The sequence below is a fragment of the Streptococcus urinalis 2285-97 genome, assembly GCF_000188055.2.
GTDB classification, from domain to species: Bacteria; Bacillota; Bacilli; order Lactobacillales; family Streptococcaceae; genus Streptococcus; species Streptococcus urinalis.
Genome location: NZ_AEUZ02000001.1, coordinates 230,687 through 346,029 on the forward strand (window position 1 = coordinate 230,687; position 115,343 = coordinate 346,029).

112 protein-coding genes and 4 pseudogenes (2 of these 116 running past the window's edge) are annotated in these 115,343 nt (G+C 33.6%); 96 read left to right on the plus strand and 20 right to left on the minus strand.

Annotated elements, in window-relative coordinates; all coding sequences use genetic code 11:
- The 6 genes from glnA to STRUR_RS01140 form a co-directional block, all read left to right on the plus strand.
- Positions 1–785 carry the 3' portion of a type I glutamate--ammonia ligase gene (gene glnA / locus STRUR_RS01115; RefSeq protein ID WP_006740239.1) on the plus strand. The gene continues 562 nt to the left of window position 1, outside the view, so only the last 785 of its 1,347 coding nucleotides appear in the window; its start codon lies off the left edge, out of view; the stop codon is at positions 783–785.
- Between the two features lie 248 nt (positions 786–1,033).
- Positions 1,034–2,692: a peptide ABC transporter substrate-binding protein gene (locus STRUR_RS01120; protein ID WP_006739225.1), complete on the plus strand. Its 1,659-nt coding sequence runs from the start codon at positions 1,034–1,036 to the stop codon at positions 2,690–2,692.
- 76 nt (positions 2,693–2,768) lie between these two features.
- The gene (locus STRUR_RS01125; protein WP_006738677.1) at positions 2,769–3,683 is read left to right on the plus strand and encodes an ABC transporter permease; all 915 of its coding nucleotides are present in this window, start codon (positions 2,769–2,771) and stop codon (positions 3,681–3,683) included.
- Between the two features lie 9 nt (positions 3,684–3,692).
- The gene (locus STRUR_RS01130) at positions 3,693–4,724 is read left to right on the plus strand and encodes an ABC transporter permease (RefSeq protein WP_006739317.1); all 1,032 of its coding nucleotides are present in this window, start codon (positions 3,693–3,695) and stop codon (positions 4,722–4,724) included.
- An 11-nt stretch (positions 4,725–4,735) separates the two neighbouring features.
- Positions 4,736–5,782, plus strand: coding sequence for an ABC transporter ATP-binding protein (locus tag STRUR_RS01135; RefSeq protein WP_006739927.1), 1,047 nt, complete (start codon positions 4,736–4,738; stop codon positions 5,780–5,782).
- Positions 5,782–6,714, plus strand: coding sequence for an ABC transporter ATP-binding protein (locus STRUR_RS01140; protein WP_006740482.1), 933 nt, complete (start codon positions 5,782–5,784; stop codon positions 6,712–6,714). The genes STRUR_RS01135 and STRUR_RS01140 overlap by 1 nt, the downstream gene beginning before the upstream one ends.
- 79 nt (positions 6,715–6,793) lie before the next feature.
- Here the strand turns inward: STRUR_RS01140 and rnjA are convergent, their stop codons facing one another.
- Complete coding sequence (gene rnjA, locus STRUR_RS01145) at positions 6,794–8,476, minus strand: ribonuclease J1 (protein ID WP_037595741.1); 1,683 nt, start codon at positions 8,474–8,476, stop codon at positions 6,794–6,796.
- A gap of 63 nt (positions 8,477–8,539) precedes the next feature.
- Entirely contained in the window at positions 8,540–8,770 is a 231-nt protein-coding gene (locus STRUR_RS01150; protein ID WP_006739448.1) for a DNA-dependent RNA polymerase subunit epsilon, read from the minus strand.
- Between the two features lie 293 nt (positions 8,771–9,063).
- Between STRUR_RS01150 and tsaB the strand changes: the two genes are divergently transcribed.
- From tsaB to STRUR_RS01170, 4 genes and pseudogenes are all read left to right on the plus strand, one after another.
- Complete coding sequence (gene tsaB, locus STRUR_RS01155) at positions 9,064–9,753, plus strand: tRNA (adenosine(37)-N6)-threonylcarbamoyltransferase complex dimerization subunit type 1 TsaB (RefSeq protein WP_006740221.1); 690 nt, start codon at positions 9,064–9,066, stop codon at positions 9,751–9,753.
- A gap of 1 nt (position 9,754) precedes the next feature.
- Positions 9,755–10,171 (plus strand): ribosomal protein S18-alanine N-acetyltransferase, encoded by a 417-nt coding sequence (gene rimI, locus STRUR_RS01160; RefSeq protein WP_006739546.1) that lies wholly within the window; start codon positions 9,755–9,757, stop codon positions 10,169–10,171.
- Positions 10,172–10,184: 13 nt separating this feature from the next.
- Positions 10,185–11,210 (plus strand): tRNA (adenosine(37)-N6)-threonylcarbamoyltransferase complex transferase subunit TsaD, encoded by a 1,026-nt coding sequence (tsaD, locus tag STRUR_RS01165; protein WP_006740222.1) that lies wholly within the window; start codon positions 10,185–10,187, stop codon positions 11,208–11,210.
- 81 nt (positions 11,211–11,291) lie between these two features.
- Positions 11,292–12,317 (plus strand): annotated as a pseudogene (locus STRUR_RS01170) (threonine aldolase family protein).
- A gap of 27 nt (positions 12,318–12,344) precedes the next feature.
- Here the strand turns inward: STRUR_RS01170 and aao are convergent.
- Positions 12,345–13,520, minus strand: coding sequence for an aminoacetone oxidase (aao, locus tag STRUR_RS01175; RefSeq protein ID WP_006738717.1), 1,176 nt, complete (start codon positions 13,518–13,520; stop codon positions 12,345–12,347).
- A 135-nt stretch (positions 13,521–13,655) separates the two neighbouring features.
- On the opposite strand from aao, the gene STRUR_RS01180 reads away from it, so the two are divergent.
- Positions 13,656–14,192, plus strand: coding sequence for a DUF536 domain-containing protein (locus tag STRUR_RS01180; RefSeq protein ID WP_006740490.1), 537 nt, complete (start codon positions 13,656–13,658; stop codon positions 14,190–14,192).
- 144 nt (positions 14,193–14,336) lie between these two features.
- Complete coding sequence (locus tag STRUR_RS01185; RefSeq protein ID WP_006739786.1) at positions 14,337–14,978, plus strand: MerR family transcriptional regulator; 642 nt, start codon at positions 14,337–14,339, stop codon at positions 14,976–14,978.
- 202 nt (positions 14,979–15,180) lie between these two features.
- Here STRUR_RS01185 and mutY read toward each other — a convergent pair whose 3' ends face one another.
- The gene (mutY, locus tag STRUR_RS01190; protein WP_006739425.1) at positions 15,181–16,338 is read right to left on the minus strand and encodes an A/G-specific adenine glycosylase; all 1,158 of its coding nucleotides are present in this window, start codon (positions 16,336–16,338) and stop codon (positions 15,181–15,183) included.
- 755 nt (positions 16,339–17,093) lie between these two features.
- Between mutY and rpsF the strand changes: the two genes are divergently transcribed.
- From rpsF to STRUR_RS01300, 22 genes are all read left to right on the plus strand, one after another.
- Entirely contained in the window at positions 17,094–17,384 is a 291-nt protein-coding gene (gene rpsF, locus STRUR_RS01195; RefSeq protein WP_006738668.1) for a 30S ribosomal protein S6, read from the plus strand.
- An 11-nt stretch (positions 17,385–17,395) separates the two neighbouring features.
- A complete protein-coding gene (locus tag STRUR_RS01200) occupies positions 17,396–17,881 on the plus strand; it encodes a single-stranded DNA-binding protein (RefSeq protein ID WP_006738971.1) in 486 nt (161 codons plus the stop codon).
- 112 nt (positions 17,882–17,993) lie between these two features.
- Positions 17,994–18,233, plus strand: a complete 240-nt coding sequence (gene rpsR, locus STRUR_RS01205; protein ID WP_002983142.1) for a 30S ribosomal protein S18 — start codon at positions 17,994–17,996, stop codon at positions 18,231–18,233.
- 125 nt (positions 18,234–18,358) lie between these two features.
- Complete coding sequence (locus tag STRUR_RS01210) at positions 18,359–18,886, plus strand: YqeG family HAD IIIA-type phosphatase (protein ID WP_006740188.1); 528 nt, start codon at positions 18,359–18,361, stop codon at positions 18,884–18,886.
- Positions 18,886–19,998, plus strand: a complete 1,113-nt coding sequence (gene yqeH / locus STRUR_RS01215; protein ID WP_006739679.1) for a ribosome biogenesis GTPase YqeH — start codon at positions 18,886–18,888, stop codon at positions 19,996–19,998. The genes STRUR_RS01210 and yqeH overlap by 1 nt, the downstream gene beginning before the upstream one ends.
- A 15-nt stretch (positions 19,999–20,013) precedes the next feature.
- Positions 20,014–20,325, plus strand: coding sequence for a ribosome assembly RNA-binding protein YhbY (gene yhbY / locus STRUR_RS01220; protein WP_006738747.1), 312 nt, complete (start codon positions 20,014–20,016; stop codon positions 20,323–20,325).
- 30 nt (positions 20,326–20,355) lie between these two features.
- Complete coding sequence (locus STRUR_RS01225; protein ID WP_006740146.1) at positions 20,356–20,988, plus strand: nicotinate-nucleotide adenylyltransferase; 633 nt, start codon at positions 20,356–20,358, stop codon at positions 20,986–20,988.
- Positions 20,985–21,575 (plus strand): bis(5'-nucleosyl)-tetraphosphatase (symmetrical) YqeK, encoded by a 591-nt coding sequence (gene yqeK, locus STRUR_RS01230; protein WP_006739954.1) that lies wholly within the window; start codon positions 20,985–20,987, stop codon positions 21,573–21,575. The genes STRUR_RS01225 and yqeK overlap by 4 nt, the downstream gene beginning before the upstream one ends.
- A 1-nt stretch (position 21,576) precedes the next feature.
- Entirely contained in the window at positions 21,577–22,101 is a 525-nt protein-coding gene (locus tag STRUR_RS01235; RefSeq protein ID WP_006739543.1) for a cysteine hydrolase family protein, read from the plus strand.
- Positions 22,102–22,113: 12 nt separating this feature from the next.
- Positions 22,114–22,467: a ribosome silencing factor gene (gene rsfS / locus STRUR_RS01240; protein WP_006739511.1), complete on the plus strand. Its 354-nt coding sequence runs from the start codon at positions 22,114–22,116 to the stop codon at positions 22,465–22,467.
- Positions 22,468–22,559: 92 nt separating this feature from the next.
- Positions 22,560–23,303 (plus strand): class I SAM-dependent DNA methyltransferase, encoded by a 744-nt coding sequence (locus tag STRUR_RS01245; protein WP_006740013.1) that lies wholly within the window; start codon positions 22,560–22,562, stop codon positions 23,301–23,303.
- Entirely contained in the window at positions 23,303–24,397 is a 1,095-nt protein-coding gene (locus STRUR_RS01250) for a nucleotidyltransferase (protein ID WP_006740346.1), read from the plus strand. The genes STRUR_RS01245 and STRUR_RS01250 overlap by 1 nt, the downstream gene beginning before the upstream one ends.
- Positions 24,398–24,493: 96 nt before the next feature.
- Positions 24,494–25,348, plus strand: coding sequence for an SDR family oxidoreductase (locus STRUR_RS01255; RefSeq protein ID WP_006739191.1), 855 nt, complete (start codon positions 24,494–24,496; stop codon positions 25,346–25,348).
- A 137-nt stretch (positions 25,349–25,485) separates the two neighbouring features.
- The gene (locus STRUR_RS01260; RefSeq protein WP_006739758.1) at positions 25,486–26,202 is read left to right on the plus strand and encodes a YebC/PmpR family DNA-binding transcriptional regulator; all 717 of its coding nucleotides are present in this window, start codon (positions 25,486–25,488) and stop codon (positions 26,200–26,202) included.
- A 495-nt stretch (positions 26,203–26,697) separates the two neighbouring features.
- Positions 26,698–27,792, plus strand: a complete 1,095-nt coding sequence (locus tag STRUR_RS01265; protein ID WP_006740328.1) for a coagulase domain-containing protein — start codon at positions 26,698–26,700, stop codon at positions 27,790–27,792.
- 4 nt (positions 27,793–27,796) lie between these two features.
- The gene (locus tag STRUR_RS01270) at positions 27,797–28,921 is read left to right on the plus strand and encodes a hypothetical protein (protein WP_006738826.1); all 1,125 of its coding nucleotides are present in this window, start codon (positions 27,797–27,799) and stop codon (positions 28,919–28,921) included.
- 251 nt (positions 28,922–29,172) lie between these two features.
- Positions 29,173–30,279 (plus strand): amidohydrolase, encoded by a 1,107-nt coding sequence (locus STRUR_RS01275; protein ID WP_081479425.1) that lies wholly within the window; start codon positions 29,173–29,175, stop codon positions 30,277–30,279.
- A 110-nt stretch (positions 30,280–30,389) separates the two neighbouring features.
- The gene (locus tag STRUR_RS01280; protein ID WP_006739134.1) at positions 30,390–31,229 is read left to right on the plus strand and encodes a transporter substrate-binding domain-containing protein; all 840 of its coding nucleotides are present in this window, start codon (positions 30,390–30,392) and stop codon (positions 31,227–31,229) included.
- Positions 31,230–31,385: 156 nt separating this feature from the next.
- Positions 31,386–32,216, plus strand: a complete 831-nt coding sequence (locus STRUR_RS01285) for a MetQ/NlpA family ABC transporter substrate-binding protein (RefSeq protein ID WP_037595686.1) — start codon at positions 31,386–31,388, stop codon at positions 32,214–32,216.
- Positions 32,217–32,356: 140 nt separating this feature from the next.
- The gene (locus STRUR_RS01290; protein WP_006739875.1) at positions 32,357–33,205 is read left to right on the plus strand and encodes a MetQ/NlpA family ABC transporter substrate-binding protein; all 849 of its coding nucleotides are present in this window, start codon (positions 32,357–32,359) and stop codon (positions 33,203–33,205) included.
- 158 nt (positions 33,206–33,363) lie between these two features.
- The gene (locus STRUR_RS01295; protein WP_006739279.1) at positions 33,364–34,431 is read left to right on the plus strand and encodes a methionine ABC transporter ATP-binding protein; all 1,068 of its coding nucleotides are present in this window, start codon (positions 33,364–33,366) and stop codon (positions 34,429–34,431) included.
- Positions 34,428–35,120, plus strand: a complete 693-nt coding sequence (locus STRUR_RS01300) for a methionine ABC transporter permease (protein WP_006739308.1) — start codon at positions 34,428–34,430, stop codon at positions 35,118–35,120. Before STRUR_RS01295 ends, STRUR_RS01300 begins: the two co-directional genes overlap by 4 nt.
- 5 nt (positions 35,121–35,125) lie before the next feature.
- Here STRUR_RS01300 and brnQ read toward each other — a convergent pair whose 3' ends face one another.
- The gene (gene brnQ / locus STRUR_RS01305) at positions 35,126–36,514 is read right to left on the minus strand and encodes a branched-chain amino acid transport system II carrier protein (RefSeq protein ID WP_006738700.1); all 1,389 of its coding nucleotides are present in this window, start codon (positions 36,512–36,514) and stop codon (positions 35,126–35,128) included.
- A 187-nt stretch (positions 36,515–36,701) separates the two neighbouring features.
- Here brnQ and sstT point away from each other — a divergent pair, with 187 nt between their 5' ends.
- The 5 genes from sstT to STRUR_RS01330 all read left to right on the plus strand — a co-directional run bounded on the left by sstT (position 36,702) and on the right by STRUR_RS01330 (position 41,972).
- Entirely contained in the window at positions 36,702–37,916 is a 1,215-nt protein-coding gene (gene sstT / locus STRUR_RS01310) for a serine/threonine transporter SstT (protein ID WP_006739731.1), read from the plus strand.
- A gap of 126 nt (positions 37,917–38,042) precedes the next feature.
- Positions 38,043–38,888, plus strand: coding sequence for an SAM hydrolase/SAM-dependent halogenase family protein (locus STRUR_RS01315; protein WP_006739055.1), 846 nt, complete (start codon positions 38,043–38,045; stop codon positions 38,886–38,888).
- Between the two features lie 11 nt (positions 38,889–38,899).
- On the plus strand, positions 38,900–39,445 hold the full coding sequence (locus STRUR_RS01320) for an ECF-type riboflavin transporter substrate-binding protein (protein ID WP_006740071.1): 546 nt from the start codon (positions 38,900–38,902) through the stop codon (positions 39,443–39,445).
- A gap of 24 nt (positions 39,446–39,469) precedes the next feature.
- Positions 39,470–41,149 (plus strand): ABC transporter ATP-binding protein, encoded by a 1,680-nt coding sequence (locus STRUR_RS01325; RefSeq protein WP_006739560.1) that lies wholly within the window; start codon positions 39,470–39,472, stop codon positions 41,147–41,149.
- Entirely contained in the window at positions 41,139–41,972 is an 834-nt protein-coding gene (locus STRUR_RS01330) for an energy-coupling factor transporter transmembrane component T family protein (RefSeq protein WP_006739092.1), read from the plus strand. Before STRUR_RS01325 ends, STRUR_RS01330 begins: the two co-directional genes overlap by 11 nt.
- A 29-nt stretch (positions 41,973–42,001) precedes the next feature.
- On the opposite strand, the gene ktrA is transcribed toward STRUR_RS01330, so the two are convergent.
- From ktrA to rsmG, 3 genes are all read right to left on the minus strand, one after another.
- Positions 42,002–42,673, minus strand: coding sequence for a potassium uptake transporter gating subunit KtrA (gene ktrA / locus STRUR_RS01335; RefSeq protein WP_006739135.1), 672 nt, complete (start codon positions 42,671–42,673; stop codon positions 42,002–42,004).
- 14 nt (positions 42,674–42,687) lie between these two features.
- The gene (gene ktrB / locus STRUR_RS01340; RefSeq protein WP_006740251.1) at positions 42,688–44,064 is read right to left on the minus strand and encodes a potassium uptake transporter channel subunit KtrB; all 1,377 of its coding nucleotides are present in this window, start codon (positions 44,062–44,064) and stop codon (positions 42,688–42,690) included.
- A gap of 82 nt (positions 44,065–44,146) precedes the next feature.
- Entirely contained in the window at positions 44,147–44,860 is a 714-nt protein-coding gene (gene rsmG / locus STRUR_RS01345) for a 16S rRNA (guanine(527)-N(7))-methyltransferase RsmG (protein WP_006738738.1), read from the minus strand.
- Positions 44,861–45,024: 164 nt separating this feature from the next.
- Between rsmG and STRUR_RS01350 the strand changes: the two genes are divergently transcribed.
- From STRUR_RS01350 to STRUR_RS01460, 24 genes are all read left to right on the plus strand, one after another.
- Positions 45,025–45,582 (plus strand): LemA family protein, encoded by a 558-nt coding sequence (locus STRUR_RS01350; RefSeq protein ID WP_006739376.1) that lies wholly within the window; start codon positions 45,025–45,027, stop codon positions 45,580–45,582.
- A 17-nt stretch (positions 45,583–45,599) separates the two neighbouring features.
- Positions 45,600–46,496, plus strand: a complete 897-nt coding sequence (gene htpX, locus STRUR_RS01355) for a zinc metalloprotease HtpX (protein WP_006739951.1) — start codon at positions 45,600–45,602, stop codon at positions 46,494–46,496.
- Positions 46,497–46,618: 122 nt separating this feature from the next.
- Complete coding sequence (locus tag STRUR_RS01360) at positions 46,619–47,155, plus strand: YceD family protein (RefSeq protein WP_006738861.1); 537 nt, start codon at positions 46,619–46,621, stop codon at positions 47,153–47,155.
- Between the two features lie 212 nt (positions 47,156–47,367).
- The gene (locus STRUR_RS01365; RefSeq protein ID WP_006739393.1) at positions 47,368–48,054 is read left to right on the plus strand and encodes a response regulator transcription factor; all 687 of its coding nucleotides are present in this window, start codon (positions 47,368–47,370) and stop codon (positions 48,052–48,054) included.
- Positions 48,055–48,056: 2 nt separating this feature from the next.
- Positions 48,057–49,592: a HAMP domain-containing sensor histidine kinase gene (locus tag STRUR_RS01370; RefSeq protein WP_006739083.1), complete on the plus strand. Its 1,536-nt coding sequence runs from the start codon at positions 48,057–48,059 to the stop codon at positions 49,590–49,592.
- A 121-nt stretch (positions 49,593–49,713) separates the two neighbouring features.
- Positions 49,714–50,205: a transcriptional regulator NrdR gene (gene nrdR, locus STRUR_RS01375; protein WP_006739490.1), complete on the plus strand. Its 492-nt coding sequence runs from the start codon at positions 49,714–49,716 to the stop codon at positions 50,203–50,205.
- A complete protein-coding gene (locus STRUR_RS01380) occupies positions 50,192–51,361 on the plus strand; it encodes a DnaD domain protein (RefSeq protein WP_006738594.1) in 1,170 nt (389 codons plus the stop codon). The genes nrdR and STRUR_RS01380 overlap by 14 nt, the downstream gene beginning before the upstream one ends.
- Positions 51,362–52,258, plus strand: a complete 897-nt coding sequence (gene dnaI / locus STRUR_RS01385; RefSeq protein ID WP_006739378.1) for a primosomal protein DnaI — start codon at positions 51,362–51,364, stop codon at positions 52,256–52,258.
- A gap of 28 nt (positions 52,259–52,286) precedes the next feature.
- Positions 52,287–53,597: a ribosome biogenesis GTPase Der gene (der, locus tag STRUR_RS01390; RefSeq protein WP_006739060.1), complete on the plus strand. Its 1,311-nt coding sequence runs from the start codon at positions 52,287–52,289 to the stop codon at positions 53,595–53,597.
- A gap of 336 nt (positions 53,598–53,933) precedes the next feature.
- Positions 53,934–54,284, plus strand: coding sequence for an accessory Sec-dependent serine-rich glycoprotein adhesin (locus tag STRUR_RS01395; RefSeq protein ID WP_006738627.1), 351 nt, complete (start codon positions 53,934–53,936; stop codon positions 54,282–54,284).
- Between the two features lie 42 nt (positions 54,285–54,326).
- Positions 54,327–56,516, plus strand: a complete 2,190-nt coding sequence (locus tag STRUR_RS01400; protein ID WP_006739569.1) for an Ig-like domain-containing protein — start codon at positions 54,327–54,329, stop codon at positions 56,514–56,516.
- 364 nt (positions 56,517–56,880) lie between these two features.
- Positions 56,881–57,030, plus strand: a complete 150-nt coding sequence (locus tag STRUR_RS11175; protein WP_006739070.1) for a KxYKxGKxW signal peptide domain-containing protein — start codon at positions 56,881–56,883, stop codon at positions 57,028–57,030.
- Between the two features lie 49 nt (positions 57,031–57,079).
- The gene (locus tag STRUR_RS11090) at positions 57,080–58,996 is read left to right on the plus strand and encodes an Ig-like domain-containing protein (RefSeq protein ID WP_006738635.1); all 1,917 of its coding nucleotides are present in this window, start codon (positions 57,080–57,082) and stop codon (positions 58,994–58,996) included.
- Positions 58,997–59,304: 308 nt separating this feature from the next.
- Positions 59,305–60,318: a sugar transferase gene (locus STRUR_RS01410; RefSeq protein ID WP_006740181.1), complete on the plus strand. Its 1,014-nt coding sequence runs from the start codon at positions 59,305–59,307 to the stop codon at positions 60,316–60,318.
- A gap of 2 nt (positions 60,319–60,320) precedes the next feature.
- Positions 60,321–61,547: an accessory Sec system protein translocase subunit SecY2 gene (gene secY2, locus STRUR_RS01415; RefSeq protein WP_006739245.1), complete on the plus strand. Its 1,227-nt coding sequence runs from the start codon at positions 60,321–60,323 to the stop codon at positions 61,545–61,547.
- 11 nt (positions 61,548–61,558) lie between these two features.
- Positions 61,559–63,106 (plus strand): accessory Sec system protein Asp1, encoded by a 1,548-nt coding sequence (gene asp1, locus STRUR_RS01420; RefSeq protein WP_006738753.1) that lies wholly within the window; start codon positions 61,559–61,561, stop codon positions 63,104–63,106.
- Positions 63,107–63,108: 2 nt separating this feature from the next.
- Positions 63,109–64,677 (plus strand): accessory Sec system protein Asp2, encoded by a 1,569-nt coding sequence (asp2, locus tag STRUR_RS01425; RefSeq protein ID WP_006740414.1) that lies wholly within the window; start codon positions 63,109–63,111, stop codon positions 64,675–64,677.
- Positions 64,674–65,621 carry an accessory Sec system protein Asp3 gene (gene asp3 / locus STRUR_RS01430; RefSeq protein WP_006739609.1) on the plus strand — a complete coding sequence of 316 codons (948 nt, stop codon included), beginning with the start codon at positions 64,674–64,676 and terminating at the stop codon, positions 65,619–65,621. Before asp2 ends, asp3 begins: the two co-directional genes overlap by 4 nt.
- Positions 65,622–65,633: 12 nt before the next feature.
- Positions 65,634–68,012 (plus strand): accessory Sec system translocase SecA2, encoded by a 2,379-nt coding sequence (gene secA2, locus STRUR_RS01435; RefSeq protein WP_006739016.1) that lies wholly within the window; start codon positions 65,634–65,636, stop codon positions 68,010–68,012.
- A gap of 14 nt (positions 68,013–68,026) precedes the next feature.
- On the plus strand, positions 68,027–69,535 hold the full coding sequence (gtfA, locus tag STRUR_RS01440) for an accessory Sec system glycosyltransferase GtfA (protein ID WP_006738424.1): 1,509 nt from the start codon (positions 68,027–68,029) through the stop codon (positions 69,533–69,535).
- A complete protein-coding gene (gene gtfB, locus STRUR_RS01445; protein ID WP_006740303.1) occupies positions 69,528–70,862 on the plus strand; it encodes an accessory Sec system glycosylation chaperone GtfB in 1,335 nt (444 codons plus the stop codon). The genes gtfA and gtfB overlap by 8 nt, the downstream gene beginning before the upstream one ends.
- A complete protein-coding gene (locus STRUR_RS11665; RefSeq protein ID WP_006739601.1) occupies positions 70,852–71,025 on the plus strand; it encodes a hypothetical protein in 174 nt (57 codons plus the stop codon). The genes gtfB and STRUR_RS11665 overlap by 11 nt, the downstream gene beginning before the upstream one ends.
- Positions 71,026–71,387: 362 nt before the next feature.
- Entirely contained in the window at positions 71,388–73,328 is a 1,941-nt protein-coding gene (locus STRUR_RS01455; protein ID WP_006739384.1) for an Ig-like domain-containing protein, read from the plus strand.
- A gap of 93 nt (positions 73,329–73,421) precedes the next feature.
- Entirely contained in the window at positions 73,422–74,735 is a 1,314-nt protein-coding gene (locus STRUR_RS01460; RefSeq protein WP_006738679.1) for an LPXTG cell wall anchor domain-containing protein, read from the plus strand.
- A gap of 76 nt (positions 74,736–74,811) precedes the next feature.
- Here the strand turns inward: STRUR_RS01460 and STRUR_RS01465 are convergent, their stop codons facing one another.
- Complete coding sequence (locus STRUR_RS01465) at positions 74,812–75,705, minus strand: LysR family transcriptional regulator (RefSeq protein WP_006739515.1); 894 nt, start codon at positions 75,703–75,705, stop codon at positions 74,812–74,814.
- Between the two features lie 128 nt (positions 75,706–75,833).
- Between STRUR_RS01465 and STRUR_RS01470 the strand changes: the two genes are divergently transcribed.
- The 7 genes and pseudogenes from STRUR_RS01470 (at position 75,834) to STRUR_RS01515 (ending at position 83,620) form a co-directional block, all read left to right on the plus strand.
- A complete protein-coding gene (locus tag STRUR_RS01470; RefSeq protein ID WP_006740647.1) occupies positions 75,834–76,670 on the plus strand; it encodes a sugar phosphate isomerase/epimerase family protein in 837 nt (278 codons plus the stop codon).
- Positions 76,671–76,739: 69 nt separating this feature from the next.
- Positions 76,740–77,595: pseudogene (locus STRUR_RS01475) on the plus strand (SDR family NAD(P)-dependent oxidoreductase).
- A 43-nt stretch (positions 77,596–77,638) separates the two neighbouring features.
- Entirely contained in the window at positions 77,639–78,910 is a 1,272-nt protein-coding gene (locus STRUR_RS01485) for an MFS transporter (RefSeq protein WP_006739238.1), read from the plus strand.
- A 41-nt stretch (positions 78,911–78,951) separates the two neighbouring features.
- On the plus strand, positions 78,952–79,833 hold the full coding sequence (locus STRUR_RS01490; protein ID WP_006739670.1) for a shikimate dehydrogenase: 882 nt from the start codon (positions 78,952–78,954) through the stop codon (positions 79,831–79,833).
- Positions 79,834–80,010: 177 nt separating this feature from the next.
- A pseudogene (locus tag STRUR_RS01505) lies at positions 80,011–81,970 on the plus strand (oxidoreductase).
- Between the two features lie 81 nt (positions 81,971–82,051).
- Complete coding sequence (locus STRUR_RS01510; protein ID WP_006739965.1) at positions 82,052–82,348, plus strand: DUF4298 domain-containing protein; 297 nt, start codon at positions 82,052–82,054, stop codon at positions 82,346–82,348.
- 150 nt (positions 82,349–82,498) lie between these two features.
- On the plus strand, positions 82,499–83,620 hold the full coding sequence (locus STRUR_RS01515; RefSeq protein WP_006740409.1) for a sensor histidine kinase: 1,122 nt from the start codon (positions 82,499–82,501) through the stop codon (positions 83,618–83,620).
- Between the two features lie 31 nt (positions 83,621–83,651).
- Here the strand turns inward: STRUR_RS01515 and STRUR_RS01520 are convergent, their stop codons facing one another.
- A complete protein-coding gene (locus STRUR_RS01520) occupies positions 83,652–84,815 on the minus strand; it encodes a hypothetical protein (protein ID WP_006738739.1) in 1,164 nt (387 codons plus the stop codon).
- A 254-nt stretch (positions 84,816–85,069) separates the two neighbouring features.
- Between STRUR_RS01520 and STRUR_RS01525 the strand changes: the two genes are divergently transcribed.
- The 6 genes from STRUR_RS01525 (at position 85,070) to greA (ending at position 93,491) form a co-directional block, all read left to right on the plus strand.
- A complete protein-coding gene (locus STRUR_RS01525; protein ID WP_006739831.1) occupies positions 85,070–88,177 on the plus strand; it encodes a pilus expression-regulating Snf2 family helicase in 3,108 nt (1,035 codons plus the stop codon).
- A 79-nt stretch (positions 88,178–88,256) separates the two neighbouring features.
- Entirely contained in the window at positions 88,257–88,868 is a 612-nt protein-coding gene (gene zapJ / locus STRUR_RS01530; protein WP_006739957.1) for a divisome accessory protein ZapJ, read from the plus strand.
- A 94-nt stretch (positions 88,869–88,962) separates the two neighbouring features.
- Positions 88,963–90,294: a UDP-N-acetylmuramate--L-alanine ligase gene (gene murC / locus STRUR_RS01535; RefSeq protein WP_006739947.1), complete on the plus strand. Its 1,332-nt coding sequence runs from the start codon at positions 88,963–88,965 to the stop codon at positions 90,292–90,294.
- Between the two features lie 60 nt (positions 90,295–90,354).
- The gene (locus STRUR_RS01540; RefSeq protein WP_006740395.1) at positions 90,355–90,843 is read left to right on the plus strand and encodes a GNAT family N-acetyltransferase; all 489 of its coding nucleotides are present in this window, start codon (positions 90,355–90,357) and stop codon (positions 90,841–90,843) included.
- 107 nt (positions 90,844–90,950) lie between these two features.
- Complete coding sequence (mltG, locus tag STRUR_RS01545) at positions 90,951–92,864, plus strand: endolytic transglycosylase MltG (RefSeq protein WP_006738433.1); 1,914 nt, start codon at positions 90,951–90,953, stop codon at positions 92,862–92,864.
- A 141-nt stretch (positions 92,865–93,005) separates the two neighbouring features.
- Positions 93,006–93,491 (plus strand): transcription elongation factor GreA, encoded by a 486-nt coding sequence (gene greA, locus STRUR_RS01550; RefSeq protein WP_006739183.1) that lies wholly within the window; start codon positions 93,006–93,008, stop codon positions 93,489–93,491.
- 67 nt (positions 93,492–93,558) lie between these two features.
- Here greA and yidC read toward each other — a convergent pair whose 3' ends face one another.
- Both yidC and STRUR_RS01560 read right to left on the minus strand, forming a co-directional pair.
- Positions 93,559–94,488 (minus strand): membrane protein insertase YidC, encoded by a 930-nt coding sequence (yidC, locus tag STRUR_RS01555; RefSeq protein WP_006740190.1) that lies wholly within the window; start codon positions 94,486–94,488, stop codon positions 93,559–93,561.
- An 84-nt stretch (positions 94,489–94,572) separates the two neighbouring features.
- The gene (locus tag STRUR_RS01560; RefSeq protein WP_006739314.1) at positions 94,573–94,851 is read right to left on the minus strand and encodes an acylphosphatase; all 279 of its coding nucleotides are present in this window, start codon (positions 94,849–94,851) and stop codon (positions 94,573–94,575) included.
- A 32-nt stretch (positions 94,852–94,883) separates the two neighbouring features.
- On the opposite strand from STRUR_RS01560, the gene STRUR_RS01565 reads away from it, so the two are divergent.
- From STRUR_RS01565 to yidD, 15 genes are all read left to right on the plus strand, one after another.
- Positions 94,884–95,624, plus strand: a complete 741-nt coding sequence (locus STRUR_RS01565; RefSeq protein WP_006739935.1) for a TrmH family RNA methyltransferase — start codon at positions 94,884–94,886, stop codon at positions 95,622–95,624.
- A gap of 35 nt (positions 95,625–95,659) precedes the next feature.
- Positions 95,660–96,163 carry an HD domain-containing protein gene (locus STRUR_RS01570; protein ID WP_006740410.1) on the plus strand — a complete coding sequence of 168 codons (504 nt, stop codon included), beginning with the start codon at positions 95,660–95,662 and terminating at the stop codon, positions 96,161–96,163.
- An 18-nt stretch (positions 96,164–96,181) separates the two neighbouring features.
- Positions 96,182–96,871 carry a Bax inhibitor-1/YccA family protein gene (locus tag STRUR_RS01575; protein ID WP_006740400.1) on the plus strand — a complete coding sequence of 230 codons (690 nt, stop codon included), beginning with the start codon at positions 96,182–96,184 and terminating at the stop codon, positions 96,869–96,871.
- A gap of 112 nt (positions 96,872–96,983) precedes the next feature.
- Positions 96,984–97,562, plus strand: a complete 579-nt coding sequence (locus STRUR_RS01580) for a TlpA family protein disulfide reductase (protein ID WP_006740266.1) — start codon at positions 96,984–96,986, stop codon at positions 97,560–97,562.
- Positions 97,563–97,657: 95 nt separating this feature from the next.
- Complete coding sequence (locus tag STRUR_RS01585; RefSeq protein ID WP_006740095.1) at positions 97,658–98,896, plus strand: diaminopimelate decarboxylase; 1,239 nt, start codon at positions 97,658–97,660, stop codon at positions 98,894–98,896.
- Between the two features lie 99 nt (positions 98,897–98,995).
- Complete coding sequence (locus tag STRUR_RS01590) at positions 98,996–99,238, plus strand: YneF family protein (protein ID WP_006738902.1); 243 nt, start codon at positions 98,996–98,998, stop codon at positions 99,236–99,238.
- Between the two features lie 157 nt (positions 99,239–99,395).
- A complete protein-coding gene (gene racE, locus STRUR_RS01595; protein ID WP_006739160.1) occupies positions 99,396–100,187 on the plus strand; it encodes a glutamate racemase in 792 nt (263 codons plus the stop codon).
- Positions 100,184–101,155 carry a nucleoside-triphosphate diphosphatase gene (locus STRUR_RS01600; RefSeq protein ID WP_006739655.1) on the plus strand — a complete coding sequence of 324 codons (972 nt, stop codon included), beginning with the start codon at positions 100,184–100,186 and terminating at the stop codon, positions 101,153–101,155. Before racE ends, STRUR_RS01600 begins: the two co-directional genes overlap by 4 nt.
- Complete coding sequence (locus STRUR_RS01605) at positions 101,137–101,658, plus strand: metallophosphoesterase (protein ID WP_006740247.1); 522 nt, start codon at positions 101,137–101,139, stop codon at positions 101,656–101,658. The genes STRUR_RS01600 and STRUR_RS01605 overlap by 19 nt, the downstream gene beginning before the upstream one ends.
- On the plus strand, positions 101,655–102,116 hold the full coding sequence (cbpB, locus tag STRUR_RS01610; protein ID WP_006739237.1) for a cyclic-di-AMP-binding protein CbpB: 462 nt from the start codon (positions 101,655–101,657) through the stop codon (positions 102,114–102,116). The genes STRUR_RS01605 and cbpB overlap by 4 nt, the downstream gene beginning before the upstream one ends.
- Entirely contained in the window at positions 102,113–102,856 is a 744-nt protein-coding gene (gene xerD / locus STRUR_RS01615; protein WP_006739870.1) for a site-specific tyrosine recombinase XerD, read from the plus strand. The genes cbpB and xerD overlap by 4 nt, the downstream gene beginning before the upstream one ends.
- Positions 102,856–103,563, plus strand: a complete 708-nt coding sequence (locus STRUR_RS01620; RefSeq protein ID WP_006740463.1) for a segregation/condensation protein A — start codon at positions 102,856–102,858, stop codon at positions 103,561–103,563. The genes xerD and STRUR_RS01620 overlap by 1 nt, the downstream gene beginning before the upstream one ends.
- Positions 103,560–104,153 (plus strand): SMC-Scp complex subunit ScpB, encoded by a 594-nt coding sequence (scpB, locus tag STRUR_RS01625; protein ID WP_006739878.1) that lies wholly within the window; start codon positions 103,560–103,562, stop codon positions 104,151–104,153. Before STRUR_RS01620 ends, scpB begins: the two co-directional genes overlap by 4 nt.
- Positions 104,143–104,865 (plus strand): pseudouridine synthase, encoded by a 723-nt coding sequence (locus STRUR_RS01630; RefSeq protein WP_006739438.1) that lies wholly within the window; start codon positions 104,143–104,145, stop codon positions 104,863–104,865. The genes scpB and STRUR_RS01630 overlap by 11 nt, the downstream gene beginning before the upstream one ends.
- Positions 104,862–105,098 (plus strand): membrane protein insertion efficiency factor YidD, encoded by a 237-nt coding sequence (yidD, locus tag STRUR_RS01635; protein ID WP_006740651.1) that lies wholly within the window; start codon positions 104,862–104,864, stop codon positions 105,096–105,098. Before STRUR_RS01630 ends, yidD begins: the two co-directional genes overlap by 4 nt.
- A gap of 25 nt (positions 105,099–105,123) precedes the next feature.
- On the opposite strand, the gene STRUR_RS01640 is transcribed toward yidD, so the two are convergent.
- The 5 genes from STRUR_RS01640 to STRUR_RS01660 all read right to left on the minus strand — a co-directional run bounded on the left by STRUR_RS01640 (position 105,124) and on the right by STRUR_RS01660 (position 109,661).
- Entirely contained in the window at positions 105,124–105,495 is a 372-nt protein-coding gene (locus tag STRUR_RS01640; RefSeq protein ID WP_006739799.1) for a DUF956 family protein, read from the minus strand.
- Positions 105,496–105,586: 91 nt separating this feature from the next.
- Entirely contained in the window at positions 105,587–106,501 is a 915-nt protein-coding gene (locus STRUR_RS01645; protein ID WP_006740300.1) for a PTS system mannose/fructose/sorbose family transporter subunit IID, read from the minus strand.
- 14 nt (positions 106,502–106,515) lie between these two features.
- On the minus strand, positions 106,516–107,328 hold the full coding sequence (locus STRUR_RS01650) for a PTS mannose/fructose/sorbose transporter subunit IIC (RefSeq protein ID WP_006738644.1): 813 nt from the start codon (positions 107,326–107,328) through the stop codon (positions 106,516–106,518).
- 43 nt (positions 107,329–107,371) lie between these two features.
- Positions 107,372–108,361 (minus strand): PTS sugar transporter subunit IIB, encoded by a 990-nt coding sequence (locus STRUR_RS01655; protein ID WP_006739364.1) that lies wholly within the window; start codon positions 108,359–108,361, stop codon positions 107,372–107,374.
- 487 nt (positions 108,362–108,848) lie between these two features.
- Positions 108,849–109,661: a Cof-type HAD-IIB family hydrolase gene (locus STRUR_RS01660; protein WP_037595694.1), complete on the minus strand. Its 813-nt coding sequence runs from the start codon at positions 109,659–109,661 to the stop codon at positions 108,849–108,851.
- 205 nt (positions 109,662–109,866) lie between these two features.
- Here STRUR_RS01660 and STRUR_RS01665 point away from each other — a divergent pair, with 205 nt between their 5' ends.
- Complete coding sequence (locus tag STRUR_RS01665; protein WP_006738478.1) at positions 109,867–111,297, plus strand: NCS2 family permease; 1,431 nt, start codon at positions 109,867–109,869, stop codon at positions 111,295–111,297.
- 149 nt (positions 111,298–111,446) lie between these two features.
- Here the strand turns inward: STRUR_RS01665 and STRUR_RS01670 are convergent, their stop codons facing one another.
- The gene (locus tag STRUR_RS01670) at positions 111,447–111,635 is read right to left on the minus strand and encodes a hypothetical protein (RefSeq protein WP_006738941.1); all 189 of its coding nucleotides are present in this window, start codon (positions 111,633–111,635) and stop codon (positions 111,447–111,449) included.
- Between the two features lie 214 nt (positions 111,636–111,849).
- Here STRUR_RS01670 and tsaE point away from each other — a divergent pair, with 214 nt between their 5' ends.
- From tsaE to lytR, 3 genes are read left to right on the plus strand one after another with little or no spacing between them, the layout of a single operon-like run.
- Positions 111,850–112,296, plus strand: a complete 447-nt coding sequence (tsaE, locus tag STRUR_RS01675; RefSeq protein WP_006738528.1) for a tRNA (adenosine(37)-N6)-threonylcarbamoyltransferase complex ATPase subunit type 1 TsaE — start codon at positions 111,850–111,852, stop codon at positions 112,294–112,296.
- Positions 112,283–112,804, plus strand: a complete 522-nt coding sequence (locus STRUR_RS01680; protein WP_006739266.1) for a GNAT family N-acetyltransferase — start codon at positions 112,283–112,285, stop codon at positions 112,802–112,804. The genes tsaE and STRUR_RS01680 overlap by 14 nt, the downstream gene beginning before the upstream one ends.
- A 7-nt stretch (positions 112,805–112,811) precedes the next feature.
- Positions 112,812–114,056 carry a glycopolymer--peptidoglycan transferase LytR gene (gene lytR, locus STRUR_RS01685; protein ID WP_006738665.1) on the plus strand — a complete coding sequence of 415 codons (1,245 nt, stop codon included), beginning with the start codon at positions 112,812–112,814 and terminating at the stop codon, positions 114,054–114,056.
- Between the two features lie 26 nt (positions 114,057–114,082).
- Here the strand turns inward: lytR and STRUR_RS01690 are convergent, their stop codons facing one another.
- Positions 114,083–114,379, minus strand: a complete 297-nt coding sequence (locus STRUR_RS01690) for a hypothetical protein (protein ID WP_006740495.1) — start codon at positions 114,377–114,379, stop codon at positions 114,083–114,085.
- Positions 114,379–114,795: an HIT family protein gene (locus STRUR_RS01695; RefSeq protein WP_006740020.1), complete on the minus strand. Its 417-nt coding sequence runs from the start codon at positions 114,793–114,795 to the stop codon at positions 114,379–114,381. Before STRUR_RS01695 ends, STRUR_RS01690 begins: the two co-directional genes overlap by 1 nt.
- A 167-nt stretch (positions 114,796–114,962) precedes the next feature.
- Between STRUR_RS01695 and STRUR_RS01700 the strand changes: the two are divergent.
- Positions 114,963–115,343, plus strand: a pseudogene (locus STRUR_RS01700) ((S)-acetoin forming diacetyl reductase) (it continues 382 nt past the right edge of the window).

The following is a 115,343-nucleotide window of genomic DNA, read 5'->3' on the forward strand; positions in this document are numbered from 1 at the left end:
ACCATGAAGTAGCTGTGGGGCAACATGAAATTGATTTTAAATATGATGATGTTTTAAAAGCTTGCGATAACATTCAACTCTTTAAACTTGTGGTTAAAACAATCGCTCGTAAACACGGCCTTTACGCAACATTCATGGCAAAACCTAAATTTGGAATCAATGGTTCAGGTATGCATTGTAACATGTCACTCTTTAATAAGGATGGAAAAAATGCATTTTATGATGAAAATGATCCAAAAGGAATGCAACTATCACAAGATGCTTATTATTTCTTAGGTGGGCTAATGAAACATGCCTATAACTTTACTGCCATAATGAATCCAACTGTCAATTCTTATAAACGTTTAGTTCCTGGATATGAAGCACCAGTTTATGTTGCCTGGGCAGGTCGTAACCGTTCACCATTAATTCGTGTACCAGCTTCAAGAGGTATGGGAACACGACTAGAATTGCGTTCAGTTGATCCAACCGCCAATCCTTATTTGGCCTTAGCGGTCTTACTACAATCTGGACTAGATGGTATTGAAAATAAAATTGAAGCTCCAGCTCCTGTTGAAACTAACATTTATGCGATGACAGTAGAAGAACGTGAAGCAGAAGGAATAATTGATTTACCATCAACTCTTCATAACGCTCTTAAAGCATTGCAGACAGATGATGTTGTAAAATCAGCCTTAGGTTCACATATATACATTAATTTCTTAGAAGCAAAACGTATTGAATGGGCTTCCTATGCAAGTTATGTATCACAATGGGAAATTGAAAATTATTTAGATGCATATTAATCAAAAAGGCACCACTATTGAGGTGCCTTTTTGATTATTAGAATTCTGAGAATAGGATTATTGAATGATATTCATAATTGTGTATAAAATACATAAATTTTAAATAAAAAAATGGAAAAACCTTATTTTTAAGTATAATAATAAAATAAACAAAATAATGAATTTTCAGAAAAATCGCTTGCAATTTATATTAAACTATTATATAATCTAATTTATCAAAGAAAAGATCAATTTAGGAGGATGTTGACATGACATTGTTGACAAAACAAACATGGAAACGTGTTGGCTTGGGATCAGTTACCTTAGTTTCAGCAGCGTTATTATTAGCATGTGGTAACAAATCTAACTCAGCTTCATCAGGAGATAAAGATACAATCAACTGGTACACACCAACTGAAATTATTACTTTGGATGTATCTAAAAATACTGATTCATACTCATCACTTGCGATTGGTAACTCAGGAAGTAACTTACTTCGTGTAAATGCTAAAGGCAAATTGAAACCAGACCTTGCTAAAAAAGTTGACGTTTCTAAAGATGGTCTTACATACACTGCAACAATGCGTGACAATCTTAAATGGTCTGACGGTAGTGAATTGACTGCCAAAGATATTGTTTATTCTTGGAAACGTATGGTTGATCCAAAAACAGCATCAGAATATGCCTACTTAGCATCTGACGCTCACTTGAAAAATGCTGAAGATATCATTTCAGGTAAAAATACTGACTTAGATTCTCTTGGTGTAAAAGCCGAAGGAAATAAAGTTATCTTCACATTATCAGAACCTTCACCACAATTTGAAAGTTTATTATCATTCTCAAACTTTGTAGCACAAAAAGAATCATTTGTTAAAGAAGCTGGTAAAGACTATGGAACTTCATCAGATAAACAAATTTATTCAGGACCTTACAAAGTTACTGAATGGAATGGTACAAGTGGTAAATTCAAACTTGTTAAGAATAACAAGTACTGGGATGCAAAACACGTTAAAACAAAAACAATTAACGTTCAAACCATTAAAAAACCTGACACAGCTGTGCAAATGTATAAACAAGGTAAACTTGATTATGCTAACATTTCAGGAACATCTGCAATCTATAATGCCAATAAGAGTAATAAAGATGTCGTAACAGTTCCAGAAGCAACAACAACTTACATGGTTTATAACCAAACAGGCTCAGTTGAATCATTAAGCAATAAAAAAATTCGTCAAGCTTTGAACTTAGCAACTGACCGTAAAGGTATTGTATCAGCAGCCGTGGATACAGGATCTAAAGCTGCGACAGCTCTAGCTCCTACTGGTCTTGAAAAATTAGAAGACGGTTCAGATTTAACTAAATATGTTGCACCTGGTTACTCTTACAAAAAATCAGAAGCAACAAAACTCTTCAAGGAAGGTTTATCAGAACTTGGTAAGAGCTCACTTAAGATTACTGTAACTGCAGATGCAGATGCACCAGCTGCAAAAGCTGCTGTAGACTACATTAAAGAAACTTGGGAAAGTGCCCTTCCAGGACTTACAGTTGAAGAAAAATTTGTACCATTTAAACAACGTTTGGATGATACGAAAAACCAAAACTTTGAAGCTGCAGTAGTTCTTTGGGGTGGTGACTATCCAGAAGGATCTACTTTCTACGGAATGTTCACATCTGGTGCAGCATATAACTACGGTAAATTTACAAGTAAAGAATATGACGCTGCCTATAATCAAGCAACTTCAACTCATGCACTTGACAAAGATGCAGCAGCTAAAGATTACAAAGAAGCTGAAAAAATTCTTTATGATAATGCTTACTACAATCCACTTTACTTCCGTTCAGGTAAAGGACTTCAAAATCCAGAGATTAAAGGACTTATCCGCAATTCAACTGGCTTAAACGTTGACTTTACATATGCTCATAAGTAAAAGATTTAACTAGACTAGTAACGATATTATGCAAGAATTGGTCTTGACCAGTTCTTGCTTTTGTTAGAGGAAAATTATGACTAAATACTTACTAAAACATGTTGCAATCTTATTGGTAACACTATGGGTGGTTATTACCCTTTCGTTCTTTCTAATGCAAGTCATGCCAGGGACTCCATATAATAATCCTAAATTGACTGACCAAATGATTGCAATGATGAATAAACAATATGGTTTGGATAAACCATTATGGCAACAATATTTAACTTATTTATTTAACATCCTACACGGTGACTTTGGAACTAGTTACCAATCTGTTAACCAATCAGTTTCAAAATTGATTTTCCAAAGATTGGGAGTTTCTGTGCACCTTGGGCTTCAAGCCCTAGTCGTTGGGATTATTTCTGGTTTATTTGTTGGTGCCGTTTCAGCACGTAATAAGAATAATAAATTGGATGCTTTCTTAAGTGTTATTTCAACACTTGGTATTTCTATTCCAGCCTTCATTATTGGTCTCTTACTTCTTGATTACTTTGGATTTAAATGGAACCTCTTACCATTATCAGGTTGGGGAACATTTGGACAAACTGTTTTACCAAGTTTAGCCTTGGCTATTCCTGTTTTTGCTCAAGTCACTCGTTTCTTTAGAAGTGAAATGATCGAAACTCTAAACACTGACTATATTCAATTAGCACGTGCTAAGGGCTTGTCAAAACGTCAAGTTACGAATAAACATGCTTATCGTAACTCTATGATTCCTGTATTGACTCTAGTTGGTCCTATGGCTGCTAATATCTTGACAGGTTCTGCTTTGATTGAACAAATTTTTTCAATCCCAGGAATTGGTCAACAATTTGTGACATCAATTCCAACAAAAGACTACCCAGTAATCATGGGAACAACAATTGTTTATGCCTTGATGTTAATGGTAGCCATTTTGATTACAGATATTGTTATTAGTATTGCAGATCCACGTGTAAGACTTGGATAGGAGAGAAAGATGCCAGAAGAAAAAAGAACTTTTAAACTTGTCGGGGCAGGAAATTCTGACTCACAAGAAAAAATCGAAAAGCCAGCCTTATCTTTCCTACAAGATGCTTGGCGTCGATTAAAACATAATAAATTAGCTGTTGTCTCAATGTTTTTCCTAGGATTTTTAATTATCTTTTCTTTAGGATCTACATTAGTTGTTTCAAAGAAAGATGCTAACACTTTTAATAGTGGTCAAGTTAGTACTTATCGTAATTTACCGCCAAAATTAAGCTCAAGTCTACCTATTTGGAATGGTAAAATTAAATACGCTGGAAATACGGAAAAAAATGATGCCTACGCAGACCAAGGTGTTCCAGAAAGTAAGAAATTCATTCTAGGTACTGATAATCTAGGTCGGTCTCTTGGAAAACGTATTACGGTCGGGATTCGTATCTCATTATTGATTGCCATAGTAGCGACTTTTATTGACTTGATTATAGGTGTTACATATGGTTTAGTGTCTGGATTTACTGGTGGACGTGTTGACACTTTGATGCAACGTATTATTGAAGTTATTTCATCCATTCCAAATTTGGTAATTGTGACTATGTTAGGACTTTTACTTGGTAATGGTGTGACATCAATTATTATCTCTATTGCTATTGTTGGTTGGACTTCAATGGCACGTCAAGTCCGTAATATGACTTTGTCTTATCGCGAACGTGACTTTGTCCTTGCTTCTACAGCTTTAGGGGAAAGTAATTTAAAAATTGCTTTTAAACACATTTTGCCTAATATTTCAGGGATTATCATTGTTCAAATTATGATGACTGTCCCAAGTGCCATTATGTACGAAGCAGTGCTTTCAGCTATTAACCTTGGTGTTAAACCACCAACTGCCTCTCTTGGTTCTTTGATTACAGATGCTCAGGAAAACTTACAATACTATCCATATCAAGTATTGCTTCCAGCCTTAGCACTTGTATTTATCTCACTTGCCTTCATCCTTCTTGGTGATGGTCTACGTGATGCATTTGATCCAAAATCTAGTAATGAATAGGAGGTATTATAATGACAAATGAAACAATTTTAAATGTAAAAAACCTCCATGTAGATTTCAAGACTTATGCAGGTGATGTCAAAGCAATTCGTGATATCAATTTTGATCTCAAAAAAGGAGAAACTTTAGCTATTGTTGGTGAATCAGGTTCTGGAAAATCTGTAACAACAAGAACACTAATGGGTCTTAATGCTAGTAATGCAGTCCTTTCAGGTGAGATTAATTTTAAAGGTCGTAAATTAAACAAAATTAAAGAGGACGAATGGGTCAAAATTCGTGGTAACGAAATTGCAATGATTTTCCAAGACCCAATGACAAGTTTGGATCCAACAATGAAAATTGGAATGCAAATCGCAGAAAGTATTCTTATTCATGAGGATGTTCCAAAAAGTGAAGCTCTAGAGCGTGCTTTAGAGTTGATGAAACAAGTTGGTATTCCAAATGCTGAAGAGCATATTAATGACTACCCACATCAATGGTCTGGTGGTATGAGACAACGTGCTGTTATTGCTATTGCTTTAGCCGCAAACCCAGAGATTTTGATCGCTGATGAACCAACAACCGCACTAGATGTTACCATTCAGGCGCAAATTTTGAAATTGATGAAAGAAATTCAAGCAAAAGTTTCTTCATCAATCATCTTTATTACCCATGATTTGGGAGTTGTTGCAGGTATGGCAGACCGCGTTGCCGTTATGTATGCTGGTAAAATTGTTGAATATGGAACCGTTGATGAAGTGTTCTATAATCCTCAACATCCTTACACATGGGGACTGCTAAATTCTATGCCTACGACTGATACAGAGTCAGGTAGTTTGGAATCAATACCAGGAACGCCTCCAGATTTATTGAATCCACCAAAAGGAGATGCCTTTGCTGCTCGTAATGAGTTTGCTTTGGATATTGATCATGAAGAAGAGCCACCAATGTTTAAAGTGAGTGAAACCCATTATGCTGCAACTTGGTTACTTGATGAAAGAGCTCCTAAAGTAACACCTCCATTACCAATTCAAAAACGTTGGGATAGATGGAAAGAAATGGAAGGGAGAAAAGCTTAATGACTAAAACTGGTAAAAAATTAGTTGAACTTAAAAATGTGTCTTTAAGCTTTAACAAAGGCAAAAAGAACGAAGTCAAAGCTATTGATAATGTAAGTTTTGATATCTACGAAGGAGAAGTTTTCGGTCTTGTTGGTGAATCAGGTTCTGGTAAAACAACAGTCGGTCGTGCTATCTTAAAACTCTATGATATCAATGGTGGCGAAATAGACTTTGATGGTAGACAAGTTTCAAAACTTAAAGGTAAAGAATTACACGAATTTCGTAAAGATGCTCAAATGATTTTCCAAGACCCTCAAGCTAGTTTGAATGGTCGTATGAAAATTAGAGATATTGTTGCCGAAGGTTTGGATATTCATAATCTCGTGAAATCAAAAGCTGAACGTGACGATAAAGTACAAGAGTTACTTCACTTGGTTGGCCTAAATAAGGACCATTTAACAAGATATCCGCATGAGTTTTCTGGTGGTCAACGTCAACGTATTGGTATTGCTAGGGCTTTAGCTGTGAATCCTAAATTTATCATTGCAGATGAACCAATTTCAGCACTTGATGTGTCAATTCAAGCACAAGTTGTAAGTTTGATGCAAAAATTGCAAGAAGAACAAGGTTTAACTTATCTTTTTATTGCTCATGACTTGTCAATGGTAAAATATATTTCTGATCGTATTGGTGTTATGCATTGGGGTAAAATACTAGAGATTGGGTCTTCAGAAGATGTTTATCACCATCCAATTCACCCATATACAAAGAGTCTTTTATCTGCTATTCCAGAACCAGATCCAGAAAAAGAAAGACAACGTGTTGCACAGGTTTATGATCCAAGTCAAGAACTTGATGGACAAGAACGTGAAATGCGTGAAATCACACCAGGACATTTTGTCTTATCTACTGTGGAAGAAGCTGAACTTTATAAGAGTCAACAAAAATAATTTAAAAACTTATGTCTTTAAGACATAAGTTTTTTTGTGACTAAAAAACTCAATTGCTAGAATACAATTGAGTTTTAACTTATTTTTCGTCAGGTGTTAAAATCATTGGAATAATGATAGGTTCACGTTCGGTACTTTCATATAAGAATGGTCGTAAAGCATTGACGATAGCGCCATTTACAGATTGTATGCTAGCGTCCTTATTTTTTAGTGCAATGCGAATCGCATTAAACAAAATGCGTTGACATTCTCTAATGAGGTCACCTGACTCACGCATGTATATAAATCCACGACTTAAGATGTCAGGACCAGCTAAAATCATTTGAGTTTCAAAATTGACAGTCGCAACTGCTAGGACAACGCCATCTTCAGACAAATCACGTCTGTCTCGAAGCACTGCAGTACCAATATCACCAATGCCATTACCATCGACGTAAATGTCTTGTGCATTGAAATGACCAGCTTTTCTAGCACTGTCTTTGGTTAAAGCAAGGACATCACCATTTTCTAAAATGAAGATATTATCTTTTGGAATACCAGTATCCATTGCTAGACCAGCGTGTACTTTTTGCATACGATATTCACCATGTACTGGCATAAAGTATTTTGGTTTAATCAAACGTAACATTAATTTTTGTTCTTGTTGACCACCATGTCCAGAAGTATGAATATTATTTACTTTTCCATGAATAACGTCAACTCCAGCTTCTTGTATAGTGTTAATGAGTTTATTAACACTTGTCGTATTACCAGGAATTGGACTAGATGAAAAGATTACAGTATCTCCAGGTTGTAGCGTTACTTGTCTATGAGTCCCATTTGCAATTCTAGCAAGTGCAGCCATAGATTCACCCTGACTTCCAGTACACATAATGAGAACTTCACTTGCATGGTATTCTTTAATTTCATTTGGTTCAATGAAAGTCCCTGTTGGAACTTTAATATAACCAAGCTCAATACCATTAACGATGGCTTTTTCCATTGAGCGACCAAAGACAGCTATTTTACGACCAGTCTTAACAGCAGCTTCAGCAGCCTGTTGTAATCTAAAAATATTTGAAGCAAATGACGCAAATATAATGCGTCCATGAATGCCTTCAATAATTTTCATAATTGATTGACCAACTACTTTTTCGGAATTTGTAAAAGTAGGAACTTCCGCATTTGTTGAATCTGATAAAAGGCAAAGTACGCCATCTTCACCTAGAGCTGCCATGCGATGCAAATCAGCTGGTTCACCAACAGGTGTAAAGTCAAATTTGAAGTCACCAGTACAAACGATTTTTCCTTGAGGCGTGTGAATCACAATTCCTAGAGGCTCTGGAATGGAGTGTGTTGTACGAAAGAAGGTAACGCTGAGATTTTTAAATGTTAGCTCAGTATTGTGGTTGATTTCATACATTTTGGCATCTCTTAACAGACCATGCTCTTCTAATTTTCCACGAATTAATGCTAATGCTAGTGGACCAGCATATATTGGAACATTAGCTTGTTTGAGAAGAAATGGGATCCCACCAATATGATCTTCATGTCCATGCGTAATGACCAAAGCTTTGATGCGGTCAATATTATCAACGATATAAGAGTAATCAGGAATGACATAATCTATTCCTAATAAGTCATCTTCTGGGAATTTTATCCCAGCATCAACAATAATTATTTCATCTTGATATTCAATACCATATGTATTTTTACCAATTTCACCCAGACCACCAATTGCATAAACCCCAACTTCTTCAGGTTTTAAATTGATATTTGTCATAATTTGTATCACAGGTAATTCAATAAGACTACACATGATGTAGTCTACCTGCAAAAATCCTTTCTAAAATACTGTTAGCTTGAAAACACCAGATTCTTTTTCATATTCTAAGTGTTTATCAGATAATAGTTCAATAAATTCAATGTTGTAATCAGTGTTACTTTCAACAAGTTTACGCGCTTTGATGCGTCCTTCAAGCTCATTTGGAGCTTCGATGTCAACATACATAGTTTGAGTGCTTTCACGGCGAGGGTTACGGTTTTTTGTTTCTTGATAGAAAACTTTGTAAATCATTAGTCCTTATTTCCTTTCAGATTAAATCGCTGATCCAAACAATAATAAAGAAGTCAAACTGGCTATGAGAGGTAGTCCTTTTTGACAGTTAACTATTAAATTATCATGTGTAATAGATTGTGATTTGATTCCTTGCATTTATAAAATTATACCATATTCACAAGCTTTAGTAAAAGTATAGGAATGAAAAAGTCAGAAAAATGTATCTTCTAGAAGTGATTAGTCTGATTGTTATTGCTTATTTTTTTATGTTATAATGAACCATATCCAATTGAGAAAGATAAACCATTCATATGAAAATATTAGCTTTTGATACTTCTAACAAAACTTTATCTATCGCTATTCTAGAAGATAGTTATTTGTTGGCAAGTATGACTTTAAATATAAAAAAAAATCATAGCATTAGTTTAATGCCTTCAATTGACTTTTTAATGCATTCTATTAATCTCCTTCCAAAAGATATTGATCGAATTGCAGTTGCACAAGGTCCTGGTTCTTATACAGGTTTAAGAATAGCTGTAGCAACAGCTAAAACACTTGCTTATAGTCTTGGTATTGATTTGGTTGGTGTATCAAGTCTCTTTTCATTAGCTGCAGGCATTGATTTTGATGGCTTAATTATTCCTATTATTGATGCCAGAAGACAAAATGTTTATGCTGGAATATACAAAAATAAAGAGCTAATTCAAGCTGAAAAACATATCTCATTTGAAAAACTTTTAAACCAACTCCCTTCTGATGAGAAAATCATGTTTGTAGGAGAAGTTGAGGCCTTTGAAGAATTAATTGACAAGCATCTTTCAAACGCTACTTATCAAGTAACATTACCAGATGCTTACCAATTAGGAAAACAATCTCTTAAAATGGCACCAGTCAATGTTGATGCTTTTGTACCAAATTATCTTAAACGCGTTGAGGCTGAAGAGCATTGGTTAGAAAAAAACAAAGAGAGCAATCCTGATAATTATATAAAACGAGTTTAGAATGGAAATAGAAATAGCTGCGAAAGCTGTGTACGAAATATTAAAGGATGTGTATGAAGAATCACCTTGGACAAGGGAACAGGTGAGAGCTGATATGTTACTTCCAAATACAGACTATTTTTATGTTTATAATGGGAATGAACTTATTGGCTTTTTGTCTAGTCAAGACTTAATTGGTGAAATTGAAATGACCAACATTGCCGTAAAAAAAGAGTACCAGCATAAAGGTTATGCAAAAACTCTAATGTCTCAGTTGATCGAAAGACCTGAAACGCTTTTTTTAGAAGTTAGACAATCAAATCAAAATGCACAGCGACTTTATCATTATTTTGGTTTTGAAATAGTCGGAAAAAGACCAAATTACTATCATCAACCAATAGAAGATGCTATCATTATGAAGCGTCAAGCATTGTTATAAATTAGAAAAGAACATGAAAGATAAATTAATATTGGCTATCGAATCATCTTGTGATGAAACGAGTGTAGCCATCCTAAAAAATGATAATATTTTGTTAAGTAATATTATTGCAAGTCAAGTGGAAAGTCACAAACGCTTCGGAGGGGTTGTACCAGAAGTTGCTAGTAGACATCATGTGGAAGTTATTACAACTTGTATTGAAGATGCGCTAAAAGAAGCTAATGTTAAGGCTTCAGATTTAGATGCTGTTGCCGTGACCTATGGTCCAGGACTTGTTGGAGCTTTGTTAGTTGGTATGGCTGCTGCGAAAGCATTTGCTTGGGCTAATAGCTTACCATTGATACCTGTAAATCATATGGCAGGTCATTTAATGGCAGCGCGTGAACAAAAAGAATTAACCTATCCTTTATTGGCTCTCTTAGTCTCTGGAGGACATACCGAACTTGTTTATGTCTCTCACCCAGGACATTATCATATCGTTGGTGAGACTCGCGATGATGCCGTTGGGGAAGCTTATGATAAAGTCGGTCGTGTCATGGGATTAACTTACCCAGCGGGAAAAGAAATCGACCAGCTAGCACATAAAGGGAAAGACGTTTATCAATTTCCAAGAGCAATGATAAAAGAAGACAATCTAGAATTTTCGTTTTCTGGATTAAAATCAGCATTTATTAATTTGCATCATAATGCTGAACAAAAGGGACAAGAACTAGTTTTGGAAGATTTATGTGCCTCATTCCAAGATGCTGTTTTAGATATTTTATTGGCAAAAACCAAAAAAGCACTAACTAGTTATCCTGTAAAGACTTTAGTAGTGGCTGGTGGGGTTGCAGCAAATCAAGGATTGAGAGAAAGACTTGCTGAAGAAATTACCGATGTGGACGTTATTATCCCTCCATTAAGACTATGTGGTGACAATGCAGGTATGATTGCCATGGCTGCAGCAGTTGAATTTGATCACAAACACTTTGCGACAATGGATTTAAATGCACAACCAAGTTTAGCTTTTGAACAACTTGAAAATGAAATTCTTGACTAATACTGTCAAGAATTTTCTTTTATGGTATAATGTAAGAATATTTAGAAAATAATAAATTTTATCTTTAAAATAGGAGAAACAATGTTACATTTTGAAAATGACTATAATGAAGGAGCATTGCTAGAGCTTCTTCAAGCACTAGTAGATACTAATAATGAGAATCTAGCTGGTTATGGTTTTGATGACTACACACAATCAGCAACAAATAAAATTAGATAAGCTTGTAAGTATCCTCATGCTCAAGTGGAATTTGTAACTGGAGGAACACAGACCAACCAATTAGTTATTGATAGTTTGCTCAAAAGTTATGAAGGTGTTGTTTCAGCTGAAACAGGTCATGTGGCAACACATGAAGCTGGAGCTATTGAATTTTCAGGACATAAAGTTATCACATTACCACAAGAAGAAGGCAAGATAAATAGTCATGATTTGCAATCCTTATTGATTGATTTTTATAATGATGGAAATCATGAGCATATGGTATTTCCAGGAATGGTATATATTTCTCACCCAACAGAATATGGTTCCTTATATACTAAAAAAGAACTTGAGGATTTAGCAGGAGTCTGTCGTGAATATAACATTCCTCTATACCTTGATAGTGCTAGATTAGGTTATGCTTTGGGTGTTGAAGAAAGTGATGTGACTCTGGAAGTAATTGCAGAACTTTGTGATGTTTTCTATATTGGTGGAACCAAAATTGGGGCTCTCGCTGGGGAAGCTATCGTTTATACAAAAGAAAATAAACCAGCACATTTCGCTGCTATTATGAAGCAGCATGGTGCTTTGGCAGCTAAAAGTCGTCTATTTAGTGTTCAATTTGATCGATTTTTTACAGATGATCTATACGTGACTGTTGGTAAGCAAACCATTGAACATGCCAAAAGATTGAAAGCTATACTAAAAGCTAAAAACTACTCATTCTTTTATGAATCACCAACAAATCAACAATTTATCATTGTCAAAAATACAGAATTAGATCACTTGAAATCATTTCTTGCTTATAGTTTTTGGGAAAAATATGATGATCAACATACCGTTATTCGATTAGCAGTTAGTTGGTCTACTACAGACGAAGATTTAGATCAATTAGAACAACTATTATAAAAAACTAGCTAATATTAGCTAGTTTTTTTAATCAAAATGAAGACTGCCTGCAACCCAACCAGTACAAAGAGCAGAAGTAATATTAAATCCACCAGTATGTGCGTTGATATCAAGAACTTCCCCTGCAAAGTAGAGCCCTGGAACTTTTTTACTTTCTAAGGTTTTTGGATTGATTTCTTTAAGGTTAATACCGCCTTTAGTTACAAAAGACTTAGCTAGTGACATTTTGCCTGTTACTGAAATGGGAAATTCTTTTAAATCAAGCAGAAGTTTTTCTAACTCATTTGGATTTAATTGTTTAACCTTGTCAGGATATGATTGGGCTAAAAAATCTGCAAGACGTTCAGGTAAGTAAAATTTTAATGCATTTTTTATTGATTTTTCACGCTCAAAATCCAGCTTGTGTTTAATCCCTTCTTGACTAACATTAGGCAAAAAGTCAAGATAGATTGTTTCACCACCTTTGACAAAACTAGACATTCTAAGAGCTGCTGGTCCGGATAAGCCAAAATGAGTAAACAATAAATCATGTGTTATGATGTGTTTTTTATAAGTAAGCGTGACATCATCTAGTGAAATACCTTGAAGCGCTTTGTGAGGAAAGTCTGTGAGGAGTGGGCTTTCAGCTGCTTCAAGGTCTGTTACTTCAATGTTGAAATGCCTAGCAATATCGTGACCAAAACCAGTAGAACCAGTGGATGGATAGGATTTTCCTCCCGTTGTGACAATAAGTTTATCACAATGAAAACTTTCATCTTTTGTTTTAACGATAAAGTGATTATCTTCTTTTTTGACAGAAACAACTTCAGTCTTTGTCATGATCTGTCCACCAAGTTCTTTAATTTTATTTTCTAAAGTTTCGATAATCGTTCTTGACTTATCAGTACTTGGGAACATTCTTCCATGATCTTCTTCTTTTAATTTAACGTCATTATCCGTAAAAAAAGAAATAATATCATGATTGTCAAATTGTGAGAAAACACTATATAAAAATTTACCGTTACCAGGAATTCCAGCTAGAATATCATCAAGTGTACCACTATTAGTAACGTTACACCTGCCACCGCCGGTTCCAGCTAATTTTTTACCTAATCGTCTATTTTTATCAATAAGTAAGGTTTGATTGCCATAAAAACTTGAAGCGACTGCAGCCATCATACCTGCTGGACCGCCTCCAATAATAATTGTATTATAATCTGTCATAGCCCCATTTTAGCATAATGTGTGAGGAAACAGTAAGGTAAGCGTTTTTCACATTTTTACTAAAATTGACAGAAAAGTCCTATTATGATACTATCTTTATAAGAAAAATCAGTGTTTAAAGGAATTAGGATTGATATGACAATTGAAAAAACAGTTAGTGAACTAGCTGATATTTTGGGGGTGAGTCGTCAGGCTGTCAATAACCGTGTCAAGGCACTTCCAGAAGAAGATCTTGATAAAAATGAAAAAGGTGTCACAGTTGTCAAACGAAGTGGGCTTATAAAACTTGAGGAAATTTATAAAAAAACCATTTTTGATGATGAACCTATTGATGAAGAAACAAAACAAAGAGAACTTCTAGAGATATTAGTTGATGAAAAAAATACTGAGATTACACGGTTATATGATCAACTAAAAGCCAAAGATGCTCAAATTGCTGCTAAAGATGAACAAATGCGTGTAAAAGATGTTCAAATTGCAGAAAAAGATAAACAGCTAGATCAACAACAACAATTAACAGCTAAAGCGATGTCAGACAAAGATAACTTAAAATTAGAATTGGAAGAAGCCAAAGCAGAAGCTGACCAAGCAAAAACACAAGTAGAAGAAATTCAGACAAAAACTAATGATGGCCAAAAAAGAGGGCTATTTAGTCGTCTTTTTAATAAATAGATGAGTAGGACCTTTTTTTGAGGTCCTTTTTTGTGAAAAAAATAAAAATCATTTTAGGGGATAACTTGCTAATGACCTAAGGTAATGATTTAAAATACTAAAGAACAAAGAAATTTGTATCTTATTATAAAAGGAGGTGTCGAAGTGGTTCAGACTTATACAACTGGAGAAACCGCAAAAATAGCGAAAGTTAGTGTTCGAACAGTTCAATATTATGATAAAAGGGGACTCCTTAAGCCTTATCAAGTAACCGAAGGCGGAAGACGACTTTATTCTCAAGCAGAAATCAAACAACTAGAAGTGATTACATTCTTAAGACAACTTGATTTTTCAATCGAAGCTATTAAGTCACTGTTAAGAGAAGATAAGGCTAGCCAAATATTAATATTATTACTCAATCAAAGGTCAATGGAATTAAAAGAAGAAATTGCTTTAAAAAAAGACCAACTTGACACAGTTGTCAAGTTGCTTGACAGCATACCAAACCAAAATCAAATTTCTCCATTGATGTATTTATCTGACCTTTCACTGACGATGAAAAATAAAAAATCATGGAAAATATTGCAACTAAAACTATTTATTGCACTAATAAGCCTAATAGTTATTTTGGGTTGTTTGCTTTATTTAGCAACTCACTTTAATCAAAAATGGCTCATAGGTCTATTGGTCTTCTTTTATATATTAGCAACAACTTTGTTGGTAAAAACTTATATTGATCAAGTTGAATATATCTATGCCCAAATTATCATCATACATTTAAACCAAGTTATCTTGCTTTCTCAATAGCGTCACATACGCCAAAAACAAGAAAATTGACTTGTCCACATTGTCATCAAAAACATAATTGTCTTGAACTAGTTCGAGAGAAAAAAGCATAAAAATAAAGAGCCAAGTTAGCTTGGCTCTTTATTTGAGAAAAAGAAAAATTTTAGGATTAACTGTAGTATACTCATGAAAACTTAAGAATTTCTTAAAGAGATAATTTATTTCAATTTTTATTTTCGTTAAAATAAGTAGCCATCATTTTCTTTTGAGGTGTTGCTAAAGGAAACTTTTCTAAATCTTTGATTTTTACCCAGGTAATATTTTCAGATGTTAAATGATCTGAGTTTTTTACAAATCCTTCTTTAAGCCTAATATGCCACTTTTGATGACTAAAAGTATGCTTTACAACTTCAAATTGAGAAGAAGTCCATTTAGGCTGATATTGGTAGTTTCTTTCAAAGTTTTTTTCTTGAGACATAAGTCGTGGTTGTTCAACTGTTTTTTCTGTATTAAAGAGATTTAACTGTTGAGGTTCTATAGATTGTTCAATTAGGGGAAATGACCAAAAACCACCAAGAAGTCGTCCGCTTGTATTTTTTTCAAGAAGAAATTCATTTTTTTCATTTTGAATGACAAAAGCTTGAAAATAAAGAGTTTTTGGCTTTTTCTTAGGTAATTTAATAGGATATTTGTCATAAGTTTGGTGTAGATAAGCAGCGTTGAAAGCTCTGATAGGGGATTCTTCTGGTCTTGGATTTTTGGCAGACTCAATGTCCGTTCCGAGGTCCATTAATGCTTGATTAAAATCGCCTGGGCGATCAGGATCAATTAAAATCGTCATGATTTCTTGGAAAATTCCTCTATTTTTGGGGTCGCCAATATCAGCATTGACTTCAAAAAGTCTTGCAATGACACGCATAACATTCCCATCAACAGCAGGCTCTGGCAAATCAAAGGCAATACTAGCAATAGCCCCTGCAGTGTAAGGTCCAATCCCTTTTAGACTTAAGATAGAGTGATAGTGACTAGGAAATACTCCATTGAATTCCGTCATGATCTGCTTAGCAGCAGCCTGCATATTTCTCACCCTTGAATAATAGCCAAGCCCTTCCCACGCTTTCAATAATCTTTCTTCGTCGGCATTAGCTAAATCGTCAATTTTCGGGAACCATTCTAAAAATCGCTCATAATAAGGAATGACAGTAACTACTTGAGTTTGTTGCAGCATAATCTCAGAAATCCAAATATGATAAGGATTTTTTGTCCGACGCCAAGGTAAGTCTCTTTTTTCTAAGTCATACCAATTGAGTAAGGTTTTTCGAAAGGAAATGATTTTTGCTTTATCCCACATCTCAATGCCATAGTCTTTTAAATTTTTCATATTCTTATTGTACCAAAGTATCTTAAGGTCTTATAATAAGAAATTTAAAAATAAAAAAAGAACTTTTTTATTGATTTTTGGAATCGTTTACATTATAATTTAAGTATAAAGAAAGATGACTAAAGAAACAGATTTATAAGGAGGAATTCTTATGATGAAACCACATGTTGCTCGGTATAAAAATGGAGATTAAAAGTCTTCAATTAGGTAGGCACAAAAAACTTTACACTTAGTTTTAAAATTGTGATCACAAATAGCATAATAGGTCTGTATGAGTAGATTGGCCAAAGAGCTCAGGACCAATTTTTAATCATTATGATTAGTAAAAGATTTAAAATTTAAAGAACGGTGAATGATTCACAAGTATTTGTTATTGTCGCTCAGTGAATAAGAAGTTTCAAAATGGAGGGTCTTATGCATATAGCAAGATACAAAAACGGAGATATTGTTTAACATATTTTTAAAATGATCTATACTTAAAGGATAAATAGAAAATTTATAATAAAAAGGAGAGATAGTCGAATAAAGACGAATACAACAAACAATAATTGGTTTTCTTTATTCCTCTTATTATTTCAATCCTAGGTCTCATTCTTTAAATAAAATAAGAAAGGAAGATAGCTTTTAAGCTATCTTTTTCTTTAGTTTATACTTGCAACTAATATTAATTTAAGTTATAATACTATCTTGTGAGAATACCCTCACTTACTCGTGGCAAAGACCATGAGTCATTAGACCAAAAGGAGGAACTATCAATGGCAAAATACGAAATTCTTTATATTATTCGTCCAAACATTGAAGAAGAAGCAAAAACTGCTTTGGTATCACGCTTTGACTCTATCTTAACTGACAATGGTGCAACTGTTGTTGATTCAAAAGATTGGGAAAAACGTCGTCTTGCATACGAAATCAATGATTTCCGTGAAGGACTATACCACATTGTTAACGTTGAAGCTAACGAAGATACAGCTCTTAACGAGTTTGATCGTCTTTCAAAAATCAACGGTGACATTCTTCGTCATATGATCGTTAAACTCGACGCTTAAGAAGGTGTTTTATGATAAATAATGTAGTACTAGTTGGTCGTATGACCAAAGATGCAGAACTCCGTTACACACCAAGTCAAGTAGCTGTTGCTACTTTTACACTTGCTGTTAACAGAACTTTTAAAAGCCAAAATGGTGAACGTGAGGCAGATTTTATTAACTGTGTCATTTGGCGCCAATCAGCTGAAAATTTAGCAAATTGGGCTAAAAAAGGATCACTTGTCGGTATCACAGGGCGTATTCAAACACGTAACTATGAAAATCAACAAGGTCAACGTGTATACGTAACAGAAGTTATTGCAGACAATTTCCAAATGTTGGAAAGTCGTGCTACACGTGAAGGTAACTCAAATAGTTCTTATAATTCTGGTGGCTATAATAGCTCATCGAGTAACTATTCATCTTCACAACAACAAACACCAAATTTTGGTAGAGATGAAAGTCCATTTGGAAACTCAAATCCAATGGATATCTCAGATGATGATCTTCCATTCTAAGGAATTGGACAAATACTCAATTTACTTTGAGTAAAGGGAAAAGTATATTAGAAAATCATTTAGAGTTATTTCTAGCTTTTCCAAATTAAGAGAATATAAAGGAGAACTAAACATGGCTCAACAACGTCGTGGCGGATTCAAACGCCGTAAAAAAGTTGATTTTATCGCAGCTAACAAAATTGAATATGTTGATTACAAAGATACTGAACTTCTTAGCCGTTTTGTTTCAGAACGTGGAAAAATTCTTCCTCGTCGTGTAACTGGAACTTCAGCTAAAAATCAACGTAAAGTAACAACAGCAATCAAACGTGCTCGTGTTATGGCACTTATGCCTTACGTGAACGAAGACTAATAAAAAGACAGCTGAAAGCTGTCTTTTTATTTTCCTGATCCAGTCAATTTAATCAATGAATTGTCAGATGATTTTTTACTCAAAATATGATAAAATAAATGGTAAAAATTATTTTTGGAGAGAAAATGAGTACTGAAGATTATAAGCCGACCTTTGTGGTCGAAGCTGTATTTGATTTAAAACCAGAAGCATTACTACGTCATGGCATTAAAGCTGTTTTAGTTGATTTAGACAATACACTAGTTGCTTGGAACAATCCTGATGGGACAGATGAACTTCGTGCATGGCTGGATGAGATGACAAAAGCGGATATTCCAGTTGTTGTAGTTTCTAATAATAATCATCGTCGTGTCAGTCGTGCAGTGGAAAAATTCGGTGTTGATTTTGTCAGTCGTGCTATGAAACCATTTGCTAGAGGTTTAAGAACGGCTATCGAACGCTACGGCTTTTCACCAGATGAAGTTGCTATGGTTGGTGACCAACTCATGACTGATATTCGTGCAGCAAATAGAGTTGGTATCAAATCAATTCTTGTTAGACCTTTGGTCAAATCTGATGCTTGGAATACCAAATTTAATCGAGCAAGAGAAAAACGTGTTTGGTCTAAGATTGAAGCTAAACATGGTAAAATAACATATAACAAAGGAATTTAATGGAAGAATTATTCTGCATTGGTTGTGGTGCAAAAATACAAACTACTGATAAAGAAAAAGCTGGCTATACACCAAAAGCAGCCTTAGAAAAAGGAATGGAAACAGGTGAATTATACTGCCAGCGTTGTTTTAGGTTACGACATTACAATGAAATCGTTGATGTCAATATTACTGATGATGAATTTCTAACCTTACTTCATGAAGTTGGTGACAGTGATGCATTAGTAGTTAATGTTGTTGATATTTTTGACTTTAATGGATCAGTTATTCCAGGATTGTCCCGATTTATTTCTGGTAATGATGTGTTACTAGTTGGAAATAAAAAAGATATCTTACCTAAGTCAGTTAAAAATCAAAAAGTAACACAGTGGTTAACAGAACGTGCTCATGAAGAAGGGATGAGACCTTTAGATGTCATCTTGACTTCAGCACAAAACAATGAAGCTATCAAAGAGTTGATTACAAAAATTAATCAATTGCGAAAAGGTCGTGACGTTTACGTTGTGGGTGTGACTAATGTTGGGAAATCAACACTTATTAATGCTATTATTCAAGAAATCACAGGAGACAAAGATGTTATTACGACATCTCGTTTTCCAGGGACAACTCTAGATAAAATTGAAATTCCTTTAGATGATGGCTCTTTTATCTTTGATACACCAGGTATTATTCATCGACACCAAATGGCTCATTATTTAGGGGCTAGGAATCTTAAGTACATTAGTCCAAAAAAGGAGATAAAGCCAAAAACATACCAATTAAATCCTGAACAAACCTTATTTTTAGCTGGTTTAGCTAGATTTGACTTTGTTTCAGGTGAAAAGCAAGGTTTTACTGCTTACTTTGATAATAACCTCAAAATACATCGTACTAAATTAGAAGGTGCTACAGCATTCTATGAAAAACATGTTGGTCATTTACTAGTTCCACCAACTGATAAAGAGCTGTCTGAGTTTCCTAAATTAATAAGACATGAATTTACTATTCATGAAAAAACAGATATTGTCTATTCTGGTTTAGGATGGATTAGAGTAAATCCCAAGTCCGCAACAGTAGTTGCTGCATGGGCACCGGAAGGTGTCAGTGTTATTATCAGAAAAGCTTTAATATAAACAAAGAGGAAAAATATGCTTACAAGTAAACAACGTGCTTTCTTAAAATCTGAAGCACATCATCTAAAACCAATTGTGCAAATTGGGAAAAATGGTCTAAATGATCAAATTAAAACGAGTATCCGTCAGGCTTTAGATGCTAGAGAATTAATCAAAGTGACATTGCTTCAAAATACTGACGAAGATATTCACGAGGTTGCTGAGATCTTAGAAGAAGAGATAGGTAGTGATACCGTTTTGAAGATTGGTCGTATTATCATTTTGTATAAAGTTTCATCTAAAAAAGAAAATCGTAAATTATCACCAAAGGTAAAAGCTATACAATAAACATGCCTTAGAAATATTTTTGGAGAAGATATGGCAATTGAACTGTTAACTCCCTTTACCAAGGTTAAACTTGAAGAAGAGGTTAGAGACACAAATCGAAAACAAATTGGAATACTAGGCGGCAATTTTAATCCCGTACATAATGCACATTTAGTGGTGGCAGATCAAGTTAGACAACAACTTTGCTTGGATCAAGTCCTCTTAATGCCAGAATTTACACCACCCCATGTAGATCATAAAGAAACAATAGATGAAAAACATCGTTTAAAGATGTTAGAACTAGCTATTGAAGGTGTAGAAGGATTGGCTATTGAAACCATTGAACTTGAACGTCGAGGGATCAGTTATACTTATGAAACTATGAAATTATTAACTGAAAAGAATCCCGATGTAGACTATTATTTTATCATTGGTGCAGATATGGTAGACTATCTTCGGACTTGGCATCGTATTGATGAGTTGATTGATATGGTTCAATTTGTTGGTGTTCAAAGACCAAAATATAAGGCTGGAACATCATATCCGGTTATTTGGGTTGATGTCCCAATGATGGATATTTCATCAAGCATGGTTCGACAATTTATTGCTAATCAAAAAACTCCTAATTTTCTATTACCTAAGTCTGTCTTAAACTATATTGAGGAAGAAGGTTTGTATCAATGAACTATGAAAACTACCTTGGTATGAATAGAGAAGCACTACTTGAAAAAATAGCTTCAAATATGAGTGAAAAACGTTTTAAACATGTTTTAGGTGTTGAAAAAGCAGCCATTTCACTGGCAAATCAATATGGCGCTGATACTGAGAAAGCTAGTATAGCAGCTCTCTTGCATGATTATGCTAAAGAAATGTCAGATGAACGCTTTATAAGCTTGATAGATCAATATCAACTTGATCCAGATTTGAAAAATTGGAACAATAATGTTTGGCATGGTATGGTTGGCATCTATCAAATCAAAGAAGATTTTGGTTTGAATGATAAAGATATCTTAAGAGCTATCGAGATTCATACCGTTGGGGCTAAAGAGATGACACTTTTGGATAAAGTGATTTATGTAGCAGATTACATTGAGGAAGGCAGAGCTTTTCCCATTGTATCTGAAGCTAGAAAAATTGCTAAAGAGAGTCTTGATAAAGCTGTTGCATTTGAGACAGTACACACTGTGACTTTTTTAGCACAAAAGTGTCAAACCATTTACCCACAAACAATAGATACCTATAATGCATTTGTTGGATTCATGAAGGAGTAATATGAAGACAGCTCTTCTTGTCATTGATATTCAAAAAGGATTGATTACTGAGAAACCTTATCAGCTTGAAACTTTTCTAGCCAAAGTTAAGTCTCTTATTGATCAAGCACGAAAAAGGGATATTACAGTGATCTATGTGCGACATCAAGATGAGGCATTGATACCAGGCTCAACTGCTTGGCGGATAGAGGACGAGATAAGGCCAGAAAAAACAGATATTATCATTGATAAGTCTTATAATAGTACTTTTAAAGAAACGAAACTAGAAGAGATTTTAAAAGACCTTCAAATAGAACAAATAATTGTGATAGGCATGGCAACTAATTATTGTATTGATACCACTATAAAAGTGGCTTTTGAAAAAGGTTATGAGATTATTGTTCCAAAAGGTGCCACAACTACAAGTAATAATCCTTATATTACTGCTAAACAGTTAGTAAACTATTATGAAGAAATCATTTGGCAAAATCGATTTGCAGACCTTGTAGAGTTTGATCATATTTGGGAAGAAATAACATTAACATAAAGAGGAAGTAATTTGACTAAAACAGAATTATTAGAAATTGTTGTAAAAGCAGCAGATGAAAAACGTGCTGAGGATATTTTAGCGCTTGACTTAGAAGGTTTGACAAGCCTTACAGATTATTTTGTCATATTAAGTGCTAGTAATAGCCGTCAGTTAGAAGCTATTGCTGATAACATTCGTGAGCTAGTTAGAAAAGCAGGCTTTGATGCAAGCCATATCGAAGGGGATAGTAAAGCAGGTTGGGTGCTTTTAGACCTTAATGATGTCGTTGTCCATATCTTTTCAGAGGATGAGCGCAGTCATTATAATCTCGAAAAATTGTGGCATGAAGCACCAGTAGTTGATATAGAATCTTATTTAGCATAGCATTTAACCTTGTCAATGGACAGGGTTTTTAAGCATAAAGGTTAGTTATATTTAGCTGAAATCATATAGATTGAGTAAGGAAGTTTTAGGTTATGCAAAAAAATTATGAAACATTTGCTGAAGTTTATGATGCCATTATGGATGATAGTCTCTATGACCGTTGGACTGAATTTAGTTTAAGACATCTTCCAAAAAGCAAAAATAAAAATAAATTATTAGAAATGGCGTGTGGTACCGGAATTCAGTCCGTTCGTTTCTCACAAGCTGGTTTTGATGTAACTGGATTAGATTTAAGTTCAGAGATGTTACAGGTTGCAAAAAAAAGAGCTAAGTCAGCTAATCAGTCTATTTCATTTATTGAAGGAAATATGCTAGATTTATCTCAAGCTGGACACTATGATTTTGTCACTTGTTATTCTGACTCTATTTGTTATATGCAAGATGAAGTTGAGGTGGGAGACGTCTTTAAAGAGGTTTATAATGCTTTAAATGAAGAAGGAGTTTTTATTTTTGATGTTCACTCAACTTACCAGATTGATCAAGTCTTTCCGGGGTATTCTTATCATGAAAATGCAGAGGATTTTGCCATGGTATGGGATAGTTTTGAAGATCAAGCACCCTATTCAATTGTCCATGAGTTAACATTCTTTATAAAAGATGCGGATGGTCGTTTTAGTCGTTTTGATGAAGTTCATGAAGAAAGAACTTATGATGTTTTAACTTATGATGTTTTGTTAGAGCAAGCAGGATTTAAATCTTTTGCTTTATTTGCAGATTTTGAAGATAAGGAGCCCACAAAAACAAGTCAACGCTGGTTCTTTGTGGCACAAAAATAATGACAGTTACAGGAATTATTGCAGAGTTTAATCCCTTTCATAATGGTCATAAATACTTATTGCAACAAGCAAAAGGTCTTAAAGTGATTGCTATGTCTGGTAACTTTGTTCAAAGAGGAGAACCAGCTATTGTGGATAAGTGGACAAGAGCTCAAATGGCACTTGAAAATGGTGCAGATATTGTTGTTGAGTTACCATTTTTGGTATCTGTCCAATCAGCAGATTATTTTGCAAAAGGTTCAATAGACATTCTTGAGAAGTTGGGTGTGGATAACTTAGCTTTTGGAACAGAAGAAGGAGTAGACTATCAAGAGCTTGCTGATATTTACAAGAAAAATGAGAAAGAAATGCTTGTGTTTCTTGAAAATCTACCTAATCACTTAACTTATCCACAAAAAACACAAAAAATGTGGGAAACCTTTGCTAATGTAAAGCTCACGGGGGATACACCTAATCATATCTTGGGGTTAACTTATGCGAAAGCTGCTTCACAAACCTCTATTAGACTTAATCCAATAAAGAGACAAGGTTCTGCTTACCATTCAAATGAAAAACAAACTTCTTTGGCTTCAGCAACTGCAATCAGAAACCATATCAAAGATAAAGCATTTGTGGATAAGTCGGTTCCAAATTCAGAGTTACTTTTAGGTTCTCCACAAGTTAATTGGAAAAATTACTTTCCTTACTTAAAATACCAAATTCTGAGTCATCAAAACCTAAGTCTTGTGAGTCAAGTAAATGAGGAAATGGCAAGTAGGATTCAAAAATACATAAAATCTGTGGAAACTGTGGATGAATTAGTGGAAAAAGTCGCCACAAAACGATATACAAAAGCGCGTGTGAGTCGACTCCTAACTTATATTTTAGTAAATGCTGTTGACAGTGATTTACCAGATGCTATTCATGTTTTAGGTTTTACGGTAAAAGGACAAGAGCATTTAAAGTCACTTAAAAGTAAAGTAAAATTGATAAGTCGAATTGGCTCAGAACCGTGGGATTTGATGACGCAAAAAGCAGATTTTATTTATCGACTTGGTAATTCTAATATTAATGAACAAAATTGGGGAAGAATTCCCATAATGATTAAGTCATAGCAGTCAAAGTTTATCTGAAAAGATAAGCTTTTTCACTGCATTCATGACCTTTAAAATATAAGATGTTATAATAAATGTAATTGAAAGGAGCTTGGTATGAAAACAATTGCAATTACTGGTGTCACGGGGCATATTGGAGGAGAACTTGCTAAAATATTAGCTCATGAAGGGCAATCAGTTCGTTATCTAGCAAGAAGACCAGAAGCAGCTCCCTACTATCCAAATGCGAGTGTCCATAAAGCTTCCTATGAAGATACTGAGGAATCTCGAGAAGCAATAAAAGGTGCTGATGTCTTATTTATGGTTTCTGGAAAAGAATCAAAGGATCGTCTAAAAGAGCATTTTGCCTTTATTGATGCTGCTAAAAAAGCTGGTGTTAAACATATTATTTATACCTCTTTCTTTAATGCCAATTTAGATTCAACTTTTACACTGGCTAGAGATCATGCAAAAACCGAAAATTACATTATAGAAAATGGCTTTAACTATACTTTCTTAAGAGATAACTTTTATCTTGATTTTTTCTTGGACCTTTGTCAATCTAATGGTGAAATTAGAGGACCTGCGGCAGACGGACGAGTATCAGCTGTAAGTCGCTATGATGTTGCTCAAGTTGCAGCAAAGGTATTATTAGAGCCAGAAAAATGGGAAAATAAAATCATTAATTTAACTGGCCCCCAATCATTATCAATGAATGATATTACCCAAGTGGTTAGCCACTTTGAACAAAAAGAAATCCATTATATCAATGAAACAATTGAAGAAGCTTATCAATCACGAAAATCTTACCAAGCTGAGGATTGGGAATATGAATCTTGGGTATCAACTTATACCGCAATTGCTAATGGAGAATTGGCTCAAACAACAGTAGATATTGAAACCATTTTGGGTAGAAAACCATTATCTATACAAGAATTATTACTTGAAAGACAAAAGAAAGAGGCAGAGTAAAGGGGTAATTTCCATTTTACCAATAGGCTTCAAAGTGCTATAATAATAGAGTTAACTGAAAAATAGCTAACTATTTTTCATATAAAAAGAATTAAAAAGAAGATATCATGACATATCTAGAATGAGGAGATATTCCAATGGGACGTAAGTGGGCTAATATTGTTGCTAAAAAAACAGCCAAAGATGGTGCTAACTCAAAAGTTTATGCAAAATTTGGTGTCGAAATCTATGTTGCTGCAAAACAAGGTGATCCAGATCCAGAATCTAACTCTGCTTTAAAATTTGTATTAGAACGTGCGAAACAAGCGCAAGTTCCAAAACATGTTATTGATAAGGCTATTGACAAAGCTAAAGGAAATACTGATGAAACCTTCGTAGAAGGTTGTTACGAAGGATTTGGACCAAATGGCTCAATGATTATCGTCGATACACTGACTTCAAATGTAAATCGTACAGCAGCAAATGTTCGCTCAGCTTATGGTAAAAATGGCGGTAATATGGGTGCGTCAGGTTCAGTTTCATATATGTTTGATAAAAAAGGTGTCATTGTCTTTGCGGGTGATGATGCAGATAGCATATTTGAATTACTATTAGAAGCTGATGTTGAAGTAGATGATGTTGAATCAGATGAAGGGACAATTACAGTTTATACAGCACCAACAGATTTACATAAAGGGATTGAAGCTCTTAGAGAATCAGGAATTTCTGAATTCCAAGTAACAGAACTTGAAATGATTCCACAATCAGAGGTGACATTGGAAGGCGAAGACTTAGAAACATTTGAAAAATTAATCGATGCTCTAGAAGCTGATGACGATGTTCAAAAAGTCTACCATAACGTAGAAGGATTATAAAATCAAAAGATGCCTAGGCATCTTTTTTTTCATTAAAATTAAGGGAATCTAGCTACATTTGAATATAATGAATATTTTATTGTATATTTAAAGTTTTAAAAGAATAACTATTCAATTACTAGTTAAGTAAAAAAATAAAAATAAAATTTTTTATAAAAAATCTACTTTGATGATTAACTATTACAAAGGAATAATTACCATTCATGTTATTATGTAATGACAAATCAAATATTTTTTTAATTAATTTATTGCATTAGTTGAGTGGTATAAAGATACAAAGTTTGTAAAATATTTATAATATTAATTACTTAAAAGGTTAACAACAGTTAAATAACGAATGATATTAACGAAAAATAGTAATAATAGAAGTTAATGTTTATAAATTAATGAATTTACCATAAAATTAATAATTTGCTAATATATTGTCTTGTGACGAAGCAAAACTATCAAAAACAGTCAAAAGCATTCATCCAATAAAAAAGAAAAGAGAGATATATGAAAAAGCAATTATTAAAATCAGCGGCAGTCTTAACACTAGCAGCAACAGTAGCCACAACTTGTCAGCCGGTTGGAGCGATTAGTTACATTAGAGATAATAATAAATATCCTAAAGTAAGTTTTTTTGAGAATAATGATTTAATTGATAGTAACTATTATAAAGTAGCATTTGAAGCTTTAGATGATAAACTTTTTGATATTAATCATTGGATCAATAGTGAAGAGTTTAAAGAAAAAGAATTTAAAAATGCTATAGAGACATTAATAGTAAGTACAGTGCAATATGAGCAATATTTAAATTCATTAAGTAAATTAAGTATTAGTAATAAAGATACTGAAAAACCTGAATATAGTCATATAGATAAGCTTTTTATAAAAAAAGGAATTAATAATTTAGGAATTAAAAATTTTAATTTGATTTATGAAAGTTTAAAAAATAATATTAGTAACTTCAATAAAGAAGTGAAAGAAATTTATAAACAGCATTCAGATTTATATCCTTTCTATTACTATGTTGGTTCTGACGTAAAATTTAATGAGGTTAGAAAAGAATATTATAATATATATATTAATCAACTAAATGTAATTTATAATAAGCTTAAAATTATTGATAAAATTATTTTTGATTATTCAAACAGTAAGAAAACAAAAGATGCAGTTGAAATATTAAGTTTTATTTCGAAAGAAATTACTTATCAGGAAAAAAAATCTCCATATAAAAATTGGTATTCCTATATCCCAAATATAAGAACAGCAAATAGAAAAATTCAAGAGCTTGATGATGCTATAGATGATTTTTATTCATCAGTATATATTGATAGACCTAAAGAATATCCTAGATCAATGAGTTTTCAAAATAATGAAATGAAACAAATTGATAATATAAAGGTGGATTATATATTAAATCCAGAAAGGAAGCAAGTTAGTCGAGAAGTAGATGATTTTTCAAAAATATATAGAGTAAATGGCTATACACTCTTAGAAGATACTGATACTTCAACTGGGAATATTGCAAAAGATGTATCAAATTTATTAAAAGAAGTTGAAGAGTTAAAGAAAGAATATCATACATATGCGTCAAATAAGAATTAGATTTATGAAACAATTTGAGATACTTTTGTCAATATATATGTCTGCTGATGTAGCTTTACAAATGGTAAATGAGATTAATTTATACGCTAAAGATAGGATTGCTAGAGAACTGTCTATTGATATTAATTTAGTAAATAGTAAATACCAAGCTTTAGATATTCAATATGAAAAATTGGTTCTTAAATTAACTGAGTTGCAAAAGATGATTACCGAATTTAAAAACGGTAAAAATAATAGGGATCTAAATAAAGATTTAATCAAATTTACTACAAATACAGAAATTAATGACAATGGATTATTGCTTGGTATTGAGAAAGTAATATCAAATAAAAAACCAAAGAGAGAGTTTGTATATAAAGCCTTACCTTATCAAAGTGTATATCCTGTCACAACAACTACTGTAATTGAAAATAAATTAAATCCAATTAATCAAGTCACTCATGTAGAAGTCTTTACACCTCATACTAAGAAAACAACTGATAATAGTGAAACCCTCTCTACCTCAACTCCAAACGATGCGAAAAAAGAAACTGTGGAAAATCCAAAATCAGAAACAGCAAAACAAGATGGGGTTAAGACACAGGAAGTAACAGTTGAGGCTGTTCAAACAAAAGAAGGACAAGCAGTTGAAACGCCACAAGATAAAGATGTTCAAACTCAAGCGGTGAGTCAAGAAGAGACAGCAACTGCTCATGAGGCGGTTTCTGCTTATAAAGAGACTGTAAATACTATCAATGCAGCAGGTTTAAATGCTGGTGAGATTGCGACAGTTATTGCCAACCAAGTTAATAACCTATCTGACATTGAAACATCACTAGGAAATGGGAATATCAATAAAGGTGCAGTATCTGTTCTTAAAGATGAGACTGAAAAATTACAAAATCTTATCTGGAATCAATCCTATGCTGTAATTGAAGATTATAATTTAGCACGAAATAATTATAATCTTCAAATTCAAACTCAAGAGGTTGAAGTGGATCAAGATATTGAAACAATCCTATCATCATCACAAAAAACCATAAATCAGCTTGATTCAAAAATTGGTGCTCGTCAATTAGATAGCGACTTTGTTAACCAAATATTATCAGTTAAAGATATGACTGCAAGCCTCCAATCACGTACTAAATAACAAAGACCCCCCTTTTTAACTATTCCTAATAAACACTACTTAACAAAACTAAAAAATAACTGAAGCTAAACAGTTCTAAGTAATATAAGACACAATCATGATAAGAGACTAAAAACGACACGTTTTTTAGTCTCTTTTTTGAATCGTTTGACAAGTCGATCATTTTGCGTTATAAATATCCCTAACAAAATGTGGAAGAAGGTAGGCAACTAATGAGTGAGTAAGAGGCATTTTATCAAAAACTAAATCAAATCAGACATTATATCCATCAGCATCCTGAGATTTCCGAAAAAGAATTTGAGACAACACAATTTTTAAAAGAAAACATTGAGGCCTTAGGAATCACAATTATTGATAAAGGGTTAAAGACGGGATTTATTGCAGAAATTGGTAGTGGAAATCCCATTATTGCTCTACGGGCAGATATTGATGCACTACCCATACAAGAAAAAAACGATCTACCATATGCTAGTCAAAATGGTGCCATGCATGCTTGTGGACATGATTTTCATCAAACTTCTTTGCTAGGTGCAGCAGAAAAGTTAAAAGAAATAGAAGAACAGCTGAAAGGAACGGTAAGGCTAACCTTCCAACCTGCAGAGGAAGTTTCAAAAGGTGCTTATCATGTTATCGAACAAGGTGGACTAGAAGGCGTCTCAGCAATTATTGGATATCATAATAATCCTCACTTAAAGCCTGGCCAAATTGGTTTGAGGTCAAAAGCCATTATGGCTGCAGTGGAAAAATTTACAGTTACAGTTGAGGGAGTTAGTGGACATGCCGCAAGACCAGAGTTTGGTGTTGATACTGTGCTTGCAATCACAACAATGGTAAATAATCTTCAAGCCATTGTTTCTCGAATGACCTCACCCTTTGAGCCAACTGTATTATCTGTGACACATATTGATGTTGGTTCCACATGGAATGTCTTACCTCAATCTGGTTATTTTGAAGGGACTATTCGTAGTTTTGATCCACAAGGAAGACAAACGTTAAGAGAACGTTTTGAGCGGATTGTAACAGCTAGTGCTGAACAATTTCAAGCAAAGGTTTCCATAAAGTGGGATCAAACGCCAACAGTGACCTATAACGATGAAACGCTAACGCCCTTAGTATTTGAACATTCTAAAAACTTTGCTCAAGTTATCGAAATTCCTCCATTAACTGGAGGAGAAGACTTTGCTGCTTATCAAGAACAAATCCCTGGTGTCTTTGCATTAATTGGCTCAAATGGGGATGAAGGAGCTCCTGATTTACACCATGATACATTTATGGTTAAAGACCAAGCTCTTGAAACAGCAGTTACTTATTATGTAGAAAATGCAAAATTACTTCTTAATTACTTTGATATGAAATAATCTGAGATTTATTTGATAGTCTAATCTTATCATCTTGATATGATTTTATTATTAGTTAAGTGAATTTTAAAATGATAGAATATAAATAATAATGCTTAAGGAGAAATAGTATGTTAAAGAAAAAAGTTTTAGGTCTTGCTGGGCTTGCACTTGCTTCAACACTTGTCTTGGCAACGTGTGGTTCTAAAGACTCAGATAGTAAGTCTAATGGCTCAGAAAAAGAAAAAGTTGTGTTCGCAACTTCAGGAGCAACTGCACCATTTGCTTACCAAAAAGATGGCAAACTAACAGGATTTGACATTGAGGTAGCTAAAACAGTCTTTAAAGGATCTGAAAAATATGATGTTTCATTTAAGAAAACAGAATGGTCTTCTATTTTTACAGGATTAGACTCAGATAAATACCAAATGGCTGGTGTTAATATCAGTTATAGTAAAGAGCGTGCTTCTAAATACCTATACTCATATCCAACGGGATCAACACCATCAGTATTAGTTGTTCCAAAAGATTCAGATATTAAATCATACAGTGATATTGGTGGCCATTCCACACAAGTTGTTCAAGGGACAACAACAGAAGCTCAATTGAAGAAATATAATGAGACAGCTTCTAAAAAAGTAGAATTGAAATACACCAATGAAAATATTACGCAAACGTTAGCAAACTTAAGTGAAGGAAAAGCAGATTTCAAGATCTTTGATGCACCAACGGTTAAAACAATCATCAAAAATCAAAACTTAGATAATTTGAAAACAATTGAGTTGAAATCAAAAGAACAACCTTATATCTACTTCCTATTTAGTCAAGACCAAACAAAACTTCAAAAATATGTTAACCAACGTATTAAGAAATTAAATGAAGACGGAACAATCAAGGAACTTGCTGAAGAGTACCTTGGCGGTGATTATGTTCCTTCAAAATCTGACTTAAAAGTACCAAGTGGTAATTAAGAAGATTATTAAAAAAGAGCTAGTTAATCTAGCTCTTTTTTGATATAGTTTTTGCCTATATGTCTTTGCTGTTTTTAACAATTTGTCAGATCTTCTACTTTTCTATAAACTAAAATTAGTAATATAGAAAAAGAGGAAAACGATGAAGTTTAAACGATTTTTATTGGAATAGCTGCCATATCAACATTAGTTTTATCAGCTTGTGGTTCAAAACAAAATGATAGCAAAACCATTACAGTTGGTCTGATGACCAAAACAGATTCTGATGAAGCTCGTTGGGATAAAATTGAAGAGTTACTAAAAAAAGATGGTATTAAACTAAAGTATAAGGAATTTACAGATTATAATCAGCCAAATAAAGCAGTTGAAAATGGAGAAGTTGATATTAATGCTTTTCAAACCTACATTTATCAAGACAACTGGAATAAGGAAAATAAAGGCCATATTGTAACCATAGCCGAAACTTATATTAGTCCAATCAATCTTTTCTCTGGGACAGATCAACAAGGAAAGGCCAAATATAACTCCATTAAAGAATTACCTGATGGTGCTAAAATTGCCATTCAAAATGATGTGACTAATGAAAGTCGTGCCTTATATGTCTTGCAAGCTGCTGGTTTGATTAAACTCAATGTTAAAAATGGAGCTGTTGCAGGTCTAAATAATATTAGTGAAAATAAAAAGCATTTAAACTTTAAAGAACTTGATGCAAGTCAAACGGCAAGGGCTTTAAAATCGGTAGATGCAGCAATTGTTAATAATAATTATGCTATTCCAGCTAAACTTGACTTTAAAACTTCCCTTTATAAAGAAATGGCCGGTAAAGATTCAAAACAATGGTTTAATATCTTATCTGGAAAAAAAGGATGGCAGAAAACGAAGAAAGCTGCAGCTATCAAAAAATTAGTCAAAGATTACCACACAGACGCTGTCAAAAACGTTATTTTAAAAACATCTGATGGTGTAGATGTCCCTGTTTGGAAGTAGGAAACATGCTTGAGCATGTTTCTTATTTTTTATTATTGTTATAACCAATAACTATAACTAAGTCCTATTTTTAACAATTTGAAACCTATAACAGTATGAGTTAGAATAGATTCAGTTAAAAATTGAAAGAGGACATAATCATGAAATTAAAGAAAATTTTAGGAATTACAAGTATTGCACTTGCTTCAACTTTATTATTAACAGCTTGTGGTGGTAAATCAAGTGACAAAGATACCTTAACAGTTGGTGTCATGACGAGATCAGATTCTGAAAAAGCAAAATGGGATCAGGTTGAAAAAAACCTTGAAAAAGATGGTGTTAAACTAAAATTTAAAGAGTTTACGGATTACTCTCAACCAAACAAAGCAGTTGCAAATGGAGAAGTTGATGTTAATGCTTTCCAACATTATAATTTCTTAAATAACTGGAATAAAGAAAACAAACAAAATCTTGTAGCTATAGGTGAAACTTATATCAGTCCAATCCATTTGTTCTCAGGAACAAGTCAAAATGGGAAAGCAAAATACACTTCAGTAAGTCAACTTCCTGATGGTGCAAAAATTTCAGTACCAAATGATGCTACAAATGAAAGTCGTGCACTTTATGTGCTACAATCAGCAGGATTGATTAAATTGAATGTTTCTGGTGAAAAATTAGCAACTATTGCTAATATCAAAGAAAACAAAAAAGACCTTGATATTAAAGAGTTAGATGCTAGTCAAACAGCTCGTTCACTTACATCAGTTGATGCAGCTATTGTCAATAATAATTATGCAGTACCTGCTAAAATTGATTACAAAACATCACTATACAAAGAAAAAATTGATAAAAATTCAAAACAATGGATTAATGTCATTGCAGGCAAGAAAAATTGGAAAAAATCTGACAAAGCAGCTACTATTAAGAAATTAGTTAAAGCTTACCACCAAAACAGTGTTAAAAAAGTCATTAAGGATGCTACAAACGGAACAGACGTAGCAGCTTGGTAAAAAACATAGAAGTGACGTGTTTGGTATGACACGTCGCTTTGTCTTATGAAAAATCTGCTTTTGTCTAGTGTATTTTTCTATGATACAATCAAAGCATTCACTATTTTTTCTGTAATGGCTTAAGCCATTACAGATTAGTTATCAGGAGTTAGGAGTTTATGAGTCAAGCAATCATTCAATTAGAGAATATTGATATTACTTTTCATCAAAAAAAACGTGTTGTTGAAGCTGTAAAGGATGTTTCCGTTCAGATTAATCAAGGAGATATATATGGTATTGTTGGTTATTCAGGAGCTGGTAAGTCAACTTTAGTTCGCGTGATTAACCTATTACAAGAACCGACATCGGGCAAGGTCACAATAGATGAAGATGTCACTTTTACAGATGGAAAGGTTCAATTATCATCAAAAGACCTTCGTCAAAAACGTCGTGATATTGGGATGATTTTCCAACATTTCAATTTAATGGCTCAAAAAACAGCAAAAGAAAATATTACTTTTGCCTTACATCATTCATCGTTAACAAAAGCTGAAAAAGAAAAGAAAGTTGAAGATCTCTTAGAACTTGTTGGTCTAGCAGACCGTGCTGACAACTATCCTTCACAACTTTCAGGTGGTCAAAAGCAACGTGTTGCTATTGCGCGTGCATTGGCAAATGATCCGAAGATTTTGATTTCAGACGAAGCGACTTCAGCATTAGACCCTAAAACAACTAAACAAATCTTAGCTTTATTACAAGATTTAAATCAAAAATTAGGTCTAACAATTGTCATGATCACTCATGAGATGCAAATCGTCAAAGATATTTGTAATCGCGTTGCTGTTATGCAAAGTGGTGTCATGATTGAAGAAGGTACTGTCCTAGATATCTTTTCTAATCCTCAACAGCCATTAACTCAGGAGTTTATCAGAACAGCAACAGGAATTGATGAAGCAATGGTTAAAATTAATCAACAATCAATTGTTCAAGAACTCCCTGATTCTGCCATCATGGTTCAATTAAAATATGCTGGAACTTCAACAGATGAACCTATTTTAAATGAAATATACAAACGCTATGAAGTGACAGCAAATATTTTATATGGCAATATTGAGATTTTAGATCAAGTCCCAGTTGGTGAAATGGTTGTTGTTTTAGATGGACAGCCTGAAAATGTTGCTTTAGCTGAGAAAGCACTTGAAGATGCAGGAGTCTCAGTAACTGTTTTGAAAAGAGGTGCTAAATGATTGATTTAATAAGAACCTACCTACCAAATGTATATGAGTTAGGGTGGTCAGGTGATGCTGGCTGGGGCTTAGCTATTTGGAATACGCTTTATATGACGATTATTCCTTTTATCATTGGTGGTATTATTGGTCTGTTTATTGGTCTGTTGCTTGTCCTAATGGGACCAGGGGGAGTTATTGAAAATAAAACAGTTTGTTGGATACTAGATAAAATTACTTCAATCTTTAGAGCTATTCCCTTTGTAATCTTAATTGCAGTATTAGCAAGCTTTACTTATTTCTTGATGGGAACGGCATTGGGAGCAACTGCTGCTTTAGTACCACTTACTTTTGCGACTTTTCCATTTTTTGCAAGACAAGTTCAAGTTGTCTTTTCTGAACTTGATAAGGGTGTTATTGAAGCAGCCCAAGCATCAGGTGCTACTTTCTGGGATATTGTTAAAGTTTATCTTGGAGAAGGCTTGCCTGACCTCATTAGAGTTTCAACAGTAACTCTGATCTCCCTAGTTGGTGAGACAGCTATGGCTGGTGCTATTGGAGCTGGAGGCCTTGGAAATGTTGCTATTTCCTATGGTTATAATCGTTTTAATAATGATGTAACTTGGGTTGCGACAATTATTATTCTGTTATTGATTTTCTTAATTCAATATTTAGGGGATTTATTAACACGACAAATTAGTCATAAATAAAAAACTTATCTTTGATAAGTTTTTTTATTTGTTTTAAATTGAAGTATGATGTAGCCAATGCAAAAGCCAATAATTGCAAAAGGTAACCAGCCCATAGAATATTTTCCTAAAGGAATAGTAAGAGTAAAGAATTGCGTTACTGTATTTGGTAATTTGAAAAGTCCGGTAAATTCAGATAATGTCGTTAAGGCATCAAAAATGGCTGGGATGGCAGTTAAAGCCATTGTCGTTTGATAGACTATTGGAGCATTATGAAATAATTTTCGACTAAGAACCAATAAGATGAGGACAATTGTTAAAGGATAGAGTAAATATAAAACAGGGACAGACCATTTAATGATTTCGGAAAGTCCTCCGAAGTAAAAGAAAATAGAGATGAGTGTGAATATACTTGCCCAAGTAGGATGTGACAATTGAGGTAATAATTTATGGAAATATTCAGCACATGCGGTTATTAAACCAGTAGATGTCGTTAGACAGGCTAGGAAAATAACAATAGCTAAAACAATTTGCCCAATTGCACCTAAATAATAATGAGATGATTTGCTTAAGACATGACCACCATCAATTGTGATACCATTAAGTAAAAATTGTCCATCTTTGGATTCAAAAAGTGATTGTGAAGTAGCACCAATGTGACCAATAAAAATGTAAATCAAAGCTAGGAGACTAATAGCGATAATACCAGATTTTAAAGTAATTTTGGTGATATCTTTAGATTTTGTAATACCAAATCCTTTAACGCCGTCAATGACAATAATTGCAAAAGCAAGTGAAGCAAGAGCATCTAATGTTCCATAACCCTGGATTAGTCCAGCAATAAAAGGAAAGCTTGAAAATGCGTTGTTTGTGTTATTTCCAATGTCATGGGGCTTTCCTAATGGACCAGCAGGATTTAAAAATGAAGCAATAACAAAAATAGCAATTATGATTAATAAAGTTGGTGTTAAGATTTTTCCGATGCGATCAACCATTTTTCCTGGTCTCATGGCTAAATAATAAGAGAGACCAAAAAATAAGAGAGCATAAAGGACTTTGATGAAAAAATGGTTTCCTAAGATAGGAGCAACACCAATTGAATAAGAGGTAGCACCTGTTCTTGGTATGGCAAAAAATGGACCAATTGATAAATAAAGAGCAACAGAAAAGAAGATGGCATACCATTTTGATACTGGTCTAGCAAGTGATTCGACATCATCTCCACCAGATTTAGCAACGGCCATCACCCCAAGTAAGGGAAGTGAAACACCTGTTAAACAAAAACCAATAATAGATGGTATCCAATTGGATCCAGAATAAATGCCTAAAAATGCTGGGTAAATGAGATTTGCAGATCCAAAAAAGAGGGCAAAAAGCATAAATCCAACAATAATATAAATATTTTTTTGTTTCATAAGTCTATTTTTCTAATCTTTCTACTATTTAATGAAATAAATTAATATTAAAATAAGCGATAGTTGCTATTATAATAGATAATAATAAGCTAGTCAATAGAATTTGTTTGAATTTTTTGAAATTTGACATCTTTCTGAAAATGTTTTATTATAAAAAAATATAATTTTTGCCACAAAAGGATAATTTATGAAACATTTTATTAGTATTTGGAATCGAACTACACTCATAAAAAAAATTATGATTGGTGTTGTAATTGGGATTTTTTTAGCAGTTTTTTTGCCGAAAGTTACTTTAATTGGTCTTTTAGGGAAACTTTTTGTAGGTGGTTTAAAGGCTGTTGCTCCACTTCTGGTTTTTGCGCTCGTAGCTAATGCATTGTCCCAACATAAAGAAAATAGTAAAGTGAACATGAAAGGTGTCATTTTACTTTATTTAGTTGGTACTTTTCTTGCTGCTCTAGTTGCCGTTCTGGTCAATAACCTTCTACCATTAACTTTAAAATTAAATAGTATTCCAAAAACAGATTTAACCCCACCTAAAGGTGTCGCAGAAGTTTTTCAAAATTTATTAATGAATCTAGTTGATAATCCAATCAATGCACTGGTCAATGCTAACTATATTGGTGTTCTTTTTTGGGCTCTTATTTTTGGTATGGCCTTAAGAACAAGTACGAAAAATACTAAGGAATTACTTCAAACGTCAGCAAATGTAACGTCTCAGGTTGTAAAGTGGATTATTGATTTAGCGCCGTTCGGTATTATGGGACTTGTTTTTACGACAATTTCTGAGAATGGTTTAAGTGTCATGAAGGATTATGGTTTTTTACTTTGTGTTCTTATTGGTACAATGCTATTTGTGGCCTTAGTTGTCAATCCTATAATAGTATTTATCATACTTAGGAAAAATCCTTATCCACTAGTTCTTCGCTGTCTTAAAGAATCAGGATTAACGGCATTTTTCACCAGAAGTTCAGCTGCCAATATCCCTGTGAATATGAAGCTTTGTCAAGATTTAGGAATTAATGAAGACTTGTATTCTGTTTCTATTCCCTTAGGTGCAACTATTAATATGGGAGGTGCAGCTATCACAATTAATGTCTTAACACTTGCGGCTGTAAATACTTTAGGAATCCAAGTTGATTTCATGACAGCTTTACTATTAAGCATTGTTGCAGCTGTCTCAGCTTGCGGCGCATCTGGAGTTGCAGGTGGGTCACTATTATTAATTCCCGTTGCCTGTAGTTTATTTGGCATTAATAACGATATTGCGATGCAAGTCGTTGGAGTTGGTTTCATTGTCGGTGTGGTTCAGGATTCCTGTGAAACAGCTTTAAATTCTTCTACAGATGTTCTCTTCACAGCTGTTGCTGATATGTCTACTTGGTCTAAAACCAAAAATTAAGGGTATTTCTATCCTTAATTTTTATATAGTTGATAGCTATAACTAGTTAAATTTTCTATCTTATTTAATCTTTTTGTGGAGTATGATAAAATAGACTATATTTTTATTGAACTCTAGGGGGGTATAATGAGCAATAAATTACTCGTATTACAATCGGATTTTGGATTAGTTGATGGAGCGGTATCAGCAATGATTGGTGTAGCACTTCAAGAAGATCCAACACTAGTTGTCCATAATTTAACACATGATATTACACCATTTAATATCTTCGAAGGATCTTATCGTCTATTTCAAACAGTGAACTACTGGCCAGAAGAGACTACCTTTGTTTCAGTGGTCGATCCTGGTGTTGGTTCAAAACGTAAAAGTGTTGTTGCTTTAACGGAAAATAATCAATATATTGTAACACCTGATAATGGAACCTTATCTTATATCAAAAAACACATTGGTATTAAAGCTATTCGTGGAATTTCTGAAGTGGAAAATCGTCGCAAAAATACAGAATTATCTTATACATTCCATGGCAGAGATGTCTATGCTTTTACTGGTGCCAAATTAGCTAGTGGTCATATCAGTTTTGAAGAAGTTGGACCAGAATTGTCAGTTGAGGAAATTGTAGAGTTGCCTGTAGTTGAGACTCAAATCTCTGAAGATGATGTTAGAGGATCAATTGATATCTTAGATGTTCGCTTTGGTTCACTTTGGACTTCTATTACAAGAGAAGAGTTTTACAGTTTAAAACCAGAATTTGGAGACCGTTTTGAAGTAACTATTTTCAATAACGACATGTTGGTATACCAAAACCAAGTGACTTATGGGAAATCTTTTGCAGACGTTCGTATTGGTCAACCAATTTTGTATATTAACTCACTTTATCGTGTTGGTTTAGCTATTAACCAAGGAACATTTGCAAAAGCTTATAATGTTGGTGTAGGCTCTAACTGGCATATTGAGATAAAAGTTATTAAATAGAGGAAAAGAAAATGAAAAATAATTCAATTAAAACTGTGGTTGCTATTGGTATCGGTGCAGCACTCTTTGTTATCATTGGAATGTTTATTCCGATTACTATTTTTACCAATACAACGATTTCTTTACAATATGCAGTACAAGCTTTATTTGCTGTTTTATTTGGCCCAGTTGCGGGATTCTTTGTTGGCTTTATCGGACATATGTTAAAAGATATGCTAGCAGGTTATGGTGTTTGGTGGTCTTGGGTACTTCCAAGTGGTTTAGTCGGTTTAGGTATTGGTTTCTTAAAATCGCGTCTTAAAGTTGAACGTGGTATTTTTACTAAAAAAGATATGATTACCTTTAATATTGTCCAAATTATCGTAAACGTTATTGCATGGGGTATTGTTGCGCCATTAGGTGATATATTAATTTACCACGAACCAGCTAGTAAAGTCTTTACTCAAGGGATCTTTGCAGGAATTGCAAATGCCTTTACTATTGGTATTGGTGGAACGATTCTATTAATTGTTTATGCCAAATCAAGAACTAAATCAGGAAGTTTGTCTAAAGATTAATTCTGACGCAATTGAAAGTATAACATGAATACATTTATTAGTTTTGAAGATTTTACATTTAAGTATGATGCTCAAACAGAGCCGACTTTAAATCATATTAATTTAACCATAAATAAAGGTGAAAAAGTATTGATAGTTGGCCCATCTGGTAGTGGCAAATCAACATTGGGACAGTGTTTAAATGGCATCATTCCCAACACTTTTCATGGGGAACATTCTGGTTCTCTAAAAATAGAAGGAAAAGATGTTTTTGACTTATCAATTTATGATAAGTCTCATTTGCTTTCTACAGTTTTACAAGATCCTGATGGTCAATTTATTGGTCTATCAGTTGCAGAAGATATTGCTTTTGCACTTGAAAATGATTGTATGACTCATACTGAAATGATTAATAAGATTAATTATTGGTCAAAAAAGCTTGATTTAAGTGATTTCTTAGATCATAGACCAAAAGATTTGTCTGGAGGACAAAAACAAAGAGTTAGTCTTGCTGGTGTCTTGGTTGATGAGAGCCCAATATTACTTTTTGATGAACCTTTAGCCAATCTTGACCCAAAATCAGGACAAGATACCATTGATCTGATTGATCAGATTCATAAGGAATCAGGTGCAACAACGCTTATTATTGAGCACCGCCTTGAGGATGTTATTTACCGTCATGTTGATAAGATAATACTCATTAATGATGGTAGAATATTGTTTGATGGGAGTCCCGATCACCTTTTAGCAACAGAATTACTAAATGCAAATGGTATTCGTGAGCCACTTTATCTTACTACTTTAAAAGACTTAGGGTTTAATATTGCAAATGAGAAACACTTATCACAACTCAAAGCAATGCATTTAGAAAATATAGCATTTGTTAATGATTTTGAGGATACTCAATCAATTGAGAAAACACCATTGCTAGAAGTTAAGAATCTCAATTTTTCTTATCAAGAAGAGACACCTATTTTGCAAAATATGAATGTGACCATTAATCAAGGCGAGAAAATTTCAATTGTTGGTCAAAATGGAGCTGGTAAGTCAACTTTTGCTAAGGCACTCTGTCAATTCCTAAAAACAGATAGTCAAATGCTTTTTAAAGGACAAGATATATCTAATGACTCTATCAAAGAAAGAGCTGATAGAATTGGCTATGTTCTTCAAAATCCAAATCAAATGATCAGTCAAACAATGATTTTTGATGAAGTTGCAAAAGGACTTCGTCTTAGAGGAATTTCTGAAGCTGAAATTGAAAAAAAGGTTAATGAGACATTAAAAACATGTGGTCTTTATTCTTATCGTAAGTGGCCTGTTTCTGCTTTATCTTTTGGTCAGAAAAAGAGGGTGACTATTGCTTCTATTTTAGTTTTAGACCCAGAAATGATTATTCTAGATGAGCCGACAGCAGGACAGGATAAAAAGAATTATACAGATATTATGAACTTCTTGGACGTCTTAAATCAAGAAGGGCATACAATAGTCATGATAACACACGATATGCAATTGATGATGGAATACTCTGATAGGACGATAGTCATTAGTCATGGTCAAATCATCGCTGATGGAAAGCCAGAACAAATCTTGTCCAATGAATCATTATTAGAAGAAGCCTATCTCAAAAAGACAAGCTTGTTTGAACTTGCAACTAAATTATCTTGTGATCCTGTTGCTTTGACACATTATTACATCACAAAAGAAAGGGAGAGACATGTCAGCTAATCGTTTAATTGGTTATCATGAAGGAAAAAGTTTCATGTATCACCTTTCTGGCGCCAGTAAATTACTCTTTTTTATCTTGGTTTCTGTGGCCTGTATGACGACTTATGATACTCGGTTAATTATTTTTATTGGTCTATTATCTCTTTATCTCTTTAAGTTAGCTCAAATTCCTTGGAAAGCCATCTCATTTATCATCAAATTTGTTGCTTTTTTTGCTGTTTTAAATGTAATCATGGTTTATTTATTTGCACCTGCCTATGGTGAATCAATTTATGGAGCAAAAACGGTCTTGTTATCTGGTTGGGGTAGGTTCACCATCACTTCACAGGAATTGTTCTATTTGCTAAATTTAGCTTTGAAATATTTTTCAACAGTACCGTTAGCAATATTATTTTTGATGACAACTGATCCAAGTCAGTTTGCTTCAAGTCTCAATCAAATTGGCGTACCATACAAAATAGCTTACGCAGTAAGTTTGACACTACGCTATATTCCAGATGTACAAGAAGAATTTTATATGATTAGAACTTCTCAAGAAGCAAGAGGTTTAGAACTTTCTGATAAAGCAAAATTAATGGATCGTATAAAAGGAAATTTACAAATTATGACCCCATTAATTTTTAGTTCACTAGAAAGAATTGATGTGGTTTCAACAGCTATGGAATTACGTCGTTTTGGCAAATACAAGAAACGCACATGGTATCGTTACCAATCATTTTCAAAGAATGACATGCTTACTATTGCATTGGCCATTGGTATTTTATTATCCAGTTTTATCTTATTTATCATAAATGGTGGTCGTTTTTATAATCCATGGCAATAAAAAAAACAAGGTTAGCAGACCTTGTTTTTTTATTTTAAATAACCTAAATAATCATATTTTTCAAAGGTATTTCCATTTGCTATTGCAACGAGAGAAGTACCGGTTTCGAATGGTTGACTTGGGATAACATTGGTATCTAATGCAGTGACCTTATCCTTTCGAATCCCAATAACATTAATATCGAATTTTTTACGAAGGTCTAGCTCGGCAGGTGTTTTGCCAATCCATTTTTCGGGAACAGAAAATTCAATCATGGCAATTCCATGTTCCATGTGAATGATATTTTCGATGCGATGCCTTAAAAGATTTGAGGCAACGGCTTTTCCAGAATCTCTTTCTGGCGTAATAACTTTTGTCGCTCCAATACCATAAAGCACTTCTTCGAAAGTTCTATTTTTAGCTTTTGCAATGATATTTCCGATTCCCAATTTTTTACAATTCATAATAGCTAGTACAGAAGATTCTAGATTATTCCCTGTAGCAATAACGACAGTATCACATTGTTCGATACCAACACCTTCTAGAAAATCTCTATCAGCAATGTCGCCAACAGCTGCTTTTGTGACATAGTCTGCCACTTCATGAACATGACTTTCTCTCATATCAAGTGCAATAACATCTTGATCAAATTTGCTAAGTTCTCGTGCTAGTGTACGACCAAAAATACCAAGGCCTAAAACACCAATTGTTTTACGTGACATAATTTCCCTTTCTTTTATCCAACTGTAATATCATTGGTTGCATAATGAATTGTTTTTTCTTTTCGTTGTAGAAGACTAAGCAAGACAGTGATTGGACCTACACGTCCAATGAACATTAAAGCAATAATGACAATTCTTCCTAATGAAGAAAGATGTGGAGTGAGATCCATTGAAACACCAACAGTTGCTATAGCTGAGATAGCTTCAAAAAGTAGTGCAATTGAATTATGATGAGGTTCAAAATAAAGTAATAATAGATATCCTGTAACCAAAGTGGCAAAGAAGAAAATCAGTACAGTCATCGTTTGCTTAATGGTTTTATTTGAAATAATACGTTTTCGATAAGTGACTTCAGTTTGACCGGATAGTTCTGATTTAAATAATAAGTATGTTATAGCAATGGTAGTTACTTTGATACCGCCTGCAGTACCACCAGGTGCACCACCAATAATCATCTGAATCATATACAAGATATTAGTGGGTTCTTTTGTATGAAGATATGATAATGTTGCAAACCCAGCAGTACGCATGGTTACTGTTTGAAAGAAGCTAATCATACCTTGTGCTAAAAATGAATAGTGACCAATAGTCTTTGGGTTATCTTTCTCTAAGAACCAAGTCAAAACGGTTCCTAGTAGTAAAATAATGCCAGTTGTTGATAGTACTAAACGTGATTGATTAGTCATACGTCGAAAACCTGAAAAACGGTATTTGGGTTTATCTATAAAGAATTTTTTGAGGCCATTGACAATCTCAAACCAAACAGCAAATCCTAAACCACCTGAAATAATACAAAATGCTACAGTAAAATTGATAACAGGATCTAAAACAAAACCTTTAAGACTACCAGTAACAAAATTATCAAAACCAGCATTACAAAAAGCAGAGATAGCAAGGAAGATACTATTAAAAATACCATGTCCTACACCAAAACGAGGTATAAAATCAGTCATGATAACAAGTGCTGCTATAAATTCAACCGTAAAAGTAAATTTATAAACATAATAAAGATATCCTTGCAATCCATGACTATCCCCACGATTAAGTGCTGATTGTAGAAGGCTGTGCTCTCTTAAATCCATTTTACGTTTTAGTGCAAAAGTACTGATAGCAATCAAGGTAACTAGTCCTAGACCACCAATTTGCATTAAAAACATAGCAATTATTTGGCCAAAGCCATTATATACGTCACTTATAGAAACAACTGACAATCCCGTCACACAAACCATGGAAACAACATTAAAGAGGTGATCAAGATAAGTTGTCTGTGGTGCATCATGATAATGCGTAATTGGTAGAGAAAGTAAGATACTACCAACAATAATGACTATTGCAAAGCTAAATGTCAGCCTTTGTGTTACGGACCAAGAACGTCCAAAAAAGCGATTCATAGTTCCTCCCATACTAAACTAAGAATATCTTAACAGAAATAATGTAAAAAAGCTAAATAAATCTAGCTTTTTTAAGTCTTTTTTAAAGTGGTTTTTTGTTAGGTATACCAGCTTTTCTTGGGTATTTTTTAGGTGTTTCTTTTTTCTTTTCAACAATAGTTAAATAACGGTCATCGCCATTTGGCAAATGATAATGTTGATTTTCAATAACTTTTGCAAAAAGAAAGGTTAATGCATTCTTGGCATCCTCTAATTCTTGATCAGCTGCAGATGCTTTTAGGGCTATTAATTGCCCATCTATCTTTAAAAAAGGTATGGTAAGTTCTGATAAAACTTGCATACGAGCAACTGCACGTGCTGTAACAATGTCAAATTTGGCTCTGAAGTCAGGGTTTTGGCCAAAATCTTCCGCTCGACCATGGTAAAAATGAACACCTTTTAAATCTAGTGTATCCGCTAAAAGATTTAAAAATTGGATACGCTTGTTGAGCGAGTCTATGATGGTAATGTCTAATTGAGGAAAAATAATTTTCATGGGAAGACTTGGGAAGCCAGCGCCAGCACCGATATCTAATATGCTAATCTTTTCATTTTTGAGATATCCTTGCAAAATAGGAGCAATTGAGTCATAGAAATGTTTCAAATAAACTTCGTTTTTTTCGGTAATGGTGGTTAAGTTAATTTTTTGATTCCATTCGACTAACAATTTAAAGTAAGTTTCAAATTGTTCTTTTTGTTTTTGAGATAAGATAATACCGGCATTTTCTAATGCTAAGTAGAAGTCTTGTGGTGTCATGTTTTCTCCTCTTTGTCTGAAGATTTCAGATTGTATCCTGTGATTATTAAGTTCTTTTATTCTATCACAAAATAGATAAGGATAAAATAAGCTTAACTTAAGGAATTTACTTTAAAATAACATTAGAAATTGTTATAATAAAACAAAAATACAAGGAGATTAGTATGTCTACAACATTTATCATTATTATTATCGTCATCGTGCTAGGAATTTGGCTTGCTGCCAGTTACAATAGCCTTGTCAAAAGCCGTATGCACACAAAAGAGTCGTGGAGTCAAATTGATGTTCAATTAAAGCGTCGTAATGATTTAATTCCAAATCTAATAGAAACCGTTAAAGGTTATGCTAATTATGAAGAAAAGACATTTGAAAAAATTGCTAAATTACGTTCACAAGTTGCAAGTGCCAATACACCAAATGAAGCAATGGAAGCATCAAATGCTCTTACAAAACAAGTAAATGGACTTCTAGCAGTAGCTGAAAATTATCCTGATTTAAAAGCAAATACGAATTTTATCAAATTACAAGAAGAATTGACAAACACTGAAAATAAAATTTCTTATTCACGTCAATTGTTTAATTCTACAACTTCAGCTTACAATACAAAATTAGAAAGTTTTCCATCAAACATTGTCGGTAAATTATTTGGATTTAAACCAAGCCAATTTTTAGAAACACCAGAAAGTGAAAAGGAAGTTCCAAAAGTGGAATTTAACTTTTAATTAAAAGAGGAAAGCCTGTGTTATATCAACAAATTTCAAGTAATAAACGTAAAACAGTTGTTCTCATAGTTGTCTTTTTCTTTCTTTTATCTTTAATTGGCGCAGCAGCTGGCTACCTTTTGTTAAGAGATTCTCTGATTGGTATTTGCTTTGCCCTCATTATTGGTGCTATTTATGCGTTTAGCATGATTTTTCAATCAACTAACGTTGTCATGTCTATGAATAATGCGCGTGAAATCACAGAAGATGAAGCGCCACAGTTATATCATATTGTTGAAGATATGGCAATGGTAGCACAAATTCCCATGCCTAGAGTCTTTATCGTTGAAGACCAATCGATGAATGCTTTTGCAACAGGTTCTAATCCCGAAAATGCAGCTGTGGCAGCAACGACTGGCTTACTAGCTGTAATGAATCGTGAAGAACTTGAAGGTGTAATTGGTCATGAAATATCACACATTAGGAATTATGATATTCAAATTTCCACTATAGCCGTCGCACTAGCAAGTGCTGTTACTTTGATTTCAAGTATAGGTGGTCGTATGTTATGGTATGGTGGGGGTAGAAGAAGAGATGACGACAATGACAATGATAATGGTCTAGGTATTATCATTCTGATATTTTCTATTATTGCTATGATATTAGCACCATTAGCGGCGAGTTTGGTACAATTAGCCATTTCAAGACAAAGAGAGTATTTAGCAGATGCCAGTTCGGTTGAATTAACGAGAAATCCACAAGGAATGATTAGTGCTTTGCAAAAATTAAAAGCTTCAAGTCCAATGGAACATTCTGTTGATGATGCTAGTGCAGCACTTTATATTAATGATCCCCAAAAAGAAGGTGGATTTAAGACACTCTTTTACACTCATCCTTCATTAGAAGATCGGATTGAAAGGCTAAGACAATCATAACTCTATCAACCATGATAGGGTTTTTCACATTCTTATAAATTGTAATCATTTTGACATACATTTATCGCTAAATTGTTGGTATAATTAGAAGATGCTTAATTAGAAAGTTATTAGGGGAAAACATGTTACTAATATCAGAAATCAAAAAACAAGCACAAGGGCTTTCATTTGACAATGTACTAGACGTTAAAGAAACACTATTAAAGCGTAATTCTGAGATTCTAGATATTGAAAATGTTCGTGCCGTTGGGAGTGTTTCTTATGATAAAGGACTTTACATTCTAAATTATCAGTTGACATATACGATAACTCTAGCTTCAAGTCGCTCACTGGAGCCAGTAGCTTTAGAAGAAAATCAATTCATTAGTGAACTCTTTATGGAAGCAGATTGGGTTCAAGACACTTCTGAACTAGGAGAAGAAGAAGAATTTATTATTTTAATTGAAGATGATCGCATTCATTTAGAAGAAAGTGTTATTGACAATATTCTTTTGTCTATACCGATTCGTGTATTAACAAAAGATGAGGAAAAATCAGATCAGTTACCTTCTGGGAATGATTGGAATGTTATGACTGAGACTCAATATGAGCAAATGAAAAAAGAAAAACAAGTTGAAAATAATCCTTTTAGTTCTTTAGATGGCTTATTTGATGAATAATTCCGAACAATTAAAGATTTCTGTTTTTTTCATTTGAAATATTAATATTTCTTTGTTATACTTAAGTTCATGATTGGAATAGTCCTTATATTTAAGGAATTGATAGCGTTCTTTTCGATATAATAAATATTGTCCTGTTTTTCTAATAATAGAATAAAAATCTACTAAATCGACTAAAAAATTGAAAGAAAATAAAATAAGGTTGGATAGAAATGACTAAAAAAATACTAATTGTCGAAGATGAGAAAAATCTTGCTCGCTTTGTCTCATTAGAGTTACAGCACGAAGGCTATGAAGTTACAGTAGAATACAACGGTCGTGAAGGACTTGAGTCTGCTTTAGAAAAAGATTTTGATTTAATTCTTTTAGACTTAATGCTTCCAGAAATGGATGGATTTGAAATCACTCGACGTCTTCAACAAGAAAAAGACACATATATCATGATGATGACAGCACGTGATTCTGTGATGGATGTTGTTGCAGGTCTTGATCGTGGTGCTGATGATTATATTGTAAAACCTTTTGCCATTGAAGAATTATTAGCTCGCATCCGTGCTATTTTCAGACGTCAAGATATTGATTTAAACAAAAAAGCTGTAAATCAAGGTGTTTACCGTGACTTAAGTTTAAATCCACAAAATCGTTCTGTTTTACGTGGAGATGTTGAAATTTCACTGACAAAACGTGAGTTTGATTTACTTAATATCTTAATGACCAACATGAATCGTGTTATGACACGTGAAGAACTATTATCTAATGTTTGGAAATACGATGAAGCAGTTGAAACCAATGTTGTTGATGTGTACATCCGTTATTTACGTGGAAAAATTGACATGCCTGGTAAAGAATCTTATATTCAAACTGTTCGTGGCATGGGGTATGTTATTCGTGAGAAATAAAGATGAAGCTAGAAATTGAGAAAATTGGACAATCCCGAAACACTTTGTCAAAAAAACTTTCGGTGACATTTTTTATCTTGTTTTTCTTTATTTTTACTTTATTTACTCTAATTGCCTTTTACTCAACCAACTATTTCTTAATGTCGGATGAGAGAACAGTCTTAAAAAAAACGAGTAATCAAGTTAGAGTTCGTCTTTCAGAGGCGGACTCTAATTTAGGCTTAGACAATCTAGGGAAAATTCTTTATAAAAATGATGAAACACACGTCATCAGTAATGATAAGCACGAATCCATTTTAAAAAGTGATAGAGATATTACGAATCTTTTGTATATTAATCAAGACATCTATATCTATAATGTACAAAAACATATGGTGTTTACGACAGATGATGAGGAAGATTTTACAGATTTAACGGGTCCTATTGGTAAAGTTTACAATGATGAAATGGATGATTACCGTGGTTTATCTATAACTCAGAAGGTTTATTCTCAAAAAACGGGTAAATTGATAGGTTATATCCAAGTTTTTCATGATTTGAATCCATATTATTTTGGTAGAGATCGACTACTCATCTTATTACTTTGTATTGAAATATTTGCAACTGGTTTAGCCTTAATTATTATATCAATTGCAACACGACAGTTTTTAAAACCCTTCAATGATCTTCATGCCTTAATGAAACAAATTATTGCAAATCCTGATAAATTAAGTTTACGTTCTAACATCAAGACTGGAGATGAAATAGAAGATTTATCTACTATTTTTGATAAAATGTTAGAAAGAATTGAGGATTTTACAAAATTACAATCTTGCTTTGTTAGTGACGTTAGTCATGAACTGCGAACACCTGTTGCTGTCATTAAAGGGCATATTGGTTTATTACAACGTTGGGGCAAAAACGAGCCTGAAATATTAGATGAAAGTTTAGCAGCAACTGCTCATGAAGCCAATCGCATGTCAATTATGATTAATGATATGTTAGACATGATTCGCGTACAAGGAAGTTTCGAAGCACATCAAAATGATGTCTCTGAACTCCACGAATCTATTGAAACGGTTATTGGGAATTTTGAAGTTATTAGAGAAGACTTTACCTTTACTTTTAACAATAAAGTTCCAGAAAGTCTTTTTGCTAAAATATATAAAAATCATTTTGAACAAGCCATCCTCATTCTGATTGATAATGCAGTAAAATATTCAAATGAAGACAAACGCATTACGGTTGAGTTATCAAGATGGGATCAGAATTTTGCAAAAGTTAGTGTGATTGATCATGGAGAAGGCATTTCTCAAGAAGATATCAATCATATCTTTGAACGTTTTTACTGTACTGATAAATCAAGAAGCCGAGAAAGCACACAAGCGGGTCTAGGCATTGGTCTTTCACTTTTAAAACAAATTGTGACAGCATATCATATTGATTTAAAGGTATTCAGTGAAGTTGGAAGTGGATCAGAATTTAGACTGCTCATCCCCCTCGATAAAGAAGATGACAAGCTCATATCTGATTTTGATGATGACACCTCAAAAAGTTAGGTTTTCCTAGCTTCTTATTTTTTATTTAAACTTGTCTATGATGATTTTAGTAACTTTTGTTATTGTCAGAAATGTGATAAAATAAGATACTAATAAGATTTGATAGAATTGGGGTGTCTGTATGCGTTGTCCAAAATGTAATTATAATAAGTCGAGTGTTGTTGATAGTCGTCAAGCAGAAGATGGTAATACAATCAGACGCCGCCGTGAATGTGAAAAATGCCACGCACGATTTACAACATTTGAAAGAATAGAAGATTTACCACTTTTAGTTGTCAAAAAAGATGGAACGAGAGAGCAATTTTCAAGAGATAAGATTTTAAATGGTGTTATTCAGAGTGCGCAAAAACGTCCTGTTTCAAGTGATGATATTGAAAAATTGATTTCACGTATTGAACAAAAAGTACGTAGTGAATATGAAAACGAAGTTTCTAGTGTTACCATTGGCAACATGGTAATGGATGAGTTAGCAGACTTAGATGAAATTACCTATGTTCGATTTGCTAGTGTTTATAAAAGTTTTAAAGACGTCGATGAGATTGAGGAATTACTCCAACAAATCACTAGTCGTGTTCACAGTAAGAAGAGAAGAGTAACAGATGAAACCAATTGATGAATTTTCTTACCTGCAACACAATCGCGTTCCCTATGATAGTCGAAGCTTTATGCAACTCTATTTTCCCATATTAGGAAATGATGCTAGTTCTGTATACCAATACTTCGTTACCTTTTTCGATGACGGAACACGAAAACATAAATTTAGTGAAGTTTTAAACCATCTCCAGTTTGGAATGAGACGTTTTGAAGAAGCGCTAGTCTTATTGACTGCATTGGATTTAATGGTTTTATATCAGACGCAGGATTCTTATCTTATCAAGTTGAATCCAACATTAGGCAATGAAATTTTCTTAAATAATGCTGTGTATAGACGTCTACTTGAGCAAAAAATCGGAGAAATTGCCTTAAAAGAATTGGATATCAAGATTCCAGCTAATGCGCGAGATATCTCAAAACGTTTTTCAGATGTATTTGGAGATTTAAAACTGTCACAAACACCTAAGATAGAATCAAAAATTCAATTTGATCTTGATAGCTTCAAACGCTTAATGGTGAGAGATGGTCTGAGTTTTGAAGATGAAACTAATGACGTTGTGTCTTTGTATAATATTTCTGAAAAATTTGGACTAACTTGGTTTGATATCTATCAAATAGCAAAAGAAACAGCTATTAATTATAAAATTGCTGTTAACAGGCTATCAACAAAATTATTAGTTGGAAAAGAAACAAGTGATTCATCAGAATTCACCTCTGCCGAACGCATCGTCATTTCAGAAGCTAAACAGTCTACTAGTTTTGATTTTCTTGAAAAAATTAAATTAGCAAGAAAAGCAAAAGTAACAAAAACTGAAAAAGACCTTTTGGTTGAACTTGCAAAGATGAATTTCTTAGATGAAGTTATCAATGTGATGGTTTTATATACTATTAATAAAACACATTCTGCAAATCTTCAAAAGACTTATCTGATGAAAATGGCTAATGATTTTTCCTATCAAAATGTAACAACAGCAGAGGAAGCTGTCTTGAAATTAAGAGCTTTTTCAGAAAGAAAACAAACGTCAAAACAATCAAGTAAGAAGACAACAAGTGTCCCTACGTGGAGCAATGCTAATTATGAAAATCAGACTAGTTCTGATACCAAAAATAGATTAGAAGAAAAACGACGTCGTTCATTAGAACGTCTACAAGGACTTAAGAAAGGTGGTGATTAGATGAAAAAAATTGGAGAAACGATTTCGCGAATGTCACATAATCAAGGAAAACGCCAAGATATTATCGAGGCCATTTTAGCTGATAAAGAAGTCTCTGATTTCATTACGTCTCATCATCTAACAACTGAAGAAATTGAGCTTAGTTTGTCAAAGTTTAATCAATTTTTGAGTGAACGTCAAAAGTGGAAAGAAGGATCTTCTTCTTACATTGCCAAAGGCTACCAACCTATCTTGGCCATGAATGAAGGCTATGCAGATGTGACTTACCTTGAGACAAAAGCTTTGAAAGAAGCACAAGCTAAAAAAGCGATTGAAAATCGGATCAATCTTGTTAGTCTTCCCAAATCTTATAAATCAATTTCGTTTGAAGATATCGACTTAAATGATGAAAGAAGAGAAGCTGTTTTTGATAGACTAATCGATTTTGTAGTAGATTATCCAAAGACCACAAAAGGTCTTTACATTTACGGCGATATGGGCATTGGCAAATCATTTTTGATGGCTGCTATGGCACATGAATTATCAGAGAAAAAAGGTATTTCAACGACTCTATTACATTTTCCAAGTTTTGTGATAGATGTTAAAAATGCTATTTCAAGTGGGTCTGTTAAAGAAGAAATTGATAATATCAAAGATGTTCCAGTTCTTATATTAGATGATATCGGAGCTGAACAGGCAACATCATGGGTTAGAGATGAAGTCTTACAAGTCATTCTCCAACACCGAATGTTAGAAGAATTACCAACATTCTTTACGTCAAATTATAATTTTACCGATTTAGAAAAGAAATGGGCAACCATTAAAGGAAATGATGAAACATGGCAATCAAGACGTGTCATGGAGAGAGTCCGCTATCTAGCTGATGAAATTCATCTTGAAGGCGTTAATCGTCGATAATATAAAATAGTGAAAGAAGAGGAAAATCATGGCCTTACCAACAGTTGCCATAGTGGGTCGTCCAAATGTGGGGAAGTCGACCTTATTTAACCGGGTTGCAGGTGAACGTATCTCCATCGTTGAAGATGTTGAAGGTGTGACACGCGATAGGATTTATACCATGGGTGAGTGGTTAAATCGCAAATTTTCATTGATTGATACAGGTGGTATTGATGATGTGGATGCCCCTTTTATGGAACAAATTAAACATCAAGCTCAAATAGCAATGGATGAAGCAGATGTCATTGTTTTTGTGGTTTCTGGTAAAGAAGGTGTCACAGATGCTGATGAGTACGTCTCAAAAATGCTATATAGAACTCAAAAGCCTGTTATTCTAGCAGTAAATAAAGTCGATAATCCAGAGATGAGAAATGATATTTACGATTTTTATTCACTAGGTTTGGGAGACCCATTTGCACTTTCATCAGTTCATGGAATTGGGACAGGTGACCTTCTAGATGCTATTGTAGCTAACCTTCCAGAAGAAGCTGAGGATGATAATCCAGATATTATCAAATTTAGTCTTATTGGTCGTCCAAATGTCGGAAAATCAAGCTTAATCAATGCTATTTTAGGGGAAGATCGTGTTATCGCAAGTCCAATTGCTGGGACGACTCGTGATGCTATTGATACTCATTTTACTGATAAAGAAGGTCAAGAATACCTGATGATTGATACGGCTGGTATGCGTAAATCAGGAAAAGTATATGAAAATACTGAAAAATATTCTGTTATGCGCTCGATGAGAGCCATTGATCGATCAGATGTTGTCTTATTAGTCATTAATGCGGAAGAGGGAATTCGTGAGTATGATAAACGAATTGCCGGTTTTGCTCATGATGCTGGAAAAGGGATTATCATTGTCGTTAATAAGTGGGATACTTTAGCAAAAGATAATCGCACAGTTTCTAAATGGGAAACAGTTATCAGAGATCAATTTCAGTTTTTGGCATATGCACCAATTGTTTTTGTTTCTGCTGTTACAAAACAACGATTACACAAATTACCAGAGATGATAAAACGCATCAGTGAGAGTCAAAATAAACGGATATCATCAGCGGTACTGAATGACGTAATCATGGATGCTGTCGCAATCAACCCAACACCAACTGATAAAGGAAAACGTTTAAAGATCTTCTATGCGACACAAGTCTCGGTTAAACCACCAACTTTTGTTATTTTCGTCAATGAAGAAGAACTAATGCATTTTTCTTATCTCAGATTCTTAGAAAATCAAATAAGATCTGCTTTTACTTTTGAAGGCACACCAATTCATTTGATAGCAAGAAAACGAAAATAGATAAAAAGACCAAAAGAAGGAAACCCTAGGGTTTTCTTTTTTTAATTTTGTTTAATGATATAAGAATAGACAGAGTGATGTATTATTATCGTTATATACTACTAATCAGTCTGTGTTTTCTATAGTCAAATTAGACAATAGGGAACATTATGTCTAAAAACATCTTTTATTAAAAGTCAAAAGTGATCAAAAAAGATTAATTTATAAGCTTTTTAATCTATTTTTAAATAATAATTAAAATTTAAAATAAATATTGAAAAAATTTAAAAATACTATATAATATCATCATACAAATATTGAGTTTTCGGAAAATTAAAAACTCATGTGGAGGTTACAATGAAAAATAAACAATTTGGTACAGCTGTTACTGTGAGTGATAGTAGTAGTCGTGTTAAGATGCACAAATCTGGAAAACATTGGGTAAGAACACTAATGTCTCATTTTCATATTCTAAAAAATATGAGAGGTAGTTCAGAAATGCTTACAAAATCTCATATTGTCTTAGATGAAAAACCTGAAACACTATCTGTTCGTGATTTATCAGTCCTTAAAGGATTAATTGCAGCTAGTACAATAACAGGAGCAGCTGTTGTCACAACGACTGCAGTTGAAGCTGAAGACACGACTAATGCAACATTAGTCAATACAGATAGCGTTACAATTTCAACTACTGAGAGCACAAGCTAATCAGATGTACCTTCTGAATCAACAATTTCAGAAAGCGATAGCTTGAGTCAAACAAACTCAGTCTCATTATCTCATTCAGAAGAAACAAGTACTTCAGTGTCAATGAGCACATCTGCAACATCGACAAATACAGAAATAAAAAGTCAAACAAGTCTCGCGAGTACACAAAGTAGTGAAAGTACAAACGCCACTTCAACAGCAACTTCAACGAGTGCAATATCACTTGTAAGACCTAAGATTCGTGTTGCTGCAGTTACTGGTCAAGTTAATAATGATCTTGTGACAGTTACATCAGCAACAGTTAAAGATTCAGGTTATACTGAAGAAGATAATGATAAAGGTGTTGATGATGGCACTGTTTACCCTCATGAGGGGGAACCTTTAGAGTATACTGCCAAATTTACAATTGATAACAAAGCAACTACTGGAGATAAGTTCACATTTACTTATAGCCCATATACAGTTCCATCAGATTTTGATATGGCAAACTGGACACCTACAGATATAAAAGACGCCTCTGGAGAAGTTATTGCTACAGGAACTTGGGATGCTTCAACAAAAACGGTAACCTACACATTTACGTCATATGTTGATAAATATCAAGACGTCGTTGCCTCTGTAGATTTTTATTCTTATATTGATAGAGCTACTGTACCTAATAATTTAGACAATACAAATATTACTTTTACGCTTGCTGGTGAATCTGCTTCAAAAACAGAAAATATTACATATGGAAAACCAACAGTTTATGGAACATCTAGCATTCAAACAGTTTTTAATGAGGTAGATACAACTAATAATACAGTAGAACAAATTATTTATATTAATACTAACAATGCTTATTCTGGAGCAACTGCTTATAATAATATCCTTTCCATTTATGGAGGACTATTGCAAAATGGGACTATTGTTGAAAATGGTAGCGAAACAGTAAATAATACCTCAACTATAGAAATATATGAAGCAGGTAATGGCTCTACTTTACCTAAGAGCATGAAGATTACTGATTATAGTAACTTTAAAAAAGTGGATAGTGATACAATTGCTTCAAATTCTACTTATTACAGTGACCGAGTTGATATTGATTTTGGGGATATCAATACGGCATATGTCATAAGAGTTGTTTCGTCATATGATGCAAATTCTACTGATAATCTCGTTCAATCAGCAAATATGTATTCTAGAGATGCATCAGGAACGGTCTTCAATTATTATAATACTGAAGCAAGTAACTATATTGTAACCTCAGAAGATACCTCAGGAGGTAGTGGTACAGAAGTTACCTATAAATCAGGTGATTACGTTTGGTATGATACTAATCATGATGGTCTTCAAACAAATGGTGAAACTCCAGCAGCTGGAGTACAAGTTACAATAGAATATCCAGATGGGACACAAAAAACGGTCTTAACTGATTATAAGGGACATTATGAGTTTGATGGCTTAACTGATAATACAACTTACACCATTTCATTTACAAAACATAATGGTTATGATTTTACAACAACAAATGTTGGAAGTGATACAAGTACTGATTCAGATGGTTCGTCAGTTACATTTACAATTAAAGTGTCAAATGATATGACTTTGGATGCTGGTTTAGTTCAAATTCCTTCAGAAAGTAACAGTGATTCAACATCAGAAGAAAGCTCTTCAGAAAGTACTAGTAAATCACTATCAACTGTAATATCAGAATCTGTATCAACCTCAGAACACAGTTCATCATTGAGTGCCAGTGAGTCACTATCAACAGTTATATCAGAATCAACTTCATTGAGCAGTTCTTTAAGTGGCAGTGAGTCATTATCAGAGTCAACCATTACCTTAACTTCATTAAGTAGTTCAGAGAGTGTGAGCCAATCATTATCTGATTCAGTTAGTGTTTCTGACTCAGAAAGTGCTAGTGAGTCTGCTTCAGTTTCAGCAAGTACTTCAGCATCAGTAAGCGTCTCAGAATCAGCTTCAGCAAGTGAAAGTACCTCAGTATCTATGAGTCAATCAATAACTGAGTCTACATCAATTTCTACGACAGAAAGTACCTCAACATCTACAAGTGAAAGCGTGCAAACTTCAATTTCAGAAAGTTCTAGTCAATCAGTTGTTGGGTCTGAATCAACTAGTAAAAATCCTGCAAATACATCTTTACCACATATGGGTGATGATCATTCAGCAAGTTTGGTATCAGGTCTTGGTCTTGTAGCTACGAAACGTAAAAAGAAAAATCAAAAATAGTAATAATACAAGGAGTTAATAAAAGAAGTTTAACTCCTTTTATGTTGTTCGTTTTATTGATAAATAGCGTTTAATTTCAATCTATTGTTCTATAGTTTTTATTTATAGTACTATAATAAAAAATGATGTTAGAGTGAAATTAATTAAAAAAGATATCTAAAGTTTTGCTTGTTTTTACTATTATTTAAAAGGGTTTATATAGTGATAAATAAAAAATGAATGGGAAAGAAGTCTTTTATAGTAGCTATAATTAAGAATTTTGAAAATAACAATAACTTTAGAGGTGTTGAAAAAAATTAAAAAAAGGTTTATAATGTATTCAACAAATGATAATTTGTGAATCAATTTTCATTTTGGAGGGATTATGTTTAGAAAGTCGATTAAAATAGCAGATTCTAGCAGCCGTGTAAAAATGCATAAATCAGGAAAAAATTGGGTCAAAATTTTAATGTCTCAATTTCATTTGTTAAATGCTATCAAAGGAATCGCTGACTCAGAAAAAAAACACTTATGAAACTTTTTCAGATTCAGAAAAATTAAGTTCAAATCGGAATCTATATAAAGTGGCAATAACGACAGGGACAGTTTTAGGTGGTGCAGCTATTTCAAACTTAGTTGTTGAAGCAGACACTAATACAGAAACTCTTGTAGGGTCAGATTCTGTAGCTATTTCAACAACAGAAAGTGCAATGTCATCAAACGTCACATCTGATAGTGAAAATACTGTATCATCTTCAAGAGTAGTCAATCTTTGGACTAATAGCACTTCTAATACTTCCTTAGCCTCAGAAACTAGTGAATCTCAATCTACTCAATCAGAAACTAATTCAATGTCTACTTCTGAATCACAAAGCAATTCAGAAACAAATAGTCAATCAATAGCAACAGTTCAACTATTTGCAGCAACAGCGGCAGATGCAACTAATACTGGAAATGATGTTTCATCTAGTGTAACTTCATTAACATTGAATGATGTGTCACAAAATCATCAAACAAGTGAGATTCAAAATGGAACAACTTATAATAATGACAGAAGATCTCCGGGCACTAGTTTTGATTTCACCTTTAAAAAAGATTCCGTTTCAGCAGGAGATTATGTAACATTTACATTGTCAGATACCATAAATGCAGCTGGGATAACAACATCTAAAATTGTCATACCGCCACTTACTTTGCCAGATGGAACACAGATTGCTGAAGGTGTATATGATTCAAGTAAAAATACCATTACTTATACATTTAATAATAATGTAGCAGGAAAAACAGATATTTCTGCGGGTGGTCATATCAGTATATATTTTGACCAAAAAAATGTACCAACTAATCAAGATAATGTTAATATTTCAGTGACTTCTGGAACAAAAATAGCAAGTAAGACTGTTAATGTTACTTATGATTCTGGGAATACAGACCCTAATGAAACTCAAGCAGGTGCAGATTATACTGTTGATTCTCGCGTCATTGCTGTAAATCATGATACAGGAAATGTTAAATACATTACTCAAGTTAATGCACCAGATGTTAGTTTTAATCAAGTGTTGGATCCATCAACCTCCTATAAAACAGTTATTGGAAATGCAACAGATCAAGACGCGTTAAAAACTGGAATATTAACAGAAGATGATTTGGCTACAAGAGCTCAAGTTGATATGAGTAATGCAACTTATAAGATATACAAAGTGTCAGATGCTTCAAAATTAGTTCCAGGTATGGTTCAAGATTATAGTGACACTAGTCTATTTACAGATGTTACTGACAGTATTGACTCAAAAATAGTCAATGGAAATATAGAAATAACATGGCCATCTAAAATGAGTGATGCTTATGTGGTTGTAGTAGATGGAACAATGAAAGGAACTCAAAAAACTGGAAAAGATTCTGTCGCCTTAATATCAACTTTTGGCAAATACAAAACTTATACTAACCAAATGAGAGATGGCTCAGGTTATACATTTGCTACAAAATTTGATGACAATTCAGCATCAGCAAATGCTGATAGTACCTCAACAAGTACAAGTAATAGTACTTCAGAATCAGGAAGTACCTCAGATTCAACCAGTGGTTCAGGCTCAAGTTCAGAATCAGATAGCACTTCAAATTCAACCAGTGACTCAGGCTCAAGCTCAGAATCAGGAAGTACCTCAGATTCAACAAGTAACTCAGGCTCAAGTTCAGAGTCAGGAAGTACTTCAGACTCAACCAGTGACTCAGGCTCAAGCTCAGAATCAGGAAGTACCTCAGATTCAACAAGTAACTCAGGCTCAAGTTCAGAGTCAGATAGCACTTCAGCATCATCATCAGAAAGTTCAAGTCAAGTATTTGTAAGTTCAGAATCAACAAGTCAAACACCACATAAAGGCAGCACAAGTCTACCTCGAACTGGTGATGACCATTCAGCAAGTATGGCAGCTGGCTTAGGTATTGGTCTCGTTGGCTTAGGATTAACAGTAGCAAAACGTAAAACTAACAAATCAGAATAAAGAATATTCAATTTCTGAACATGTAGCGTCATTATGTACTATTAATTAAAATAAAAATTTAATAAAATGGTATAATAAAAGGGACTTAGTCCCTTTTTCTAATTTTTCGATAGCTGAATGATTTATTAAATAAAAATAGAATATTTTTTTAAAAAAATGGACTGAATTATTTTAATAGTTAGAAGAATGATGAGTGTCCTGTTATTTTAGGGGAAAATCTAAAAGACATATTTAAGTTATCGTAAAGTCTGTTAAAAGTTAGAATTGATAGAACAAGAAAAAAATAATTAAGAATTTAAAGAGTTAGAATGAAAGTACATATTACAAATTTATATGGACAAGCAGCTACAAGTGTTGCTTTAATTGCACAAAATATGGTAGCAGAGATAGCAAAAAATTTAGGTTATCGAGAAATAGGTATCTACAGCTATCCGGTTCATACAGATACTGATGCTGAATTGAGTAAGCGTGTAGATGGAATGCTTGCAGCTGTTTCAAATGGTGATGTGGTTATTGTTCAATCACCAAGTTGGAATTCAACTGAATTTGATGATTATGTTGTTAATAAATTAAAATCTTATAAGGATATCAAAGTTATTCTGTTTATTCATGATATTATTCCTTTGATGTTTAAATCAAATGAATATTTAATTGATAAAACAATTGAAACCTATAACAAAGCTGATTTACTAATTCTACCTTCAAAAAAAATGGAAACAGAACTAAGAAGATGGGGATTAAAGACCAAGAAAATCTTAATCCAACATTTATGGGACCATCCAACACAGCTTTGGTTAGATATACCACCTTATGCCAAAAAGTGTCACTTTACGGGATCTAGTGAGCGTTTTACCTTTGTTAAGGATTGGCGCTACTCTAATCCGCTGTTTTATTATGGTCTTGACCAGTTTGATTACAGTGATTTAAATGTTAGTCATCAAGGTTGGAAATCTGATACAGAGCTATTACAAACATTGGCACATGAAGGTGGTCTTGGCTTAGTCTGGTCACAAAAATCAGATGTTGATTATTATGAATGGAATGCTTCTTATAAATTAAGCACCTATCTCGCCGCAGGACTTCCAGTAATTGTTCAGGATAATTTGTCAAATCACGAGTGGATCAGTAGAAATGGCCTTGGTATGGTCGTTTCATCATTAGAAGAAGCGAATGAAAGACTTGAACAATTGAGTCCTGAAGAGTATCAAGTCATGTGTAAGCATGTGCAGTTTTTTAGACCATTAGTGACGCAAGGTTATTTTTCAAGAAAAGTATTAACAGATGCTGTTTTTGAAGTCTTGCAAAATGATATAGAGGAATAAGAATGTCAACTTTTTTGAAACACCATTTACTTGTCAAAAAAATTGGATTTACTTTCTTTCTGATTTTGATATTTCTTTTAGGGAGACAGATTCCTCTTCCAGGGGTTGATGTAAATGCTTATCTAGGAAGTGAAAATAGCTTCATCAGGACAACAAGTAGTTTAACAGGTGGTAATCTCTCTCAAATTGGACTTTTTTCTTTAGGTCTTGGTCCATGGATGTCTGCTATGATTTTGATGAGACTCTTAACACTTGGTCGAGATTCCCAACAATTGTCACCAAAAGCTTTAAGTTTTAGACAAAATAGTTTAATGCTTGTTGTTGCAATCATACAAGCTCTAGGTATCTGTATTTCATTAAAATATAAAAGTGGGCAGCCTTTAAATTTTGCTATGGTAATTGTACCAGCTATTGTCTTAATTGGCGGATCTTTTATCATAGCATGGTTAGGCAATATTAATAGTATGCATGGGCTAGGTGGTCCAGCTATATTAGTCGTTGTTAGTATGATGGTAACTCAATTTCAACATATTCCGTTAATGGTAGATTTATTTAATAATGGATATGCATTGGCTATTATTGTCTTAATGGGTTGGTCTTTCATTTCAATGTTCTTTATTGTGTTTTTAGAACATTCAGAGTACAGGGTTCCGGTAATGCGGATTTCAATTCATAATAGATTAGTTGATAAAGCTTATCTCCCAATTAAAGTGAATGCTTCTGGAGGAATGCCACTAATGTATGTCTATACTTTTTTAATGTTGCCACAATACTTTATCATGTTATTTGCTTATTTTTACCCAAATAATCATCGACTGCAAGCTTGGTCGTTAATCTTTAACACCTATAATATTTGGGGAATATTCATTTTTTCAATTTTACTCTTTGTCTTAGCAATCGCTTTTTCCTTGATTAATATAGATCCTACAAAACTCGCTGAGGATATGAGGAATGCTGGTGACTATATTCCAGATATAGAACCAGGAAAAGAAACGCAATTATATTTAAGACATCTTGGAAGGTTTTTTGGTGTTTTTAGTGGTTTCTTTTTGGTTATCATGTGTGTATTACCTCTACTTTTGACATTGGGCAATACAAGATTGCAATCAATTGCTCAATTGACAGGAATTGTCATGATGATGACGGGGATTTTATTATCAGTAATTGAAGAAATCAAAACAGCTAGACTACGCAGTCGATACAAACCACTCTTTAGTCAAGATAATTAGAAAGGTTAATTATGTTTCATTTTGTTCCTGCTTGGTATCATCCTGAACGTACATGGTATGATAAAACAAGTGTTTGGTATCGTAGAGCTGCCGGCATGGATTTTGATGATACAATTAATCACGTTAAAATGTTTCAATATATAGACTATCAGTCAAGTTTATTGATTCTTAATTATATGCCAAATTTAAGGTATTTTTTACACCGTTATGACCTATTTGAACAAGACTACTATGCTATCTTTGATGTGATTCAAAATACGGAATCTGTTAGAGGAACACGATTTGATTTTAAACAATTAAATTGGTCAAAGAAAACCAGGTTTATTTACACACCTTTTGCGGTCATAGCTAAAGAGGGTGATCAAAAAATTGCCCAGTTAGAATTTGGTCAAGATGGACAGCTGATTTGGATTGATTTTTTTAAAGAGTCTCATTTAGACAAAACTTTTGTGTTTGATGACCGTGGTTTTTTATCAAGTATACTTGAACGCGATGAATCAGGAATTCCCTATTTACAAACTTATTTTGATGCCAAAGGAATTTGGGTCTTAAAAGAGTCACTTGTCGAAAACGAGAGTAAAGTCGTTATTAATGAAAGTCAGAAAGATCGCTTTAAAAAACTTGTTTATCAAGATTTAACAGAACTAATCATTGAAAAATGTCAAGACTACTATGATAAAGTCGTTGAAAAAGATGATACATTGATTTACGCTTATGATAAAAGACATCAAGCTATCTTAGCCAATATTTTTTCAAATCATCAAAAGTTAGTCTCTGTTTTTTCACTTCGAAATAAGAAGGAAGATTTTGAAAATCAAAAACACCTTTTAGATCAAAATCAATTAATTATCTGTGATCATTTAAATTTGACTAAAAAACTTGAAACTATAACAAAAACAAAAGTTGAACATCTTTCTCCTTTTGATACGCGATTGTCATTAGGAAAAAGCCAACATATCAAAGAATCCATTGTCTATTTTGTTATGGATGGATTAGATGATGCGCAATTATCTAAGTCTATCGACAATTGCTATCAAGCAATGCTTAAAGATAGTATGATTGAAATTGTTTTTGTAAGTTATGAAAGAGATTATAGCAAACGCATGATGGCTTATCAGTTTCTTGAAAAGACATTAGCCCAGTTTTCTGAAGAATTTATGCATCTTGAAGAACAGCAGTTGGTTTCTTTTGAAATTATAGATGCTGAGGAAGTGAAACCTAGAGTAGCCTATCATTATTTGGAAAGTGAACTAGATGTTATTAAATACCTTAATCAAGCAAGATTGATTGTTGATTTATCAGAAACACCTGACTTGTATACGCAGATAGCAGGTATTAGTGCAGGTATTCCCCAAGTTAACACGGTTTCAAGTGAATATGTCGAAGACCGAAAAAATGGTTATATCCTAGAAGATATAAGTCAACTAAAAGATGCATTTAGCTTCTATTTTGATGGTTTAGCAAACTGGAACCAAGCACTGGTCTATGCAGTTCAAAAGATTAATGATTATACTGGTGGGAATTTGGTTGCAAGACTTCTAGCAAAGAGTAAAGAATAATTATGGCAGAACAGACAATAAATATATTACAAATTGGTCAGGAGAACTGGTCACAGTCTTTTTCAATACCACAGAATCTTAATTGGATTCACTACGAACAATCAGATATTAGTGATTTTTTAGAACAGCAAAATCAGCTTAATGATGAGTCACAAGAAAAAAATAAAAAAGAAAAGGTGAGCTATCAAGCCTTGGTTTTGAGTGATCATTCCTTAGGCGATGATATTACATTGTTATCCGATTTATTTTCAGCTTATGAGGTGTTTTACTCTGAATTAGCACTGACAGAGTCAGAAAAAGCTCACCAATTTCTTTTACAAAAAATGGGCCAGCCTTTCAAAGATGACACTATCGAGGCGTTGATTAAACAATTTGAAAAAGGTCTTTTTGTGGGTCAATATGGTGCAAAATTACCAGTAACAGATTTGCAATTTTCATCACAATTCTTGGGAACTATTAGTATGCAAGGACATGCTTATGCAGATTTAAAAGGTAACTTTGGACCAGACTTTCAAGAAATTGCAGACTTTCCTTTTAATGTTCCCTATGCCAATGATAAATTTTTAGATTTGTTTTTAGAAACACAGATTGCAGAAACGTGTCGTCTCAAAATGGTAGTTTCTCTAATTCCAAATGGTTCAGTGGGTAATGTTGTGAAAGAGTGGGTGTTCGATCAAGAAGCTTTAAAAAATCCACTATTAATTGATGCAGACCAATCTGGTGTTCTTCATATTCAACTCTTGGCCAAAGGTTTCGGACAGTTAAAAATTGGACCACTTCATTACCGTTGGAGTCGTAATGGATTAGGCGAATTTTTATTAGGTGGACAACGTTTTGCAGATGACAATGGTCAAGAATTCATGACTTATTTTGATCCAGCTGATTTTAAACCACCATTATGTGTTTATTTTTCGGATTTTCGTTCTGCAGAAGGTTTTGAAGGTTATTGGATGATGAAAAGTCTAGGGACTCCCTTTTTATTACTCTGTGATCCTAGATTAGAAGGCGGTTCTTTTTATATTGGTAGTGAGTCCTATGAGGCTGCTATTGTGAAAAAAATTCAAGAAACTCTTGATTTTTTAGGTTTTACTTCAGATCAATTAATTCTTTCAGGCTTATCAATGGGAACTTATGGCGCTATATATCATGGGACTAAGCTTAAACCACATAGTATTATTGTCGGTAAACCTGTACTTAATATGGGATCAGTTGCCCAGAGTGAAAGAGTAAAAAGACCAGGTGGGTTTCCGACAGCTTTAGATATTCAACAGGTTTATTATGATTCACTTGATGAAAAAGCGTCTAAAGCATTTGATGACCGTATATGGAATCAATTTCAATTAGCTGATTTTAGTCATACCAAATTTATTGTCGCCTATATGAAAGATGATGATTATGACCATACAGGCTTTTCTGACTTGTTAAAACATTTAGAAGCATCACCACAAAATATTGTTGGACGAGGATGGCAAGGAAGACACGATGATGCAGCATCAGAAGTGCCTGCTTGGTTTATCACACAATATAGAAACCTAATTAGTCATGATTTTAATAGAAAGTTTAATGAATGAGAACACTAATTTACTGGCAACACTTTGCAAAATCAAGTTATAATCACGGTGGTTCTTTCTATTTTCAAGATGGGAAAGTCTTTTTTAGTAACCCCTTGATGCCACCAAGTTTTGCAATGAATGAATGGGTATCACAAACAAATTTTCAAGATAATCGTGTTGAGCCAGATTTACCTTTATTAAAAAGAGGCCACACTTATCAGATTGATTTAGAAGCAGATATTGTTCCTCAAAAAACAGTCTACATTAGGATTGATTATTACAATCGTCTCAATGACCAAATTGGTTTTGAAATCTTAAAAAATGATAAGCGTGATTTTTGCTATCCCAAAGATGCCTATTGGTACAAAATTAGCTTAATCAATGCAGGCTGTGAGTCAATGGTTTTTAAGCATATGGTGATTTATGATGATGAAGTAACTTTTGAAGGAGACTCTGCAAGAGAGGAACTTTCGGTCACCATGCAACATAAATGTGAATCTCAAGCTTATCACCTGGTCTTTTTGGAAGAAAAAGGCGATCAAATACCAGAAAATGTGCTTTCTCAATTGCCAAATCTAATAGTAATTTCAGATTATAAGCAACATGACTTCTTTTTATCAAAAGACATCGAAAAACTTGTTTGGGAGTTATCACAGTTAAAAGAATTAAATTTAATTGGTGTTGGACCATTTGGTAATTTTGCAGTTACCTATTACCGTTATCGCTACCATAATATTAAAGCATTTGTGACATCTAGTTTTTACAGTCCCAGAGAATACCTCAATCTCCTGACGCCAGTAGTAGCTAATAAGACCTCAAAGTTAAAAGATGTATGGCAATATAAGCAAACGAATAAAGCTTTAACCTACTATGGTGACAATCTTGATGACAAGCAACTAACTATTGTGTCACGCTTTTTAAAAAGTACTGAACAACTCAATTACTTACCATTTTTAAACTAAAAAGGAAATAGCATGAAAAAAGACACCTCTTTATTTTCACTTGATCGCCGTCGATTAGGGAAAATGAGAAAAAAACTAGAAGAGATAAACGCTCTAAAAGCTGAAATGGCAGCCTTAACAGATGATGCTTTATCTCGAAAAACATTAGAATTTAAAGAACGTCTTGCAAATGGTGCGACCATAGATGACCTTTTAGTTGAAGCTTTTGCGGTTGTTCGTGAAGTTGACAAGAGAATTTTAGGAATGTTTCCATTTGATGTTCAAGTCTTAGGTGGCATTGTTTTACATCAGGGTAATATCGCTGAAATGAAAACAGGTGAAGGAAAAACCCTGACAGCCACGATGCCTTTATACCTTAATGCATTAGAAGAAAAAGGAGCTTTCTTAATTACTAATAGTGAGTATCTAGCTATAAGAGATGCAACTGAAATGCGCAAAGTCTATGAGTTTTTGCAATTAAGTGTAGGAATTGGTGTCTTTGACGATCCTAATCGAAAAGTAGAAGTTGAGGAAAAGCGTGCCATTTATCATTCTGACATTATCTACACCACAAATAGTGCACTGGGTTTTGACTATCTGATCGATAATTTGGCAACTTCTAGTGATAAAAAGTACATGCGACCTTTTCATTATGCCATTATTGATGAAGCAGATGCTGTCTTGTTAGATATGGCACAAACGCCACTTGTTATTTCAGGTGCACCGCGCGTGCAACCAAATCTTTATGCGGTTTCTGATGAATTTGTCCTTAGTCTAGAAGAAGAGACAGATTATTACCTTGATCGTGAGCGTAAAGAAGTCTATTTGAAGAAAAAAGGAATTAACGAAGCAAAACGCTATTTTAGTCAAAAAGGCTTATATACGAAGGGGAATAAAGAACTGGTTCGTCACCTTAATTTAGCACTAAAAGCACATACTCTTTTTGAAAATGGGAAAGATTATGTGATTCATGACGAAGAAGTCAAATTATTGGATAAAGGGAATGGCCGTATTTTATCTGGCACTAAACTTCAAGGCGGTATTCATCAGGCTATTGAGGAAAAAGAGAAGGTGAAAGTAACACCAGAAATGCGTTCTATGGCTTCAATCACTTATCAAAATCTCTTTCTAATGTTTGATACACTTGCTGGAATGACAGGAACAGGAAAAACGGCAGAAGACGAACTTATTGAAACCTTTAATATGGAAGTTGTCAGAATTCCAACCAATAAACCAGTCATTAGGCAAGACTTTCCTGATCGTATTTATACCACTCTACCTGAAAAAATCAATGCTACCATTCAATTTGTTAAGCAGATCCATACGACAGGACAGCCAATTTTACTAGTGACAGGTTCTGTTAGAATGTCAGAACTCTTTTCTGAAATATTACTCTTGGAAGGATTACCACATAGCTTGTTGAATGCTCAAAGTGCTGCAAGAGAAGCACAAATGATTGCTGAAGCTGGTCAGATGAATAGTATTACTGTTGCTACTAATATGGCAGGTCGAGGCACTGATATCAAGTTAGGTCAGGGTGTGAAAGCGTTAGGTGGTTTAGCAGTCATTGGCACAGAACGCATGGCTAGTCAACGTATGGACCTACAATTACGAGGACGTTCAGGTAGGCAAGGAGAACCAGGCTTTAGTCAATTTTTTGTTTCTTTTGAAGATGATCTCATTATGGAATCAGGATCAAAATGGGCACATCGTTATTTCAAAAAACATAAGGATGCACGTGATGACGCTATTCCAAAAGAACTAAAAGGGTATAGGTATCGTAGATTATTTAAAAAGGCTCAAGAGACTAGTGATGCTAAGGGGCAATCATCGCGCTCTAATACATTGGAATTTGATGAAAGTGTCAAAATTCAAAGAGAATTAATTTATCAAGAACGTGACAATATCATCTACAATCGGAATAAAGATTTTAATGCAGACTTTATTGTTAAAAAAGTAATTGCTGATTTTGTGACAAATGAAGAGATTTCTAGAGATAATGTGACACGTTTTATTCTTGATAATATGACATATGGATTTACAGGCTTTCCAAATCAGCTAAGTTTTAAGGAGAAAGAAGCTGTCCATCAGTTTTTAAATGAGTTAGCACAAGAGATTTTAGATAAAAAGAGACTTTACTTAACAAAAGATTTTGTTGATTTGGAACGCAATAGTGTCTTAAAAGCAATTGATGAATGTTGGGTAGAAGAAGTCGATTACTTGCAACAACTACGTACTGTAGCAGTAGCCAGACAAACTGCTCAACGAAACCCCATCTATGAGTATCATCAAGAGGCTTATCAATCTTTTTTGACCATGAAAGAGGACATTTACAAACTAACCTTTAGACATTTATTACTAAGTGAAGTAACCTATACTAAGAAAAACGAATTACAAATTTATTTTGTGTAATTGAGGAGCAATTAATGACAGTTTATAATATTAATCATGGCATAGGCTGGGCAAGTAGCGGTGTTGAGTATGCCCAAGCTTACCGTTCTTCTATTTTTAAAAAGATTGGTGCAGATGCCAAATTTATTTTCACGGATTTGTTTGTTCAAGATAATCTCTCTGATTTGACTAGAAACATTGGTTTTAGTGACTCTGATATTATTTGGTTATATGGTTGGTTTACGGATATTCCAGTTGGTCCAGTAACAGTTACTTTAGATGACTTAAAAGCTAAGGTCAGTGAACCAATCATTAGAGAAGAAACAAATGGAAAATCAACGAAACTCTTCTTTTCAGATGATTCTTTTTGGACAGTTTATTTTAATAATCCTGAAAAAAAGACTGTTCACCGCGTTGAAATTGTTTCTAGAAATATTTTGGTAAGAAAAGATTATTACACAAGTCGGAGAATTTTTTCAGAATACTATTATCCAAAAAATAAAACAATCTTTGTCAATGAAAGGCACTTTTATAATCAAGATGGGTCAATTGCTTATATTGAACTGGTTGATGGAAAAGAGAGTCAATTCAAATTTTCAAATTGTCTTTTACCTTCAAAATCAGCTTTTTTTGATTACTTTATGAGTCAGTTACAATTGACTAAAGAAGATGTTCTTATATTAGATCGTTCCACAGATATTGGTCAATCTGTTTTTCGTTATGCAAAACCTGCACGTTTAGGTGTTGTGATTCATGCAGAGCATTTTAGTGAAAATGCAGTAACAGATCAAACGATTTTGTGGAATAATTATTATGATTATCAATTTACCAATGCTAGTAAAGTTGATTTTTTCATTACGGCTACTGAAAAACAAAAAGAAGTTTTGACAGCTCAATTTGAAAAATACACCAATCAAAAACCGACGATTGTTACTATTCCAGTAGGCTCCATTGATCAGCTTCAAATACCAGAAGAAGAAAGAAAGAAACATCATGCCATAACTGCCTCGCGTTTAGCTTCTGAAAAACATGTAGATTGGCTAGTAAAAGCTGTGATTAAAGCAAGAAAAACCATTACAGATCTTACTTTTGATATTTATGGCTCTGGGCAAGAAAGTCAATTGATTTCATCCATTATTGAAGAAAATCAAGCTAAAGATTACATCAGACTAATGGGACATCATGATTTGAGTAAGGTTTATTCACAGTATGATTTGTATTTATCGGCATCAAAAAGTGAAGGCTTTGGATTAACACTACTAGAGGCTGTTGGGTCTGGTTTACCTTTGATTGGATTTGACGTTCGTTATGGGAATCAAACGTTTATCAGTGATGGCGAAAATGGTTATCTTATTTCACTTGAAAATCGTGACAAAGAATCTGACATCATTGAGGCTATTTGTCAAAAGATAATTCAACTCTACCGTGATGCTAATTGGGAACACTTCTCTGAGAAATCATATCAATTGGCACAGGGCTATCTTACAACGGAAATAGAACAAAAATGGCGTGCTTTACTAGAAGGGGGTAACCAAAATGATTAATCTCTTTGATCATTACAATCAACTAAGTTGGGATTTGCATTTTTCATTAATCTCTTCTGGTTATAAAAATCCGACAATTGTTCTTAATGATGATGGATTTTTACCAAATGATGTGACGTCACCTTATCTTTTTTATCTAGGATACGATGTTGAAGACTATTCACCACTTTATTACAACCAAGTGGCTGTACCAGATTATTGGGAAATTATTGGAACAAATACAGATGCGTTTGTTTATGATTTAGCTGAAAAAAAAGCTCATATTAGTTATAGCAATCCAAGCCATCGACGCTTTGTAAAAGAGGTGGATTGGTTGGATCATAACGGTAATGTTCTTGTGAAAGATTGTTATAACAAATCAGGCTATCGTTTTGCTCAAAAAAGCTATAATAAAGAATCAAAATTGGTTCAAACAACCTACTTTAACGCAATAGGACAAAGCGTTATTGTTGAAAATCACACCACTGGTGATATCCTTTTAACTCAAGAAGACAAAGAATTTGTCTTTAAACAAAAGGTTGATTTTGTCAGTCACTATTTGCGTGATGCACAATTTGATCTATCCGCCATTTTTTATAATTCCTTAGCAACTCCTTTCTTGGTTTCATACTACCTTGCCAAACCTGGGAAAGATGTCCTTTTTTGGAATGAACCTATCAGGCAAACTATCCCTGGGAATATGATGGCACTTTTAGAACAAAAGAGTAGACCAACTAAAATAATTTTCCAAGATTGGCAGGCTTTCCAGAAAGCACAACAATTGTTAAGCCCTCAATATAAAAACCAAATTGACTTTCTTGGCTTTATGTATCCAAATAAGCGTCAAAATCAATTAACTGCAAATGCCTTTGTCTTAACAAATTCAGATCAAATAGAAGGTCTTGAGCAAATCATTCGTGAGCTTCCCGAACTCAACATTGCTATCGGTGCTATTACTGAGATGTCTCCTAAATTAATGGCTTTAGCTCAATATCAAAATGTCACATTATACCCAAATATTGCAACACCAAAAGTTGAAGAACTTTATCAAGATTGTGACATTTACCTTGATATTAATCAATTTAATGAAATTTTGACAGCAGTGAGGACGGCTTTTGAGCATAATCAAGTCATTTTAGCTTTTAAGTCAACAGCTCATCAACCAAAATTTACAGCAAAAGAGCATATTGTGGAAGATGGTCATATAGCTGATATGATTAAACAACTAAAATTACTAATCAAGGATGAACAAGCATTCAGAAATGCAGTTGAAATGCAGCGCTTTAAAGATATCTCATCACTTCCTCAAGATTATCAAGAGAAAGTAGGTGCTTTTTATGACGCCTAAAAATCCATTAGAAGAAAGTATCGAAAAAAGACTTCATAAAGAGAGGTATGTTGAACCTAAAAAGAAAAAAGAAGGCAACCCATTTAACCTCCAAATTGTTCTGGCAATTGCTATATTAATTGGACTCTTTTTATCACTGATGAAAATATTGGCTGTATTTTAATAGATTTTTTCTTAAAAAAGACATTGCTAAAATTTCTTAAGTAGATGGATTTCTGTGATACTTCTACCATTGTCAAAATAAAAAATAAGTTATCAACAATAGGTATTTAACAAGTAACAGTCTTGTTGGTTTAGAATTATAGCTTTTATTATTAGGCCTATTTGACTATAAAAATAAAATGTTAATGAAAATAAGAAAAGTAAGGCATTGTTCTTACTTTTTTTTAATGTATTTGAAAAATAAATCCAATTTAGGCTATTTTAATTGTGTTAAAACTTGATAAAAGGTATGATATAATCGTAAACTTAAATATTCAGATATTTGTGTCTTGTAAGGAGGTTTAAAATTGATAAAGAAAAATAATGGAAAAAAAGCTTATTTCTGATACCCAAGTACGTGTCAAAATGTATAAAGCTGGTAAAAATTGGGTAAGTATTCTCATTTCAAAATGGAAAATGATTAAACAAGGTGGACAAACAATAACATTAAAAAAGCGTGAGTCCTCAATTGATTCTGCTGAACTTTCTTTACAAAATAGACAGTATATAAAAGCTCTTCTTTTAGCAGGAACGGTTTCTGGTGGAGCACTTATTTCAAATGCTGTTGTACAGGCAGATGAAACGACAGTTGCAACAGATACCACAAATGCCAGTAGTAATACAGATGTTGTGATTGTCTCAACAACGGAAACAGCAAGTACATCTTCTACTGGAAGCACTAGTACAAGCGTTACTAGTGAATCACAATCTTCTACTAGTCAGTCATTATCAGATGGTCAAGAGAGTCAAACACTTAGCACTACATCGACAGACACAAGGAGTCAAACCTCAGAGTCGCTATCAAAAACGTCTGAAGGTAGTTCTACATCAATATCAGCATCTGAATCAACATCAGAAGTAACACCTAGAATGGTTAGAAGTCGAGTATACGTTCGTGCAGCAGCTACCACACCGACAGATGTAACCTCTCAGTTAACCAATGTGGCAATATCATTTAACGATAGTCAAAATGTCAATCCAGGAACCATTAACATGGGTACTGGTGAGCATTTGTATTTAGAAACATCATTTCAAATAGCTTCCGCACGCGCAAATGATACTTTTTCAATCAAACTAAGTGATAATTTGGATATAAATGGCGTGGGTACTAGCTTAACTGTTGAACAGATTCAATCAAATGGAGAAACTTTAGCAACAGGTGTTTATGATCCTGACACACACACTATCAAATACACCTTCACATCGGATATTATTAATGTGACTAAAGCGTCTGTTACCAATCCAATCTGGCCAGATGATCGCTTAATCCCAAATACAACTTCTGGACAAACATTTACTGCTAGTGTAGGTACAACAAGTCAATCTATTACTGAGAATATTTCTTATGGGACAGAGACCACTACTAAAGTAGGAAATCAAGATTTACAAATAAATTCGCGCATTGTTCAGCAGGATGAAACAACCCAAACAGTAACATATAATACTTTAGTTAATCCAAATGGTAATAATCTAACAACTAGTTATCATTATTATTCTGAAATTACTAATGTTACAAATACTGATGACGGTACTGGACATATCATTACCAGTACGGTAAATTTAAGAGATGCAACAGTTCAGATTTATAGAGGGACAACTACAACAATTGGTCAAAGTATTAATCCTGATCTATCAACCCTAACTGATGTGACAGATGTCTATTCACATACAGTAGACCAATATGGAAATATTGTCATTGATTGGGGAAATAATGCTTTTTCAGATACAAACAATAATGTCTATATGATTGTTGTAAAAGCGTCATATAATAATACCGAAGATATTGGACTTGTATCAAGTCTTGAAACTATCGTCCTAAATAGATATAAATTTGCTGCTTACCATGGTGCCTATGTCAGAGATGCTACAGGTAAGAGTGCCTTTGAGTCTGAGAAAACTGCTGAATCGTTAAGTGTTTCTAGTTCAGAATCGTTATCACTTCATGATCAATCACTCAGTGAGTCAAACTCGATTTCTTTAGTCGCACATGATCAATCTGTTTCGCAATCAGAATCAGTTTCATTATCTGAATACACACAATCTGTCAGTGCATCTTTATCAACGGAACAATCTGAGCATGAGGCTTCGGTAAATGCTTCAATTTCAGAATCATTGTCTCAACATGATCAATCAGTTAGCCTATCAACATCTGAAAGTATTTCTAATTTTGAAGTCTCTGTTAGCACTTCAGAATCTCTAGCAGACTCTGAGTATTACCAATCTGTAGTGACATCAGTATCAGCCTCTGCTTCATTGAAAGAATAACAAGAGAGTCTTTCAGCTTCAGAATCGCTATCGACTAGAGATGCATCTGTATTAACTTCAGTTTCAGAATCTTTATCCAATCAGGAAAAGTCATTGAGTCTTTCAGAGTCCACATCCTTATCGGCTTATGAGGAATTCACAAAAAAATCGGCCTCAGAATCACAGTCAGTTTATGAAAGTTCTGTTCTAGCTTCAACTTCAGCATCTCTATCAACAGAAGAAGAATCAGCAAGTCTAGTTGCCTCAGAATCCTTATCCAATCAAGAGAAGTCAATGAGCGATCTTGATTCGACATCACTCTCGGAATATGAACAATCGATTTTAGAATCAGCTTCAGCTTCAGTATCATTGTATGATCAATCCCTAGAAAACTCAGCTTCAGAATCACAGTCAGTTTATGAAAATTCGATCTTCGTTTCAACATCGGCTTCTATTTCTGAAAAAGATAGATTAGAAAATCAATCCTTATCAGAGTCTTTATCAGAATCTCAGGCCAGTGTTTTGCAATCTGAATCAGAATCCCTCTCAAATGATGCTGCTTCAATCAGTGCTTCAGAATCACTTGCAGATTCACAATATTATGAGTCAGTGATGACCTCTACTTCAAATTCCGTATCCTTACAAGAATATCAAGCTAGTTTATCAGCCTCAGAATCACTTTCTATTTACGATCAATCCTTAGAAAACTCAGCTTCAGAATCACAATCAATATATGAAAATTCTGTACTAGCTTCAACATCAGAGTCAATTTCTGAAAAAGATAAGCAAGAAAATCAATCTTTATCAGAATTCTTGTCAGAATCACAAGAAAGTGTTCTAAAATCAGAATCAGAGTCACTTTCAAATGCTGATAAATCAGTGAGCATTCAAGCATCAGAATCGCAATCAATCAGTGAAAAGGATGAATTCACTTCAGAATCTATTTCTCTGTCACAATATGAGTCTTCTGCTAGTCAGAAATTGTCCGAATCATCATCAGCTTATGATCAATCAGTCAATGCTTCTTTATCAGAATCACAATCATCATTTGATGAGTCAGTATTTGAATCAACTTCAGAATCACTCTTCCAAGATGATGAGTTGGGAAGTAATTCACTAGCGGGGTCACTAATTGAAAGATTCTTCTCAGAAAGTAGTTCAGAGTCTCTAAGTTTAAGTCAATCACTCAGTTTATCTGAACAAACATCGATGAGTAGTAGTGAAACAACGATGACATCAGAGCACCTATCACTGTCTGCTAGTCAAAACGCTTCAACATCTGAGACAATTAAAAACCAAGCTGTTCAGCATAAGCACCAAGAACTTCCAAATACAGGAGATGAAACTAATAAGTCTAATCTATTGGTCGGACAAGGTATATTAATAGCAATATTAGGATTACTTGGTTTCAAGAAGAAAAAAGAGTAGTCAAGAGATAAAAAAGTAAAGGTTTAACCTTTACTTTTTTTGTTAATAAATTTAAATAGATTAGGTCTAATCCAATCTATTTTTTCTGTTTAAATGATTTTGTGACATATGAAATAAAATCTTCGGTAGCTGGTGATATTTTTGCATCTGTTAAGTAGGCAAGGTAGTAGTAATGCGATGCTTTTAATTCATCTAGTTCTATAATATCAACGTCTAGTGTCTGTAGCAAATCCATTCTTGGTAATATAGAAATTCCAAATTGTTGTGCTACAAGTCCAGCAATAGTTTCATCTTCTTCAACTTCAAATGCTACCGTCACTTCATCACTAAAACCTTTAAAAAGATTATTATAAATAGGTCTCAACCCACTTCGTTTTGAAAACCAAATTTGTGGATAAGAAAGAGTATCTTTAAGTTGAACCTTATCTAAAGTCGACAAAGGATGGTCCTTCGGCACAACGAGGACCATATCTTGAACAGCAATAGGAATATAACTAATCTGTTTATATTGGTCTAATTTTGAACAAAATGCAAGGTCATATTTCCCATCAATAACACCTTGTAATAAATCGATTGACATGCCACTATCATTAAAAAAATTAAACTGGATATGGTGATTAGGATAATTGGACATAAAATCTCTAATGAGATTTGGCACAATATAATGACTCAGTGATCTTAGTAAAGCAATATCTAATTGAATGGTCATTTGTGCATGTGCTTGCATGGTCACAACAGTATCATCAATAATGCTTAAAGCTTTTTGAATTTCCTCTTTGAAAACGTCACCTTCCTTGGTTAGTATGACATTTCGTCCTTGTTTTTTAAAAAGAGGTAATCCCAATTCTTCTTCAATCATGGCAATAGCGTGACTTAAAGTTGGCTGAGTAATATGCAATTGTTCAGCAGCTTTTGTGTAATGCTCTAAATTTGCAAGTGTCACAAAATACCTTAAATGTTGTAGATTCATCCTATCACCCTTTCTTATCAGTAAGTCTAGCATAAACGATAAATTTTTTCTATGGAAAGCCTTTCAAAAATCAATTTGTTTTTGTGAATTTTTTAACTTATAATGAAAATAAAGAGGGGAGTGACATGATGTCATATCAAATACCAATTACAATTTGTTCATGGACGCTAGGTGATAAATGTAGCTTTGAAGAACGTGTGAAAGCTACAAAAGATGCCGGATATGAAGGAATTGGATTAAGAACAGAGAATTACGTAGATGCTCTAAGTGAAGGCTTAACAGATCAGGATATTCTAGCAATTCTTGACAAATACCAAATGAGAGTTACAGAAGTGGAATATATTGTTCAATGGGCTGAAGAAAATCGATCATATGAACAAAAGTATAAAGAACAGTTATGTTTTCATATGTGTCGTCTCTTCAATGTGGAACACATTAACTGTGGTTTAATGGAGAATTATGACATAGCTTATACAGCTCAAAAATTAAAAGAACTTTGCCAAAGAGCTGGAGATTTAATTATTGGAGTAGAGCCAATGCCATATAGTGGCTTACCAACATTTGAAAAGGCATTTAAAGTTGTTGAGGAATCAAAAGCTAAAAATGCTATGTTAATTTTAGATACTTGGCATTGGGTCAGAGCTAATCAAGATTACCATCCACTCACTAAAGAAGAAGCTCAAAAAGTCATTTCGATTCAGATTAACGATGCTTATGAAAGACCATATGCAAAGGCTATACTAAGAGATGAATCCATGCATGACCGTTTAGCTCCTGGAACAGGTGCCAAAGATACAGCAAGATTTGTCAAAATGATTAAAGAGGCAGGAATAATACCAAAAGTGATAGGTGTTGAAGTCATCAATGATGCCCATCTTGAAAAAGGGTTAAATCATATGACAGATTATACTTATCAAGCAACTGAGAAAGTCTTGAAAGAAGCTTGGCCAGAATTACTATCATAACAGTTTAAAATTTTATGAAAATAAAACTAAAATAATGATAAAAAATTATATAATATAAAAGGAGAAATTATGTCTGATCAATGGTTAGGATTAGAAGGAAAAGTTGCAGCAGTCACTGGAGCTGTTGGGGGAATGGGAAAAACAATCGTAGAAGAGTTTGCTAAACAAGGAGTAAAGGTTGTCCTTTTGGATATCAAAAAAGAAGAACTTGAAGCTTATGCAAATGAAATTTCTCAAAAATACCAGGTTGAAACATTAGCGTTGGTTACCAATTCTACCTCAGAAGAAGATGTGGACCGTGCGGTTAGTCAAACAATAGATCATTTTGGGAAAGTGGATATTTTGGTGAATACGGCAGCCATGTTAAGAGCATGTCCTTTAGAAGACTTGCCCTTGGATGAATGGCGACAAACCGTAGATATTAACCTTACAGGTTATTTCCTTGTATCACAACGTTTTGGTCGTCAAATGATTAAACAAGGCAAGGGAAATATGGTTCACATATCAACTATTGCTTCCGTTTTTCCAGAAACTTATTCTGCAGCGTATAGTTCAACAAAAGCTGGTGTCAATATGATGTCACGACAAATGGCAGCAGAATGGGGACAATTTGGTGTTCGAAGTAACTGTATTCAACCTTGTTTTGTAAAGACACCATGATCAGAAGCATTCTATGCTGATCCTGAAGTTGAAAAAGGACGTAAAGCTTCTAACAGCCAATAAACGCATTGGTAATACGATGGATATTGCAAATGCTGTGCTTTATCTAGCAAGTGAACGCTCAGACTACACAAATGGTCATGAACTTCGTGTTGAGGGTGGTTTTGGGATTATGATGGGAGATCAAACACCAAAACCAGGTGGGCGCCGTCAATATGCAGAAAAAGAACATAAAGCATATCTTGATCGTATACATAAACAATAAAAATAAAAGAAAAGACCATCATTATTGATGGTGAGGAAGAACCATGTTTAAAAACAATAAATACAATCTCACTGCTTTTTTACTTTGGATGACTTACTTTTGTCATGGTATGCAAGCTGTCTTTATTTCACAAAATGCTAGTTACTTTGCAACAAAATGGCATGTGGCTGCAGCAGCTGTTTTTGGTGTTATTGCCTGGACTGGACTAGGAAAAATTATATTTCTAACATTTGCAGGAACCTTATCAGATAAGGTTGGACGGAAACCCTTGATTGTAGCAGGTTTGATTGGTTATGTGATTATGTTTGGCTCATTTCTAATTGCAACCAATATTTGGATGGCAAATATACTTTCATTTATTGGTGGCGCCATGACTTCACTATATGATAGTTCAATTAATCCAGCCTTATTTGAAATTTTTCCAAAAGAAAAATCAATAGCTAGTATTATTGGTAAAACATTTATTAATATCTCATCAATGCTTTACCCATTATTAGTTGCCTTTATTGTCAGTCACAAGATTTCAAATGCATTAGCTTTGTGGGTGCCATTTGTCTTGAGTTTTATTATCTTAATTGGTATTTTACTTTCCCATTTTCCTGATAGTGATATTCAAAAAGAAAAGGGAATTTCAGCTAGTCAAGCTATAAAATACCTTGAAGAAAGTCAAAGTACACAAGGAAATCATTCAACTGTAAAACATCAAAATCAAGCTAATTTTGCTATTGATGGTGTTGTTCTATCAGCCTTTGCCTTTACGATTTACTCAACTTTCTATTTATTCCAACAAGCATCAAAACTCTATGCTCAAAATGTGATTCATATGTCTGAATCAGGTGCTTCTGCAGTAACATCTTATTATCAACTTGGCGGGTTGATTGCAACTGTAGTATTTGCTTTCATCATGGTTCGTGGTGTTCGAGATATGGCTATTTTAGTCATCAGCCCCATTTTTGCTGGTTTAGCAGGATTGTTAGTCTATTTCTATCCAACAGCAGGAACGCTCACACTTGCAGGTATTCTCATTGGATTCTTTGCTGCGGGTGGTTTACTCCAAATGGGGAATGCTGTATTAAATCATTTTTTCGATACCAATAAAGGTCGTAACACAAGTATTTATTTCTTTGTTATGTCAGTAGGTTCGTATGTTGTCCCATTAATTGCAGCTAAATTAATTGCTGCAAATCATGCAGATTTAATCATGCTTTTTGTAGCTTTCTGTGGTTTTGCATCAGCAGCGCTAATGATCTTTACAGGACGTCGTTATAGTCATATCTTTGGTGTTTCTATTTTTTCAAATAGCAACAAAAAATAAAAGATAGTATTTTGAAATAAATGTCATGAAAGAGGTATATTATGTCAGAACGTTTATCAGGACACACCTTATTAATAGGATTAATCGCAACTCCTATTCGTCATAGTTTATCACCAAAAATGCATAATGAAGCATTTGCTAAGTTAGGTCTAGATTACGCTTATCTTGCTTTTGAGGTTGGTAATGATGAATTAGAAGATGCTGTAAAAGGTATACGTGCTCTAGGAATACGTGGTGCAAATGTTTCAATGCCAAATAAACAAGCCATTATTCCATATCTAGATGAGTTATCACCAGCTGCCGAACTTATTGGTGCAGTTAATACCGTAGTCAATAAAGATGGTGAAGGGCATTTAGTTGGTCATAATACAGATGGTGTAGGAGCTGTTAAAGCTTTAGCTTCAGAAGGAGTATCTGTCAAGGATCAAATCATAACACTTGCAGGTGCAGGTGGTGCAGGTACTGCCATTGCCGTTCAATTGAGCTTAGATGGCGCAAAAGAAGTACGAATCTTTAACCCAAATGACCCTACTTATGCAAATGCTGAAAAGACAGTCGAAAAAATCATGAGTAAGACAGATACTAAAGCAAGCATCACAGATATTGACAATCAAGAAGCTTTCAAGAAATCAATTGCTGAGTCAAGTATCTATATTGATGCAACTGGAGTTGGTATGGGCAAGCTAATAGACTTAAGCCTTATCAATGACCCAGAGGTAATCAGACCAGATCTTGTTGTATTTGATGTCGTTTATTCTCCAGCAGAAACAAAATTATTAAAATTTGCAAGAGCTAATGGCGCTAAAAAGACCATGAATGGTTTAGGTATGATGCTTTATCAAGGTGCTGCAGCCTTCAAACTCTTTACCGGTGAAGATATGACAGTAGATTATATTCATGATCTTCTATTTAATGATAAATAGAATTTAAAAAGATGACCTTTTGTCATCTTTTTAAAATAATAAATGCTAAAACGTAGTTATCAAAGTAAAAAAAACCATCAGTCATTCATTTATAAAGATGACATACTACTAGCAAATAATATCACGTTTATTAGAATGATTAATAGAGTAGTTCTATTTGGAAATAAAGGAAATAATATGACAAAAAAATTATTAGATAATATAGCACTATCAAGTGGTCAACAACTCAAAAACCGTATGGTTATGGCGCCAATGACGACACAATCTGCCTATTTTGATGGAACAATCACTGAAGAGCTCATTCGTTACTATGCACAGCGCTCAGGTACTATTGGCACTGTCATAGTAGAAAGTGCTTTCGTTGAAAATAAATGATGATAAAATTGAAGGTTTAAGCCGTTTAGCGACTGCCATTAAAGATAAAGGGTCAAAAGCATTGATTCAAATTTACCATGCGGGGAGAATGGCTTGGCCAGAGATGAACGGTGGGGCAACTCCCATTTCAGCTTCAGCAGTAGCTGCCTTGAGACCTGGGGCACCAGTTCCAAATGAAATGACCCATCAAGAAATACTGGATATGATTTCCAATTTCAAAGAAGCTATCCGTCGTGCTATCAAAGCGGGTTTTGATGGTGTCGAACTTCATGGGGCCAATACTTATTGATTGCAACAATTTTTGTCACCACATTCAAACCGCAGACAAGATGCTTGGGGTGGAACGCTTGAAAAGAGAAGTAAATTTGCAATCAGTATTTTAGAAGCAGCTCACCAAGTAAAAAAAGAAGAAAAAGTACCAGACTTTATCTTAGGTTACCGCTTCTCTCCAGAAGAAATTGAAGAACCTGGTATCCGTTTTGAAGATAGCTTATTCCTTCTTGAAAAATTAGCAGAAATTGGTTTAGATTATGTCCATTTTTCTATGGGAATCTATTCACGGACGTCTTTAGTCAATACTAATGATTTAGAACCAACAATAGAAAAATACAATAAGAATCGTTCTAACCAATTAGCAAATGTTCCTGTTATTGGAGTAGGATCCATTTTACAAAAAGCAGATGCTCAAGCAGCATTGGATTTAGGATATGATTTAGTTGCGGTAGCAAAAGGTTTTCTTATTGAGCCTGATTGGGCCACTAAAATAATGAGAGGAGACCATATTCCTGCATTTGCAGATAGTCATGAAAGGCAGTCACTTGTAATACCAACGCCTTTATGGCAATTTATGGATGAAACTTTCCATTTAGTAAAAGACAAAGAAGCAGAGGCGCAAAAAGCCAAACGCCTTAAATCATTGATGGAAAAACCATTGGAATATAAAGCAGGGGAATATCATGTCATGGCTCATGGACATAATAGTGAACTGCCTATGATTGTCACTTTTAGTGACTCAGAAATTACCTCCATTAAGATAGATAGTGCTGGTGAATCTGCAGGCTTATCTGATTTAGTCTTTGAAAAGATGCCTTCTCAAATCATTGACTTTCAAACTTTAAATGTAGATGCAGTGTCAGGTGCTTCATCAACAAGTCAAGGTGTCATTGATGGTGTTTCTGAAGCAGTGTTACAAGCAAGTAGTCAAGACAATGTTGATGTCCTCAAGGCAAGACAAAAACCAACGATAGCAAGATCAACAGAAGTAGTGGAAGAGACAGTTGATTTAGTTGTTGTTGGTGGGGGTGCAGCAGGTATTTCAGCTGCAGAATTAGATGAATGGCTGGATAATAATGGTCAAAAAACACCTTATTTCTACCATGCAGATAGTTTGGAGGAACTTGCTATGAGTGCTGGCATGGATGAAACAGCATTGGTTAATACGGTGAATAGATACAATCAATTTGTCGAGGAAGGTAATGATCAAGATTTCCATAGAGAAAGTCGATTCTTGCAAGAAAAAGTTGGTCAAGGGCCTTACTATTTGATTGAACAAAGACCACGTTTTGCGACAACTATGGGTGGATTAGTTGTAAATAATAAACTTGAAGTTGAAAATACCAAAGGAAATGTGATCAAAGGTCTTTATGCCGCAGGTGAGGTTGTCGGTGGTGTAATGGGAATAGATTCACCATCTGGTGCAAATAACGCAAGGGCCTTGACTTCTGGGAAACTAGCAGCTGAGAGTTTAAAAAATCATATCTAATCAAAAAAAGGGACTTATGTCTCTTTTTTTTTATTATTTTACGAGATATGTTATGATGGAAAAAACGATTGGAGAAGTCTTATGAATCAGCAAGAATTACAAAAACATGAAAAATATTTTAAAGAAGTCCAACAAAACGTCATTTCTTTAAATCAAGCGATAGAGACTTTTGAGAAGAGCTATCCATCCTATTTAGATTTAAAGTCATTTTATACTAGTTCAGAATGGCTTGAAGCTTATGAAACTTCAAATAGTGAAGGTAGTGATTTATCTTATGAAATATTAAGTGAAGATGATATTTTCAACTTAATTGGTGATGTCAATCAATTATTAGGTCACCTTCTTCAATTAAGTTCAAAAATGTATGATGACTTATAAAAAGTGACATAATCAAAGTTACTGTTTATAGGTATAGTATAGCTTTTTCTCTTTTTTTTTAGATATAATATTAAGGCATTATTAAAGCTAATTAAGTGACATACCAGTTATTTAATAATGATGATTTATTGGAAATGAAAAAGGGAAAAAATGAAAGAGTTTCAAAAAGGTCATATTAGTCAAACTGTTATATTTCAATTGAGCACTGGTGTTATCTCAGTCTTTGTAGGTATGACGCTTATTTCCAATTTAGTTTTAAATTGGTATCAGACTTATTTAACAGAACAATTGGTTAATAGCCTTGATACAGGTGATGTTCAAAGCAAATCATCTATTATTGTTGATAACAATACTATTATTGCTACTAATGAATATCGCTTATTTTCAATTGCTGTTTTATTTGCGACTATCTTGATAGGTTCAATACTGTTACTTGCTTTAATCAAGAATATACTAAGACCTTTCAAACAACTTTCTGATACTGTAGAGCATATCGATGTCGATCATTTGGAAGCATATCAAAAAGAGCTTGTACTAGCGAAAGGGACTTTAGAAGTCAAACAATTAACTTCTACTTTTAATCAGGCATTTGAGAAAATTTATAAGAGTTATAATAGGCAAAAACAATTTTCCAGTGATGTTGCCCATGAATTAAGGTTACCTTTAGCAGTGATGAGATCACGTGTTGATCTGTTTAAAAAACAAAACGATTTTAATCCCAAAAAAGTCAAAGCCTTCATTGATATTATTGACCAAAATGTCATTAGATTAAATCGCCTTGTTGAAAGTATTTTGTTATTTAGTAATGAAGAAAAATTAATTAAGAGCTTAGTTAATTTAAATCAGGTTATCGATGAGAGTCTTTCTGATTTGAAAGATCTTATTCATCAAAAAGATGTGACGGTAACCCTTAACTCACCCCATATTACTATTAACAGTCATCAACAGCTCTTATCACGTGTTTTATATAATATTATTGAAAATGCTATTAAATATAATCATAAAGGTGGTTATGTTAACATTTCTGCTAAAGAAGATGATACCCAGGTAAGTATCAAAATATCTGATACTGGTATTGGTATTGCGCCATCCAATAAGAAGCAAATTTTTGAGTTATTTTATCGCATTGATGAAAGTAGAAACTCAGCTATTGGGAGTTATGGTATTGGTTTAAGTTTGGTTAGCAAAATTTTAAAACAACTAGGTGGGACCATTAAAGTTGAAGACAATGATCCCAGAGGGACAATCTTTACCATTATTTTGACAAAGTAAAAACCGTTTGCAAAAGCAACGGTTTTTTTGTTTATTTATTATCAACAGCAACTTCAAAGTGATAATCATCTATTTTTTTGATAGAGATAAGATGATAAAGACTACCATCTTTTTGAGTTAATAATTGAGGATGCTGATTTAAATATTGTTTAAGACCATTTTCAACCATCAATTTAGGAGCTGTAATCTCTTTGTTGAATAATAATTTTCTATCAGTATGATTGACGATATCCATTGTAACAGTTGATGTCGCTGGTGATAACTCTTGATTTGTCTTTGTTACAAAATAAGTTTCTGAAATATGATCAACAGGATACTCTCTACCTTCTAAATAAGGTCTCATATTAGAAATGGTATGAATAAATGGACCTTCTTTGACATCAAATTGATATAAATCATTCCAAATGCCATGATTTTGAGCAACTTTCGTTGAGATACGTTGTTTGAGAACATATCCTTGTGCTGGTAGGTGTGAATGTTCAAATAAGAATTTAGCTGTCTTGTATAGCTCATCGTCACTAATATAATCTCCTACATGACAAACAGGGTATTCGTAAAATGATGAACCAACAGTACTAAACTCTTCGGTTGTCTGTCTTTGGTTTGTCACATCTACAAAATTAACGCGATGTACAGCAGCAACTTCAGTTCCTCTTGGTAGATTAACCATTGTTATAGGCTGATCATCCAGTCTTTTGAAGTAGATATTTCCTTTCAAAACATAAGTTGGATTGTCATCACTATCTTTGGTATAAGGAATATCAACTCCATATTCTGTAATTGGCATCTCATGCATGATACCACCATTTAGTGGAGATACTTGTCTTTTGACAGAAGCTCCTTCTTCAAATGCTACCACTTGAATATTGAATGCATTATTTTCAATACCTCCCACAGTATTGTGCAACATTTCTTGGGCATAATAAAGCAGTTTACTTTTAGAAATGACCTGTCCTTGCTCAATAGCATATTGCATATAATGACTTTCTATCCTATCAGCTGGATTATCAATATTGATTCCAACTAAGCGGACAATTAATTTTGGACCTTTCATTTCTTGGTAATTACCTCTACCAATTGATTGACCAGGTTCAATCCCCACGATAGCATGCACTTTACTTTGAGGTGCAAAAAGTAAAACAGAGCTAGATGCAGCTAAACCAAGCATCAGCTTTGTTAGTTTTTTATGTTTCATAAATTCCCCCCTGCAAAGAGTTTTTTTATCCCCGACTCTTTGCATTTGTTATTATAACTTAAAACAATTCACAAAAAAAGTTTATTTAGTAATAATATTAGCATTTAATTAATAAAATATTATTATTTCATAAAAATATCAATCTTATAAAAAGCTAGCAAATCTGAAATAATCAATGCTATTTGTTCGGATTTTTGCTATAATAAAAGGATAGAGTTTTGGTGCATATTTGCCCTAGAATAGGCGGTTTCTTGATGGTAAGAATGATTCCAGGTCGTATTAGAAATAAAGGAATTGAACTGTATGATAGTGGAAAAGTTAAGATTTTAGATAAAACCCAAGATGGTGTCAATGCAGAAGTTGATGGTAATGCTCTTTTTTATTCTCTTCAAGATGAAAAAGTGACTTGTCAATGTGCCTTTTTTGCCAAAAAGAATTACTGTGAACATATAGCAGCACTTGAATACTATTTAAAAAATACCAATCAAGGGAAAGCTATATTAGATGAGTTACAACAAGAGCATAGTAATGAAACGACTATAAAAAAGAAAAACTCCTTTGGAAGTTTATTTCTTGATGGAATAGAGATGAATGAAGATGAGACTACATTATATAGACTGTCTGCCTATGGGAGTCAGAGTCCTTATTCATCAGATTTTTGGTGGTCTTTAAAAATAAATAGGTTACCAGATGAGCGGTCTTACGTCGTCAGAGATATTAAAGGTTTTTTAAATGTTGTCAAAAGCGAATCTTTTTATCAGATTGGAAAAAATTATTATGAACCCTTATCTTTACTCCAGTTTGATGAAGAAAGTCAAGACTTGATACAATTTCTATGGCGTCTAATACCAGAAAATGATAAGCATTCATTGGAGACACTTTTTCCAAACCACGGTAGAAATTTAAGGCTTCCAGTAGGATTATTTGAAGAAGGTCTTCACTTAATGAACCACTTATACGAATTTTTATTCGAAGATAATAATAAAACTTATAAACAAGTTTATTTTCAAGAAATCGACCAGTCTGCAAATCTTTTTCAATTTGAAGTCGTTGTTCATTTACAATCTTTTGAGTTAAAAATTATAGAAAAAAATGCTCGTGCTCTATTTCAAAATACCTTTTTGCTTTATCAAAATACTTTCTATCATTTAAATTACCAGCAAAGTAAATTGATTAGTGCTATTAGAAGCTTACCCTTAGAATCGGACTTGTCGAAACACATCTTCTTTGATTTAGAAGACCAAACAAAGCTAGTAAATAGTCTTCTTACTTTCAAAACGATTGGCGAAGTCAAAGCACCAAAAAGTTTTACCATAATGGATTTTGATATTATGGTGGATTTTGATTTGATGCCCGATGACAAAATCAAGTCTCAGATTACATTCGATTATGGCAATGTTCAAGTTAGTAGCAATGAAGAGATGCTCAATCTGCCCTTTGCCAGTCATTATAAAAAAGAAGAAAGTTTAATGAAGCTTCTAAAATCAACAGGTTTTACAACAGGCTTTACAGCTTTTCATGCCGCATTAGACCAAAAAGAACTATATAGATTTTTTACTAAAACGCTACCACAATTTGAAAAACTAGCTGTTGTTTCTTTGTCAGCTGATATCGAAGCATTACGTTATACGGAAAAACCAAAAATTGAAATTGAAAGACAAGCCGGTCTATTAGATATTTCATTTGATTTCTCTTCTATCTTTCAAAATGATGTTGACCAAGCACTCAAAGCTTTATTTGACAGTGAACCTTACTTTATCAACAAAGCTGGGAAATTGGTAGTCTTTGATGAAGAAACGCAAAAGATTAGTCAAACACTTCAGACATTAAGAGCGAAACATTTAAAAAATGGTCATATTCAATTAGATCAATTAGCCGCCTTTCAAGTTGCGGATATATTTGATCATTATGATAATATTTCTTTTTCAGAATCCTTTAGACAATTAGCTTACGATCTGAGACATCCTGAAGCTTTTGAACTTCCTCGGTTATCACTTAATGCTGAGTTAAGAGACTATCAAATGATTGGTATTAAGTGGCTTGCTATGTTAAATCATTATGGATTTGGTGGCATTCTTGCTGATGATATGGGACTTGGAAAAACACTTCAAACCATTGCTTTCTTATCCACTATTTTAGAAAAAAATACTAAAGTGCTTATCTTGGCCCCATCCAGTTTAATTTATAATTGGAAAGATGAATTTCAAAAATTTGCACCAACTATTGATGTCGCTGTTTCCTATGGTTTAAAACACGTAAGAATGGCCACTATTTCAGAAGATCATCAGGTTGTTGTAACAAGTTATGCATCATTTAGACAAGATTTTAATCTTTTTCAAGAGAAACAATTTGATTATTTGATTCTTGATGAAGCACAAGTGATGAAAAATAACCAGACTAAAATTGCACAGAAACTGAGAGACTTTGATGTCAAAAATTGTTTTGCCCTGTCTGGAACACCCATTGAAAATAACTTAACAGAAATTTGGTCTATTTTTCAAATTGTCTTACCAGGCTTATTGCCTAAGAAAAAGGCATTTAGTAAACTAGATGCTAGCCAGGTTGCAAAAGCTATTCAGCCTTTCATTATGAGGCGAAAAAAAGAAGATGTCTTGCCTGAGCTCCCTGACTTAATTGAAATGAACTATACCAGTGAATTGGCTGACAGCCAAAAAGCCATTTATCTAGCCCAACTTTCTCAAATACAAGAAAGTCTTCTAGGTGCAACAGATGATGATATCAATAAACGAAAAATTGAAATATTATCTGGAATTACACGTTTAAGACAAATTTGTGATACTCCTAGTTTATTTATGAACTATAAAGGAGGAAGTGGGAAAATTGACAGTTTACGAGAGTTACTGGCTCAGATTAAAGAAAATGGTCATCGTGCTCTTATCTTCTCACAATTTAGAGGAATGCTTGATAAGACAAAAGAAGAAATGGATAAAATTGGTTTAAGCTCTTATATGATGACAGGTTCAACACCTTCAAATGATCGACAAGAAATGACCAGAGCATTTAATAATGGTTCAAAAGATGCTTTCTTAATTTCCCTAAAAGCAGGAGGAGTAGGCCTCAATCTAACTGGAGCAGATACTGTAATATTAATAGATCTTTGGTGGAATCCTGCTGTCGAAAATCAAGCGATTAGTCGTGCCCATAGGATTGGCCAAAAACAAAACGTTGAAGTTTATCGATTAATAACTAGAGGAACTATCGAAGAAAAAATACTCGAACTCCAAGAAAGTAAGAAAAATCTCGTGACAACTGTTTTAGATGGTGAAGAATCAAGGTCTACTATGTCAATAGAAGATATTAGAGAAATACTAGGTATTAAAGATTATACTGACAGAATATAGAATGTTTATAAAGATAAACTTTGAAAAATTAGTCTATTTAGTTTATAATATGACTTGCTATAGAAAGGTAGGTGGATAGATGACAGATCAACAATTTCCATTAATTGCAGATGGACAACCCATTATAGAATCAAATGTATATATGAGATTATATGATAATGAAGATCTCATTAGTAATATCCATGGCTACTACCAAGAAAAAGACTATAGCGATAATACAAGAAATTATGAATTCTTAAGTCAGACAGGTAATGCTTCTCGCATCAGTGCAGAACGGGAACAGTCCCATCAAGAAGGGAAGTCCTATGCAGAGATTGCAAGAGAAAAAGCAAGACTAGATGTCAAAGAAAAACGACAAGCCTATTTAGGAAAAGAACTAAAAATGCCTGCTAAACCTGTTTTTAGTAAGAAGAAGTCTGTTGGCGCTTTAACATCAAAACAAAAAGAAGTTGCCGAAAGACCAAAAACAGAACTCAGTCGTTTTACTGAAAAACTAAGTCAGGATGATTACATTTTAGCTGAAATACCAAAACAATTTAAAGAGCCAAAAAATGAATCAAAACAAGGCATAAAGAAAAATAATTATGATTTCTTAAAGAGAAGTCAAATATATAATAGACAAGACAATCAAGTTAATAAAGAGCGTTCAATTGCGCAAGAACTTAACTTAAGTTTTGAAGATGTTAATTAATCAAAGCAAATAACTGATTGCAGTTTGAACCTGTTATCAGTTATTTGTTCTTAAATCGAAAAATAGAAAACTTGACGCAAATTGAGGAGAAACCATGTCAAAAACGTATCATTTTATTGGAATTAAAGGCTCAGGAATGAGTGCGCTTGCTTTGATGTTACATCAGATGGGACATCACGTTCAAGGTAGTGACGTTGAAAAGTATTATTTTACACAACGTGGACTAGAGCAAGCTGGAATTCAGATTCTACCTTTTTCAGAATCTAACATTACAAAAGATGTTGAGTTGATTGCTGGAAATGCTTTTCGTGATGACAATAATATTGAAGTTGCTTATGCCAATAAAATGGGAATTCCTTTTAAACGTTACCACGAGTTTCTAGGTGATTTCATGAAACAATTTACAAGTTTAGGTGTTGCTGGCGCTCATGGAAAAACATCGACAACTGGTATTTTGTCCCATGTGTTAAAAAACATTACAGATACTTCTTATTTGATTGGTGATGGTACAGGTCGTGGATCAGCTAATGCGCAATATTTTGTTTTTGAGTCTGATGAGTATGAACGTCACTTTATGCCTTATCACCCTGAGTATTCTATTATTAATAATATTGACTTCGACCATCCTGATTACTTTACTGGTATCGATGACGTCTTTAATGCCTTTAATGATTATGCAAAACAAGTGACAAAAGGGTTATTTCTTTATGGTGAAGATGCTTACCTTCGTAAAATCACCACAAATGCTCCAATTTACTATTATGGTTTTGAAGAATCAGATGATTTTATGGCTTATGATATTAAGCGAACAACTAATGGTTCAGACTTCAAAGTCAGCTATCATGGCGAACAAATTGGTGATTTCCATGTTCCTGCATATGGTAAACATAATGTCTTAAATGCAACTGCAATAGTTGCTAATCTTTACATTGCAGGATTTGATATGGAACTTGTTTCCAAACACATGAAGACTTTCTCAGGTGTAAAACGCCGTTTCACTGAAAAAATAATAAATGACACCATCATTATTGATGACTTTGCTCATCACCCAACTGAAATCATTGCAACTTTAGATGCTGCGCGTCAAAAATATCCAAGTAAAGAAATTGTAGCTATTTTTCAACCACATACATTTACCAGAACAATTGCTCTTTTAGATGAATTTGCAACTGCTTTAAATGAAGCAGATGCTGTTTATTTGGCACAGATTTATGGCTCTGCGCGTGAAGTTGACCATGGAGACGTTAAAGTTGAAGATTTAGCAACAAAAATTAAAAAAACTCATCAAGTTGTTACAGTTGAAAATGTGTCTCCATTATTAGATCATGAAGATGCTGTATATGTCTTTATGGGGGCAGGTGATATTCAATTGTACGAACGTTCTTTTGAAGAATTACTAGCTAGTCTCACAAAGAACAATCAATAATGCTAAATAAAAAAGCTAAGATCATTCTTGGCTTTTTATCTATTAGAAAGAAGGGAATCAATGAAAATCAGACATGCAAATATAACTGATTTAGATGCAATTTTAGCAATTGAACAAGCTAACTTTTCGGAAAATGAAGCAGCTACAGCTTCAGCAGTTGAAGAACGTTTAAAAACGATAAGGGACACTTTTTTAATATTAGAAATGGATCACGAAATTGCAGGTTATATTGAAGGACCTGTTCTTAGTAGTCCTTATTTGACAGATGATTTGTTTCATCATGTTAATAAAAATCCTCAAACAGGTGGCTATATAGCTGTAACAAGTTTATCAGTGGCTCCGAAATTTCAAAAACAAGGCATTGGAACAACACTTTTGGCAGCATTAAAGGATTTAGCCGTAGAACAAAAGAGACAAGGGATTATTCTAACCTGTCATGACTATTTAATTGCTTACTATGAAATGAATGGATTTGAAGATAGGGGGCTTTCTGATTCTCAACATGGTGGGGCAGTTTGGTATGATATGATTTGGGAAAATAAGCATTAAACCCCCACAGAATATTTGTTAAGAATCAGTGACAAATAGCGTATTTTATTGCTTTTAGTGAATTTTTAAGATATAATGTCGATTGACTAAGTTTAGGAGGAAAAGCTTTGACAGATTTAAAAGACCAAGAGTCAAAATCTCAAGGTGGTAGAAGCTTTAAAGAACAAATTTTAGCGGAATTAGAAGAAGCCAATCGACTTAGAAAAATCCGCGAAGAAGAACTGTTCCAAAAAGAACAAGAGGCTAAAGAATTAGCTCAAAAAACAGCTCAATTAATGGCGGAATATGAAGAGCAAGATCGAAAAGATCGTGCTGAAGCAGATTTACAAGCTCAAAAGAAAAAGCTTCATGATAATGCTCAAAAAGCACTTCAAGAAAATCACATTGCAGTCGAAACTGATCAAGAATCAATTGACCAAACATTAAATCAGATTAGCGATACTTTTTCGCCAAAAGAAAGAAAAGAAAACAAGACTGAGAGTTTGGAGGAAGATAACCCTACAAGTGAACTCTCAACAAAACAGTCAGAAGAAATTTTTTCAGAAAGCCAAGACTTCAGTTCTAATAATGACTCATCTCTAAGTCAAAAAGAATCCAATAGTGCTTCTATGATGGAAAGTACAGAATTTGATCAAACAAAACCACTTCCTGTAGTGTCTATGAAAAGTGAAGATGATTCGATGATGAGCTCATCAGAAGAAACAAATCTTATTGGAAACAGTGATTCTGAGTCACAATTTTCTGAAGGTGATAAGACTAGTTCAGAATTAGATTCAGAAACACCGTCAGTTGAGTCTACCTTGGCACCCGTCAATTCAAATCAACCAATAGAAACGTCTTCTGATGTTAAAGAAGATACTGAGAAATCAATGAGAAAAAAAAGACGTCAAAAAACAGAAGGTCTTGCTAACAAGATAACAAAACGAATTATCTTAGTACTTGTTTTAATCCTGATTGCCTTGGGACTTTTTGGGGCTTATTATATTAATTCATCTTTAAAACCAGTCGATAAAACAGATAAAAGTTATGTTCAGGTTGACATTCCAATTGGGTCTGGTAATAAATTAATTGGACAAATTTTGGAAAAAGATGGTCTAATTAAGAGTGGAACGGTATTTAATTTTTATTCAAAATTTAAAAATTACACTAACTTCCAAAGTGGTTATTACAATCTTCAAAAGAGTATGTCTTTAGACGAAATTGCAAAAGAACTTCAAAAAGGTGGGACAACAGAACCAACCAAACCAGCAGTCGGGAAAGTTCTGGTTAGAGAAGGTTACACCATTAAACAAATTGCAGATTCAATTGATGATAATGTGGCAACTAAGTCAACTAAAGATAAAACACCTTTTACATCAAAAGCATTTTTAGCGGTAGTTAAAGATAAAACTTTTATTGCGGATATGGTTAAAAAATATTCTAAATTACTTGGTAATTTGCCATCATCTGACGAAGCTACCTATCAATTAGAAGGTTATTTATTCCCTGCTACTTATAATTATTATAAAGATACAGATATGAAAGCTTTGGTTGAAGAAATGATTTCAACAACTAATCAAACCTTATCTCCATATTATGATAAAATAGCATCATCTGGAAAAACGGTAAACGAAGTCCTCACAATGGCTTCATTAGTCGAAAAAGAAGGTTCTACAGATGAAGATAGACGAAAAATTGCAAGTGTTTTTAACAATCGTTTAGATTCTGGAATGGCTCTTCAAAGTAACATAGCAGTACTTTATGCAATAGGTAAACTTGGTGAAAAGACGACTTTATCTGAAGATGCATCAATCAATACAAGCATAAACTCACCTTATAATGACTATACCAATACAGGTTTAATGCCTGGGCCGGTTGATAGTCCAAGTAAATCAGCTATAGAAGCTACAGTTAATCCAGACTCTACAGATTATCTTTACTTTGTAGCAGATGTCAAAACTGGTAATGTTTACTACGCAAAAACTTACGAAGAACATACTGCAAATGTAGAAAAATATGTAAACAGTAATATCTCACAATAATCTTATATAAAAGTAAGTCAGATGACCTATTTTATGTTATGATATTAGTTGAGATTCATTAGAACGATGAATGTTCAAAGAGGCTAGGCACAATTGCTTTGGCCTCTTGTATTTCTAAAAAAAGAGAAGAGAGAAAAAATAATGGCAGAAAAAACTTATCCAATGACCCAATCTGAAAAAGAACTTCTAGAACAAGAATTAGAAGATTTAAAACTAGTCCGTCGTCCAGAAGTTGTGGAACGCATCAAAATTGCAAGATCTTATGGTGACTTATCTGAGAACTCTGAGTATGATGCAGCAAAAGACGAGCAAGCTTTTGTTGAAGGTCAAATTTCAACTTTAGAAACCAAAATCCGTTATGCTGAAATTATTGACAGCGATGCAGTTGCAAAAGATGAAGTTGCTATCGGAAAAACAGTCGTTGTCAAAGAAGACGGTTCTGATGATCAAGATGTCTATCATATCGTCGGTGCTGCAGGAGCAGACATCTTTTCGGGAAAAATTTCAAATGAAAGTCCAATTGCTCAAGCATTAATTGGGAAAAAGATTGGTGATAAAGCAACTATTGAATCACCAGCTGGCAGTTATCAAGTTGAGATTGTTAAAGTTGAAAAAACAGAATCATAAAAGATGTTGCGATAACAATATCTTTTTTTGATTATTAAAAAAGCCCCTCACTGAGGGGCTTTTAAAATTATTTTCGTTTCCGTTGCTTGCCAGCATTTCTATTTTTCTTACCAGTCGCTTTTGAAGCTTGAATAGTTGGATTAGGAGTAACTTGAGTAACATCTTTGCGTGACTTTTGTCCACTGTAGGTTTTTGGTGGATTTTTTGCAAATTCCTCTTCAATTTTTTGTCTAAGTTTTGGTTTTAAAATAAACATTGTAATTAGTTGTTGAATAATTGAGAAGAAACCACCCACAAACCAGTACAATGCGACTCCAGATGGTAGATTTAAAGACATGAAAAACATCATAATTGGCATCATGAACATCATTGATTTCATTTGTGCACGTTGTTCTTCTGGAACACCATACATTGAAAGTAATGATTGAATGAAATAAAGAGCCACGATAATGATAGTCATGATCATACTACGATGACCAAGATCAATTCCCATGAAAGTGCTAGTTGATACCCCTTTAGTATATTGCGCAGCAAAATACATAGCTGAGAAGAAAGGCATTTGGATAAGAAGTGGTAAACATCCCATACCACCTAAAAGGTCTAACCCCATTTCTTTTCGAGCAGCCATTAACTCAGTTTGAGCAGCCATTTTTTCTTCTTGAGTGCTGGCATTTTTCATGCGCTCATTAATAGGGTCAAAAACTGGTTTAAGATAGTTCATCTTTTCAGATTGATAACTAGCTTTCCAAGCTTGATAGAGCCCTAATGGTAGGATTAGTGTACGAACAATGATAGTTACAATGATAATAGCAAAGCCATAACCTAACCTCGCATTGTTAGCGAAGTAGTCAATAAAATAAGACATGGGACGGCCAAAAATATTCCAGATAAATCCAGTCGGATTACCACTTGAATCTCGACTAACACATCCTGTCATCATCATCAATAATGATATTGTGAAGGCCGAATATAAAATACGATTTCGTTTTAATTTCACGTTTTATTTCCTTTATAATCTAAATAATACCTATCTATTCTACTTCTTTTTGTCTAAATACTCAATAGTTCTGCAGACTGAATTTTAATTTGACATCTTAAAGTCTGAAAAATCTTCAAAATTCTCTATTTTAACGTCAACATAGGTTACTTTTGCAAAACGAGAGGGGCCTTGTCTGATTTTTTGGATAAACTGTGATAATTGAGTGGAGTCATCTGATTGTGCCAAAATTTCAACTGTCCCATCATCATTATTCCAGACACGACCATAGATATTTCCCATATCAATTGCTAACTGATAGGTGGAGTAACGAAAGCCAACCCCTTGAACACGACCTGAAACAATAAGTCTTACTTTTTTCATCTTGTAGGCTCCTTTTTTGTTATAATATCACTATGACTATTATAACTTCTAAATCAAATAATCTCATTAAAAAAGTAAAAAAACTTAAGCAAAAGAAGTATCGAAAAACGTCCTACCTTATTGAAGGTTGGCATTTATATGAAGAAGCCTTAAAAGCCAAAGTGGATATTTTAAACATCTTTGTTTTAGAGGAATTGAAAGAGCGATTGGATCAGTCACTACCAATTACCTGTGTCTCAGATGATATTCTAAGAGAACTTTGTGACAGTCCAAATCCGCAAGGCATTATTGCTGAGGTAGCTTATGAAAATAGAGAATTCAGTATAAAAGCAAATGGGAAATACCTACTGTTAGAAGATGTGCAAGATCCTGGTAATGTGGGTACTATTATTAGAACTGCCGATGCAGCAGGCTATGATGCAGTTTTTATCTCTGATAAATCAGCTGATATATATAATCAAAAAACGCTTAGGTCCATGCAAGGGAGTCATTTCCATATACCTGTTTATCGTCAGTCGGTTCTGGAAGTTCTAGAGTTAATGACTTCTCTCGAAATTCCCGTTTTGGCAAGTACATTATCATCTCAGTCAAAAGATTATAAGAGTATTGTGAAACCAGATTCGTTTTTATTAGTTCTTGGAAATGAAGGTCAAGGTATTTCTCCTATGCTAGCTAAAAGAGCTAATCAATTAGTTCACATCACTATGCCAGGTCAAGCTGAAAGTTTAAATGTCGCTGTAGCAGCTGGTATTCTTATTTTCAGTTTCATTTAGGGTTCTATGTTATAATGATAGTGTGAGGTGATTATATGCGAAAATACACTGAAGATAAAGAATTTATGGACCTTGTTGGCCAACTTATTGAACATCCAAGATTTCAAAAGTTAGGTGGCATTGTTCAACATCACCATTCCACACGTTTAGAACATTCAATCAATGTTGCTTATACAAGCTATCGTATGGCTAAAAAATTTGGCTGGGATGCTGAAAGTACAGCTCGTGGTGGCTTATTACATGATTTCTTTTATTATGATTGGCGCGTTACAAAATTTAATAAAAGCCATGCTTGGGTTCACCCGAGAATTGCAGTAAGAAATGCTAGAAAATTAACTCATTTAAATAAACGTGAAGAAGATATTATCTTAAAACATATGTGGGGAGCGACTGTTGCCTTTCCTCGCTATCGTGAAAGCTATATTGTTACAATGGTTGATAAATATTGGGCTGTTAAAGAGGCTTCAACGCCACTACGTCAGAAATGGACTAATCGTCGTTTTTTCAAACGTAAAACACTAAACAGTCATCATCGTTAATGAAAAAGAGGAGAACAAATGGAAGAGAATATTATTTACACACAAACGGATGGTAAATTAAATCAGTTTTTTGCAAAAATCTATGGTTTGGTCGGAATGGGAATAGGCTTATCAGCCTTTGTTTCCTTCTTAATGCTATATGTCTTTACAGATAATATGTTAGCAATCTTGACTAACTATTCTTGGGTTTATTATGCAGCAGTCTTTTTAGAATTTATTTTAGTTGTGTCAGCGAGTGCTACCGCACGGAAAAACACACCAGCTGCATTACCAATCTTCTTGATTTATTCAGCTTTAAATGGCTTTACCTTGAGTTTTATCATGGTTGCTTATACTAAGAGTACGGTTTTCCAGGCTTTTGTGTCTTCGGCTATTGTCTTTTTTGCTATGGCTTTTATTGGCTCTAGAGTCAAAAAAGATTTGTCAGGTATGCGTAAGGCATTATTTGCTGGATTAATTGGGATTATCGTTGCCAGTCTCATTAACATTTTTATTGGGAACAGTGGTTTAGATTATCTCATTAGTATTATCTCAGTACTTATTTTTTCTGGATTAATTGCTTATGATAACCAAATGATTAAGCGTGTTTATGAAGGAACAGGTGGAAGACCTGGTGATGGTTGGGCTATCTCAATGGCCTTAAGTTTGTATTTAGACTTTATCAATATTTTCATTAGTATTTTAAGAATTTTTGGTAGAAATGACTAAAAACAGAGATTATTTTCTCTGTTTTTTTATTGGATAATCATTTAGTAAAATGATCATTTTTTGATATAATAAGACAAAATGAAATAATTTCAAATGTAAAATAGGTATAGAAATGAAAAAATACAAAAACCTTACTATTTTATTGATCGGTCTGATGCTTATTATCTTTAGTTTTTTTATACTAAATAATAAGTTGACAAAACATAAAGATAAAACAGTAACATCAAATTCTGTTAGTTCAAGCTATTCAAATAAAGAAAGCGTTCGACAAGAACTTATAGATGCCACTTTAAAAAAATCAGATGGCACAGAGTTACACTTACAGGAATTTAATGATAAACCTATTTTTATTGTTGAATGGGCAAGCTGGTGTCCACATTGTCAAAAAGAATTGCCCGTTATTGAAAACTTATATCAAAAATATAAAGATAAGATTCACTTTGTAATGGTTAATGCTACGGATGGTCAAAAAGAGACCAGTGCGTCAGCTAAATTATATATAGAGACGAAAAAATTCACTTTTCCCTATTATCTAGACGAAAAACTATCTTTTGCCAAACAAATGAATATTACAGAAGTTCCAACCATGCTATTCTCAACAAAAAGTGGTCAAGTCCTAAAAACGGTAAAAGAAGAAATCAGTCAAACAGATCTAGAAAAGGAATTGCTTTCACTGATATCACATCAATAAAACAGGTTATCAACCTGTTTTTTTAGTTGAATTGAACGGAAATGACCAACTTATGTTATAATATTTGAAATAATCAGAATATTTAGGAGATCACAATGAAAATTCCCTTTACAGACTTAGAAACCATTGAAAGTATTATTACAGATGTTCCAACACCTTTTCATTTATATGATGAAAAGGGGATTAGAAATAAAGCGAGGGCTTTAAACAAGGCTTTTTCTTGGAATAAAGGATTCAAAGAATACTTTGCCGTTAAAGCAACCCCAACACCAGCTATTCTGAATATCTTAAAAGAAGAAAATTGTGGTCTTGATTGTGCGACTCAAACAGAATTAATCATGAGTCATAGGCTCGGATTTAAAGATGTCATGTTTTCTTCAAATAATACACCAGCTAAAGAGTATGCCTATGCTAAAGAAATTGGTGCTACTATAAATTTGGATGCTTATGAAATGATTTCATTTGTGGAAGAAATGGTGGGATTACCTGAAACTGTGTCATTACGATACAATCCAGGTGGTGTATTTGCTCTTGGGACAGATATCATGGATAATCCAGAAGAATCAAAATTTGGTATGACACATCAGCAAATCCTTAAGGGGTTTGAAAAATTAGCCAAAAAAGGTGTTCAGCATTTTGGTTTGCATTCATTTTTAGCTTCAAACACTGTTACCAATGATTACTATCCAGAACTAGCAAAACAACTCTTTCAATTGGCTGTAGAGATTAAAGAAAAAACGGGTGTGAGATTAGATTTTATCAATTTATCTGGAGGTGTTGGAGTCAACTATAAACCAGATGAAGAAGCTAATGATATTGCTAAGATAGGAAAAGGTGTCCAAAAAGTCTTTCAGGATATTTTAGAACCAAATGGTTTAGGTGATGTTAGCATTTTTACAGAATTGGGTCGATTTATGTTAGCACCACATGGTGCTTTAATTACAAAAGTTGTTCATCGTAAAGAAACTTATAGACATTATGTTGGTGTCGATGCATCAGCTGTCAATTTATTGAGACCAGCTATGTATGGGTCTTACCATCATATCACCAATTTAACAAACTCAAATGGAAAACTTGAGAAAGTCGATGTAGTGGGTTCACTCTGTGAGAATAATGATAAATTTGCTAAAGAAAGATCACTAGAAGAAGCTAGGGTTGGAGATATCCTCTATATACACGATACTGGTGCACATGGTTTCTCAATGGGGTATCAGTATAACGGAAGACTACGTTCAGCTGAAGTTCTTCTACAAGAAAATGGGAAGTATAGGCTTATTAGAAGGGCTGAAAAACCAGAAGATTATTTTGCAACAATTGAAGGATTTGAATTTTAGACCTGATGCTATCTGTTTTTTAACTGAGACATTCATTTGTAAACCACTTTCATTTCTGCTATAATAGGGAATGTAAAAAAAGAGGAGAAATATATAATTATGTCTACTGCAATCTGGATTTTAATAGTAATTATCGCATTAGGATTAGGTGTTTTAGGGGGTATTTTTATTGCCCGTAAACAAATTGAAAAAGAAATTGGTGAACATCCACGTTTAACACCTGATGCTATTCGTGAAATGATGGGACAAATGGGTCAAAAGCCTAATGAAGCTAAAGTACAACAAACTTATCGCAATATTGTTCGTCATTCTAAGGCTGCAGCAGCAAAAAAGAAAAAATAAGTTCTAATAAATAAGTATTTTAATACCTATTTTAGTTTATGGACTTTAAGGTCAGTTATAGCAACAAAAAGCTATTTGCCAACTGTTCACAATTTAAGGCAAAACTCGGTTGGCTATCCAACTGAGTTTTTTCTAATCAAGGGAGTTATAATCAATAATGGATAATAGACCAATTGGTTTTTTAGATTCTGGCGTCGGTGGACTAACAGTTGTGAAAGAGTTAATTCGACAGTTACCTCATGAAGAGATTGTATATGTTGGTGACTCTGCTAGAGCCCCATATGGACCAAGACCAGCTGAACAAATTAGAGAATTTACATGGGACTTGGTAAACTTCTTATTAACAAAAAATGTCAAAATGATTGTTTTTGCTTGTAATACGGCAACTGCAGTCGCTTGGGAAGAAATCAAAGAAAAATTAGATATCCCTGTTTTAGGAGTTATTTTACCAGGTTCTAGCGCAGCTATTCAAGCAAGTAAAAATAAAAAGATAGGTGTTATTGGAACGCCAATGACAATCAAGTCAGATATTTACAGAGAAAAGATTCAGTTGTTGGATCCAAACTGTTATGTGACTAGTCTAGCTTGTCCTAAGTTTGTTCCAATTGTTGAGTCAAATGAAATGACAACCAGTGTCGCCAAAAAGGTAGTTTATGAAAGTCTAGCACCCTTAGTTGGTAAAATTGATACCTTAGTATTGGGTTGTACACATTACCCCCATTTAAAACCAATCATACAAAATGTTATGGGAAATTCTGTGCAATTAATAGATAGTGGAGCAGAATGTATTCGTGATGTCTCTGTTTTGCTTAATTACTTTCAAATCAATCACAACAGGAGTGATGGTCATAAACATCAATTTTTCACAACTGCTAGTGCCGAAAGCTTTCGTGAGATTGCAGAATATTGGTTAGGTATTGCTATAGATGTGGAGCATGTAAAATTATGAGTGAAACAATTTTTGAATATAAGAATGAAAATAGTTGGTATCTTGTCAAATGGGATCAAAAACCTTCGGTATCTTCATTTGAGCCTCTTAGTCAGGCATTTATGCAAGCTGAAAATTGTCTTAGACAACTTGTTCCTGATAATAAAGGGAACTACCAGTTATTTGTCTCAAAAGAAGGTACGATTCAAGCCTTTATAGGTTTTATGCTTGATATCCTGAATAAAAAGTTAGATACTAATTTTAGCATGCTACAGCAAAAAGGTAGTCTTTTGCTTCTTGAAAATGAGACCATTAAACAAATTATTTTACCCAAAGAAGGTCTTAACCTATATGAGTTCTTTTCTCAAGAATTAACAGAGTTTGGAGATACAATCCTGATTGCTACTCGTAACGAAGGAAAGACGATTGAATTCAGAGAATTCTTTAAAACATTAGGACTAAAAGTAGAAAATTTGAATGATTATCCAGATTTACCTGAAGTTGAAGAAACTGGAATGACATTCGAAGAGAACGCTCGTTTAAAAGCTGAAACCATCTCAGATTTAACACAAAAAATGGTTTTAGCAGATGATTCAGGATTGAAGGTTGATGCACTTGGTGGATTGCCAGGTGTTTGGTCTGCACGCTTTTCAGCACCCAATCCGACAGACGAAAAAAATAACGCCAAGTTATTACATGAACTAGCTATGGTTTTTGAAAAAGAAAATCGTTCAGCACAGTTTCATTCAACTTTAGTTGTAGCCGCTCCTGGTAAGGAAAGTCTAGTTGTTGAGGCAGATTGGCCAGGTTATATTGCAACTGAAGCTAGAGGTGATTTTGGATTTGGTTACGATCCTTTATTTATTGTTGGCGAAACAGAAAAGCATGCTGCAGAATTAAGTCCAGAAGAGAAAAATAAAATTTCTCATCGTGGTTTAGCGATTCAAAAGTTATTGGAGGAATTTCCAGAATGGCAGAAAAATGCATAATTGTAATGAGCGATTCTCATGGAGACTGTGAGATTGTCGAAGAAATCAAACAGAAATATCTTGGGAAAGTAGATGCTATCTATCATAATGGCGATTCAGAGTTAGCAAGTGATGATCCTATTTGGGAAGGCATTCATGTTGTCTCTGGAAATTGTGACTTTGATAATGGCTACCCTAATGATTTGATAACACATTGGCATGATTTAACAATTGCTCAAACTCATGGACATCTCTACAATATTAACTTTACTTGGGATAAATTAGATTGGTTTGCTCAAGAGCATGAAGCTGACATTTGTTTATATGGGCATCTTCATAGACCTGCAGTCTGGCAAATGGGAAATACCATTTTTCTCAATCCTGGAAGTGTTTCTCAGCCTCGAGGAGACATTAATGAGAAGCTCTATGCTAAGGTTGAACTTGACAATTCAACAATAAAAGTGACATTTTTGAATCGTCAACACCAAGAATACTCTGGATTAACAAAGGTTATTAGCCGATGATAGCAAAAGAATTTGAAGATTTTTTATTAAATCATTTAGAATCTTATCTCATTCCAGCTGATGAATTAGCTATTTTTATCAATACACATCATGCTGATCATGTAATGCTGGTTTTAGCCAATAATGGGACTTCAAGAGTTCCTGTTATTACCAGAGACAAGAAATATGTGGGAACGATTAGTATTTCAGATATTTTAGCTTACCAGATGAAAAAAGGTCTAACAGACTGGGAATTAGCGCAAATTGATATTGAAGAGATGGTTAATACCAAGATTGAAACAATCGATGAATTTGCAGATTTAACAGAAATAATGCATAAATTAGTAGATTTTCCATTTTTACCTGTCTTGAACAGTCAGTCTCAATTTATCGGAATCATCACTCGAAAATCAATTTTAAAAGCTGTTAATAGTTTATTACATGATTTTAAATCACAATATAACATTACACCAAAATGAAACAATACATCAAACCCTTTATTGATAGTAAAGATCTTTCAATAAATTCTCAAAAATCATATTATTATGACTTAAATCAATTTATAGAGGTTATTCATAATCGACTAACGAAAGAAAGACTTGCCATTTATGAACAATCTATAAAAGACTTGACAATTTCTGCAAAAAAACGGAAGCAGTCAGCTGTCAATCAATTTTTATTATTTTTGTATGAGCATAATATTACTGAAACTTTTTTTAGGTTAAAATCCAAAGAGAAACTAACAAAATCTCCAATCAAAAATGAGCTCATCAATGACCAGCTTTTTTTTAAGAATGTTAAAGAACAAAAGGGTCAATTAATTGCTTTGTTTATTTTAGAAGTTGGTTTATTGCCGAATGAAATTCAATTACTCAAGTGGGCTGATATCGATTTAGACTATCATATCATCAGTTTAAAAAACGAAAATCAGATGAGAATTATTGACTTTTCGCAATCTCTAGTTTCTTATATGACCGACGTTTTAAATAGAGAAACCGTTTATCTTTTTGAAAAAAATCATCATTATTTTTCAAGACAGTGGCACTATAATCGTTTAAAGTCTTTTTTAAATGAGATAGGATTACCTTATCTTAATGCGCAACTATTACGTGAACAGTATATTTTAAGACAAATAGATAAAGGAAAAACAATTGAAGAGGTCAGGGAATCTTTAGGTTTAAAGAGTCAAGTGACACTCGAAAAATATTTTAAACACTAATGGATATAAAATTAAAAGATTTTGAAGGTCCACTGGATCTGTTATTGCATCTTGTTTCAAAATATCAAGTTGATATTTATGATGTTCCTATTGTTGAAGTTATTGAACAATATTTAGCTTATATTAATACCTTAACCGCTATGCGCCTTGAAGTGGCAGGTGAATACATGGTTATGGCTAGTCAGTTAATGCTCATTAAAAGTCGCAAATTACTTCCTATTATTGTTGAATCTGAAGTTGATGAAGATGATCCAGAAATGGATTTATTAAATCAGATTGAGGAATATCGAAAATATAAACGCCTTAGTCAAGAATTAGCTGAACAACATGCACAAAGAGCAATGTATTTTTCAAAGCCCAAACAAGAAATAATCGTTGAAAATGCTACCTTAGTTAATGATAAAACGGTAATGGACTTATTTTTAGCATTTTCTAAAATCATGTCACAAAAGCAAGAAGAATTAAAAGCTAACCATACCGTCATTGAACAAGACGATTTTAAAATCGAAGATAAGATGATTTTTATCGAGGATCAATTGAAGACTAAAAGTGAAATCTCTTTAGACAATCTTTTTAGAGATTGTAAAAGTATCAATGAAGTCATCACACTTTTTTTAGCTACATTAGAATTGATAAAAATTCAAACCATTATTGTTAATCAGGATCAACAATTTGGTGAAATTCGACTTAGAAAGGAAATCGCATGACCTATTTGGCACAGATTGAAGCATTGTTATTTGTTGCTGGGGAAGAAGGTCTAAAGATAAGAGACTTAGCTTCACTTTTAGATTTAACACCAAGTGCTTTACAACAACAATTGGAAAAATTGTCTGACAAGTACCAAAATGATTCTAGCTCTGCATTATTCTTAGTTGAAACAGCATCGACTTATAAAATCGTTACTAAAGACTCTTTTGCACCACTTCTTAAAGAATTTGCTAAAGCACCAATCAATCAAACCTTGTCAAGGGCCAGTTTAGAAGTCCTTTCTATAATTGCTTATAAACAACCCATTACAAGAGTCGAAGTAGATGACATAAGAGGTGTTAATTCAAGTGGTGCTATTTCAAAATTATTAGCCTTTGAATTAATTAAAGAAAATGGCAAAAAAGAAGTTCCCGGTAGACCCAATTTGTACATCACGACTGATTATTTTTTGGATTATATGGGAATCAATCAACTAGATCAATTAGTAGATGCCTCTTCAATTGAATTAGTAGATGAGGAAACAAGCTTATTTGCTGAAGAATCTTCAGACATGAAAACAACTGTAGAAAAGGAAACATATGAGAATTAATAAATATTTAGCGCATGCTGGTATTGCTAGTAGACGTAAATCTGAAGAGTTAATTAAGCAAGGACTAGTCACTGTAAATGGTAAAGTTGTCAAAGAGCTAGCAACTTTAATCAAATCAGGTGATAAAGTAGAAGTAGAAGGTACTCCAGTCTATAATGAAGAGAAGGTTTATTATCTTCTTAATAAACCACGTGGTGTCATTTCAAGTGTATCTGATGATAAGGGTCGTAAAACTGTTACAGACCTTTTACCACAAGTTAAAGAGCGTATTTATCCTGTTGGTCGATTAGACTGGGATACGTCAGGTTTACTGATATTGACAAACGATGGTGATTTCACAGATAAAATGATTCATCCTCGTAATGAAATTGATAAAGTGTATTTGGCTCGTGTTAAAGGCATCGCTACAAAAGATAATTTACGTCCATTAACAAGAGGGCTTGTCATTGATGGTAAAAAAACCAAACCTGCACGTTATAACATTCTAAAAGTTGACACGGAAAAAAATCGATCTGTAGTTGAGTTAACCATTCATGAGGGGCGCAATCACCAAGTCAAAAAAATGTTTGAATCAGTTGGCTTATTGGTTGATAAATTGTCAAGAACACAATTTGGAACACTTAATCTTTCAGGATTACAACCGGGTGAAAGCCGTCGGTTGACAAAAAAAGAAATTAGTCAACTTCATAACTTAGCGGTTACAAAAAAATGATAAAACAGTTACTTATAGTACCAGTCAAAGCTTATCAAAAATGGATTTCACCCCTATTTCCACCTTCATGTCGTTATCATCTAACTTGTTCCAATTATATGATAACTGCCATTGAAAAACATGGTATAAAGGGTGTATTAATGGGATTAGCCAGGATATTAAGATGTCATCCGTTTGCTAAAGGCGGTGAAGATCCAGTACCAGATTATTTTACCTTAAAAAAATCCAAATAAAAAAAGAGATGTAATCTCTTTTTTTTTATTGTCGTTTAAATAATTTTGCTATTCTATTTTGAATAACTTGAATCAAAGTTGGTAGCTTAATAACTTTGTCATTGCCTATATGCTCTCTGGTTATTTTTAATATTTTAGCAGAGTCTTTTGATGCAAATAGAAATTTTCCTTCTTTTGTGTAGACTTCAAAATGGCGGCTTATTTTTTTTCCAGAAACGTTAGCTCCGATTTTATTTATGGAAGCCCAAGGAATCTGAATATAGTCATTGACATTTTTATCATTGTAAAACTCTAATGCTTTATCACCAATTAAAAACTTTCCGACTGAGCTACCGATATTGAGATAGGAAACACCAGTTGTTTGAAATTCAACACTTTTATTTAAAGATTGTACCATCTACTGTAACTTTCTAACTTTTTTTCTATTATATCACAAATAAATTGAGATAAAAACAAAAGCTGAGAAGTCTCAGCTTTTGTTTAGTATCTTACATAATGCCTGCTACACGAGCAAGGATACCTACGATAAATAAGGCAATGATAATTGTAATTGGTGACACTTTTTTCTTAAGTAACCACATACAGAAGAAAGTAAGTAACAAACCAGTAAATCCTGGGATAAGTGAGTCTAATTGTCCTTGTAAAGAATTAACTTTTTCAGGAGTTAGGCTAAGACCATCTTTATATTGACCAAGAATTGCTTGAAGTTTTTCACCAGATACATTTCCATGTGGGAATTCAATATAAGCACCTTTTGAAAGTTTTGTTGCTGGCAACATTAATGCGAATTTAATTGAAACCCAACGTTCAACCAAGACAGCTAGGATGAACATACCAAGGATTGAAGCACCTTTAGTGATTTTTTGAATGATACCACCAGATAAGTCTTTAGTGATTTCTGAACCTGCTTTGTAACCAAGTTCTTGAGTATACCATAAGAATGCCATACGGATAAGATTCCAACCGATAAAGAAGATTAATGGACCAACAATGTTTCCAGCCATTGCCAATGAAGCACCAAGAGCACCAAGGATAGGACGAACTGTAAACCAGAATACTGGATCCCCAACACCTGCTAGAGGTCCCATCATACCAATTTTAACCCCTTGGATAGCAGTATCATCGATAGGTGCACCATTTGCTTTTTCTTCTTCTAGCGCTAGTGTTACACCAATGATAGGTGCTGCAACATATGGGTGAGTGTTAAAGAACTCTAAGTGACGCTCTAAAGCAGCAGCACGGTCTTCTTTAGTTTTATATAATTTTTTGATTGCTGGGATTAATGTGTATGCCCAACCTAAGTTTTGCATACGTTCATAGTTCCATGAACCTTGTAAGAATGTTGAACGCCACCAAACTTTTTGACGATCAGATTTTGATAATTGAATTTTTTCTTCAGTCATTGTAACGTTCCTTTCTAGTAGTCTTCTAAAATGTCGCCAATTGGATCACCTGAACCTGTTGATCCACCGCCACCATTTCCACCTTTTTCTGAAAGGTTAAGGTAGATGAAGGCAAGAGCAACACCAATAGTACCAAGAGCGATAAGTGTTAAGTCAGTAACGGCAGCAAGAGCAAAACCAATGGCGAAGAATGGCCATACTTCACGAGTAGCCATCATGTTGATAACCATTGCATAACCAACGGCAACAACCATACCACCACCGACAGCCATACCTCCTGATAACCAATCTGGCATAGCATTAAGAATATCTTGTACTACTGAAGTTGGAACTGCAAGAAGTAATGCAGCTGGAAGAGCAATACGTAGACCTTGAAGAAGTAGTGCGAAGAAGTGAGAACGTTCAACAGCTGCAATGTTACCAGTTTTTGCTGCATTATCAGCAGTATGAACAAGGGCAACTGAGATAGTACGAACGATCATTGTTAAGAATAGACCTGCAACGGCAAGTGGGATAGCTGTTGCAGTCGCAACTGCGATACCTTTACTATTAAAGTCGCCACCTTTAACCATGATGATAGCTGCGGCAACAGAGGCAAGAGCAGCATCTGGCGCTACGGCAGCACCGATGTTTGCCCAACCAAGAGCGATCATTTGAAGAGAACCACCAAGGATAATTCCTGCTTCAAGATGACCTGTAACAAGTCCAATCATAGTACATGCAATAAGTGGTTGGTGTAGTTGAAATTGGTCGAGGATACCTTCAAGACCAGCAAAGAAAGCAACTACAACGACCAAAATTGCAGAAATAAATGAAATATCTGACATTTTGATTTCCTTTCGTAGAAAACTAGTTTATTAATTCTGATTTTTATTGAACGTTAGCTTTTTTAATTAAATCAAATAAGTTTTTATTTGAATCATTTGGAACTTTACGAACGTCAAATTTAACGCCTAAGTCACGTAATTTTTCAAATGTCGCTACGTCTTCTTTATCCATTGATAAAACATTGTTAACCATTGTCTTACCTGTTGAGTGAGCCATTGAACCAACGTTCAATTCAGGAATTTCAACCCCACCTTCAACTGCACGTAATGCATCTTGTGGGTTTTGGAAAAGAATTAAAGCATGTGTATTACCAAAACGAGGATCTTTAGCAACTTCAATTAGTTTACTAATTGGAACAACGTTTGCTTTTACGTTACTTGGAGCAGCTTGTTTAATTAATTGCTTACGTAAGTCATCATTAGCAACTTCATCTGAAGCAACAATGATACGGTCAGCTTTAGATGAAGGTGTCCATGCAGTGGCAACTTGACCATGAAGTAAACGTGTGTCAACACGTGCTAAATTGATCTTGAGTTTACCATCACCGATTACAGTACCGACAGGAATTTCACCATGTGAAGCTACAACAACTTCCTCTGGAGAAACCTCTTCAACTGGATTAAGTTCTTCTGGAAGTGCTTTAATACCTTCCTTAGACTCTTTAATAATATTAGCTGCAACTTGTTCAACACCTGCATTAGCGTCCATCATACGCTCTGTGTAGGCTTGAATAAGCATTGGCAAGTTTAGACCTGTGATGATTGCCATTTTACGTTCTGAATTTTCACCCATAACGCGACTAGCTTGGTTAAATGGAGAACCACTCCATAAGTCAGCTAAGACAAGGATTTCATCATCAGCATCAAATTGAGCGATAGCATTGTTGAAATGTTCATACAAATCATCTGGTCCTTCGTTTGGCATGAAAGTAACTACTTGAACTTTCTCTTGTTCGCCAAAAATCATTGACCCTGACTGATGAATACCTTCAGCAAATTTACCGTGGCTGGCAATAATAATACCGATACCCATTCTTGTTCTTCCTCCTATATTATATTTTTCGCTGAACTGAAGAAGAATAATCTCCTTCCAATAAAAAATTGGCAATTCTTTTTCAATTTAACGAAATTCAAGAACATAACTATTTTAAAACGTTTTCAATAAAAATGCAATAGCATTTTCGGAAATAATAAGTAAAAAATGAAATTTGTTACATTTTTTACTTATTATGCTAACCATTCTATTTATGCGTTTGTAGTATCATAATATTCATTTTTTGATTGAAGAATCGTTGGCAAAAAAGTAATAAAATAAGCGTGGATTTCAGTTGATCAATTATATTTCTTTCTAATTAATAGTAAAAAAAGATAAATGAATATTAATAAAAGTCATTTATTAAGTGGTATATACCTTTAATTAAAAGTTATTTTGCCTTTTCATAATTATTGAAAATAAAGTCATTATTTTTTCAAAATTTATGAAAAAAAGTTCAGTAAAAAACTGAACTTTGAATTTTATTCTATAGAAAGAGTTCTTCTAATTTTTTTGCAACACCATCTTCTTCATTTGAAAGTGTTAATTGCTGATCAGCGAATGGGAGTAGAACTGGACTAGCATTTTTCATGGCAAATCCAGTGCCAGCCAACTCTAACATTTCAGTATCATTGTGTTCATCCCCAAAGGCGATTAAGTCTTGTGTTGAACAATTCATGACATTTAAGAGATATTCTAATGCATAAGCTTTGTTAACCCCCTTTGGTGAACATTCAAGAATATTTAATGGACCGCCCCAAGAGTCAACTTCAATTTCATAATTAAAATACTCCCTCATGGATTCTGCTAAAGCCATTTTATCACTAAGCCTTGTTTGCATTAATAAGGCATTTGGATTTGTATTAATTTTTGATTGATCCATAGTCATATCGTCTGTGATTTTTTCCACACCAAAAAGCATTGGACTGATTCTATCGAGATGATCCATGGTGATGAAACATTTTTTTCTAAATTCACTCGCGATGAAATCCATTTGAAAAGTGTCTTTTAACTCAAGAATTTTTAATAAGTATCGTTTATCTAATGTAACATTATTTTCAAATTCCCATCTTTGTTCGGGAATGTGTGTTAATGAGCCATTAAAATTTATCATTGGGGTATCAAGACCAAGACTTAAATAGTAATCTAATGCCATGCGATAAGGTCTACCAGTAGAAATTATAATTTTATGACCTTTTTGTTGGACTTTATTAATTATTTTTTTTGTATACGTAGAGATGGTACTGTTATTATGAAGTAGTGTTCCATCTAAGTCGATAGCTATAATTTTTTTCGTCATATTAGTCATTATAACAAAAATATTAAATTGGTAAAGAGAAGCAATAATGAATACATATTAAATAATTAAAAAATGATAATCTACTATTGAATCGTGAACTATTTATTGGTATAATATAAATATCGTTCGTTTTTAAAATAATTTTATTGTGAAATATCATATTTTGATAACGAAACATTAATCATAAGGAGTTTCCAAAAATATAATGGAAAAGTTTTTTAAGTTAAAAGAGAACGGGACAAATGTTCGTACCGAAGTCATGGCAGGAATCACAACGTTTTTTGCAATGTCATATATTTTATTTGTTAATCCGTCAATTTTAAGTCAAACAGGAATGCCAGCACAAGGTGTTTTTCTAGCTACAATTATTGCTTCAATTGCTGGAACATTAATGATGGGGTTATATGCTAACATCCCTTATGCTATGGCACCCGGTATGGGATTAAATGCATTTTTCACATACACAGTTGTTTTTGCTTTAGGATATACGTGGCAAGAAGCTTTAGCCATGGTTTTCATTTGTGGATTGATTTCAATTGTCATTACTTTAACACGTGTTCGTCGAATGATTATTGAAGAGATTCCTTCTACTTTAAAAAAAGCTATTAGTGCTGGAATTGGTATCTTTCTAACTTATATTGGATTAAAAGATGCTGGACTATTACAATTTGCCATAGATGCGGGAACTTATACTGTGACAGGAAAAGGAGCAGATAAGGGATTAGCTTCTATAACAGCAAATGCTTCTGCAACACCTGGATTAGTTGATTTTAACACAGCAGCAGTCCTTGTTGCTTTAATTGGTATTTTAGTAACAGCTTATTTTATCATCAAAGATATCAAAGGCGGTATTATCATTTCTCTCCTAATTACAACTCTCTTTGCTATTGTTTTTGGTGTAGTGGACCTATCTAAGATTAATTTTGCCGCAAATAATCCTGTTTCTGCTTTTAAAGATTTAGGGACTGTTTTTGGTGCAGCACTTGGAAGTAAGGGACTTGGAGCATTGTTCTCAGATGTTAGCCGTCTTCCAGAAGTTTTAATGACTATTTTAGCTTTTGCACTCACTGATATTTTTGATAATGTTGGTACCTTGATTGGGACAGGTGCTAAAGCAGGTATATTTGGAAGTCAAAATAATACTGAGTCTACTGGTTTAAACAGTAAAATGGATAAGGCTTTATTCTCTGACATGGTAGGGACAACAGTTGGCGCTATTGCAGGGACTTCTAACGTCACTACTTATGTAGAATCAGCAGCGGGTATTGGTGCAGGTGGACGTACTGGTCTAACAGCAGTTGTTGTTGCAATTCTATTTGCGTTATCAAGCTTATTTAGTCCTCTGTTAGCTATTGTACCAGGACAAGCAACAGCAGCAGTTCTTCTCATTGTAGGGGTTATGATGCTTTCTAGTTTGAAAGATATTAACTGGTCTGATATGAGTGAAGCTATTCCTGCCTTCTTTGCAACTATGTTTATGGGATTTGCTTATAGCATTACTCAAGGGATTGCAATGGGATTTTTAACTTATACTTTTTCAAAATTGGTGAAAAAAGAAGCTAAAGACATTCATCCATTGATTTGGGTTTTGGATATCTTGTTTATTCTTAATTTTATTAGCTTAGCAATTATGTAGTCTCTCTTATTCAATAATTACTACTAAACTAACAATCTCCTTAGATCAGTAGTAAAAAAATAAAAGAAGAAAAAACCTCATTATTGAGGTTTTTTTACTTCTTTTAATCAATAAACTAGCTAAAAATTTAGAGAAAACGCTTTTGCCTTTTATTTTTTGGACTTATTATAATTTAAGACAAGAAATATTCCTATGATAATGATACCTAAAGTGTTTAACAGTCGTCCTGTTTCAACAAAGATATTTTCAAAACGTACTGGCAGAAATAATCCTAATACATCTGAAACAATTCCTAAGATTAATAGTACCAAACCTAGTTTATAATATTTTTTTGTCATCTCTACCACCATTATTAAATACTTAGAAATAGTATAACATTAATTATCCAAATCCAATAGACTCATTGTCTGATTCATTAACAAAGAAAAGTTTAAGCTTTTTAAGTTAATATCAATTCTTAGTCTAATATGTTTAAAATAGCAATCAAAAATAAATTAAAAGAAAGGTCATATCAAGATGACAATGTTTTGAAAAATTTGATATAATACATCTATGTTTTACACTAATAATGAAGCTGAGTTGCAAGATTTAGGCCAAAAAATTGGATATCATCTTGAAGAAGGTGACATTCTCATTTTAACAGGTGATCTTGGTTCAGGAAAAACAACCTTAACAAAAGGCATCGGAAAAGCTTTAGGCATTTCACAAATGATAAAAAGTCCAACTTATACTATTGTGAGAGAGTACACTGGGGATACTACTTTGTACCATCTCGATGTTTACAGAATAGGAGATGACCCTGATTCAATAGACTTAGATGAGTTTTTATTTGGTTCAGGCATAACGGTTATAGAATGGGGTGAATTACTGGATCCGCATTTATTTAATGATTATCTTGAGGTCATTATTCATAAGGAGGACCAAGGTCGCCGAGTTGAACTACAAAGTCATGGAACGCGATCTGAAACGATTTTGAGGAAAGTTAATGCAGAAAACTAAAGAAATCATTTTTGAAGAAGCTCAAGCGAAAGATGCTAAATTGATTTTGGAATTTTTTACTAGTGTTTTAAATGAGACAGATTTCATTATCGCTGATGATGAATTTATAAAAGCTGACTTATTAACAATGGAAGCCTTTCTGTCATATAATGAATATGGGAAAGGAATCTGCTTAATAGCGAGAATGGATCAGCAAGTAATTGGCTTATTAAATGTCAATGTTTCAACCCAAAAGGAATTTCAGCATATTGGAGATATTTTTATTGCTGTTAGAAAATCTTTTTGGGGACAAGGAATCGCCAGTACACTTATGGAACTCATGTCGGATTGGGTTTCTCATGCAGGTTATCTAAGGCGCCTAGAACTAAATGTGCAAAAAAGAAATGAAACTGCTTTAGCTCTTTATCGTAAATTTGGTTTTCAAATTGAGGGAGAAAAAGAACGTGGGATTAAATTGAAAGAAGGAGAATTTCTAGACGTTTACCAAATGGGAAAACTAATAGATTAAGCTTAAAATGAAATTAGGGAAAAAAATTGTATTAATGCTCTTAGCCATATTGACGACAACAATTGTTGCTCTTGGCGTTTATGCGACGACTGCTTATAATTTTTCAACCAAAGAATTATCAAAAACTTATAAAGAATTATCAACATCAAAGACAAAAAGCACTGCCATTGAACAAACAAAACCTTTTTCAATTTTATTAATGGGTGTTGATACAGGTTCAAGTGAACGAAAATCTACTTGGGAAGGGAATAGTGACTCAATGCTTTTAGTTACTATTAATCCTAAGACAAAGAAAACAACGATGACTAGTCTAGAGCGCGATATTTTAGTCAAATTATCTGGACCGTCAAGTAATGATCAAACTGGCGAAGAAGCAAAATTAAATGCAGCTTATGCAGCTGGTGGTGCTAAGATGGCCATTATGACTGTACAAGACTTATTAGATATTCAGATAGATAATTATATACAAATTAATATGCAAGGTCTAATTGATCTCGTAAATGCTGTTGGTGGTATTACAGTAACTAATAAATTTGACTTTGCAATATCAATTTCTGAAAATGAACCAGAATATCAAGCAAGTGTTGAACCTGGGACACACAAAATTAATGGTGAGCAAGCACTGGTCTATTCACGGATGAGATATGATGATCCTGAAGGGGATTATGGGAGACAAAAACGTCAACGTGAAGTGATTCAAAAAGTGATGAAAAAGATCTTAGCATTGAACAGTGTCAGTTCCTATCGCAAAGTGTTAAAAGCTATTAGCGGCAATATGCAAACTGATATTGAAATTTCTTCGGAGACAATTCCAAATCTTTTAGGGTATGCAGATGCCTTGAAAAATGTGACATCTTATCAATTGAAAGGCAAAGGAGAAACATTGGCTGATGGGGGTTCTTATCAAATTGTAACTGAAGATCATATGGTAGCCATCCAAAATAAAATTAAAACACAGCTTGGTAAAACTAAAACAACTAAAGATAAGCTAAAAACAAGTGCTATATTGTATGAAACATTGTTTGGTTCTAGTGGTTTATCAAGTAACTCGTCTGCTTCTTCAGATTATTCAACTAGTCAGGATGATACGACGAGTACCTATAATAATTATTCAAGCAATAGCAATACCTACTATAGTAGCACTTATAGTAATACATACAGTGATACCTATAATAATTCAAATTATTCTTCACAGACGATTCCGTCTGCTGATACTTCAACTCAAACCTACAATTCTGGAGTTAGCAAATAAAAAAAGAGTTACTATTAACTCTTTTTTTATTTGGATTCATCTTGATATTTTGCCATTCTTTTATTGATTTCATCAACTCTTACTTGACTTTCATCTTTAAAAACTCGTATTTTATAGTTTAATTCTTTAGTTAGACCTTGTAAGACATCTTTTTGTTCTAATATTTGATTGATATTTGACTTAATTTTGGTGATATCATCTTTAATCAGCTTTTCTTGATTTTTATAGTGTTTGACATTTTGGTTAATATCATCCTTTTTTTGATAAAGTTTATAACCTGCAAAACCAATTAATCCAGCGGCTATATATTTTTTAATTCCCATTAATCCACCTCTTTTTGTATAGTGTTTGCTAATTGAGCAAGTTCCTCAAAATCTGGTTCGTGAGTTGTGTAGTTTATTGAAATACCATCTTTTTCATCAAATCGTGGCACGATATGAATATGTGCATGAAAGACAGTTTGGCCAGCTATCTCTTCGTTATTATTGATAATATTGACACCTTTAGCTTTTGTTGCTTTTTGAACAGCCTTAGCGACTTTAGGTAATTTAGAAAAGGTCTTTTCAGCAGTTTTTTCATCCATTTCGAGAACATTACGAACGTGTTTTTTAGGAATTAATAGTGTATGACCCTTGGTTGTTTGTGTAATATCTAAAAAAGCAAGAACGTCATCATCTTCGTAAACTTTTGAAGACGGAATTTGACCAGAAATGATTTGACAAAAAATACAATTATCCATAATTACCCTCCAATAAGACTAAGTTCTAAATTATTATTATAAATATCTTAGCATGGGGATAACTAGAATGCAATTGTAAAAAATTTGATTAATTTTACTTTTTTAATTGTAATTAGTAGTAATTAGGAATACACTTTATTTAATTTAAAAGAATCGAGGCAATACTTATGACTAAAGTAGCTATTGTAACTGGTGCAGGCCAAGGGATTGGATTAGCAATCGCAAAAAGACTTCATTCTGATGGCTTTAAAATCGGAATTTTAGATTACAATAAAGAAACAGCTGATAAAGCAGTTGCAGAAATCTCCTCAACGGATGCTTTCGCAGTTGTGGCTGATGTTTCTAAACGAGAAGAAGTTGCTAAAGCTGTAGAAGAAGTGGTAGACCATTTTGGTGATTTAACAGTAATGGTAAATAACGCAGGTATTGCACCAACAACGCCTTTGGATACAATTACAGAAGAAACATTCCAAAAAGCATTTGCTATTAATGTTGGTGGCGTTATTTGGGGCGCACAAGCCGCTCATCAACAATTCAAAAAATTGGGA

Bases quoted from the DNA above. Each gene is read 5' to 3' on its own strand.
- STRUR_RS01370 (WP_006739083.1), top strand. From the start codon at position 48,057: ATGAAGCTAGAAATTGAGAAAATTGGACAATCCCGAAACACTTTGTCA.
- STRUR_RS01600 (WP_006739655.1), top strand. From the start codon at position 100,184: ATGAGTGAAACAATTTTTGAATATAAGAATGAAAATAGTTGGTATCTT.
- STRUR_RS01645 (WP_006740300.1), bottom strand. From the start codon at position 106,501: ATGACTGAAGAAAAAATTCAATTATCAAAATCTGATCGTCAAAAAGTT.
- rimI (WP_006739546.1), top strand. From the start codon at position 9,755: ATGGAAATAGAAATAGCTGCGAAAGCTGTGTACGAAATATTAAAGGAT.
- STRUR_RS01270 (WP_006738826.1), top strand. From the start codon at position 27,797: ATGAAACAATTTGAGATACTTTTGTCAATATATATGTCTGCTGATGTA.
- STRUR_RS01670 (WP_006738941.1), bottom strand. From the start codon at position 111,635: ATGACAAAAAAATATTATAAACTAGGTTTGGTACTATTAATCTTAGGA.
- STRUR_RS01520 (WP_006738739.1), bottom strand. From the start codon at position 84,815: ATGAAACATAAAAAACTAACAAAGCTGATGCTTGGTTTAGCTGCATCT.
- yqeK (WP_006739954.1), top strand. From the start codon at position 20,985: ATGAACTATGAAAACTACCTTGGTATGAATAGAGAAGCACTACTTGAA.
- STRUR_RS01630 (WP_006739438.1), top strand. From the start codon at position 104,143: ATGAGAATTAATAAATATTTAGCGCATGCTGGTATTGCTAGTAGACGT.
- STRUR_RS01200 (WP_006738971.1), top strand. From the start codon at position 17,396: ATGATAAATAATGTAGTACTAGTTGGTCGTATGACCAAAGATGCAGAA.
- STRUR_RS01665 (WP_006738478.1), top strand. From the start codon at position 109,867: ATGGAAAAGTTTTTTAAGTTAAAAGAGAACGGGACAAATGTTCGTACC.
- STRUR_RS01695 (WP_006740020.1), bottom strand. From the start codon at position 114,795: ATGGATAATTGTATTTTTTGTCAAATCATTTCTGGTCAAATTCCGTCT.
- STRUR_RS01290 (WP_006739875.1), top strand. From the start codon at position 32,357: ATGAAATTAAAGAAAATTTTAGGAATTACAAGTATTGCACTTGCTTCA.
- STRUR_RS01245 (WP_006740013.1), top strand. From the start codon at position 22,560: ATGCAAAAAAATTATGAAACATTTGCTGAAGTTTATGATGCCATTATG.
- brnQ (WP_006738700.1), bottom strand. From the start codon at position 36,514: ATGAAACAAAAAAATATTTATATTATTGTTGGATTTATGCTTTTTGCC.
- STRUR_RS01250 (WP_006740346.1), top strand. From the start codon at position 23,303: ATGACAGTTACAGGAATTATTGCAGAGTTTAATCCCTTTCATAATGGT.
- sstT (WP_006739731.1), top strand. From the start codon at position 36,702: ATGAAACATTTTATTAGTATTTGGAATCGAACTACACTCATAAAAAAA.
- STRUR_RS01330 (WP_006739092.1), top strand. From the start codon at position 41,139: ATGTCAGCTAATCGTTTAATTGGTTATCATGAAGGAAAAAGTTTCATG.
- STRUR_RS01320 (WP_006740071.1), top strand. From the start codon at position 38,900: ATGAAAAATAATTCAATTAAAACTGTGGTTGCTATTGGTATCGGTGCA.
- STRUR_RS01280 (WP_006739134.1), top strand. From the start codon at position 30,390: ATGTTAAAGAAAAAAGTTTTAGGTCTTGCTGGGCTTGCACTTGCTTCA.
- STRUR_RS01265 (WP_006740328.1), top strand. From the start codon at position 26,698: ATGAAAAAGCAATTATTAAAATCAGCGGCAGTCTTAACACTAGCAGCA.
- STRUR_RS01295 (WP_006739279.1), top strand. From the start codon at position 33,364: ATGAGTCAAGCAATCATTCAATTAGAGAATATTGATATTACTTTTCAT.
- ktrA (WP_006739135.1), bottom strand. From the start codon at position 42,673: ATGTCACGTAAAACAATTGGTGTTTTAGGCCTTGGTATTTTTGGTCGT.
- murC (WP_006739947.1), top strand. From the start codon at position 88,963: ATGTCAAAAACGTATCATTTTATTGGAATTAAAGGCTCAGGAATGAGT.
- STRUR_RS01525 (WP_006739831.1), top strand. From the start codon at position 85,070: ATGGTAAGAATGATTCCAGGTCGTATTAGAAATAAAGGAATTGAACTG.
- STRUR_RS01135 (WP_006739927.1), top strand. From the start codon at position 4,736: ATGACAAATGAAACAATTTTAAATGTAAAAAACCTCCATGTAGATTTC.
- asp2 (WP_006740414.1), top strand. From the start codon at position 63,109: ATGGCAGAACAGACAATAAATATATTACAAATTGGTCAGGAGAACTGG.
- STRUR_RS01510 (WP_006739965.1), top strand. From the start codon at position 82,052: ATGAATCAGCAAGAATTACAAAAACATGAAAAATATTTTAAAGAAGTC.
- STRUR_RS01410 (WP_006740181.1), top strand. From the start codon at position 59,305: ATGAAAGTACATATTACAAATTTATATGGACAAGCAGCTACAAGTGTT.
- STRUR_RS01490 (WP_006739670.1), top strand. From the start codon at position 78,952: ATGTCAGAACGTTTATCAGGACACACCTTATTAATAGGATTAATCGCA.
- STRUR_RS01395 (WP_006738627.1), top strand. From the start codon at position 53,934: ATGAAAAATAAACAATTTGGTACAGCTGTTACTGTGAGTGATAGTAGT.
- racE (WP_006739160.1), top strand. From the start codon at position 99,396: ATGGATAATAGACCAATTGGTTTTTTAGATTCTGGCGTCGGTGGACTA.
- tsaB (WP_006740221.1), top strand. From the start codon at position 9,064: ATGAAAATATTAGCTTTTGATACTTCTAACAAAACTTTATCTATCGCT.
- STRUR_RS01620 (WP_006740463.1), top strand. From the start codon at position 102,856: ATGGATATAAAATTAAAAGATTTTGAAGGTCCACTGGATCTGTTATTG.
- zapJ (WP_006739957.1), top strand. From the start codon at position 88,257: ATGACAGATCAACAATTTCCATTAATTGCAGATGGACAACCCATTATA.
- STRUR_RS01180 (WP_006740490.1), top strand. From the start codon at position 13,656: ATGACAATTGAAAAAACAGTTAGTGAACTAGCTGATATTTTGGGGGTG.
- gtfB (WP_006740303.1), top strand. From the start codon at position 69,528: ATGATTAATCTCTTTGATCATTACAATCAACTAAGTTGGGATTTGCAT.
- STRUR_RS01225 (WP_006740146.1), top strand. From the start codon at position 20,356: ATGGCAATTGAACTGTTAACTCCCTTTACCAAGGTTAAACTTGAAGAA.
- STRUR_RS01360 (WP_006738861.1), top strand. From the start codon at position 46,619: ATGTTACTAATATCAGAAATCAAAAAACAAGCACAAGGGCTTTCATTT.
- cbpB (WP_006739237.1), top strand. From the start codon at position 101,655: ATGATAGCAAAAGAATTTGAAGATTTTTTATTAAATCATTTAGAATCT.
- yhbY (WP_006738747.1), top strand. From the start codon at position 20,014: ATGCTTACAAGTAAACAACGTGCTTTCTTAAAATCTGAAGCACATCAT.
- STRUR_RS01365 (WP_006739393.1), top strand. From the start codon at position 47,368: ATGACTAAAAAAATACTAATTGTCGAAGATGAGAAAAATCTTGCTCGC.
- rpsR (WP_002983142.1), top strand. From the start codon at position 17,994: ATGGCTCAACAACGTCGTGGCGGATTCAAACGCCGTAAAAAAGTTGAT.
- STRUR_RS01455 (WP_006739384.1), top strand. From the start codon at position 71,388: ATGGAAAAAAAGCTTATTTCTGATACCCAAGTACGTGTCAAAATGTAT.
- STRUR_RS01120 (WP_006739225.1), top strand. From the start codon at position 1,034: ATGACATTGTTGACAAAACAAACATGGAAACGTGTTGGCTTGGGATCA.
- secA2 (WP_006739016.1), top strand. From the start codon at position 65,634: ATGAAAAAAGACACCTCTTTATTTTCACTTGATCGCCGTCGATTAGGG.
- yqeH (WP_006739679.1), top strand. From the start codon at position 18,886: ATGGAAGAATTATTCTGCATTGGTTGTGGTGCAAAAATACAAACTACT.
- STRUR_RS01650 (WP_006738644.1), bottom strand. From the start codon at position 107,328: ATGTCAGATATTTCATTTATTTCTGCAATTTTGGTCGTTGTAGTTGCT.
- STRUR_RS01570 (WP_006740410.1), top strand. From the start codon at position 95,660: ATGCGAAAATACACTGAAGATAAAGAATTTATGGACCTTGTTGGCCAA.
- tsaD (WP_006740222.1), top strand. From the start codon at position 10,185: ATGAAAGATAAATTAATATTGGCTATCGAATCATCTTGTGATGAAACG.
- aao (WP_006738717.1), bottom strand. From the start codon at position 13,520: ATGACAGATTATAATACAATTATTATTGGAGGCGGTCCAGCAGGTATG.
- STRUR_RS01325 (WP_006739560.1), top strand. From the start codon at position 39,470: ATGAATACATTTATTAGTTTTGAAGATTTTACATTTAAGTATGATGCT.
- STRUR_RS01380 (WP_006738594.1), top strand. From the start codon at position 50,192: ATGAAACCAATTGATGAATTTTCTTACCTGCAACACAATCGCGTTCCC.
- STRUR_RS01640 (WP_006739799.1), bottom strand. From the start codon at position 105,495: ATGGTACAATCTTTAAATAAAAGTGTTGAATTTCAAACAACTGGTGTT.
- STRUR_RS01315 (WP_006739055.1), top strand. From the start codon at position 38,043: ATGAGCAATAAATTACTCGTATTACAATCGGATTTTGGATTAGTTGAT.
- STRUR_RS01350 (WP_006739376.1), top strand. From the start codon at position 45,025: ATGTCTACAACATTTATCATTATTATTATCGTCATCGTGCTAGGAATT.
- STRUR_RS01515 (WP_006740409.1), top strand. From the start codon at position 82,499: ATGAAAGAGTTTCAAAAAGGTCATATTAGTCAAACTGTTATATTTCAA.
- STRUR_RS01255 (WP_006739191.1), top strand. From the start codon at position 24,494: ATGAAAACAATTGCAATTACTGGTGTCACGGGGCATATTGGAGGAGAA.
- STRUR_RS11665 (WP_006739601.1), top strand. From the start codon at position 70,852: ATGACGCCTAAAAATCCATTAGAAGAAAGTATCGAAAAAAGACTTCAT.
- STRUR_RS01540 (WP_006740395.1), top strand. From the start codon at position 90,355: ATGAAAATCAGACATGCAAATATAACTGATTTAGATGCAATTTTAGCA.
- dnaI (WP_006739378.1), top strand. From the start codon at position 51,362: ATGAAAAAAATTGGAGAAACGATTTCGCGAATGTCACATAATCAAGGA.
- xerD (WP_006739870.1), top strand. From the start codon at position 102,113: ATGAAACAATACATCAAACCCTTTATTGATAGTAAAGATCTTTCAATA.
- secY2 (WP_006739245.1), top strand. From the start codon at position 60,321: ATGTCAACTTTTTTGAAACACCATTTACTTGTCAAAAAAATTGGATTT.
- STRUR_RS01470 (WP_006740647.1), top strand. From the start codon at position 75,834: ATGTCATATCAAATACCAATTACAATTTGTTCATGGACGCTAGGTGAT.
- rnjA (WP_037595741.1), bottom strand. From the start codon at position 8,476: ATGACAAATATCAATTTAAAACCTGAAGAAGTTGGGGTTTATGCAATT.
- STRUR_RS01680 (WP_006739266.1), top strand. From the start codon at position 112,283: ATGCAGAAAACTAAAGAAATCATTTTTGAAGAAGCTCAAGCGAAAGAT.
- STRUR_RS01300 (WP_006739308.1), top strand. From the start codon at position 34,428: ATGATTGATTTAATAAGAACCTACCTACCAAATGTATATGAGTTAGGG.
- STRUR_RS01565 (WP_006739935.1), top strand. From the start codon at position 94,884: ATGACTATTATAACTTCTAAATCAAATAATCTCATTAAAAAAGTAAAA.
- STRUR_RS11175 (WP_006739070.1), top strand. From the start codon at position 56,881: ATGTTTAGAAAGTCGATTAAAATAGCAGATTCTAGCAGCCGTGTAAAA.
- STRUR_RS01560 (WP_006739314.1), bottom strand. From the start codon at position 94,851: ATGAAAAAAGTAAGACTTATTGTTTCAGGTCGTGTTCAAGGGGTTGGC.
- STRUR_RS01590 (WP_006738902.1), top strand. From the start codon at position 98,996: ATGTCTACTGCAATCTGGATTTTAATAGTAATTATCGCATTAGGATTA.
- mutY (WP_006739425.1), bottom strand. From the start codon at position 16,338: ATGAAAAATTTAAAAGACTATGGCATTGAGATGTGGGATAAAGCAAAA.
- STRUR_RS01605 (WP_006740247.1), top strand. From the start codon at position 101,137: ATGGCAGAAAAATGCATAATTGTAATGAGCGATTCTCATGGAGACTGT.
- nrdR (WP_006739490.1), top strand. From the start codon at position 49,714: ATGCGTTGTCCAAAATGTAATTATAATAAGTCGAGTGTTGTTGATAGT.
- rpsF (WP_006738668.1), top strand. From the start codon at position 17,094: ATGGCAAAATACGAAATTCTTTATATTATTCGTCCAAACATTGAAGAA.
- STRUR_RS01585 (WP_006740095.1), top strand. From the start codon at position 97,658: ATGAAAATTCCCTTTACAGACTTAGAAACCATTGAAAGTATTATTACA.
- STRUR_RS01575 (WP_006740400.1), top strand. From the start codon at position 96,182: ATGGAAGAGAATATTATTTACACACAAACGGATGGTAAATTAAATCAG.
- STRUR_RS01580 (WP_006740266.1), top strand. From the start codon at position 96,984: ATGAAAAAATACAAAAACCTTACTATTTTATTGATCGGTCTGATGCTT.
- gtfA (WP_006738424.1), top strand. From the start codon at position 68,027: ATGACAGTTTATAATATTAATCATGGCATAGGCTGGGCAAGTAGCGGT.
- rsmG (WP_006738738.1), bottom strand. From the start codon at position 44,860: ATGACACCACAAGACTTCTACTTAGCATTAGAAAATGCCGGTATTATC.
- STRUR_RS01465 (WP_006739515.1), bottom strand. From the start codon at position 75,705: ATGAATCTACAACATTTAAGGTATTTTGTGACACTTGCAAATTTAGAG.
- STRUR_RS01150 (WP_006739448.1), bottom strand. From the start codon at position 8,770: ATGATTTACAAAGTTTTCTATCAAGAAACAAAAAACCGTAACCCTCGC.
- STRUR_RS01140 (WP_006740482.1), top strand. From the start codon at position 5,782: ATGACTAAAACTGGTAAAAAATTAGTTGAACTTAAAAATGTGTCTTTA.
- STRUR_RS01235 (WP_006739543.1), top strand. From the start codon at position 21,577: ATGAAGACAGCTCTTCTTGTCATTGATATTCAAAAAGGATTGATTACT.
- ktrB (WP_006740251.1), bottom strand. From the start codon at position 44,064: ATGAATCGCTTTTTTGGACGTTCTTGGTCCGTAACACAAAGGCTGACA.
- STRUR_RS01130 (WP_006739317.1), top strand. From the start codon at position 3,693: ATGCCAGAAGAAAAAAGAACTTTTAAACTTGTCGGGGCAGGAAATTCT.
- STRUR_RS01125 (WP_006738677.1), top strand. From the start codon at position 2,769: ATGACTAAATACTTACTAAAACATGTTGCAATCTTATTGGTAACACTA.
- lytR (WP_006738665.1), top strand. From the start codon at position 112,812: ATGAAATTAGGGAAAAAAATTGTATTAATGCTCTTAGCCATATTGACG.
- der (WP_006739060.1), top strand. From the start codon at position 52,287: ATGGCCTTACCAACAGTTGCCATAGTGGGTCGTCCAAATGTGGGGAAG.
- greA (WP_006739183.1), top strand. From the start codon at position 93,006: ATGGCAGAAAAAACTTATCCAATGACCCAATCTGAAAAAGAACTTCTA.
- STRUR_RS01655 (WP_006739364.1), bottom strand. From the start codon at position 108,361: ATGGGTATCGGTATTATTATTGCCAGCCACGGTAAATTTGCTGAAGGT.
- yidD (WP_006740651.1), top strand. From the start codon at position 104,862: ATGATAAAACAGTTACTTATAGTACCAGTCAAAGCTTATCAAAAATGG.
- STRUR_RS01690 (WP_006740495.1), bottom strand. From the start codon at position 114,379: ATGGGAATTAAAAAATATATAGCCGCTGGATTAATTGGTTTTGCAGGT.
- asp1 (WP_006738753.1), top strand. From the start codon at position 61,559: ATGTTTCATTTTGTTCCTGCTTGGTATCATCCTGAACGTACATGGTAT.
- STRUR_RS01210 (WP_006740188.1), top strand. From the start codon at position 18,359: ATGAGTACTGAAGATTATAAGCCGACCTTTGTGGTCGAAGCTGTATTT.
- STRUR_RS01485 (WP_006739238.1), top strand. From the start codon at position 77,639: ATGTTTAAAAACAATAAATACAATCTCACTGCTTTTTTACTTTGGATG.
- STRUR_RS01660 (WP_037595694.1), bottom strand. From the start codon at position 109,661: ATGACGAAAAAAATTATAGCTATCGACTTAGATGGAACACTACTTCAT.
- STRUR_RS01260 (WP_006739758.1), top strand. From the start codon at position 25,486: ATGGGACGTAAGTGGGCTAATATTGTTGCTAAAAAAACAGCCAAAGAT.
- tsaE (WP_006738528.1), top strand. From the start codon at position 111,850: ATGTTTTACACTAATAATGAAGCTGAGTTGCAAGATTTAGGCCAAAAA.
- scpB (WP_006739878.1), top strand. From the start codon at position 103,560: ATGACCTATTTGGCACAGATTGAAGCATTGTTATTTGTTGCTGGGGAA.
- asp3 (WP_006739609.1), top strand. From the start codon at position 64,674: ATGAGAACACTAATTTACTGGCAACACTTTGCAAAATCAAGTTATAAT.